The sequence below is a fragment of the Actinacidiphila cocklensis genome (genome assembly GCF_907177275.1).
GTDB lineage: Bacteria > Actinomycetota > Actinomycetes > Streptomycetales > Streptomycetaceae > Actinacidiphila > Actinacidiphila cocklensis.
The window spans coordinates 1-111,859 of record NZ_CAJSLV010000059.1; the positions used below are offsets into that span (position 1 = coordinate 1).

Sequence of the window (111,859 nt, forward strand, 5' to 3'; positions counted from 1 at the left end):
AGCCGCGGGTGCCGCGGGTGCCGCGGGGACGGTAGCGGTGCCCGCGCCGGAGCCCGTGCCCGTGCCCGTACCGGAGCCCGCGCCGAGGGTCGTGCCGGGGTCCGTACCGGAGCCCGCGCCCGGGTCGGCGGCGGGGGTCGTGCCCGCACCTGCGCCTGGGACGGTGCCGGGGCCCGCCCCCGGAACGGCTCCCGTGCCCGCGCGGCCGACGGACGCCGTGCGGGTGCGGCGGGACGCCGGGGTTCCGGCCGGGACGGCCGGCGCGGGCGCTGACGCCGCCAACTCCGCGCGGGCGGTGGGGCGACGGGTGTCCTGGGCGCCATCGCCCGGGGTGACCAGGCGGAGCAGGATGCGGCGGGCGGTGGCGGCCTCGGACGGCGAGAGGCGGGCGTAGAGGCTCTCGGCGGTGGCGGCGATCGCCCCGTGGATGCCGCCCGCCGCCTCGTACATCTCCTCGGTCAGCGCCCGGCCGCGGCGCCGCCGCCATGTCTCCAGCAGCGCGTGCGACACCAGCGGGAGGCTGCCCGGCTCCTTCTCCGCCTCGCGGACGATCCGCGCCGTCAGCGAGCGCTCGACGATCAGCCCGGCGGCCGCCGCCGGCTTGACGATGACCTCGCGCAGGGCCGCGGGACCCATCGGGGCGACGAGCAGCGCCGCGTCCCGCAGGGCTTCCGCCAGCCCCGGGTGCTCGGCGCAGCGGCCGAAGAAGTCGGCGCGCACCGCGATCACCACCCGCACCCGCCCGCCGGGCCGCGTCGCGGCCAGCAGCAGGTCCAGGAACGCGGCGCGTTCCCCCGCGTCGGCGCCGAGGGTGAAGACCTCCTCGAACTGGTCGACGACGACGACCGCGTCCCCGTCCTCGTCCTGCCCGGGCGGCAGCAGCGCGGCCCGGGTGGCAGCCTGTGCGGCCGGGTGCGGACCCGGCGTGAGGATGCGGATCGCGGCAGGGCGCTGCCCCGCCGACCGCAGCGCGGTCACCAATCCGGCCCGCAACAGCGACGACTTGCCGCTGCCCGACGCGCCCACCACCGCCACCAGCCGCTGCCTGCCCAGCCGTTCGACCAGCCGGGCGACCAGGTCCTCGCGCCCGAAGTACAGCTCGCTGTCCTGCGCCTCGAAGCGCCGCAGGCCCCGGTAGGGCGCCGCGGTGTCCGCGTCGGGCGGCTGCGGCCCGGCCGCCTCGCCCGTGGCGGCCTCGCGCCAGCGCCGCTCCCACCGATCGGCCGACTCGGCGTCCCCGCCGCACGCCTTGACGTACGCGCGCAGCGTCGGAAGCGACGGCAGCCGGGTGCCGCCCGCCGCCTGCGACAGCGTGCTCGCGCCGCATCCGGTGAGCCGGGCCATCTCCCGATAGGTGGGGCTGCCCGCCTCCACCCGCAACTCACGCAGCTCATAGGCCAGTTGCTGCACAGGCCCGGTCTCAGGATCGAGCCGGCCCTCAGGACGCCCTGCCATACGCTCCCCACCCGTATCCGCCGTCTCCCGCCCCCCGGCGGCCACAGGCGCACGCTACGTGTGGCACCCGACCGCGGCAAGCTCCGCCCGGCCGGAGCCGCGGTATTGATCCGGCCGGCCGGGCGGGGCCGCCATTCAAGTCCGGCCCCTGCTGAGCTGGTGCGGTCAGCACATGAGGGGGGAGCGGGTCGTGCCCGTCGCAAGATCAGTCAAAGTCGGCATCGTGGGTGGGGTCTTCACCGCCATGGTGGGGGTCGCCGGGGTCGGCGCGTACAACATCTACACCGGCCTGGACGGCGGGGGTGGCTCCGGTACGCCCGGCGTACGCAGCCAGGCGGCCGCCGCCGACCCGACCACCCGAGCACCGCTCACGGGCAAGGAGATCACCGCCACCGCGGGCAGCTTCCTTGCCGCGTGGTCGTCGGGCGACACCGCGGCCGCCGCGGCCCTGACGAACTCCCCCGAGACCGCGGCCTCCGACCTGGAGGCCTACACCACCGGCGCCCACATCGGCTCGGTGAAGACCGCCCCCGGGGCGGCGACGCCCGGCGGCGAGCGCTTCACCGTCACCGCCCGCATCGCCTACGGCGGGCAGAACTCCACCTGGACGTACGGCTCCTCGCTCACCGTGACCCGCAACTCCGCGGGCGATCCGGCGGTCGCGTGGTCGGCGTCCGTCCTGAACCCCGGACTGGCCTCCGGCGACACCCTCCTCACCAGTACCCGGGACGCACCCGACCTGGAGGTCACCGACCGCGCGGGCAACGTGCTGACCGGCGACCGCTATCCCTCGCTGGCCCGCATCATCGCCGACCTCAAGCAGCGGTACGGCGACCGGCTCACCGGCGGCACACCCGCCATCGGGACCTGGGTCCGCAAGGCCGACGGCTCGGACGGGCCGATGCTGCACGTCCTGCGCAAGGGCACCGGTATGCGGCTGCGGACGACGCTGGACGCCACGCTGCAGTCAGCCGCCGAGAAGGCGGTGTCCGGCAGGAACGGAGCGGGCGTCACCGCGCTCGACACCCGCAGCGGCGCGGTCCTCGCCGTCGCCTACAGCCCGGCGGACGGCGTCGACCTGGCGCTGATGGAGGACTCGGCGCCGGGCTCCACGTTCAAGATCGTCACTGCGGCGGCGCTGCTCGACTCGGGCATGACGCCCTCCTCGACGGCTCCCTGCAAGGCTGACGACAACTACGCCAACGGCCGGATGTACCATAACGATTCGCCTACTCTGCACAAAGCGGACGCCACCCTCGCCTGGGACTTCGCGCAGTCCTGCAACACCGGTTTCATCCGGCAGGCCGGCCGGCTCGGCTCGAACGGGCTGAAGAACACCGCCGCGAAGTTCGGCCTGACCCGGGAGTGGTCGGTCGGCACCCCGACCCTCGACGGGCGCCCCGACATGCCGGACAGCAGCGCCCCTGACGAGTTGACGTCGGAGATGATCGGCCAGGGCGAGCTGGGGATGAGCCCGCTCGTGATGGCCTCCGTGGCCGCCACCGCCGCGAGCGGCGACTTCCACCAGCCGCTGATCGTGGACCGCGGCCTGGTCGAGGGGCCGGTCGCCACCGCCTCCGGCCTGTCCTCCCGCACCACCGGCTACCTCCGGCAGATGATGCGCGGCGCCATCACCGACGGCACCGCCAGTGGCGTGATGAGCGGCTTCGGCCCCGGCTCGGGCGCGAAGACCGGCTCCGCGGAGGTGTCGGGACAGAGCACCACCAACGGCTGGTTCGCCGCCTACGCCGGCCATGTCGCCGCGGCCGCCGTCGTCCACGACGCCGGGCACGGCAACACCACGGCCGGGCCGATCGTGGCAGCGGTCCTGCGGGCCGGTCGCTGAACTCGACCCGCTCCATGTCCGGTTGCGGTGACGCCCCGTCGATACGCCCCGCCGGGGCGCCCCCGGCAGCCGGGACGCCCAGATGGGCGGCCCGCTCCTGTGGCCGGCGGCGGAGGAGTGGCCGCCTTCGCCCCGCCCGGGGAGTCCGGCCTCGTCCCCCTCGGCGACGCCCGCTGGGAGGCGTCCCGGCCGACCGGGATGCCGGTGGGCCGGGGCGACTCCCACGGCGGCCTGTTCATCTGCTCCGCCGCCCCGGACAGTCACCCGCCCACCTTCTTCCCCGGCTGGCGCGGCCCCGGTGAACGTCAAGCCGAGCGGCGGCGCTTGACCGACACCGTCAGGAACGCGCCCGCCGCGGCCAGCAGTGCCGCGAGCCCGGCGAGCAGGCCCGTGTGCGACGAACCGGTGTGGGCCAGCTCGGTGGTGGACGGCGAGGAGCCGCCGGTCGTGGCGCCCGCGGAGCCGTCCGCGGCCGGGACCGCGGCGGACGTGGGGGAAGCGGGAGCCGAAGCCGTCGCCGAAGGCGTCGCGGGAGCCGACGGCTTTGCGGCCTTCTTCAGGTGGAGAGTGGTCTGCGCGCTCGCGATCTGCTCGCCGAGCACCACCCGCGACGAGACGTTCAGGTCGCGCGGGGCGGCCGGCTGCTGCGCGGCGGTGAAGCGCAGCCGGTAGCTGTGCGTCTGCTGGTAGGCGAAGCCGGCGGGGACCTGGGGAAGCAGCCAGGACCGGCCGTCGACCACGGTCTTGGCCGGCACCCAGTTCCCGCCGCTGCGGTACTCCAGGCCCAGGCCGGGCACGGTGGAGCCCAGTTCGACCATGTCGTTCAGCGGGCTGGTGAACTTGCCACCCGCCCCGTTGTGCAGCTCCAGGGTCGTCTCCCCGGGGTGCCCGGGCGCGACGGTCACGGCGCCGTCGAACTTCTCGGTGAGGCGGCCGTCCGGCAGCGCGGGTGCGATGTCGAAGTGGACGTCGGCAGGCGCCGCCACCCGGCCGGTGCCGGCGCTGACGTCGATGTCGAGACCGTCGTCGTTGCCGGGGAAGCCCGCTGCCGCGCCGACCGTCATCTTCCAGCTGTAGGCGGCGCCGGCCGGGATCTGGAAGCTTTTGTTCCAGGTCCCGCCGTGCGGGAAGAACAGGACGTTCAGGCCCGGGTTCTGCCCCTGCACCGAGACGTCGGTGGCCGGTGCGTGAAGGGGCACGACCTCGGTCCGCACCTGGTCGGCCGCCAGCGGGCTCGGCCCGCTGGCCCCGGGCCACACCATGGCGTCACCGGTGAACGGCTGCGCGGCGTCGCTCGTGTTGGTGACGGTCACGGTGAAGCTGTTCGTTCCCTGCCCGCGGGTCAGCGTGTTGTGCGTGACGTCGCTGACCGCGACCTTCAGCGGGGCCGCCGTGCTGTCGGCGTGGGCGGCGGGGGCGAGCAGGGTCCCGCCGAGAACGGCGACCGCGGCGACGCCGGCGAGACGCGAACCGGAGATGCGGGTGACGGAGTTCGGGATGCTGGACATGTGAGGGGTGCCTCTTTCGCTGTGCGAAGCGGTGTGGTGCTTGGATGACCGGAGCTTGCGGGGTGATCCGTCCCAGCCGCCACGTGCTGCGGCCCGTTCGGAACGGTGGGATGGTGAAACCCGCGCTGACCAGGGAGAATTGGGGAGCCCTGGGATGCCGAACGGGATACGGGCACGTGGGGGGAACGGGTGTCAGGTGAGGCAGGGGCCACGGAGGCCGAGGAATTCGCGACGCTGCTGCGCGAACTCAAGGACCGCTCCGGCCTGAGTTACGGGGCGCTGGCCAAGCGGGTCCACATGAGCGCGTCGACGTTGCACCGCTACTGCAGCGGTGGCGCGGTCCCGGGCGAGTACGCGCCGCTGGACCGCCTCGCGCGGGTGTGCCGTGCGACGCCGCAGGAAGTCGTGGAGCTGCACCGGCGCTGGGTCCTGGCGGACGCGGCACGCCGGCCCAGGGTGGACCCGCCGGCGGCGGCGCCGGATGCGGCCGCCGCACCGGAGGAGGCCGCCGCGGAACCGGCCGAGGAACCGGCCGCGGCGGGGGAAGGACCTGCGCAGGGCGGTTCGGCCGAGCCCGCTCCGCCGGACGAGCCGGTCGTCGTCCATGTGCCGCCGAGCCCCGTCCGGCCGCGGCGTCGTCGTACCGTGCTGGTCACGTCCGCCGCGGTGGCCGCCGTCCTGGTGGCCGCGTCACTCCTCGCGCGGCCGCTGTGGAAGGGCGAAGGGAACGGCACGGGCGGGCAGCAGGCGGCCGGCGCCGCCGCGACCAGCGCGACCACCGGCGCCCAGGAGCCGCGGGGCACCCCGTCCCCGAGCGGCCGGAGCCGCACGCCGTCCGCGCCGGCCCCCACCACGGCCCCGACGACGGCGCCCGCCACGAAGGGGGCCGTCCCCGCGAAAGGCGGCTCGGGGCAGGGCACCCCGGCCGTCCCCCTCACCGTCAGCACCCGTCCGTACGTCTACGACTCCCCCTGCGACCAGCGCTTCCTGGTCGACAAGGCCCCCGGGCAGGTCGGCCCGTTCCCGGACGAGCAGGACGCGCCGCGCTGGGTGTCCGCCAACGGTGCGGTCGCCGCGGGCGGTCAGCAGGTCGCCCTCACCGTCCAGGGCCGCCCCGGCGCGGACACCGTCGTCCTCGAAGCGCTGCACGTGGACGTCGCCTCCAAGCACGCGCCGCTCGCCTGGAACGACTACACGATGAGCCAGTGCGGCGGCATGGTCGACACCAAGTCCTTCGACCTCGACCTCGACAAGGGCAGCCCCACCCTCGCGGTCAAGAACGGCCAGCGCGACTTCCCTTACAAGGTCAGCGAGTCCGACCCCGAGGTCTTCTACGTCACCGTCCACACCACGGGCTACGACGTCCGCTGGACCCTCGGCCTCGACTGGTCCAGCGGCGACCGCCACGGCACCGTCCGCATCGACGACCACGGCGCCCCGTTCCGCACCAGCGCCGATACGGGCCGCCCCCAGTACGGGTACCCGCCGGGCGGCGGCGACTGGATTCCCCCCACGGGCTGACCGCCGCCGTGCCCGTCGCCCGGCGCCTTTCACAAGGCCAGGCCCGCTGCGGAGCGTTGAACGCCCGGCGGGCGGGACGTAGGTTCCGGGCATGACGAATGTACGGATCGGCGTGATGTACGACCGGGACTGGGCTCCGGAGGGCCTGCCCGCCTTCGCGCGGGAGGTCGAGGCGCTGGGGGCGGACGAGTTGTGGGTCGTCGAGGACCTCGGGTGGAACGGCGGGATCTCGGCGGCCGCCGTGGCGCTCGGGGCGACGGAGCGGTTGCGGGTGGGGATCGGGATCGCGCCCGCGCCCTTGCGCAGCCCGGTGCTGCTGGCGATGGAACTGGCCACGCTGGCACGGGTTTTCCCCGGCCGCCTGGTGGCCGGCGTCGGGCACGGGGTGCGGGAGTGGATGGCCGGGGTCGGCGTCGCGCCCCGCTCGCCGCTCGCGCTGCTGGAGGAGACCATCGACGCGGTGCGCGCCCTGCTGCGCGGGCAGAAGGTCGAGCTGGACGGCCGGGAACTCAAGCTGGACGGCGTGCAGTTGGTGCACCCGGCCACCGAACCGCCGCCCGTCGTCGCGGGCGTGGTGCGGCCCCGCTCGCTCGAACTGTCCGGCCGGGTCGCCGACGGCACCCTGCTCGCCGAAGGCAACGGGCCGCGGGACCTGGCGGACGCCCTGGCCCTGATCCGCAAGGGCGGCGCCACCGCCGACCACAGCCTCGTCGTCTACGCCTTCGGCTGCCTGGGCGACGACCCGCAGGAGGTGGCGCGGACGCTGCGCCCCATGGTCGAGGGCCAGGCCGGCTGGCTCGGCCGCTCCCCCGAGGACGTCTTCACCGTCTCCGGTACGGCCGAGCAGGCCGCCGGGCAGGTACGCGAGCTGGCCGCGGCGGGCGCGGACACCGTCGTCCTGCGGATCTTCGGCCCGGGTCCCGCCCGGCAGCTCGGCGCCGTCCTGGAGGCCCTGCGGGCCGGCTGAGCGGGTCGGCCGATCCCGCACCACCCCGTCGGAGCACTCCACCCCTCCCGCGCGGCCCCCGGAGCGGGCAGCCCGGGAGGGGTCCCGAGGTCTGATACGCTGATCCAGCGACAACGGCCTGTCAGGCAGTGCTCAACCGGTCACGGAGAGCGAGTCACCGGGAGCGTCGCAAAAAACCCGTGCGAAAGCATGGCACAGCATGTGTCAGACTTAACCCGCACAAAGCAGTACAGCAAGGTCCTGTGGAGCAGTTTGGAGTGCTCGCCACCCTGTCAAGGTGGAGGCCGCGGGTTCAAATCCCGTCAGGACCGCTGCGGCTGGGTAGCTCAGTTGGTACGAGCGACCGCCTGAAAAGCGGTAGGTCGCCGGTTCGACCCCGGCCCCAGCCACCGCACGGCGTAGGCCCCGTCTTCGGACGGGGCCTACGCCGTTTTCCGCGCCCCTCAGCCCCTCAGCGTCCCCCCGGGTGCCGGTGCCGCCACACCACGAAGACCGCGGTCGACAGCGCGGCCCACCCCGCGAGCACCACGAAGGGGAAGGCGTGCTGGTGGCCGCCGAAGTAGACGGCGGTGTGCTGGGCGTTCACCGACGCGCCCGGCGGCAGCCAGCGCCCGATCCGCCCGAGCAGCGACGGCAGCAGCGGCCACGACACCGCGCCGCCGGACGACGGGTTCCCCAGCAGCACCATCAGCCCCCACGTCGGGAGCATCGCCCACCGGCCGACCAGCGTGTTGAACATCGTGAAGACCATGCCGGACGTGAACAGCGTGAGCGCCAGGATCAGCCACGACTCGGCGAACGGCAGGTCCACCGCCCCCAGCCCCCAGTCCACCACCGCGGCGATCGCGAACCCGCCGAGCATCGAGTACCCGGCGATGAAGGCGATCCGCTCCGCGGGGTTGAGGGAGCGGGCGTGCACGCTGAGCTGGATGGCGCCGACGAAGCCGAGGATCACCGCGGCCAGCGAGATGTAGAAGATCGCCAGGCCGCGCGGGTCGCCCTTCTGCAGCGGGTTGATGTCGCTGACGGTCACGGGCTCGCCGAGCGACCTGCCGACCATGGGCGCGGTCTCCGCCAGCAGCTGCGCGACGCTCGCGCCCGACGCCGACGACACGTACAGGTGCGGGGTCGCTCCCGCGGTGAGGATCGCGAAGACCTTCTGCGCCTCGACGGCGCCCTCCGCCGCCGCGAAGCTGTCGTAGTGGTGCAGCTGGAGCGAGGCGCCGAGCGCCTCCTCCATCCCGGCGACGAACTCCGCCCGCTTGACCTCGGAGATCGGCACTCCGGTGACGGCCGTCGGAATGTGCCGCGGTGTGGGATTGGCCATGGCGTACGTGTACGACCCGGCGAACAGGCCGGCGGCGCAGGCGATCAGCAGGACCAGCACGCATGCGGGGAGGAAGGGGGACGCGCGGAACGTGTTCCACCACGACGGTGCAGCCCGCTCCTCCATGCCCTCACGCTAGGCCGCCCGAGCCCCCCGCGCCCCCGGGCACACCCCGTCGGTGCGGCTCCCCTCCGGCAGGGGGGTGCGCTTCCGCCGGGCGCGGCGGGTGCGCGGCTCCCCCCTCCGGCAGGGGGGGCGCCCTTCCGCCGGGCGCGGCGGGTGTGCGACTCCCCCCTCCGGCAGGGGGGGCGCCCTTCCGCCGGGCGCGGCGGGTGTGCGGCTCCCCTCCGGCAAGGGGGTGCCTGACAAGGGCGCGGCGCTCCTGCTGTGCCCCTCCGGCAGGAGTACGCCCCCAGGGCCGCGGGGCTTCTGCGGTGCCCATTCCGCAGGGGGTGCCTGGAAGGGGCGCGGGGAGTGCGCCTTCCCCGGATGGGGCGGGGGCGGTTCCCCTTGCGGAGGAGGGCGCTTTTCAGGGGCGCGGGGAACTGCGCGACCCGCCCCCAGAGCTTCGCATGGGAGGTGCCCCCACCACCGGGGCGCGGGTCGCCTCCGTCCCGAAGGGGCTGTTCGGGGGAGCCCCCGAGGCCCCGCGCCCAGCGGAAGCGCACCCCCGCCGGCCGCGGGGGAACGCGGCGCCCCCGCGGCCGGCGGGGTTCGGGGCGGGACCCCGGGGAAATGGGGTCGCTACCGGTGGGGGGCAGGTGCGAGCATGGGTCGCGTATGTCTACTTACGCGACCACCGCTGAACTGGCCCAACGCCTCCCCGCCCTCACCCTGCGCGACGAGCAGCGGCTGGGGCGGCGGCTCGACGGCGCCCGGCGCATCCGGAAGCCGGAGGCCCGGGCATCGGTGCTCGCGGAGATCGACGCCGAGATCGCCAGCGGGGAGCAGCGTATAGCGGCCCGCAGGGCGGCCGTGCCGCAGATCACATACCCCGAGGCGCTGCCGGTCAGCCAGAAGAAGGACGACATCCTGGCGGCCATCCGCGACCACCAGGTGGTGATCGTCGCGGGCGAGACCGGCTCGGGCAAGACGACGCAGATCCCGAAGATCTGCCTGGAGCTGGGCCGCGGGGTGCGCGGCCTGATCGGGCACACGCAGCCGCGCCGCATCGCGGCCCGCACGGTCGCCGAGCGCGTCGCGGAGGAGCTGCGGTCGCCGCTGGGCGAGGCGGTCGGCTGGAAGGTGCGTTTCACCGACCAGGTCGGGGACTCGACCCTGGTCAAGCTGATGACCGACGGCATCATGCTCGCGGAGATCCAGACGGACCGCGAGCTGCGCGCGTACGACACGATCATCATCGACGAGGCGCACGAGCGCAGCCTGAACATCGACTTCATCCTGGGCTACCTGGCCCAGCTGCTGCCCCGCCGCCCCGACCTGAAGGTGGTCATCACCTCGGCGACGATCGACCCGCAGCGCTTCTCGCGGCACTTCGGGGACGCCCCGGTCGTGGAGGTCAGCGGGCGGACGTATCCCGTCGAGGTGCGCTACCGGCCGCTGCTGGAAGAGGGCGGCGAGGACACCGACCGGGACCAGGTCACCGCGATCTGCGACGCCGTGGACGAGCTGCAGGCGGCGGGCCCCGGCGACATCCTGGTGTTCCTGTCCGGCGAGCGGGAGATCCGCGACACCGCCGACGCGCTGGTCAAGAAGAACCTCAGGCACACCGAGGTGCTGCCGCTGTACGCCCGGCTGTCGTCGGCCGAGCAGCACCGGGTCTTCCAGCAGCACGCCGGCCGGCGGATCGTGCTGGCCACGAACGTGGCGGAGACCTCGCTCACCGTCCCCGGCATCCGCTACGTCATCGACCCGGGTACGGCCAGGATCTCCCGGTACAGCCACCGCACCAAGGTGCAGCGGCTGCCGATCGAGCCGGTCAGCCAGGCCAGCGCCAACCAGCGCAAGGGGCGCTGCGGGCGTACGTCGGACGGCATCTGCATCAGGCTCTACGACGAGGACGACTTCCTGTCTCGGCCGGAGTTCACCGACGCCGAGATCCTGCGGACGAACCTGGCCTCGGTGATCCTGCAGATGACCGCGGCGGGGCTGGGCGACATCGCGCGCTTCCCCTTCATCGATCCGCCGGACAGCCGCAACATCAAGGACGGCGTCCAACTCCTCGAAGAGCTGGGCGCGCTGGACCCGAAGGAGAAGGACGCCCGCAAGCGGCTCACGCAGACGGGCCGCAAGCTCGCGCAGCTCCCGGTGGACCCGCGGCTGGCCCGGATGGTGCTGGAGGCGGAGCGCAACGGCTGCGTGCGCGAGGTGATGGTGATCGCGGCGGCGCTGTCCATCCAGGACCCGCGCGAGCGGCCCTCGGACAAGCAGCAGCAGGCCGACCAGCAGCACGCCCGCTTCCGGGACGAGAGCAGCGACTTCCTGGCCTTCCTGCACCTGTGGACGTACGTCAGGGGCAAGCAGAAGGAGTTGTCGTCCTCGGCGTTCCGCCGGATGTGCCGCTCGGAGTTCCTGAACTACCTGCGCATCCGCGAATGGCAGGACATCTACAGCCAGTTGCGCTCGGTCGCGAGGTCCCTCGGGATCGCGGTGGCCGAGCCGAAGTCCGAGGACGACGCGGCGGACCCGGTGCGGGTGCACCAGTCGCTGCTGGCGGGGCTGCTGTCCCACCTGGGCCTGAAGGACACCGACAAGAACGAGTACCTGGGCGCCCGCAGCGCCAAGTTCGCGGTCTTCCCCGGCTCGGCGCTGTTCAAGAAGCCGCCGCGGTGGATCATGTCGGCCGAGCTGGTGGAGACCTCCCGGCTGTGGGCGCGGGTCAACGCGAAGATCGAGCCGGAGTGGGTCGAGCCGCTGGCCCAGCACCTGGTCAAACGCACGTACAGCGAGCCGCACTGGGAGAAGGACCAGGCGGCGGTGATGGCGTACGAGAAGGTGACCCTCTACGGCGTCCCGCTGATCGCCCAGCGCAAGGTCAACTACGGGCGGATCGACCCCGAGGTCTCCCGCGAGCTGTTCATCCGCAACGCCCTGGTCGAGGGCGACTGGCGCACCCACCACCAGTTCTTCCACGACAACCGCAAGCTGCTCGGCGAGGTCGAGGAGCTCGAACACCGGGCCAGGCGGCGGGACATCCTGGTCGACGACGAGACGCTCTTCGACTTCTACGACCGCAAGCTGCCCGAGCACGTGGTCTCCGGCGCCCACTTCGACTCGTGGTGGAAGCACAAGCGGCGCGAGGAACCGGAGTTGCTCAACTTCGAGCACTCCATGCTGATCAACGAGGGTGCCGAGGCGGTCACCAAGGCCGACTACCCCGACTCCTGGCGGCAGGGCGCGCTGAAGTTCCGCGTCACGTACCAGTTCGAGCCGGGCGCGGACGCCGACGGCGTGACCGTGCACGTGCCGCTCCAGGTGCTCAACCAGGCGGTGCCCGACGGCTTCGACTGGCAGATCCCCGGCCTGCGCGAGCAGGTCGTCACCGAGCTGATCCGCTCGCTGCCCAAGCCGATCAGGCGGCACTACGTGCCCGCGCCGAACTACGCGAAGGCGTTCCTGGACCGGGCGGTCGCCGGGCCAGACCCCCTGCCGGCGGTGCTGGCACGGGAGTTGCAGCGGATGGTCGGGGTTCCGGTCACCGCGGAGGACTTCGACCTGGCGAAGGTGCCCGACCACCTGAAGGTCACCTTCCGGGTGAGCGACGAGCGGCGCCGGACGATCGCCGAGGACAAGGACCTGGACGCGCTGAAGCTGCGGCTCAAGCCGAAGACGCGGGAGGCCATCACGAAGGCCTTCGAGCGCGCCTCGGACCCGGCGCTGGCGAGCGTCGAGCAGCGCACGGGCCTGAAGGACTGGACGATCGGCACGCTGCCGCGCACGTTCGAGACCAGGAGGTCCGGGCAGCCGGTCAAGGCGTATCCGGCGCTGGTCGACGAGGGCACGTCGGTGGCGGTGCGGCTGTTCGACACCGAGCCGGAGCAGGCCGCGGCGATGTGGCGTGGGACACGCCGGCTCATCCTGCTGAACGTGCCGGTCAACCCGGCCAAGTTCGTCGCCGACCAGCTGTCCAACCAGCAGAAGCTGGCGCTGTCGCGCAATCCGCACGGCAGCGTGCAGGCGCTGTTCGAGGACTGCGCCACGGCTGCCGCCGACCGGCTGATCGCCGAGCACGGCGGTCCCGCGTGGGACGAGGAGGCGTACCGCAAGCTCTTCGACGCGGTGCGGGCCGACCTGGTCGAGCTGACCGGCCGCAGCGTCAAGCAGGTCCAGCAGGTGCTGGCCGCCTGGCACTCCTGCGAGCGGCGCCTGAAGGACACCAGGAGCCTCGTTCTGGTGGCGAACCTCCAGGACGTCAGGGAGCAGCTGGCAGGCCTCGTACACCCCGGTTTTGTGACGGAGGCGGGCCTCAAGCGGCTGCCGGACCTGATGCGCTACCTGGTCGCCGCCGACCGCCGCCTGCAGCAGATGCCGACGGGGGCGCAGCGGGACGCCACCCGCATGGAGAAGGTCCGCGAGATCCAGACGGAGTACGCCGAGCTGCTGGCCGCACAGCCCAAGGGCCGGCCCGTGCCCGCCGCGGTGCGGAACATCCGCTGGATGATCGAGGAGCTGCGCGTGAGCTACTTCGCGCACGCGCTGGGCACGGCGTTCCCGGTCTCCGACAAGCGCGTCTTCAAGGCCCTGGACGAGGCGTGGGGCTGAGCGAGGCCCCCGCCGCCGGCCGCCTCGCGATCGAGTTCGACCGCACCCCCTGACCTGCTGTACAGTCTGTCTCGCAGCAAGGTCCTGTGGAGCAGTTTGGAGTGCTCGCCACCCTGTCAAGGTGGAGGCCGCGGGTTCAAATCCCGTCAGGACCGCACAACATGAAGCCGGCCCGCAGTCCCCTCGGACGCGGGCCGTCGTCATGTCCGACCCGCGGAGGCCGCGCCCGCGGCGCCAGCCGCAGATGGACCGCAGCAAATCCCGTCAGGACCGCACAACATGAAGCCGGCCCGCAGTCCCCTCGGACGCGGGCCGTCGTCATGCCCGGCCCGCGGAGGCCGCGCCCGCGGCGCCAGCCGCAGATGGACCGCAGCAAATCCCGTCAGGACCGCACGACATGAACGGCCCGCGCCCCCTCGGACGCGGGCCTTCGCCATGCTCAGCGTCACCCGACTCACGAGACCCGGTACCGCCCTCGCGGACCGGGTCTTCGCGTGTGCGCCGGCGCGTACCCCGGTGCGTCCCGTCCACCCCCTCCAGGCGCGGGAGTTCACTACCGCACCGCCCGCAAGATCCACAAGTCCCGCGCATGTGACGGGAGTCACGTAAAGTCGATTCGGGATCGCGGAACTCGACGCCCTCCGGAAGGCTCTCGATTTAATATGTGCAATGGCACCCCGTCCGGGACGTACACCCAAGGCACGAAAAAGGACCGCATCGGACCCGGCGGAGTCCGATGCGATCCTGGTGAAGCTGCGTTGCTGCTGTGCTGTTACGGGCGGATCCGGCGGGATCCGGGTGGTACAGGCGGTGCAGTGTGGTGCGGGGTACTACGGGTGGATCTGGTGGAGCCGGTGGAGCACAGGCCGCGCGCCGTCCTGATGGGGGCAGGTGAGCCGTGCGGCCGGGCGCCGATAAGGGGGGACGGCGCCCAAAAGGGCTGTCAGGCCTCGCTGCGCTGCTGCGGAATACCCGCGAGCAGCGCACGGACCTCCGCTTCGCGGTAGCGGCGGTGCCCGCCCAGCGTGCGGATGGACGTGAGCTTGCCTGCCTTGGCCCAGCGCGTGACCGTCTTGGGGTCGACGCGGAACATGGTCGCGACCTCGGCAGGGGTTAGCAACGGCTCGGCATCAGGGGTGCGAGCGGTCATGAGCGGCCTCCTTGAGAGAACCGAACCAACGCGGTTCTTTCCTCTAAATTCTGCACCTTGACCCACGTTGCCCGAAATGGCAGACGCGGGCCGAGTCGGTAATAGGACGAACGGCTTGTCCTCGGCACTACAACTACACCATCCGTCCAGCCGCGTCGGCCAAACCGATGGATTTGCCCTCTCAGGTGTTCAAGCTCGACGGAAGCCGATGGACCATCTCATAACGGACAGTCACCTGAGCGTGACGATCAGTCACAGTACGATCATCTGCAACATCCCCACCTTCGAGACGCGCCCGAGGCGGACCCGTTGTCCCATTTTGGCATGACACATGGTGATGCAGGCAAGACTCCGGGTACGTGCTCTCCGTCACCCTTGGGCCATACATCCGGAAAAGATCACCCGCGGAGGGCGCCGCTCAGCTGGAGAACTGGCGTTCGCGTACGGCCCGCCACCGCTCGGTCAGGCGTTCGTACGCCACCCCCGCCGCGCCCGAGTCGCCGGCCCGCAGCGCCGCCAGGCCCTCGGCGACGTCGGCCGCCGAGCGGTCCTCGGCCAGCCGGTCGGGACCCATCACGTGGACCAGGCCGCCGTAGTCCAGCTCCACCAGGGACCGCGGGTGGAACTCCTCCAGCCAGCGGCCGACGTCGATCAGCCCGTCGACCAGCGGGCCGCCGTCGTCCAGGGAGTCCTTGAGCACCCGCAGGCCGCGCGCCACCCGGCGCCTGGCCTGCACCATGGGCGTGCGGTAGCGCAGCAGCGGCTCCTTGGACTCGCCCGCGCCCGCCGGCTCGTACTCCCGCTCGTCGTCGCCGACCAGCACGAACCAGCGCACGGGTACGTGCCAGGTGGCGGTGCGGATCCAGGGCCGCGCGTCGGGGTTGCGCTCGCGCCAGGCCTCGTGGTCGGCGGCGGCCTGCCGGCGTACGACCGGCGGCAGCATCGCGTCGAGCACCGGCTCGGGCACCAGGTCGCCGGCCCGCTCCAGCGCCAGCCAGCCGCGCAGCCGGGTGCGCCAGGGGCAGACGTGGGTCACACCGCCGACCACGGCGACGAAGGCGTCGGCGCTCTCGTGCACCGGGACGGCGATCGGCGGGACCGGGACCAGGCCGGCCAGCGACTGCCGCAGCTCGTCCTGTGCGGTCCGACCGGGACCCGCCGAGGCGTAGCGGTACCAATGGCTGCGTTCGGGCTCGGGAAAGGCCGCCAGCGGCTCGTAGACCCGCAAATACGCCGCGTAGGGGACCAGTACCGGTGAACCGCCCACACCCGCTCCCTCGCGCCACCGTGCCGTCGGTCAGATCGTCCCACGCGGCCGCGCCGCCCGGACGTGATCCCGGCCACCCGGTGCCCGGCAGGGCCTACGCTGTGGCCATCAACCCCTCCGCCACCCGCACGGGGGGCGCGACCATCCAGAAAGCACTGGGACCACTGGACTATGGGAGTCACCACCGTGACTGACGTACGACAGACCGAGAGTGTCGTCGCCAAGCTGTTCCGATCGGAGCAGGGCGGACACGAGCAGGTCGTTCTCTGCCAGGACCGCGTATCGGGCCTCAAGGCCGTGATCGCGCTCCACTCCACCGCACTGGGCGCAGCCCTGGGCGGTACCCGCTTCTTCCCGTACGCCTCCGACGACGAGGCCGTCGAGGACGCGCTGAACCTCGCCCGCGGCATGTCGTACAAGAACGCGCTGGCCGGCCTGGACCACGGCGGCGGCAAGGCCGTGATCATCGGCGACCCGGACATCGACAAGACCGAGCGGCTGCTGCTCGCCTACGGGCGCTTCGTCGCCTCGCTCGGCGGCCGCTACGTGACCGCGTGCGACGTCGGCACCTACGTCTCCGACATGGACGTCGTCGCCCGCGAGAACCGCTGGACCACCGGCCGCTCGCCGGAGAACGGCGGCGCGGGCGACTCCTCCGTGCTCACCGCCTTCGGCGTCTTCCAGGGCATGCGCGCCGCCGCCCAGGTCCAGTGGGGCGAGCCGTCGCTGCGCGGCCGCCGGGTCGGCATCGCCGGCGTCGGCAAGGTCGGCAAGCACCTGGTGCAGCACCTGCTCGACGACGGCGCCGAGGTCGTGGTCACCGACGTGCGGGCCGAGGCGGTGGACGCGATCACCGCACGCCACCCGCAGGTCAGCGCGGTCAGCGACGCCGAGGTGCTGATCCGCACCCCGCTCGACGTGTACGCGCCGTGCGCGCTCGGCCACGCGCTGAACGACCCGACGGTCGCCGCGCTGACCGCGACCGTGGTGTGCGGCGCGGCCAACAACCAGCTCGCGCACCCGGGCGTCGAGAAGGACCTCGCCGACCGCGGCATCCTCTACGCGCCCGACTACGTCGTGAACGCCGGCGGGGTGATCCAGGTCGCGGACGAACTGCACGGTTTCGATTTCGACCGGGCCAAGGCCAAGGCGACGAAGATCTTCGACACGACTCTGGCCATTTTCGATCGTGCGAAGGCAGACGGCGTGCCTCCCGCGGTCGCCGCCGACCGGCTGGCGGAACAGCGGATGGCGGACCGCACTCCGGCGGCGGAATGGCTGCGTCCTTGAGTGACGCACGTGACCGAACGCACGGCCCGATAGCAAGTTCGCGCTAGAAGAAGGTAAAATCGGGCCTGACCAGGCAGGACAGGGTCGTGAACGGCACCTGATCCGACGCGCGTCGTGCGGGCGACGTACCGTGCGGCGTCGGAAGCAGGTACCGTTGAGGCCCTACGGACCGGTCTCTCTCCGGAGAGACCGCTCCGCATCATGAACGCGTGTCAAGACTCGGGGCCGTAGAGCCCCGCCGTTAAGGGGGTCGAGCCATGGGGCGCGGCCGGGCCAAGGCCAAGCAGACGAAGGTCGCCCGCCAGCTGAAGTACAACAGCGGCGGTACGGATCTCTCACGTCTGGCCGACGAGCTGGGCGCATCGCCGTCGAGGCCGGTTAATCCGGAGCCTGTCGAGGACGATGACGACGAGTTGGACGACGACGACCCGTACGCTCAGTACGCGGATCTGTACAACGACGACGACGATGACGAGGACGACCAGTCGTCCGACTCCTCGCCTTCGTCGCAGCGTCGTCGCGCTTGACGCAGCGAAGACACCACACACGCTGACCCGGCCGGGGGCGACCAGCCCCGGACCGGGTTTCGTCGTGCCCCCGGGCCGGCGTACGAGCGTACGGATCCGGCCATCGGGTCAGCCGGCGTAGTCACCGACCAGCTCCACGGCGGCTGCGCCGCTCTCGCGTGCCGTGACCTCGCCGGCGACCCAGGCCTCGGCGCCGCGGTCGGCCAGCGTGGCCAGGGCCACCTCGACCGACTCCTGGGGCACCACGGCGATCATGCCGACGCCCATGTTCAGCGTCTTCTCCAGCTCGGCGCGCTCGACCTGCCCCGCGGCGCCGACCAGGCCGAAGATCGGGTCGGGCGTCCAGGTGGACCGCTCCACGGTGGCCCGCAGGCCGTCCGGAACGACCCGGGCCAGGTTGTTGGCCAGGCCGCCGCCGGTGATGTGCGAGAAGGCGTGCACCTCGGTGGTGCGGGTCAGGGCCAGGCAGTCCAGCGAGTAGATCCTGGTCGGCTCCAGCAGCTCCTCGCCGAGCGTCCTGCCCAGCTCGGGGACCTCGCGGTCCAGCTCCCAGCCGGCCCGCTCGAAGAGCACGTGCCGGACCAGGCTGTACCCGTTCGAGTGAAGTCCCGAGGACTCGATCGCGATCACCGCGTCACCCGTACGGATACGGTCCGCGCCCAGCAGCCGGTCCGCCTCGACCACGCCGGTGCCGGCGCCCGCGACGTCGAACTCGTCGGCGCCCAGCAGCCCGGGGTGCTCGGCGGTCTCGCCGCCGACCAGGGCGCAGCCGGCCAGCACGCAGCCCTCGGCGATGCCCTTGACGATGGCGGCGACCCGCTCGGGGTGGACCTTGCCGACGCAGATGTAGTCGGTCATGAACAGCGGCTCGGCGCCGCACACCACGAGGTCGTCGACGACCATGCCGACCAGGTCGTGGCCGATGGTGTCGTAGACGCCCATCCGGCGGGCGATGTCCACCTTGGTGCCGACCCCGTCGGTCGCGGAGGCCAGCAGCGGGCGCTCGTAGCGCTTGAGCGCGGAGGCGTCGAAGAGGCCCGCGAAGCCGCCGATCCCGCCGACGACCTCGGGGCGGGTGGCCTTGCGCACCCACTCCTTCATCAGCGTGACGGCGCGGTCGCCGGCCTCGATGTCGACGCCGGCGGCGGCGTAGCTGGCCCCGGTCGTTCCGGTTGTCTCAGGCATTGCTGGCACTTTCGTGTCGGGTGAGAGGTCGGAAGTCACGGCCGGCGCAGGGCGTCGGCGGCGTCCGCGCCGCCGGCCAGCTCGACTTCCAGCAGCTGCTTGCCCAGCAGCTCCGGGTCGGGCAGGTCCATGGGGTACTCGCCGTCGAAGCAGGCGCGGCACAGGTTGGGCTTGGCGATCGTGGTCGCCTCGACCATGGCGTCGAGCGAGATGTACGCGAGCGAGTCCGCGCCCAGCGAGACGCCGATCTCCTCGACCGACATGCCGTTGGCGATCAGCTCGGCGCGGGTGGCGAAGTCGATGCCGAAGAAGCACGGCCACTTCACCGGCGGCGAGGAGATCCGCACGTGCACCTCGGCGGCGCCGGCCTCGCGCAGCATCCGCACCAGGGCGCGCTGGGTGTTGCCGCGGACGATCGAGTCGTCCACGACCACCAGGCGCTTGCCGCGGATGACTTCCTTGAGCGGGTTGAGCTTGAGCCGGATGCCGAGCTGCCTGATCGTCTGCGAGGGCTGGATGAAGGTCCGGCCGACGTAGCTGTTCTTGACCAGGCCGGAGCCGTAGGGGATGCCGCTGGCCTCCGCGTACCCGACCGCGGCCGGGGTGCCCGACTCCGGCGTGGGTATCACCAGGTCGGCGTCGACCGGCGCCTCCTTGGCGAGGCGGCGGCCCATCTCGACCCGGGACAGGTAGACGTTGCGGCCCGCGATGTCGGTGTCGGGCCTGGCCAGGTAGACGTATTCGAACACGCAGCCCTTGGGGCGGGCCTCGGCGAAGCGGGACGTCCGCAGTCCCTGCTCGTCGATCGCGATCAGCTCGCCGGGCTCGATCTCCCGGACGAAGCTGGCGCCGCAGATGTCCAGGGCGGCGCTCTCCGAGGCGACGACCCAGCCGCGCTCCAGGCGGCCCAGCACCAGCGGGCGGATGCCCTGCGGGTCGCGGGCGGCATAGAGGGTGTGCTCGTCCATGTAGACGAGGCTGAAAGCGCCCTTGATCTTCGGCAGCACCTGGTGCGCGGCCTGCTCGACCGACAGCGGGGTGCCGTCGGGGGCGGTCTGCCCGGCGAGCAGTGCGGTGATCAGGTCGGTGTCGTTGGTCGCGGCGACCCGGGTGGTACGTCCGGGCGTCTGCGGCAGGTCGGCGACCATCCCGGCAAGCTCGGCGGTGTTGACCAGGTTGCCGTTGTGCCCGAGCGCGATGGAGCCGTGGGCGGTCGCGCGGAAGGTGGGCTGCGCGTTCTCCCACACCGAGGCACCGGTGGTGGAGTAGCGCGCGTGACCGACGGCGATATGGCCGGTCAGCGAGCCGAGCGAGGTCTCGTCGAAGACCTGGGACACCAGTCCCATGTCCTTGAAGACCAGAATCTGGGAGCCGTTGCTCACTGCGATGCCCGCGGACTCCTGTCCGCGGTGCTGCAGGGCGTACAGCCCGAAATAGGTGAGTTTGGCGACCTCTTCACCCGGAGCCCAGACACCGAAGACGCCACAAGCGTCCTGGGGGCCCTTCTCGCCGGGGAGGAGGTCGTGGCTGAGTCGTCCGTCACCACGAGGCACGTCTTCGAGTCTAGGGCAGGTTCGCCCGTCGTCCGAACGAGGGACGTCCGCGATCAGCGCTTCTATGCGCGTAGCGCCTTGGGGGACACGGGGGTGTGACGTGCCCCCCAAGGTCCTGGCGGGTCGGCCGGTTAGGGGATGTGCGCCCGGCCGACGCTCTGCGCCCCGCATCTTAGAGTCGCCGCGCACCCTGAGGGCGACCTCGCGGCGGATCGGCCCCGGGGTCGGCGCGGAAGCGCCGCCGGATGGCCGGAAAACGTCCGCCCGCGCCGGTTGCGGGCAGGGAAACGCCCGCCGGTACGGGGGTTCCGGCGGGCGCGTTTCCCGAACGGGTCTATGGCCGGAATCCAGCATTCCGACTTTCCCCGTCAGGTCGATTCTAGGATCGCCGGACAGCGACGGCATATACCGATTGCGATTACCGGCGTAATTACGCCATGCCCATTCGCTACCATATTCGGGCATTCAGGACAGGAAATGCCTGCCGGACCCGTCTCCGCCTGACCGGGATGTCAGCGACTGCCGGGGCAGCGGCTCAGCTCATGACCGGCAGGTACGCCGCCAGGTCCGCGCGTTCCCCGCTGGCCGCGACCGCGGCCGACTCCAGCGCCTCGGCCCAGCCGGTGCGGCCGGTGGCAAGGCGGATCCAGGTCAGCGGGTCGGTCTCGACGACGTTCGGCGGGGTGCCGCGGGTGTGCCGCGGACCCTCGACGCACTGCACCGCCGCGTAGGGCGGCACCCGCACCTCCACCGCGTTGCCCGGCGCCTTGGCGGCGAGCGCGTCCGCCAGCACCCGCACCACCGCGGCCAGCGCCTGCCGGTCCAGCGGTACCTCGCGGCCGGTCGCCCTGGCCAGGTCGTCGCTGTGCACGACCAGCTCCACCAGCCGGGTCACCGTGAAGTCCAGGGCGCGCATGCCGCCGAAGGGCTCCGGGAGTAGCCGCCCGGGGCGCAGCGCCTCGTCCCGCAGGCCGGCGAGCCGGCCGGCGGCCGCCTCGACCGCCGCGGCCGGGCCGGCCTCCATCGCCTCGGCCGCCGCGCGCGTCGTCGCGTCGAGCCGGTCGGCGATCGGGCCGGTCTCCTGCGTCCACGCGTCGAGGCCGGTCAGCGGCCCGCCGGGCACCGGCTCCGGCTCGGCGAGCAGCACCCCGAGGACGTCCACCTGCCGCACGATGTGCGCGACCAGCAGCCGTACGTCCCACCCGGGCAGCCCCGACGGCAGCGCGTACGCCGCCTCCGGCAGCGCCCGCACCGCGTCCCGTACCTGCCCCACCTGCGCGACCAGCGCGTTCCACGTCCGGTCAGGGTCGTACGTACGCACACGGCGTCGGCTGGCAGGCGGCATACGGCGAGCGTAGCCGCCGCCTGCGACAACGAAGGGTGCCGCCCGGGTGGCGGGGCCGGGAAGTGCTCAGCCCTGGCGGGGCCGTTCGAAGGTGAGCAGCAGGCCCTCGACGGCGCCGGGGCCTATCCGGCCCTTCACGTCGGCCGCGGTGATGGACTTCAGCGCCCAGCCGTCGGCGGCCTGCTTGTTGAGGGTCTTCTCCAGCTTGTCGCCGTCGAGCGCGTCGCCGATCAGAGATTCGCGGAAGGAGACGACCTTGTACTCGTACATGTTCTGGTCCTCGCTCGGTTCACGTGGGCTTGCTCCGGTCCTGCGTCCGGACAGCCAACCACGAACGCCCGTACGCCGTCAGGCCGCCCCCGCGGCCGAACTCCCCCGCGCCGTCAGGCCGCCCCCGCGGCGAACGCGGTCGGCGGGCGGCCGGCCAGCGGGATGTCGCGCATGCGGCGCAGCGGCGAGAAGAGCAGCCACAGGCCCGCGCAGCAGCCGCCGCACACCGCGATCCACAGCGTCGCCCGTACGCCGAGCGCGGCCGCGAGCGCCCCGCCGGCCAGGCCGCCGAGCGGCAGGGTGCCCCAGGTGATCCAGCGGGCGGCCGCGCTGACGCGGCCCAGCAGCTCGGGCGGGCAGGTCGCCTGGCGGTAGCTGGTCAGCGAGATGCCGGTCACGGTGGAGGCGAAGGTCCAGGAGATCCAGCCGGCGCCGAAGAGCAGCACCGCCCAGCCCCGCCCGGCCAGCGGGATCAGCAGCCCGGGCAGCGACAGCACGGTCATCGCGACCCAGCTGATCCGTGCGGACCCCACCCGCCGGGCCAGCGGCGCCGCCGCGACCCCGCCCGCGACCCCGCCGGCCGCCCCCAGCGCGAGCAGCAGCCCGACCAGCCCCGGGCGCAGGTGCAGGGTGCGGATGAGGAAGACCGGGCCGAGCGTCTCGACCATGATCACGAAGAAGTTGGCGGTGCCGTTGAAGGCCACCCCGTTGCGCAGGATCGGGTCGCGGACCACGTGCGTGAGCCCCGCGCCGATCTGCACCCGCAGGGTGGGCCTCGTGGTGGCCTCGGGCCGCGCCGGCTCCCGGGTGCGTATCGCGGCCAGCGAGGCCGCGGACACCGCGAAGGACAGCGCGTCCGCCGTCATCGCCGCCGCGGCGCCGACCAGCGTGACGAGTCCTGCCCCCGCTCCCGGCCCGGCGATCTGGGCGGCGGACTGCGACGCGGCGAGCTTGCCGTTGCCGTCCATCAGCTGCTCCCGCTCCAGCAGCGCCGGCAGGTAGCTCTGGTAGGCGACGGAGAAGAAGACCGACAGCACGCCGGACACCAGCGCCACCCCGTAGAGCTGCCCCAGGGTCAGCACCCCCGCCGCGTGCGCGACCGGCACCGAGCCGACCACGGCCAGCAGCCCGAGGTTGCAGCCCATCATCAGCGGCCGCTTGGCGACCCGGTCCACCACCGCCCCCGCGGGCAGCGCCACCAGCAGGTACGCGCACGTCCCCGCGGCGGACAGCAGCCCCACCTGGAAGGCGCCGGCCTTCAGGACGACGACGGCGACCAGCGGCAGCGCGAGCACGGATATCTGGGAGCCGATCTCGCTGACCGTCTGCCCGCCCCACAACAGCAGGAAGTCCCGCTGCATGCGGAGGGGTCGGCGGGTGATCGGTTGCTCGGTGTCGGCCACCGTCCCGATGCTGGCACCGGACGCCGGGCGGTGTCCACGCCGTATCCGCGGAACGCAACCATCCGCCGCGGACGGCCGTCCCGGCTTGCAGGAGGGGGTGGTCGGACGTGTTCGGCATGGTTCTCACGGTGTGGTGCGTCGGGTGGGCGGCGGTCGCGGGGGTCGGGCTGTGGCGGTACGCGCGGGTGTGGTCGTCGCACACGGTCCGGGTGGCGGCGCGGGTCGAGCGGGTGGAGGAGCCGCGCGGGTCAGGGGCCGACGCCGCCGAAGGCGTGCAGGTGGTGCTGGCGTTCCAGAACCCGGCCACCGGTGAGGAGTTGCGGCTGCCGACCACCGGCGCCCGCAACGGCACGCTGACGGCGGCCTGGGTGGGCCGGCCGGTCACCGTGCGCTTCCCCGCCGGGCACCCGTACGACTTCCGTATCGCGAACGGCATGGGCCGGCAGCGCGACCTGGCCCTGCCGGTGGTGGCGGCCTGCTTCGCCTGGATGGGCCTCGTCGCCCACTTCGCGCTGGACGAGGAGGGGATCGGCTGGGTCCCGCTGGGCATCGGCACGGTCGTGGCCTCGCTGACCAGCTGGGCCGCGCTCACCACCCACCGCGAGGGCCGCCGCCGCGAGGGCCTGCTGGCGGCCGCGGAGGCGACCACCGCCCGGGTGGTGGCGTCCCTTCAGTCGACCCACCGCGACGACGACGGCCACACCCACACCACGTACGTGCCCGTCATGGCCTTCACCACCGCCGACGGCCGCTCGGTCACCGCGGTCAGCCCGGCGTACACCAGCCGCTCGCAGCCGCACACGGTCGGTACCGACGTGGCGGTCCGCTACGCCCCCGCCGATCCGTCCGTCTTCGCCTTCGACCTGGCGACGGACCGGCGGGCGAACGGGTGCGGCACCGCCTTCCTCACGGTGCTCGCGGCGGCGGGCGTCGCCGCGATGGTGACGGGGGTCGTGCTGCTGTCCTGACCCCCGTCTCCCTTGACGGGCAGGTCAGATGGTGCCGTCCTGCCACCACCAGGCGCGGCCGAGGTCCGCGCGGCTGTCGACGTGCTGGTGGTCCTCGGTGTACGTCTCCAGGCCGGAGAAGCCGCAGGTCTCGGCCTTGCGGTACACGGTCTGGTTGGCCACGCCCGGCACGTCGAGGTCGGCGGCGGTGCCGTAGAGGTGCATGCTGTCGCTCGCCCCGCCCACGTCCGCGTTGTGCGCGATGCTGCGGAAGCCGGAGTTGACGGTGATGGGCACGTTGCCCAGCTTCTTGCGGAGCGCTTCGAGCTTGTACATCGCGCGGCGGGCGTTCTCCTTGGCGGCGGCCGCGCTGACCTTGCCGCCGTCGAAGGTGCCGCTCACGCGGTCGGTGAACTCGCTGAAGTCGAAGTGCGCGGTCGAACCGTCCGACTGCTGCAGGGCGTTGAGCTGCGCCTGGGTGGCGGGTCCGGCGACGCCGTCGGACCCGAGACCGTACGCGGACTGGAAGAGGCGGACCGCGGCGGCGGTGCCGGGGCCGAATTCCCCGTCGATGGACACCCGCGTATGTCCCGCGGTGCTCGTGGGCCAGCCCGCGACCCTGATCTGCAACTCGGTGACGTCGGCGCCGGTCATCCCCTGGCTGAGGGTGCGCGACCAGGAGTAAGCGGAGGCCGACGAGGAGAGCAGCAGCGGCCCCAGGACGGCCCCGGTGCCGGCGGCCAGCGTTCCACGCAACAAGGTGCGGCGGTTGAACGGGGCTGAGAACGAGGTCATCGTTGTCCCTTTCGCTAACCGGTGCCGCGGTCGCGGCGGACCCAGCATGGCGGCCGGTACGGGAGGTGCTCAAGGGGCGCGGCTGTAGTCCGGGGGGTGTCTGGGACCGGCGCCCCCAAGGCTACGAAGCGGTCGGGGCGCTGGGGTGGACGAGGAACTCAGCGAGGCTGCGGTGGTACGTCAGCCCCGGCTTGCCGCGGAACGCCGCCTCGCCTACGACCTCGAACCCCGAACGCTCCAGAACCGCCTGGGACGCCTTGTTCGCGACCGTGATCCCGGCCCGCAGACCGGTCAGCCGGTAGCTGTTGGCGGCGATCCCGCACAGCTCCCGTACGGCCCACTGGGCCAGCCCGGCCCCCGTGGCACGCTCGGCGATCCGGTAGCCGAGTTCGGCCTCGCCGTCGGCCGCGTCCACGAGGTTCACCCGTCCGACGATCTCGCCCTTGTCGTTCAGCACCACGTGGAAGTAGCAGATTCCGGCCTCCTGCTCGGCGAGCAGCGCTCCGAGCCGCTCGTCGAAGTGGGCGAAGTAGTCGTCCCCCCGATTAGGAACCCATCTTGTGAAGTAGTCCCGGTTCTCCAGCTCGAAGGCGAGCAGGGGTGGGATGTGATCGGGGCGGAGGAGCTGAATCTCTGGCATGGCGAGGAATATAGGAAGCGGGTGCGCCCAGGGCCAGCCCGAGCGTGTCTCCTCCAGCGGATGCGGGGCTCACAGGGCGAGGGTGAACCAGACGACCTTGCCGACGTGCTGCCGGGGGTAGGTGCCCCAGTCCGCCGCGAGCGCCGCGACCAGGACCAGGCCGCGGCCGCCTTCCGCCTCGGGTCCGCTCCGCGCGCGAAGCACCGGCGGTACGTCGGAGGCGTCCGCGACCTCGACCCGCAGCAGCCGGTCCGGGTCGAGTTCCGCGCCGACCGCGATGAGCCGGCCCGTCGGACGGCAGGCGTGCCGTACGGAGTTCGTGACCAGCTCGCTCACCAGCAGCTCGGCGACGTCGGCGGCGTCCTTGTCCACCCCCCACCCCGCCATCTGGTCCCGCAGCAACCGCCGCGCCCTGCCCGGGGCCTGCGCGCCGCGCGTGAAGCTCCATCCCGCGCTCACGCCCCGGTCGTACTCAGTGCTCATGCGTCCCACACCGCTCTTCCGCTATATCAACAACTACTTACCGTCCTCCAAGCGTTGCGGTGTGCAGTTAGGCTCGACAACGGAGTGAGACTCAGCTTCCGCACTGTCAGGAAGGCCGTTCCCCGTGGTCCAGCCCAAGGAGCTCAACCCCTTCGACTCCCCCCAGTCCTTCTACGGCGCGGAATTGCGCCGCCTCAGAGAGAAGGCGGGCTTCTCCCAGGAGGGCCTGGGCGAACGCGTCTTCTGCTCGGGTGCGTACGTGGGCCAGATCGAATCGGCATCGCGCAGGCCCCAGTTGGACCTGTCGCAACGGATGGACACCGTCCTGGACACGGGCGGCCACTTGGAGCGGCTGTGCCGCATGGTCCTCAAGGCGACGAAGCACGCCGAGTATTTCGCCGACGTCGTCGACCTGATGACCCACGCGTTGACGATTCGGCAGGTGTCGAACTCGCTGATTCCCGGTCTGTTCCAGATCGAGCCGTACGCTCGGGCGCTGTTCGAGTCAGCCGATCCGTCCCGCCCGGCGGAGAAGGTCGAGGAGATGGTGGCCGCCCGGTTGTCACGGGCCTGGCTTCTGGGCAACCCAACAAAGCCAAAGTTCTGGATCATCCTGAACGAAAACGTCCTGCGCGCGCCGGTATGCGACCGCCAGGGGATGTATGAGCAACTCATGCACCTCGCGCGTATCGTCCGCGCCCGACGGGTGACCTTCCAAGTCATGCCGGCATCAGTGGGCGCTCATCCTCTGATGGGCAGCGACATCACGCTGATGACGTTCGCTGACGCGCCGCCTGCCGCGTACGTCGAAGCTGCCCGTTCAGGGCACTTGTTGGACACTCCGGCCATGGTCGAGAGCTACGCAGAGGCCTACGATTTTGCGCGGGCCGTCGCCCTGTCACCGGAGGCGTCCCTGGACCTGATCGAGTCAGTCGCCGAGGAGTACAGCGCGCAATGATCAACGCAGCGGACCTGGGCACGGCCCAATGGCGTAAGTCGTCGTACAGCAACTCGGACGGCGGCGAGTGCGTCGAGATAGCCGAGGGCATACCCAACGTAACGCCCGTCCGCGACTCGAAGGACCCCGAGGGTCCAGCCCTGCTCTTCCCCACCGCCGCCTGGTCCGCCTTCGTCGCGGGCGTCAAGGCAGGCGACTTCCCCCTCCACCCCTGACAGCCGGGCGTGGGACGGGACGGCAGGTCCGTGCTCAAGCAGTTCGCGCTGGCCGGAGTGGCCGCCGCCCTGCTGTGGTTCGGCATGTCATGGCTGACGCCCCACGTGATCCGAGGGCTCCTCGGCGGCTGGTGACCGCGGGCAGGACCGGCCGGTCGTCAGGCGTCCTCGGCGCGTGCCCAGGTGGTGAGTTGCCTGGTGTCCAGCTCGATGCCGACGGGGTCGGGGAGGGTGACGGTCTTCCCGAAGGGCACGATGACCCGCTTCTGGTAGACGCCCTCGTCCGGCTCGCTGTGGACGGTGACCTCGCGGGTGTCACGGTCGACGAGCAGATACACGGGAATCGCCGACTCGGCGTACGCACGCGGCTTGTCGATACGGTCGCGCTGCGTCGTATCCCGGTCGAACGACGTGACCTCGACGGTCATCAGCACGCCCTCCGGCTCACCCCACTCGCCGGCACCGACGAAGTGCCCGACCGGAGCGAGCGTCCCGTCCGGACGGGCACGACCCTTGCGGTACGTCTCCACCGTGAGCCCGAGTCCGACGTGGAGGCCCCACTGCGGCTTCTGCTGGGCGCACTGCCGGGCCAGCCACATGGTCACGGTCGTACGAAGCCCGTCCGGCGGGGACTTGGCCCCCAGCCTTCCGCCGAGGAACTCCAGGCGCAGCCCCTCCTCCTCGCGCTCGGCGAGGGACGCGAGGGCCTCGAAGGTCTCCGGCAGCATCTGCGCGTGATCCTGGGTCTGCGGCCGGTCGTCCACAGCGGTCACCCTGCGCCTCCCTGTGTCCGGGTACTCACGCTCGGTTCCTCACCCTGAAGGATCAACGAACCGAGCGTGACCCGATGATCACACTCGACGTCTCGGCGCGATTCTGCGCCTGGGAATCGAGCGTAGTCGTGCCCCCGGCGATCCGCCGGGAGGTCGGCTGCGGGAGCGGCCGAGGATGCCCGCAGCGGTCACTCGCCGACCGTGCCGTCGACGGCCTCGCGGAGGAGGTCGGCGTGGCCGTTGTGGCGGCCGTATTCGAGGATGACGTGCAGCATGATCGTGCGCAGCGAAAGGTCCTCCCGGCCACGGGAGTTGTGGACGACGACGTCCAGGTCGGGGGCGGCCGCCTCGATGCGGCGGGAGTGCTCGACCTCGGCCTGCCAGGCCGCGAAGGCCTCCGCGCGGGTCGCGCCGGTCGCGTCGTAGGCGACCTGGAAGTCCATCGAGTCCGACCAGACGAGCTGGACGTCCTCGCCGTCGACGACCCGGCGGAACCACGCGCGTTCGACCTCGGCCATGTGCCGGACGAGCCCGAGCAGGCTCAACGTCGACGGCGGCACGGACTGCCGCCGCAACTCCTCGTCGCTCAGCCCTTCGCACTTGACGGCGAGCGTCGCCCGGTGGTGGTCGAGGAAGCCGCGCAGCGTCTCGCGCTCGTCGGCGATGTTGGGAGGCCAGGGCCGGTCGATGGTCACCGGGCCATTGTGTCCGCTGCCCACAACACTCGTGAGGCAATATTCTGAGGCCATGAGGCTGACGGCTGCCGCCGTGTCACGCAACTTCACCGCGGTGATCACCCGCGCGGGCCGCCGCCTGGGCCTGATCGGCCCCGCGCCGACCGGCGACGCCACCGCCCTCAACACCATCCTGGCGGCACACCGGCCGGACGAGGACTTCGCCCGCGACGTGCACACGACCCGCGGACTGCTCACGCCCGGGCCGAACGCGTCATGGCCCGACGCCTGATCCTCCACACACACCGGCCCCGCCGACTCGGCGTCGGGCCGGCCGGTCAGACGTCCTCGGCGCTCATCAAGGTGAGGAGCCGCTGGGTGTCCAACTCGATCCCGACAGGGTCAGGAAGGGCGACAGTCTTCCCGAAAGGCACGATGACCCGCTTCTGGTAGACGCCGCCGTCCGGCTCACTGTGGACGGTGACCTCGCGGGTGTCGCGGTCGATGAGCAGATACACGGGAATCGCCGACTCGGCGTACGCACGCGGCTTGTCGATACGGTCGCGCTGCGTCGTGTCGCGATCGAACGATGTGATCTCGACGGTCATCAGCACGCCGCCCGGTTCGGCCCACTCGCCGCGGGACGTTTCGACGAGGTGGTTGACGGGGGCGAGGACCCCGTCCGGGATCGCCCTGCCGTTGCGGTGGGTCTCGATCTTGAGACCCTGCCCGACGTGAAGATCCCATTCAGGTTGTTGCTGAATGCACTGCCGCACCAGCCACATCGTCATCGACGTGTGGATCACATCTGACACGGCCTTGACTCCCAGCTTCCCGCCGACGAGCTCCAGCCGAAGCCCTTCGGTCTCTCGTGCAGCAAGTGATGCCAAATGCTCGAAGGCCTCTGGCGTCAGCGCGTGATCCCGCGTCTGCGACCGGTCATCCACCGCGGTCACCCCATACCTCCCTGTGCCCGGGTACTCACGCTCGGTTCCTCACCCTAACGATCAAAGAACCGAACGCGACCGGATGATCACACTCGACGTCTCGATGCGCTTCTGCGCTCGGGAATCGAGCGTAGCCGCGGTCACGTGCGGTCGGCCCGCGGCGAGGCCACCCGGCTGCTGAGCAGAGCCGCGCCGAGGAAACCCGAGGACCCGGCGGCCTGGCCCGTCTGGCGCCGCCTGATCCCGCACGTGCTCGCGCTGGCCGACCACACGGACCCCGCCACCGACACCATCCGCATGTGCCTGCTCCTGGGGCGCGCCGGCGAGTTCCTGGAGGAGCAGGGGGACCTGCCCCGCTCGATCGACCAGCTCCGCCGCGCCTACGAGGGCGACCGCCGGCTGCTGGGCGCGGACCACCCCAACACCCTGGCCTCCCGCAACAACCTCGCCTACGCCTACCAGTCGGCGGGAAACCTGGCGCGGGCCATCGAGCTGCACGAGCAGAACCTCGCCGACCTGCTGCGCGTCCTCGGCCCCGACCACCCGAACACCCTGACCACCCGCAACAACCTCGCCCAGGCCTACAAGCAGTCGGGAGACCTGGACCGGGCGATCCCGCTGCTGGAGCAGAACCTCGCCGACCGGCTACGGGTCCTGGGCGCCGACCATCCGAACACCCTCATCTCCCGCAACAACCTCGCCACCGCCTACAAGTCGGCCGGCGACCTGGCACGGGCCATCGAACTGCACGAGCAGAACCTCGCCGACCGCCTGCGCGTCCTCGGCCCCGACCACCCGAACACCCTGACCACCCGCAACAACCTCGCCCAGGCCTACCGGGCGGCAGGAGACCCGGTACGGGCCATCGAACTGCACGAGCAGAACCTCGCCGACCGCCTGCGCGTCCTCGGCCCCGACCACCCGAACACCCTGAACTCCCGCAACAACACCGCGAGCATCCTCAGGGCGGCGGGCGATCCCCGGCGGGCTGTCGAGCTGTTCGAGCCGCTCCTTGCCGACGCCGAACGCGCTCTGGGCGCGAACCACCCCCTGGCGGGCGCGATCCGCCACAACCTCGCCCTCGCCCGCAGGCAGCTCGCAAGTGCCCGCCGCCCGCAGGCCTGACCCCAGGCCCTGTGACCGGCGTCATATCCACGACTGTCACGCCCGGCACCCCTCGCCCGTCCTCATCGCGTCACGCAACACCGCACACGTTGAGGGAGTCATCATGCGAGTGGTCGTCGCGGGCGCGACCGGGGTCGTCGGGCGGCAGGTCGTGCCGCTGCTCAGCGCCGCCGGGCACGAGGTCGTCGCGCTGTCGCGCACGCCGGGGCCGCAGCGGGCAGCCGGGGTGCGGACCGTCAGTGTCGACGCGCTGGACCAGGACGCGCTGGGCGCCGCGGTGCGGAAGGCGGAACCCGACGCCGTCGTGCACCTGCTCACCGCCATCCCGGCGCAGATCGACCCGCGGAAGATGGAACGGGACTTCGCGCTCACCAACCGGCTGCGCACGGAGTCCGCCAGGACCCTGGCCGCGGCCGCCCAGGACGCGGGCGGCCGCTTCCTCGCGCAGGGCCTGGCCTACGCCTACGACCCGGCGCCCGGCGCGGCCGACGAGGACGCGCCCTTCTGGCGGCGCCCGCCCAAGCAGTGGGCGACGACGCTGGAGGCGCTGAGAACGCTGGAGCGGATCACCGCGGAGGCCGGCGGACTGGTGCTTCGCTTCGGGCACCTCTACGGCCCCGGCACCGCCTTCGGCCGCGGCGGGTCGAGCCTGGCGCAGATCAGGGCGCGGAAGATGCCGGTCGTCGGCGACGGCAGCGGCACCTTCTCCTTCACCCACACCCGGGACGCCGCGGCGGCCGTCGTCGCCGCCCTCGACCACCCGGAGGTGACCGGCGCCCTCAACATCGTCGACGACGAGCCCGCGCTGCTGCGCGACTGGCTGCCCGGGGTGGCCGCCCTGCTCGGCGCCCCCGCGCCGCAGAAGGTACCCACCGCGCTGGCCCGGCTCGCGGCGGGCGCGTGGGGCGCGGCCTTCATGACGCAGCTGCGCGGCGCCGACAACTCCCGTGCCAGGAAGGCCCTGGAGTGGGCGCCGCGCTATCCGGCCTGGCGCGACGGCTTCGCCGCCGAGCCGCTGACCGAGGAGCCGGCCTGAGATCCGGCGGCTACTGCTCGCCCAGCGCCATCCACTTCGCCGGGTCCGCGAGCGGCTCGAACCCGACCTTCGCGTACACCTCGTGCGCGTCCGCGGTGGCCAGCAGGATGCGGCGCAGGCCGTACGGGGCGAGATGGTCGCACGCGGCGGCGACCAGCGCCGTCCCGATGCCCTTGCCGCGGGCGGCGGGAGCGACGTAGACGTCGCAGAGCCAGGCGTGGGTGGACAGGTCGGTGAGCATCCGCGCGTACGCGAGCTGCGCGCCGGACGCGCTGTCGTAGACCCCGAAGTTGAGGGACCCCGCGATCGCCGCGTCCTGCTTCTCCCGCGGGCGTCCGAGCGCCCAGTACGCGTCCTGCGACAGCCACCGGTGGATCAGCTCGGCGTCGAGCCGTGCGGGGTCGGTGGATATCTCGTAGCCGTCCGGCAGTTCGTGACTCATCCCCGCACCCAACCAGCCTGCCCGCGGCCCCGGCCAGCCATTTTCCCGCGGGTCACGCCGTGGCGGCCAGCTCCCGGAAGGGCGCCCGGGTGCCGGGCGGGGGCAGGCACACGAAGAGGTGGTGGCCTGGCGTCGGGAGGGCCAGCAGGGTGTACGGGAGGGTGGACGCGGCCAGTCGGGGGTGGCGTACCCGCAACTCGCCCTCGCCCGGGGGGCCTGCCCTGTGCAGGTCCCACAGGGCGGAGAACTCGGGGCTCGCCGCGGACAGCCGCGCCACCAGGCGGGCCAGGGCCGGGTCGTCGGGGCGGTCGGCGTGCGCGGCCCGCAGGCCGGCGACCAGTTGCGCGCCGATCGAGCCTTCCGGCTCCCGGTTGGCGGGCGCCTCGGCGCCGTAGGGGCAGCAGAAGACCTGCCAGAGCAGGTTGCGCTCGTGCGCCGGGCGTACCGCCAGGCCCGCCATCAGGGCGCCGCCCAGCGAGTTCCAGGCCAGCAGGTCGAAGCGGGGTCCCGCGACGAGGGCGGGGGTGTCGGCCAGGGCGTCCAGCATCGCCAGGGCCGCAGGGCTGACCGGCAGGTCGGGTGCGGCGGAATCCCGGCGCCGCGGGGCGGCCAGGGTGTGCAGATAGCCGCGTTCGGCGTCGGTGAGCAGCAGGGCGCGCGCCAGCGCGTCGAGCACCGCGGGCGTCGGGACGCGCGGCCTGCCCTGTTCGAGGCGGGTGTAGTAGTCGGGCGAGATGCCCGCCCTGGCCGCCACCTCCTCCCTGCGCAGGCCCGGGGTCCTGCGGTGCCCGGTCGGCGGCAGCCCCGCCTCGGCGGGGGTGAGGGTCGAGCGGCGCACCCGCAGGAAGTGCCCCAGCGCAGAGTCGGCCATGGGCCAACGGTAGACGAGCACAAGGGGGGTCTGGCCGTCCCGGGGTCGGCCCGGCCGATGGTGGCGGGCGGGCCGCGGGCGCGAGGGTTCCGGCATGGGAATCCTCGAAGGCAAGGTCACCGTCGTCACCGGCGCGGGACGCGGGATAGGGGCCGCCGCGGCCCGGCTGTTCGCTGCGGAGGGCGCACGGCTGGTGTTGGCGGCCCGCACCGGCACGGAAGTCGAGGCGCTGGCAGCCGAGTTGCGCGCGGGCGGCGCCGAGGCGGTGGCCGTGGCCGCGGACATCACGACCGCGGAGGGCGCGCAGCGCCCGGTGTCTGCGGCGCTCGCCGCCTACGGACAGCTGGACGCGGCCTTCGACAACGCCGGGGCAGGACCCGTACCGGCCCCGCTCGCCGACCGCGACGAGGACACCTGGGACGAGGTCCACACGCTGAACCTGCGGGGCACCTGGCTGTGCCTGCGCGCCCAGTTGCGCGCCATGGTCGCGGGCGGCCGCGGCGGCGCGATCGTACTGAACACCGGCGTCGGCGCGCTGGTCGGCGGCTTCGGCGACGGTACGCAGCAGGCCGCGAAGCACGGTCTCGCCGGCCTGGTGAAGGCCGCCACCGCGGACTACGCGGGGCACGGCATCCGCACCAACGCCATCGCGCCGGGCGTCGCCCGCACCTCCGCCACCGAGGCGTACTTCGCCGCGGGACCCGGTTTCGCCGACGCCGTCGCCCGCGCGACCCCGCTGGGGCGGGTCGCCGAGGCAGCCGAATTCGCCGAGGCGGCCGCCTGGTTGCTCAGCGACCGCGCCTCCTACGTCACCGGCGTGACGCTCCCGGTCGACGGCGGCATCACCGCCGTCCGCAGTTTCGCCTGACGCCGGGCGCCCCCCGACCGGTAGCGTCGGCGGGACGGGAGGCGCGCATGACGGTGGGAGACGGGGAGCGGCTGGCCGGCGGGATGGCCAATGCCGGCGGGGTGTTCCGGCGCGGCGGGGTGGTGGACCGGCCCGCGTCGCGGAACGCGGCGGGGGTGCACGCGTATCTCGCCGGCCTGCGCGAGCGCGGGTTCGACGGGGCGCCGACCGCGGTCGGCCTCGGCGGCGGGCGGGAGCAACTGACGTACGTGGAAGGGGACGTGGCCCTGCCGCCGTTCCCCGCGTGGGCGATGACCGACGACGTCCTGCGGTCGGTGGGCCGGCTGCTGCGGCGGCTGCACGACGCGGCCGCGGGCGTCGCGTTCGACCCGGGGGCGGACTGGGACCGGGTGCTGGCCGACCCCGAGGGCGGCCCGCTGCTGTGCCACAACGACGTGTGCCCGGAGAACGTCGTCTTCCGCGCGGGCGAGGCGGTCGCGCTGATCGACTTCGACCTGGCCGCGCCCGGACGGCCGTTGTGGGACGTGGCGACGGCGGCCCGCTACTGGGTGCCGATGCTCGACCCGGACTCGGCCGCCCTCCAATACCCGGCGGGCCTGGACCAGTTGGCGCGGCTGCGGCTGCTGGCCGACGCGTACGGCCTGGACGCCGCCGAGCGCGCGGAACTGCCCGCGGTGATCGAGCAGGCGGCCGCGGTGGGCCGAGCCTTCGTCGAACGGCGGGTCGCGGACGGCGACCCGGTGTACGTCGAGGCGGTGGCCAGGTACGGCGGTTGGGCGCGCTGGGACCGCATGCAGGACTGGCTGGTCACGCACCGGGGGGCGTACGCGGCAGCGTTGAACTGAACCGCGTACGCCCCCCGGGTGGAGCTCAGACCAGCAGGCCCGGAATCGTGGCCTCGTGCGCGGCACCCAGCTCGGCGAGCGGGATCGCGAACTCGCCCTGGACCTCCACCGCGTCACCGTCGATCACGCCGATCCGGCTGACCGGCAGGCCGCGCGCACCGCACATGTCGGTGAAGCGCAGCTCCTCCGAGCGCGGCACCGCGACGATCGCGCGGCCCGCGGACTCCGAGAACAGGAAGGTGAAGGCGTCCAGCCCGTCCGGCACGACCAGCCGGGCACCGTTGCCGCCGCGCAGGCAGGACTCGGTCACCGCCTGGATCAGGCCGCCGTCGGACAGGTCGTGCGCGGCGTCGATCATGCCGTCGCGCGAGCCGGAGATGAGGATCTCGGCGAGCAGCTTCTCCCGCTCCAGGTCCACGGCCGGCGGCAGGCCGCCGAGGTGGTCGTGGACGACCTGCGACCAGGCCGAGCCGCCGAACTCCTCGCGGGTGTCGCCGAGCAGCAGGATCAGCTGGCCCTGCTCGCTGAACGCCATCGGCGTACGCCGGTTGACGTCGTCGATCACGCCGAGCACCGCGACCACCGGGGTCGGGTGGATGGCCTGGTCCCCGGTCTGGTTGTACAGCGACACGTTGCCGCCGGTCACCGGAGTGCCCAGCGCCAGGCAGCCGTCGGCGAGACCGCGGGTGGCCTCGGCGAACTGCCACATCACCGCCGGGTCCTCGGGCGACCCGAAGTTCAGGCAGTCCGAGACGGCCAGCGGCTTCGCACCGGTCGCCGCGACGTTGCGGTACGCCTCGGCCAGCGCCAGCTGCGCGCCGGTGTAGGGGTCGAGCTTGGCGTAGCGCCCGTTGCCGTCGGTGGCCAGCGCCACGCCGAGGTTGGTGTCGGCGTCGATGCGCACGACCCCGGAGTCCTCGGGCTGCGCCAGCACCGTGTTGCCCTGGACGAAGCGGTCGTACTGGTCGGTGACCCACGACTTGGACGCCTGGTTGGGCGAGCCGACCAGCGCGAGCACCTGCGCGCGCAGCTCCTCGGCGTTCGCGGGCCGCGCCAGGCGGCCGGCGTCGTCGGCCTGCAGGGTGTCCTGCCAGTCGGGGCGGGCGTAGGGGCGGTGGTACGTCGGCCCCTCGTGCGCCACCGACCGCGGCGGTACGTCCACGATCTGCTCGCCGTGCCAGAAGATCTCCAGCCGCGAGCCCTCGGTGACCTCACCGATGACGGTCGCGATGACGTCCCACTTCTCGCAGATCTCCAGGAAGCGGTCGACCTTGCCGGGCTCGACGATCGCGCACATCCGCTCCTGCGACTCGCTCATGAGGATCTCCTCGGGCGAGAGCGTCGCGTCACGCAGCGGCACGGTGTCCAGCTCGACCCGCATGCCGCCGGAACCGGCCGAGGCCAGCTCGGAGGTGGCGCAGGACAGGCCCGCGCCGCCGAGGTCCTGGATACCCGCGACCAGCTGCTCGCGGAAGATCTCCAGGGTGCACTCGATGAGCAGCTTCTCCTGGAAGGGGTCGCCGACCTGGACCGCGGGCCGCCGCGAGGGACCCGTGGAGTCGAAGGTCTCGCTGGCCAGCACCGACACGCCGCCGATGCCGTCGCCGCCGGTCCTGGCGCCGTACAGGATCACCTTGTTGCCGGTGCCGGACGCCTGGGCGAGGTGGATGTCCTCGTGCTTCATGACGCCCACGCACAGCGCGTTGACCAGCGGGTTGCCCTGGTAGCAGGGGTCGAAGACGACCTCGCCGCCGATGTTGGGCAGGCCCAGGCAGTTGCCGTAGCCGCCGACACCCGCGACGACGCCGGGCAGCACGCGCTTGGTGTCGGGGTGGTCGGCCGCACCGAAGCGCAGCGGGTCCATGACCGCGACCGGGCGCGCGCCCATCGCCAGGATGTCCCGCACGATGCCGCCGACGCCGGTGGCCGCGCCCTGGTAGGGCTCGATGTACGAGGGGTGGTTGTGCGACTCGATCTTGAAGGTGACCGCGTAGCCCTGCCCGACGTCCACCACACCGGCGTTCTCGCCGATGCCGACGAGCAGCGCGTCGGTCTGCGGTGCCTTCTCGCCGAACTGCTTCAGGTGCACCTTGCTGGACTTGTACGAGCAGTGCTCGGACCACATGACCGAGTACATCGCCAGCTCGGCGCCGGTGGGACGGCGGCCCAGGATCTCCCTGATCCGCGCGTACTCGTCCTCCTTGAGGCCGAGTTCCTTCCAGGGCTGCGCCGACTCGGGTGTCCCGGCGGCGTGCTTGACCGTGTCGAGGCTCATGCGGTGACCAACTTCTTGATGACCGAGGTGAAGAACGCGAGGCCGTCGGTGCGGCCGGTGCCGATCAGCGGCTCCACTGCGTGCTCGGGGTGCGGCATCAGGCCGACGACGTTGCCCGCCGCGTTGCTGATGCCGGCGATGTCGCGCAGCGACCCGTTCGGGTTCAGTTCCTGGTAGCGGAAGACCACCCGGCCCTCGGATTCCAGTTCGTCGAGGGTGCGCTCGTCGGCGGTGTAGCGGCCGTCGATGTTCTTCAGCGGGATGGAGATCTCCTCGCCGGCCGCGTAGTCCGCGGTCCAGGCGGTGGCCGAGGTCTCGACCCGCAGTTTCTGGTCGCGGCAGACGAAGTGGAGCCCGGTGTTCCTGAGCATCGCGCCCGGCAGCAGATGCGCTTCGCACAGCACCTGGAAACCGTTGCAGATGCCGAGCACCGGCATTCCGCCGTTCGCCTGTTCGACAATCGCGCCCATCACCGGCGAGAAGCGCGAGATCGCGCCGGCCCGCAGATAGTCGCCGTAGGAGAAGCCGCCCGGCAGAACGACCGCGTCGACCTGCTTGAGGTCCTTGTCACGGTGCCACAGCGGCACCGCTTCGGCGCCCGCGATGCTGATCGCCCGCTGCGTGTCGCGGTCGTCCAGCGTGCCGGGAAATGTGACGACACCAATGCGGGCAGTCACGACTCGACCTTTACGTCGAAGTCCTCGATCACGGTGTTGGCGAGAAAGGTTTCCGCCATCTCCCGAATGCGGGCGAGGGCGGCGTCGTCGACCGGCCCCTCGACCTCGAGTTCAAAGCGCTTTCCCTGGCGGACGTCGGAGATCCCGGCGAAGCCGAGGCGCGGCAGCGCTCGCTGTACCGCCTGGCCCTGGGGGTCGAGGATCTCCGGCTTGAGCATGACGTCGACTACGACGCGTGCCACTGGCACTCCCGGTGGTGTGGTGCGTGAGGTCCCTCCAGCGTACCCGGTGGGAAATTCTACGCGTGTAGATATGTGGCGTCCGTCCGATCAGCGGCAGATCATGCATCACGTTTATGTATCGGCTGTCAAAATACCTGGGGAAACGCGGCGGAAAATCATAGGGTCCCGATGGCGTACAGGCTTGGGATGACGCACGGCCGGGAATTATCAGTAACATCTGCCGTCCCATTCCGTGACAACGCACAAGCACCGCCCTGAATGCACATTTGTCGACACCTGCGCGTCGGGTGCCCGCGACACACAGCCGGGCCGTACCCGTACCGCTCCGGGCCGCAAGGCCCGTGCGGCACGGCCCGGTCACCGGCCCCGGCGACACCGGCCGGTCATCGCGGGGGCATACCGACGACGTACGAAAGGACCGATTCCCCATGGCGCAACGCGTACTGGTCACCCTCGCCGATGATCTCGACGGCGGCGAGGCCGCGGAAACGATCGCATTCGGCGTCGACGGGCAGTGGTACGAGATCGACCTCTCGTCCGAGAACGCGGACAAACTGCGCCACGAGCTGGCGCCCTACGTCGAGGCCGGCCGCCGCCGCACGCTTTCCGGCCGCGCCTACAAGCGCACCCCCATCGCCCCCACCCCGGCGACGGTCCGGGCCTGGGCGCAGTCGAACGGATTCGAGGTGCCGGCCCGCGGCCGCATTCCGAAGAAGGTCTACGAAGCGTTCAACAAGGCGGGCTGAGCGCAGGGCAGTTGGGGTGTGCGGCCGGCCGGGTCACGGCCGGCCGCACACCTGCCACGAGCGCGACACGGCCGACCCGGGCCGACTGGACAGCCACCCCCATCCGTCCGCTAGTGTGTGGAGCACGCCGAGGGCAGGACCGAAAGGCCAGGTCAACGGACATCATGCGGGTGTAGCTCAGTAGTAGAGCGCCCCCCTTCCAGGGGGGAGGCGCAGTGTGCAATTCCTGTCGCCCGCTCCGATCGCCTATGCGAATGCGTCACGGTCATTGATCCCGGTCATTGACATGCGGCGCATCGGGTAGAGTGGTCAGCACGACCTGCGGACGTGGCTCAGTTGGTAGAGCATCACCTTGCCAAGGTGAGGGTCGCGAGTTCGAATCTCGTCGTCCGCTCAGTAAGACGAAGGCCCCGGTTCATGTGACCGGGGCCTTCGTCGTGTCGTCTTCCGCGTCCCCAGGTGTCCCCCGCAATGCGTTGCGCGCCTGCGCGTTGTGTTGCCTGTCTCACATCCGCTCCGCGGGTCCCGCGACCGTCGCCGGATACCCGTTTCCGGAGCGCTCGGCCGATCGGGTACAGTATCTGCACGACCTGCGGACGTGGCTCAGTTGGTAGAGCATCACCTTGCCAAGGTGAGGGTCGCGAGTTCGAATCTCGTCGTCCGCTCAGCAAAGCGAAGGCCCCGGTCCATGTGACCGGGGCCTTCGTCATGCCTACCAGGGGTCCTGGTCAGGGTCAGGGGGTTCAGGACCAGGGGGTGCCGGTCAGCCGCTCGTACGCCTCGATGTAGCGCGCCCGGGTGTGCTCGACGACCTCGGCCGGCAGGTCCGGCGGCGGGGTGTGGCCGGTGCGGTCCCAGCCGGAGGCGCCGGAGGTCAGCCAGTCGCGGATGATCTGCTTGTCGTAGGACGGCTGCGGGTGCCCCGGGTCCCACAGGTCGGCCGGCCAGTAACGGGACGAGTCGGGGGTCAGCACCTCGTCGGCGATGACCAGCTCGCCCTGCTCGTCGTGGCCGAACTCGAACTTCGTGTCCGCCAGGATCAGCCCGCGCTCCCTGGCCACGTCACGCGCCCGCCCGTAGACCGCCAGCGTCGTCTGCCGCAGCTGGGCCGCGGTCTCGGTGCCGACCTGGCGGGCCACCTCCTCGTACGGCACGTTCTCGTCGTGCTCGCCGACCGCGGCCTTCGTCGCCGGGGTGAAGATCGGCGCCGGCAGCTCCGAGCCGTCGACCAGGCCCTCGGGCAGCGCGAGGCCGCACACCGTGCGGTGCGCGTCGTACTCCAGCAGGCCGGAACCGGTCAGATAGCCGCGTGCCACGCACTCCACCGGCACCATCTGCAGCGACCTGCACACCATCGTCCGGCCCGCCCAGTCCGCGGGCGCGCCCTCGGGCACCTCGGTCGAGATCACGTGGTTCGGCACCAGATCGGCCAGCTGGTCGAACCACCACAGCGACAGCTGCGTCAGCACCCGCCCCTTGTCGGGGATGTCGGTGGGCAGTACCCAGTCGTACGCCGAGGTGCGGTCGCTGGCGACCATCACCAGGTCGCCGGCGGCGCTGCGGTACAGCTCGCGCACCTTCCCGGTGTGCAGGTGCTCCAGTCCGGGCACCTGCACGGGCTCCGGCTTGTCGACGAATCCGGGCATCGGTCGTCCTCCCCAATCGGTGGTTCAGCCCCTGATTCTCGCGCACCGGAGCGGATGCGGCGCGCGCGGGGCGCTGCGGGGGGCGCTCGTCGACCGGGGCGGTCCTGCCTGCGGAAACGGTCAGTCGTGCTTGCGGAAACGGTCAGTCGTGCTTGCAGATACGATCCAGCAGATTGGCCGTCGCACGCTGGATGCGCGGGTCCACATGGCCGGGCCGGTCCAGCGCCGGCGACCAGGCGAAAGTGCCGGACGCGAAGACGTACGCGCCGCTGGGCGAGCGGTACAGCGACGTCTCCTGGTGGCAGCGGCGGCCGTCCGCCGACTCGTACGGCGAGTGCGCGAGCAGGATGCGCTCGGTGGAGTCGGGCAGTGCCGTACGCGGGAAGTAACGGTCCGCCTCACCCGCCACCAGGCCCTCGATCGCGTCGCCCTCGTCCGCGCCGGTCGCCTCCCACAGCCAGTGCCCCGCGTTGCGCACCACCAGCGGCGACGGCTGCGGCACCCGGCCCGCGTACTGCACGCCGAGCAGCAGCTGCTCCGGCTCCCCGAGCTCGCGCCACAGGCTGCCGCGGCCTCGCGTGTCGCCGCGCGGCTTGCGGCAGCTCAGCAGCCCGTCGGGGTCGCCGGCCGGTGAAGGCGCCAGCTCGACCTGCCAGTACATGGTGTTGGCCGACAGGAAGACCAGCGACGTCCCCATGTCGCGGGCCGACTCCGCGGCCCTGCGCATCGGCACCGACCAGTACTCGTCGTGCCCGGGGAAGACCATGCCGCGGTAGAGCGAAGGATCGATCCTGCCGGCGTGCAGGTCGCGGGCGTCGGCGTACGCGAGGTCGTAGCCGTAGCGCTCGGCGAACCGCACGAAGTCGTAGGCGTGCCCGATGTGCAGCGGCAGGCCCGCACCGGCGTAGGGCCGGTCGAAGGACACCGTCCCGGCCGCCGCCTCCTCGCCGAGCAGCCGGCCCTCCTCGTCCCACGCGTGATACAGGCTGGCGCCGGTCCTGCCGTCCTCGGGATACAGGTTGTACGCCTGCCAGGTCACGTCCGGCAGCAGCAGGAGCAGGTCGGCGGGCGCCGCCGGGTCCCGCACGGTGAACGGCACATGGCTGCGGTAGCCGTCGACGGTCGTGAGGACCGCGACGTAGGCGCCGGTGCGCCAGTGCGGGGGGATCTGCAGCCGCCAGGACTGCCACCAGTGGTGGCAGGAAATCGTCTTTCCCGCCGCCAGCGGGGCCGGCTGCACGATCCCCGACAGCCGGGGGCTCGCACTGACCTGGGCGGCGCCGTCGCCGCCGTAGTGGCCGATGCGGTAGACGTCGACGGTGAACTCCTGCGGCGGGTCCACGGTGATCCGGAAGTCGACCGCGTCGCCCGGGGCCACCGCCCCGGCCGACGCGAAGCCCTTGATCTGCCGCCGCACGTCGTCCGCCATCCGCGGCCCCGGCAGATGCGGCCGCCGAGGCGCCTCACCGCTGCTCGCGGCCAGGTCGACGTACCAGGGCACGACCTGACCGTCGTCCCCCGGATACACCGGTTCCCCTCGCAGCCACGGCAACGGGCCCTGCCCGAACGGATCGGACACCCCGTGCGCGAGCGCACCGGACTCCCACCGCCTGATCTGCTCTGCGGCCATCACGCATCCCCTCCGTCCCCACCGCACCCCCCGTCGCGGACGGCGGAGCAGCGGTGCGGTATGAGGCAAGCACATCACAGAATGCGGCGCGGCTGTCACGGTTCGTGGTGAATTTATGCACCAAAGTTCTTGTGCGCGGGCACACTTTCGAGCCACCCCCCTCGGGGCCTCGGCCCCCGGGGGTGGGGCCGGCCCCGCTGATCGCCGCGCACCCCGCGCGGTCCCCCCGCGCGCGGGGGAGGGGGAGGCCCTTGCGGTGGGCGGACGTCTTTCCCACCGTCGTGGCGGAGCGCTCCGTTCCCCCCAGAGCTTCGCCTGGCGGTACCCCCACGCGCCCCTGATGGGTGCCCTCTGGGGGGAGAGGGTGAGCGTTCTCCAGGGGCTCGGGGAACTGCGAGCCCACCCCCAATACACCGCAAGGTGCGAAGCCCACCGCGCGGGGCGGGGGCTCCTGAGGCGCCGCCCGGGCAGATGCTCAGGCCAGGCGGACGGACTTCTCCGCGTGGACACCGATCGCCGAGAGCCACGCCCGCAAGGGCGCCGCATCACCGTTCTCGACGAGGCGGAGAACGGGCCAGCTCAGGTCACCGCGGCGGGCGCCGTCGACGACGAGGGCGGGGCCGTCGAGCCAGTCGAGCCCGGCGCCGGCCCCGGCCGTGTCGACGGCCGCACAGCACACCATCGCGGTGACGTGGTCGGCGAGCAGCTCACGCCCGGTGCGGGGCGGCATCAGCTGGTAGACCGGCGTCGGTATCTCGGCCGCCGCCCCTTCGGCGGGAGCCGCTACCGCCTCGTCCTGCGCGACCAGCGCCCCGATCCGCGCCGCCAACTCCTCGCTGCCCCCGGCCGCGAGCCGTTCGATGACCCGGGCCAGCGTGGCCCGCCCGGGTTCGTCCCGCAGCGCCGGGACCCCGTCCAGGTCCCCCGCGGTGCGGCGCGCCGTACGCCCGCCGAGCAGCAGCCCGCGCCCCCGCGCCCCGAGCGCAGGGGCGGCCTCGGGCGTCGGCCCGCCACCGGCGACGCCGGCCTCCGCGGCCAGGGCGCGCGCGCCGGGCCGCACCTCGTCCAGCACCTGGACCAGCCGGGCGGCCTCCGCCCGCCAGATCCGGTCCACGACCTCTTCCGGGTAGCGCGCCCAGCTCACCGGCGCCCAGTCGGGGCCGGTACGGCACGGGCCGCCGTGGAAGAGCCGGGCCGCCAGCAGCGACACCGCCTCGTCCACCACGCCCGGCTCTTCGAGCAGGTCGCAGGCCGGCCGCTCACTGAGCCTGGTCTCGAAACCGTCGGCGAGCCGGTCGCGCCGCGACAGTTCGGTCAGCGCGGCGACCACGCCGGCGTCCAGCCGGGACGGCCAGCGGCCCATCCGCCAGGCGGGCAGCGCGACCCGCGTCAGCAGGCGGTCCCACCCGGCGTAGGCGAGTCCGACCTGCTCCTGCGCGACGATCCGCAGCCCGTAGTCGACCGCCTGCGCCCGCTCGGACGCGGACGCCGCCACCCCCCGCTCCATCTCCGCGACATGCGCACTGCACCCGCGCAGCAGCAGCCGGGTGGCCCAGCCGAGGAAGCCGTACGCCGGCCGCAGCAGCACCGAATGCCGCTGCCTGCCCTGCGCGGCCACGCCGACCGCGGCGTCCAGGCCCCGTACGAAGCGCCGGGCCGCGTATATCTCCGGGTCGGCCGCCGCGCCCGTGCCCGCGACCACGGGGGCCAGCAGTGCCCGCAGCTCGGCGACCCGCATCCACCACAGGAAGGGCGAGCCGATCACCAGCACCGGGGCGGGGCGCCGCTCGGCGTCGCCGGCGGCGGGCCTGCGGTCCTCCAGCCAGCTGTCGCAGTCGGGTGTCAGCTCTATCCCCGAGGGGAGCGGGACCTGGAGCTTGTCGGCGAGGTCCTGCACCATCCGGTGCAGGTCGGGTGCGGCGCTCTTGGAGACCGGCACCGCGGGGCTCACCGCGGGCCGCGCCCGAACGATCACCGCGGCCACCGCCGCCGCCACCGCGAGCACGACGAGCGCGGCGCCCGTCACGCCCCACCGCACGCCGTCCCACACCCCGCCGTCGATCCGGCCGGTCGCCCGGGCCGCCTGCAGCACCACCGCGGCCGCCGCCGGCAGCAGCACCGCGCCGAGCGCGGCCCCGCGAATGCGCAGCACCGCCAGCGCGCGGGTCCGCGCCACTGCCTCGCCTGCTTCTCCGGCCATCGGGCGGCTCACCCCCTGCGCTGTGGCGACCGCCCCGGTGACGGCCTCCCCCCACTGTCGCACCGCTCACCGACATCGCAATGGCCGTACGGCTGTTTGCCGCAATGTCCCGCAGTGCGCCTCCGCGGCACCCTAGTTCGCCCCCCGCGAACCAGTCATCCATACGGCCGACCCGTCACTCCTTGGAGTGGCTTCCCCCTGAACTTCCCCCGCCCGCCCGATGGAGTGCCTGCTTTCCCCGACCCCCTGGCCCCCTCCCCAGGGGCGCGTGGGGGTACCCCCAGGCGAAGCCCTGGGGCAGAACGGCGGGCCACGACGGCGGCCAAGGCAGCGGGCAACGGTAAGGGGCGCCCACCGAGGGACGCGGGGAAACTGCGCGCCCGGCCCTCCACCGGGGAAGGGCCGGGCGCGACGCGTGCCCGGCACGAACGGGCGGACCGCGGGAAAAGCGCTACGCGCCGGCCACCGCCGCGGCGATGTCGCTGCGGTGGTGCCCGCCGTCGAGGCCGACGCAGTCCACCGCCTGGTACGCCCGCTCGCGGGCGACCGCGAGGTCCGCCCCGGTCGCGGTCACGGAGAGCACGCGCCCGCCGGCGCTGACGACGCGCCCGTCGTCCTCCCGCCGCGTCCCGGCGTGCAGGACGTACGCGTCGCCGCCGAGCGACGCGATCGCGTCGAGCCCGGTGATGGGATCGCCGGTCCGCGGCGTGTCCGGGTAGTTGAAGGACGCGATGACCACCGTCACCGCCGCGCCCTCGCTCCACCGCAGCGCGGGATACGCCGCGAGCTGCCCGGTGGCGGCGGCACGGAGCAGCCCGGCGAGCGGGGTCCTCAGCCGGGCGAGGACGACCTGCGTCTCCGGGTCGCCGAAGCGCGCGTTGAACTCGATGACCCGCACCCCGCGCGAGGTGATCGCGAGCCCGGCGTAGAGCAGGCCCGCGAAGGGCGTACCGCGGCGCCGCAGTTCGTCGACGGTCGGCTGGAGCACCGTCCGCTCGACCTCGTCGATGAGCTTCGGGTCGGCCCACGGCAGCGGTGAGTACGCGCCCATGCCGCCGGTGTTGGGTCCCTCGTCGCCGTCGAGTGCGCGCTTGAAGTCCTGCGCGGGCTGGAGCGGCACGACCGTCTCGCCGTCGGTGACGGCGAACAGCGACACCTCGGGGCCGTCCAGGTACTCCTCGATGACCACCCTGCCGGGCGCGGCCACACAGGCGAGCGCGTGCGCCCGTGCGCCGGCGACGTCACCGGTCACCACGACGCCCTTGCCCGCGGCGAGCCCGTCGTCCTTGACGACGTACGGCGCTCCGAACGCGTCGAGCGCCCGGTCGATCTCCTCGGCGTTGGTGCAGACGTAGGAGCGGGCGGTCGGTACGCCGGCCACTGCCATGACGTCCTTGGCGAAGGCCTTGGAGCCCTCCAGCTCCGCCGCCTCCTTGCTGGGGCCGAAGCAGTCGATGCCGCGCGCGCGTACGGCGTCGGCGACCCCGGCGACCAGCGGGGCCTCGGGGCCGACGATGACGAAGTCCGCCCCGATCGAGACGGCGAGCCCGGCGACCGCCGCACCGTCGAGCGCGTCGACCTGGTGCAGCTCGGCCACCTCCGCGATACCGGCGTTGCCGGGAGCGCAGTGCAGCGACGTCACGTCGGGGTCGAGGGACAGGGAACGGCACAGGGCGTGCTCGCGGGCGCCGCCGCCGATGACAAGGACCTTCACGCGCACCAGGGTAGTGGCCCCTGCGACCACCGGCCGCCCTCACTCTTTCGGGTGACCGCATTCGGCGGCCTATACCTGATCACGCAGCCCGTACGGGCGGAAATCCCGCATCACCCACCCCACGCTCAGCCGTTCGGCGCTAAGAAGAGACCTTCATCACGGCCGCGGAGCGCCGGACGTCATCGAGGGAGCGTGCAGTGAGCCAGCCGGACATGTTTCCCGAGGAAGCCCCTCGGGATGAGCCTGAGCGGCGGGCGCTGCACCACCAGAGGGAGGACCTGCGGGCGCTGCCCTTCCCGCTGGGCGACTGGGGCGAGCCCGCGGAGCGCCTCGAAGAGCTGTACCGCTGGGCGGAGTCCGGCGCCCTGCGTACGGCCGACTGGTACCTGCGGGACAGGGTGGGCAAGCGCCGCGCCGCCCAGGCGCTGCGCTGCGGCGCCGTGGTGTTCGCCGCGGTGGGCGCGGCGCTGCCGCTGGTGGAGCTGACCGGCACCGTTGGCTCCACGTCGGCCTGGGGGTATCTGGCGCTGCTGCTCGCCACGGTGTGCGTGGCAGTGGACCGCGTGCTGGGCCTCACCGCGGGCTGGATGCGGGACGTCGGCACCGCTCAGGGCGTCGAGCGCCGCCTTGAGCAGCTGCGCTTCGACTGGGCGTCGGAGAGCGTCCGCGAGGTCCTCGGCCCGACCGAGGGCACCGCGGCGGAGGCGGCGGAGCGCTGCCTGGCGATCCTGCGCCGCTTCTGCGACGACGTCGCCGACCTGGTGCGGATGGAGACCGCGGACTGGATGCTGGATTTCGGCTCCCGCACCGCGGGCGGCACCCCTCTGCGCACCCAGTCCCCGACCTGGTCCTCCCCCCGCCCCGACGTCCCCCTCACACCCCGCCTCCCCCACCCCGGCACGCGCCCGAGCATGCCCCGCCAGCGCCCCCCGGAGAACCCCCGCCAGAGCTGATTCCCGCCCCGGCGGAGGCACGTCGTCGGGCGCACCCGGGCAGGCACGTGCGGGCACGGGGGGGGGAGACTCGTCAGAGCTCAGCTGAAGACGATCATCGAGCCCTGGCCCAGGGACCGGGTTGCCGCCGCGTGGAGGCCGAGCCAGACGTGGTGTTCGCGGGCGAAGGGGCCTTCCAGGGCGGTGGGCGGGTGGAGGGCGGGCTCTTCGAGGGTGGTGTGGCGCTCGGGCGGGGCCGGCGGGAGCGGGGGGTTGGCGGGGTCGATACCGATCGCGGGGGCGACGAACTCCAGCTCGCGCAGCAGCCCGTGGCTGGAGCCGAGGGGTCCGCCGCCTTCGAGCAGCTCGTCGTTGACGACGGGCTGCGGAAAGTCCAGCGGCACATATGCGCCGGCGTGGTCGTAGTGCCACACCAGGTGCGAGCGCTGCGCGGTGGACTCGAACATCTCCAGCAGCTGCTCGTAGTCGCCGCCGAGCGCGTCGACCGGGGAGACCTCAAGGCCCTGGAGGCTCAGCAGGTAGGCGCGGCGCAGGAAGTGCAGGGCGTCGTAGTCGAAGCAGGCGACGGGGCCGACGTCACCGGAGAGGCCCGGCATGTAGGCGTAGACCGGTACGGGCGGCTGCCCGGCGTCGCTCAGTGCCTTGTCGTAGCGGGCGAGTTCCTCGGAGAACGGGTTTTCCGGGCTGTGACAGAGAACATCCACCAGCGGCACCAGCCACAGGTCGCAGGCCACGAACACTCCATCCGGTCGGGGGCGTACAGCCTAAATCGGCTGCGCCTGTCGCGTCAGGAGCGTGCGGGCGCCAGCTTTTCTATGAGGGCGCGGGTATGTGCGTCGGCTTCGGTGGTCAGGGCGTACGCGGCCGCGGTGTCGCGGGCGGCGACGGCGTCGACGAGGGCGACGTGGCCGGCCCAGCAGACGCCTGCGGGGTCGCTGAGCGCGCGCAGGTGGGGGACGGCGTAGACCCAGCTCTGGGTGCGGATGCGGTCGAGGAACTCGCAGATGTGCGGGTTGCCGCCGATGGCCGTCAGTTCCCGCCAGAAGCGCAGGTCGCAGCCGACCAGTACGTCGAGGCTGCCGGTCTGCGCGGCGCGGGCGGCGGCCTCGCCGCGGCGGCGTACGGAGGCCACGGCGGCGGCGGGCAGGTCGCCCATGCCGCTCTCGGCGATCTGCCGGAAGGCCGCCTCGACGATGAAGAGCCGCGCCTCGCTGAGCGAGCGGAAGTCGGCCGCGGTCAGCTGCCGCACCTGGAAGCCGCGGTGCTGCTCGACGTCGAGCAGGCCCTGTGCGGCCAGGTCGACGAGGGCCTCGCGGACCGGGGTGGCGGAGACGCCGTACAGCTCGGCGATCTCCTTGACGGTGAAGTGCCGCCCGGCCTGGAGCCGGCCGGTGAGCACCTCGTCACGCAGGGCGTCGGCTATCTGCTGGCGCAGGCTGGTGCGCCGCACCGGCGTGGCCGGGCCGCCGACCTCCGGCATGGCGTCTCCTTGTCGCGTCGCGGCTGCGGGTGGCTTCCCGCCGCACACCCGCCGCACACGATACGGCGGGGCGCGGCCGTATGAGGCCCGCTGCGGCGGGTTCAGCCCGCCGCGGCCGTGGTGTGCCGGTCGGCGGCGTTCAGGGCCTCGTCGAGCAGGCCGAGGCCCTCCTTGGCCTCGGCCTCGGTGATGGTGCAGGGCGGGACGACGTGGGTGCGGTTCATGTTCACGAAGGGCCACAGGCCGGAGCGCTTGCAGGCGGCGGCGAACTCGGCCATGGGGGCGTTGTCGGCGCCCGCCGCGTTGTACGGCACCAGCGGCTCGCGGGTGATCTTGTCCTTGACCAGGTCGAGCGCCCAGAAGACGCCCATGCCACGGACCTCGCCGACGCAAGGGTGCCGCTCGGCGATGTCCCGCAGGCCGGGGCCGAGGACGGTCTCGCCGATGCGCGCGGCGTTCTCCACGATCTGCTCGTCGCGCATGGCGTTGATGGTGGCGACGGCGGAGGCGCAGGCCAGCGGGTGCCCCGAGTAGGTGAGCCCGCCGGGATAGGGGCGGGTCGCGAACGTCGCGGCAATACGCTCGGAGATCGCGACGCCGCCGAGCGGCACGTAGCCGGAGTTGACGCCCTTGGCGAAGGTCAGCAGGTCGGGTACGGCGTCCCAGTGGTCCGCGGCGAACCACCTGCCGGTGCGTCCGAAGCCGGCCATCACCTCGTCGAGGATGAAGACGACGCCGTGGCGGTCGCACAGCTCGCGCACCCCGGCGAGGTAGCCGTCCGGCGGGATCAGGACTCCCGCGGTGCCGACGACGGTCTCCAGGATCACCGCGGCAATGGACTGCGGTCCTTCGAAGGCGATGAGTTGTTCCAGGTGTTCGAGCGCCCTGGTGCATTCCTCCGCCTCGTCGGAGGCGTGGAACTGCGAGCGGTAGAGGTACGGGCCCCAGAAGTGCACCACGCCCGCGGAGGCGGTGTCGGAGGCCCAGCGGCGCGGGTCGCCGGTGAGGTTGATCGCGGCCGACGTAGAGCCGTGGTAGCTGCGGTAGGCGCTGAGCACCTTGGGGCGGCCGGTGTGCAGCCGCGCCATGCGCACCGCGTTCTCCACCGCCTCGGCGCCGCCGTTGGTGAAGAAGATCTTGTCCAGGTCGCCGGGGGTCAGTTCGGCGATCAGCCGCGCGGCCTCGGAGCGGACGTCGATGGCGAAGGCCGGCGCGAAGGTGGCGAGCCTGGCCGCCTGCTCCTGGATGGCGGCGACGACCCGCGGGTGCTGGTGGCCGATGTTGGTGTTGACCAGCTGCGAGGAGAAGTCCAGGTAGCGGTTGCCGTCGTAGTCCCAGAAGTACGAGCCCTCCGCGCCTGCCACCGCGAGCGGGTCGATGACCTCCTGCGCCGACCAGGAGTGGAAGACGTGTGCCCGGTCGGCCGCCTTGACCGCGGCCCCGGTCGCGGGGTCTGCGTCGGCGAGGGCGGCGCCCGGGGAGGACGGAGTGGTCATGTGCCCAGGCTAGGTTTCCGCGCCGCGGACGGCATACGGACAGCGGGGAATGACCACCTGGTAGCCCCTGGCCTTCCTACGCATATTCTTCGCTCTGGGGTTCGGGGGCCGAATGCAGCGGCGGGGGGAAGACGGTCATGGAGCAGCTCAGGGCGGACGATCCGCAGCGGATCGGCACATACAGACTGCTCGGCAGACTGGGCACCGGCGGAATGGGCGTGGTCTTCCTGGCCCGCTCGGACCGCGGGCGCACGGTCGCGGTGAAGCTGGTGCGCGCCGAACTTGCCGCGCAGGAGGAATTCCGCACCCGTTTCCGCCGTGAGGTGCTGGCGGCCCGGCGGGTCGGCGGCTCGTGGACCGCGCCGGTGCTCGACGCCGACACCGAGGCGGACATCCCCTGGGTGGCCACCGGATATGTCGCGGGACCCTCCCTGCAGCAGGTCATGAAGGACTACGGGCCGCTGCCCGAGCGCTCGGTGCGGGTGCTGGCCGCCGGGCTCGCGCACGCGCTGACCGACATCCATGCCGCGGGTCTGGTGCACCGGGATCTCAAACCGTCGAACGTGATGATCACGATCGACGGCCCCCGGGTCATCGACTTCGGTATAGCCCGCGCCCTGGAGACGGTCGCGGACGGTTCCCCGACGCTCACCCATACGGGTGCCATGGTGGGCTCCCCCGCGTTCATGTCGCCGGAACAGGTGCGCGGCGACCGGGTGACCCCGGCGTGCGACGTCTTCTGTCTCGGCTCGGTCCTCGCCTACGCCGCCACCGGGCTGCAGCCCTTCGGTGCGGCCAGCAGCGGGGTGCACGCCCAGATGTTCCGCATCGCGCAGGAGCCGCCGGACCTGGAGGCGGTGCCCGAGGGGCTGCGCGGCCTGGTGACCGCGTGCCTGGTCAAGGAGCCGGAGCGGCGGCCCTCGCTGACCGAGGTGCTGGAGCTCATCAAGTCCCCGGCGGACGAGGCGCCGCAGGACACCCCCGCAGGGCGCGTCGAGCCGTGGCTGCCCGGTGCGATCGTCGCCCAGCTGGGGCGGCACGCGGTGCAGCTGCTCGAACTGGAGGCGGAGGTCGAGGCCGCCGCGGAGTCCGGCTCGGCTGCGGACGCGGCCGTTCCCGCCCGGGCGGCGGGTGCGACCGCCCTGACCGTGGTGTCGGGCCAGCACGCGGTCCTGGCGGCGGAGCCGGCCGCCCCGGGCGGCGTCGCCGCGCAGGGGCCGCCGCCGGCGTCCGGCGGGCCCGCCCCGGTGCCGGCCGCGGAGCCCGCCGCCCCCCGGCGCCGCGGACGCGGCGCGCTCGTCGCCGTACTGACGCTGCTCGCGGTGATCGCCGGCGGCACCACCGCCTACGTCGTCGTCCACGAGAACGACCGCGGCAGCCACGCCGACGCGCCCCCGCCGACCGGCACGGGCGCCCCTTCCGGCGCGGGTCCGACCGCGCCGTCCACTGCACCTCCGTCGCCCACTGCCACGCCGTCCACGTCCGCGCCGGCGACCAGCGAGCCGAGCCAGACGCCGACACCGACCCCCACTCCCACGCCCACGCCCACCGAGACGACGGCCACGCCCACGGCCACGCCGGAGGCGGTCGCACCGCCGGACGACCTCGTCGGCACCTGGGAGTCGATGGTCCGCACCGAGCCGGCGATCTACGACACCCGCACCCTGACGGTGCACGAGGACGGCTCGGTGGAGCTGACCGGGTCCCGCACGAACGGCACCGACACCCTCTACAAGTGCGTCTGGTCGATGGTGGTCACCGAGGCGGGGCCGCCGGCGAAGCTCAGCCCGTCGCAGGTGGTCAGCGGCGAGCCCGCCAGCTCCTGCTTCAAGGGCAACGCCACCACGCTGACCCTGGTCGACAGCACCCACCTGACGCGCGACGGGGTCGCGGGCGAGAAGTCGCCGCTGACGTACGAGAAGATCGGCTGACCGCGGGGCCGCCCCCGCCCGGACAGCGGTAAGCCCCGCGCACCAGGGCGGCGGGGCTTACGGCTCGGTCTCTTGCGCCGCCGTGGCAATGCACGGCGGCGGTTGAGGGGTGAACGGTCAGATGAAGGAGTTGATCTCGATGGTCTCGGTACGGCCGGGGCCGACCCCGATCGCGGAGATCGGCGCTCCCGACATCTCCTCCAGCGCCTTGACGTAGGCCTGCGCGTTCTTCGGCAGGTCGGCGAAGGTCTGCGCCTTGGTGATGTCCTCCGACCAGCCGGGCAGGTACTCGTAGATCGGCTTGGCGTGGTGGAAGTCGCTCTGGCTGTAGGGCAGTTCCTCCACCCGGCGGCCGTCGACCTCGTAGGCGACGCACACCGGGATCCGCTCCCAGCCGGTGAGGATGTCCAGCTTGGTGAGGAAGAAGTCGGTCAGTCCGTTCACACGGGTCGCGTAGCGGGCGATGACCGCGTCGAACCAGCCGCAGCGCCGGTTGCGCCCGGTGGTGACGCCGAACTCGTGGCCGACGGTGCGCAGTCGCTCGCCGTCCTCGTCGAACAGCTCGGTGGGGAACGGTCCCGAACCCACACGCGTTGTATACGCCTTGAGGATGCCGATCACCCGGGTGATCTTCGTGGGGCCGATTCCGCTGCCGGTGCAGGCCCCGCCGGCGGTCGGGTTGGACGAGGTGACGAAGGGGTAGGTGCCGTGGTCGACGTCGAGGAGCGTGCCCTGGCCGCCTTCCATGAGCACGACCTTGCCGTCCTCCAGCGCCTGGTTGAGCACCAGTGCGGTGTCGGTGACGTAGCCCCTGAGCCGGTCGGCGTAGCCGAGGTACTCCTCGACGACCTGGTCGGTGCTGATCGCCCGCCGGTTGAAGATCTTCACCAGGACCTGGTTCTTGTCCTGGAGCGCCGCGTCGACCTTCTGGTGGAGGATCGATTCGTCGAAGAGGTCCTGGACCCTGATACCGACCCGGTTGATCTTGTCGGCGTACGCCGGGCCGATGCCGCGGCCCGTGGTGCCGATCTTCCGGTTGCCCAGGAAGCGCTCCGTCACCTTGTCGATGGTCTGGTGATACGGCGTGATCAGATGGGCGTTACCGCTGATCAGCAGTTTGGACGTGTCCACTCCGCGCTCGTCGAGTCCGCTCAGCTCGGAGAGCAGGACCGCCGGGTCGACCACGACACCGTTGCCGATCACCGGGGTGCATCCAGGTGACAGGATGCCGGAGGGGAGGAGATGCAGTGCGTATTTCTGGTCGCCGACGACCACCGTGTGGCCGGCGTTGTTGCCGCCCTGGTAACGCACCACGTAGTCGACAGAGCCGCCGAGCAGGTCGGTGGCCTTCCCCTTGCCCTCGTCACCCCACTGAGCACCGAGCAGCACAAGTGCGGGCACAGGCGTACACCCCTTCCGGGCGGGGCATGTCCAACGTGCAGAGAGCCGTCGAACCTGCCCCGGAATAGACGAAGCCCCTGACGCAAAGGCGCAAGGGGCTCTTGCACCGAGATTTTACCTGAGGAAGGACCAAGGTGTCGGCTCACCCTCCCGGGCCTCCTCCGCCGGACTCCGTCCGGCGGTGGCCCCTGCTGCTGGTCATCGATCCGGCGGCGCGTGCGACCGACGGAGAGTCCGTGCGAATCGCGAAGGATGTCCTGTGTGCGGGGGCACCCTCAGTGAAGATCGTCTTCCCGGAGTCCGCCGAGGAGGCCGAGCGCGCCCTCGCGCACCGCGGCCGCCGCCACCCCGTGGTGCTCGGCGACGACCAGGCTCTGCTGCGTACGGTGCGCGCGATGCACCGCGACAGGACCCTGCACGAGGCGCCGGTGTCGCTGGTGCCGATCGGGCCGCGCTCGACGCTGGCCCGCGCGCTCGGCGTCCCGGGCGATGTCCCGGCGGCGGCCCGCGCGGTGCTGGACGGCGCACCGCGCGAACTGGACCTGCTGGTGGACGAGAGCGGCGGCATCGTGCTCGGCGCGCTGAGCATCCCGTGCGGCAGCCCGGTCTCGCACACCGCCGCGCACTGGTGGACCCCGGTCGAGAAGACCGCCAGGTCGCTGGTGCGCACCCTGACCGCGCCGATCCCGGCGGGCGCCCACCCGCCGCCCCGGCAGCGGCTGCGGGTGGAGGCGGACGGGGTGCTGCTGGCCGACCTCGACCAGCCGGTCCAGGAGATCTCGGTCCGCCCGGCCCCCGCCGGCTTCGCCGAGGTCTACGTCCGGCGTACGGAGGGCGCGTCGCACGTACGGGCCACGGCGCGCACGATCACCGTCTCGGGGCGGGACTTCCGCTACCGCGCGGACTCGGCGATCACCGGCCCCGTGCGGACCAGGACGTGGACGGTGGAGCCTGCGGCCTGGCGGCTGACGGTGCCGCGCCGCTGAGGCGGCGCCGCGACGTCACCAGCCGACCAGCAGCTCCTCGACCCCGCGGATGACGTAGTTCGGCCGCCAGCGCGGCTCGGACAGCAGCCGCATCCCGGGGGCGTGCCGCAGGAAGGTGCCGAAGGACGCGCTGAGTTCGAGGCGGGCCAGCGGGGCGCCCAGGCAGTAGTGCAGGCCCGCGCCGAAGCTGACGTGCCGGTTGTCGACGGCCGGGCGGGTGACGTCGAAGCGGTCGGGCTCGTCGAAGCGGGCCGGGTCGCGGTTGGCCGAGCCGAAGAGCAGGGCGACCTCGGAGCCGCGCGGGATCACCGTGCCGCCGACCTCGATGTCGTCGAGGACCCAGCGTTCGAAGAGCTGCAGGGGGGTGTCGTAGCGCAGCATCTCCTCCACGCCGTCCCGCAGCCGGGCCGGCTCCTCCTGGAGGACGCGCAGCTGCTCGGGGTGCCGGAAGAGGGCGAGCCAGCCCAGGGTGGTGCTGTTGACGGTGGCCTCGTGCCCGGCGTTCAGCAGCAGCACGCAGGTGGACACCATCTCCTGCTCGCTCAGCACGTCGCCGTCGTCGTGGACCGCGATCAGCGCGCTGATCAGGTCCTCGCCGGGCTCGGTGCGCCGGGCGGCGATCAGCTCCCGCAGATACGCGGAGAATTCCTCGCTGGCCGTCACGGCGGCGCGGGCGGCGTCCTCGCCCGGGTTGAGTTCGTACATCCCGGTCATGGCCGCCGACCAGGGCCGCAGCTGGTCGCGGTCGGAGGCCGGTATGCCCAGCATCTCGGCGATGACCGCGACCGGCAGCGGCTCGGCGACCCGGGCGTGCAGGTCGCCGCCGCCGTCGGCGTACAGCGACGTGATCAGTTCGGCGGCCAGCCGCTCGACGGTGGGCACCAGTTCCTCCACCCGGCGCGGGGTGAAGGCCTTGGCGACCAGCCGGCGGATGCGGGTGTGCGCCGGCGCCTCCAGGTCCAGCAGGCCGTTGTCGTTCAGCACGGTGAAGGGTTCGAGCTCGGGCGGCGGGGCGGTACGGCCGAAGTCCTCGTGCGTGAAGCGGTGCAGGTAGGTGCGGCCGAGCCGGCGGTCCCGCAGCAGCGCGTTGACGTCGTCGTAGTGCGGGATCAGCCACTGCCCGGTCGGCTCGAAGTAGTGCGCGCGGCCGGCCGCGCGCAGCTCCTCGTAGGCCGGGTAAGGGTCGGCGGCGAAGGCGCGGGAGTGGGGGGTGAAGACAGCGGAAGGCAGGGTCATGGCAGCTCGATGAGTCCGTGTTCGCGCAGGTAGTCGAGTTGGGCGCGGACAGACAGCTCCGCGGCGGGCCACAGTGCCCGGTCGACGTCGGCGTAGACGTGGGCGACCACCTCGGCCGGGGTGCGCAGCCCGGACTCGACGGCGGTCTCGACCTGGGCGAGCCGGTGGGCACGGTGGGCGAGATAGAACTCGACGACGCCCCGGGCGTCGCCGAGCACCGGGCCGTGGCCCGGCAGGACGGTGTCCACACCGCCGTCCACGGTGAGCGCCTGGAGCCGCCGCAGCGAGTCCAGGTAGTCGCCGAGCCGGCCGTCGGGGTGGGCGACCACGGTCGTGCCGCGGCCGAGCACGGTGTCGCCGGTCAGCACCGCGGCGTCCGCGGGCAGCAGGAAGGACAGCGAGTCCGCGGTGTGGCCCGGGGTGCCCACGACCCGCAGTTCGAGGCCGCCGGTGGTCACGGTGTCGCCCGCGGCCAGCCCCTCGTCGCCCAGCCGCAGCGCCGGGTCCAGGGCGCGGACCGGGGTGCGGGTCAGCTCGGCGAAACGGGCCGCGCCCTCGGCGTGGTCCGGGTGGCCGTGGGTGAGCAGGGTCAGGGCGACCCGCTTGCCCGCCTGCTCGGCGGCGGCGAGGACGTTGGCCAGATGGGCCTCGTCCAGCGGGCCGGGGTCGATGACCACGGCAAGCGGCGAGTCCGGCTCCGCGACGATCCAGGTGTTGGTGCCGTCCAGCGTCATCGGCGAGGCGTTCGGCGCGAGCACGCACAGTGCGCGGGCCGTCGCCCACCCGCCGACCGCGGCCCGCGGCTGCCCCGGCGTCGTCCCGGCGCTCACCGCTCCTCACCGCCGGGTGCGGTACGGGTGAACTCCTCGTGGCCGGGCCAGGTCAGCACGACCGCGCCCGCCTCGTCGACGGTGGCGGTGGCGATGACCGGGGCGAGGTCGCGCCCCGGGGCGGCGGCCAGCGCCGCGGCGGCGGAGCCGTGGGGAAGGAGGTCGCGCAGCATGGTGATGGTCGGCGGCAGCATCGTCAGCTCGCCGCGGTCGTAGCCGGCGACGGCGTCGGCCGGCCGCAGCCAGGCGGTGCGGTCCGCCTCGCCCGACACGTCCCTGGTGAGCTGGCCCGCAGGCAGCGCGGCGAGGAAGAACCACGTGTCGTAGCGGCGCTCCTCGAACTCCGGGGTGATCCAGCGGGCGAACGGCCGCAGCAGGTCGGTGCGCAGCACCAGGCCGCGGCGGTCGAGGAAGTCGGCGAAGGCCAGGTCGTGTGCGACCAGGGCGGCGCGGTCGGCCTCCCAGTCCCCGCCGGTGGTGTCGGCCACGACGGTGCCGCCGTCCGGCCCGGCCAGCAGCACCCCGGACTCCTCGAAGGTCTCGCGCACCGCCGCGCACACCACCGCCTGGGCGGCCGCCGGGTCGACGCCCAGCAGCCCGGCCCAGTCGTCGAGAGCCGGCCCGGCCCAGCGCACCGGCCGCTCGTCGCGCGGGTCCACCCCGCCGCCGGGGAAGGCGTACGCGCCCGCCGCGAAGGCCATCGACGCGCGGCGCCGCAGCATGTGGACGGCGGGTCCGCTGTCTGCCGCCGCGGTGTCCCGCAGCAGCAGCACCGTGGCCGCCCGGCGCGGCACCACCGGCTCCAGCTCCCCCCGGGCCAGCGCCCGGATCCGCTCCGGCCACGCCGCCGGCACGGCGGCCCCGCTCATCATGCTCATGCGGCGGAGCCTACGTCGCCCCGCCGCCATGTTCGAGAGCCTCCCCCTTGCACAGGGGGTTGCGCTCCCGCGGGGCGCGGGGCTGCGGGGGTGCCCCTTCCGCAAGGGGTGCGCTCCCGCGGGGCGCGGGGAACTGCGCGCGCAACCGGCCACCGGCCGGTGGTCCGGCACGGACCGAACAGCCCCTTCGGGACGGAGACGACCCGCGCCCCGGCGGGGGCTGAGCGCGCAGTTCCCCGCGCCCCTGGGGCGTACCCCTTGCCGGAGGGCCACCGCAAAGGCACCGCGCCAAGCGAATGCGTACCGGAGCGGCGGCTCAGGAGGCCAGTTCGACCTGGATCTCGACCTCGACGGGAGCGTCGAGTGGGAGCACCGCCACGCCAACAGCGCTGCGCGCGTGCACCCCCTTCTCCCCGAGAACCTCGCCGAGAAGCTCGCTCGCCCCGTTGACCACGCCCGGCTGCCCGGTGAACGCGGGGTCGGAGGCGACGAACCCGACGACCTTCACGACCCGCGCGATCCGGTCGAGATCGCCAACGACCGACTTGACCGCGGCCAGCGCGTTGAGCGCGCACACCCGGGCCAGTTCCTTGGCCTGCTCCGGCGTGACCTCCGCACCGACCTTCCCGGTGGCCACGAGCTTGCCGTCCACCATCGGAAGCTGCCCCGAGGTGTAGACGTAGTCACCGGACCGAACGGCGGGCTGGTAGGCCGCCAGCGGCGGCACCACGTCGGGCAGCGTCAGGCCCAGCTCGGCGAGCCTGGACGCGACCGCCCCGCTCACGCCTTCTCCCGCTTGAAGTACGCGACCAGCTGCTCGGGGTTGTTGGGACCCGGCACGACCTGGACGAGCTCCCAGCCGTCCTCGCCCCAGGTGTCGAGGATCTGCTTCGTCGCGTGCACGAGCAGCGGCACGGTCGCGTATTCCCACTTCTTCGCCATGCCGCGACTTTATCGCCTCGCCGGGACCCAGGGCGTGGCCCGCCCCGCATGTGGTTAGGCTCGCAAGGTGAGCGCTCAACAGTCATCCGCCGTCAGGCTCCACATCGTGACCGGCAAGGGCGGCACGGGCAAGACCACGGTCGCCGCCGCGCTGGCGCTCGCCCTCGCGGCAGAGGGCAGGCGCGTCCTGCTGGTGGAGGTCGAGGAGCGGCAGGGCATCGCCCAGCTCTTCGAGACCGAGGCGCTGCCGTACGAGGAGCGGAAGATCGCTTCCGCGTCGGGCGGCGGCGAGATCCACGCGCTCGCCATCGACGCCGAGCTGGCGATGCTCGACTACCTGGACATGTTCTACAAGCTGGGCCGGGCCGGCCGCGCCCTGAAGAAGCTCGGCGCGATCGACTTCGCCACCACCGTGGCCCCCGGCATCAGGGACGTGCTGCTCACCGGCAAGGTGTGCGAGGCCGTCCGCCGCAAGGACAAGGCGGGCTGGCCGGTGTACGACGCGGTCGTGCTCGACGCCCCGCCGACCGGCCGCATCACCCGCTTCCTCAACGTCAACGACGAGGTCGCGGGCCTGGCCAGGATGGGGCCGATACACAACCAGGCGCAGGCGGTGATGCGGGTCATCAAGTCCCCGCAGACCGCCATCCACCTGGTGACGCTGCTGGAGGAGATGCCGGTCCAGGAGACCATGGACGGCGTCGCCGAGCTGCGGGCCGCGGGCCTGCCGGTGGGAGCGGTGATCGTCAACATGGTGCGCCCGGTGCTGCTGGGCGACGGCGACCTCGCCAAGGCCGCGGCCGACCGCAGCGCGGTCGCCGTCGGCAAGCGGCGTACGGCGGTGGCCAAGGCGCTGTCGCAGGCCGGCCTCGGCGGCGCCCGGCGCGGCGGGGTCGCGGAGCGGCTGGTCGACCCGCTGCTCGCGCAGGCCCACGAGCACGCCCAGCGGGTGGTCCTGGAGCGCGAGCAGCGCGCCGAGATCGCCGCGCTCGGCCTGCCCGTGCGCGAGCTGGACCTGCTCGGCGAGGGCGTCGACCTCGGCGGCCTCTACCGGCTGGCCGACAGCCTGCGCAAACAGGCCGTCCCCGGGCTCTCCGACCCGGCGGACGACGACCAGGACGACCAGGACGACCAGGACGACCGGACCACAGCGGACGGCGACGAGGACGAGGACGAGGAGGCGTAAATGAGCCTGGAGAGCCCCGTACTGGAGATCGACCCGCTGCTCGACGACCGCAAGACCCGGATCGTCGTCTGCTGCGGCTCGGGCGGCGTCGGCAAGACCACGACCGCCGCGGCCCTGGGCGTACGGGCCGCGGAGCGCGGGCGTACGGCCGTGGTGCTGACCATCGACCCGGCCCGCAGGCTCGCCCAGTCGATGGGGCTGAGCGAGTTGGACAACACGCCGCGCGAAGTGGCTGGAATCGATCGGTCGGCCGGCGGCTCGCTGCACGCGATGATGCTGGACATGAAACGGACGTTCGACGAGGTCGTCGTCCAGCACTCCGACCCCGAGCGGGCCAGGGCGATCCTGGAGAACCCCTTCTACCAGTCGCTGTCGGCCGGTTTCGCCGGCACCCAGGAGTACATGGCGATGGAGAAGCTGGGCCAGCTGCGCGCCCAGGACGCCTGGGACCTGATCATCGTGGACACCCCGCCGAGCCGCAGCGCGCTGGACTTCCTCGACGCCCCCAAGCGCCTCGGGTCCTTCCTCGACGGCCGGTTCATCAAGCTGCTGATGGCCCCGGCGAAGGTCGGCGGCCGGGCCGGGGTGAAGTTCCTCAACATCGGGATGTCGATGATGACCGGCACCCTCAGCAAGGTGATGGGCGCGGGCCTGCTGCGTGACGTGCAGACCTTCGTGGCGGCGATGGACACGATGTTCGGCGGCTTCCGCACCCGCGCCGACGCCACGTACCGGCTGCTCCAGGCGCCGGGCACCGCCTTCCTCGTGGTCGCGGCGCCGGAGCGGGACGCGCTGCGGGAGGCGGCGTACTTCGTGGAGCGGCTCGCCGACGAGGACATGCCGCTGGCCGGCCTCGTACTGAACCGGGTGCACGGCAGCGGCGCCGCCCAGCTGACCGCGGAGCGCGCGCTCGCGGCGGCAGAGGCGCTGGAGGACTACGTGGCTGAAGGCGCTGAAGGCACGGAAGAAGAAAATCTTGCCGGCGCCGGCATTGTGGATCACGGTGCCGGGCATGCTGACTCCCGGCAGGACCGACCGGACGGCACCGACGCATCGGACCGCACCGACATGACGGACCGCACCGGTGGTACGGAGCGGCTCGCCGCCGGACTGCTGCGCCTCCATGCAGAACGCATGCAGGTGGTCGCGCGTGAACGACGCACCCGCGACCGCTTCGTGTCGGTGCACCCGGAGGTGCCCATGGTGGATGTCACCGCCCTACCGGGCGACGTACACGACCTGGAGGGTCTGCGGGCGATCGGTCAGGAACTCGCGGAGGGCCGCCCCAGCGCGGCGTAGCCGTCGCGGAAGGGTGGTCGTCGCGGGAGGTCAGCCGGCCGCGGCGTAGTCGTCCTCGTCGTCGAGCGGCAGCAGCCCCGTGCTGCGCTCGTACTCGGTGCGGGCGGTCTCCAGCAGTCTGCGCCAGGACGTGACCATCGGCCGGCGGCGCAGCAGCGCCCGGCGCTCCCGTTCGGTCATGCCCCCCCACACACCGAACTCCACCCGGTTGTCCAGCGCGTCAGCCAGGCATTCGGTGCGAACCGGGCATCCGGTGCACACCGCCTTCGCGCGGTTCTGCGCCGCACCCTGGACGAACAGTTCGTCCGGATCCGTCGTCCTGCATGCGGCCTGCGTGCTCCAGTCGGTTACCCAGCTGCTCATGCTGGCGCCGTCCTCTCCCGAATCGAGGCTCCCCCACGGCGGCAACCGGCATATTCACCGGTGCCAGTTGGGACGTTACGGAAGGTAGGCGCGACGCAACAGCCCTTTCAGGCCCAATCTTGCATGGCCCGAATGGACTATGCGTGCCCAGCAGATCACCCAACGGAGTGACTGCTGATCAAATCGGAACTATGGGGTGATATGGCTACGCATCACCCACCGCAAGGACCAAGTCCTCCGGCATATACCGAAATTCGGGCACCTCTCATCACTCACAAGAGTGATGACGGGAGACAGTGATGCGCCGACGTTCGCATCCTGTCTGTTACAGACTAGGCGAACACCTGGGCGTACGTCCGGGGAATCGCCACGTAGGCTGCATCCATGGCTCACAAGCGTTCGGGCGGGGGGCTCACGACGGCCCAGCAGGCCGCCAAGTTCCTCGGCGTCAGTGTTCTGGCCGGTGCGGTCCTGGCAGGAATCGCCCTGCCCGCCGCCGGTGCGCTCGGCCTGTCGGCGAAGGGTACGGCGGCAGGCTTCGACGACCTGCCGGGCGAGCTGAAGGCACCGCCGCTCAGCCAGGCGTCCAAGATCCTGGACTCCAACGGCGGCCTGATCGCCACCGTCTACTCGCGCGACCGCACCGTCGTCCCGATCACGTCCATGAGCCCGAACATCCTCAAGGCGATAGTCGACATCGAGGACTCGCGCTACTACGAGCACGGCGCCCTCGACCTCAAGGGCATCCTGCGCGCGCTCGGCAACAACGCCTCCGACGGCGGCACCCAGGGCGCCTCGACGCTGACCCAGCAGTACGTCAAGAACGTCTTCGTCGAGGAGGCGGGCGACGACGCCACCAAGGTCGCCCAGGCCACCCAGCAGACCGTCGGCCGCAAGATCAAGGAAATGAAGTACGCGATCCAGGTCGAGAAGGAACTGGGCAAGAAGAAGATCCTGGAGAACTACCTCAACATCACCTTCTTCGGCGAGCAGGCCTACGGCATCGAGGCCGCCTCGAAGCGCTACTTCAGCACCTCCGCGAAGAACCTCACCCTGACCCAGGCCGCGCTGCTGGCCGGCATGGTGCAGTCGCCGAGCCGCTACGACCCGGTCAGCAACGAGCAGACGGCACTCGACCGCCGCAACACGGTGCTGTCGCGCATGGCCCAGCTCAAGGACATCACCCCCGCGCAGGCGGCCGCCGCGCAGAAGGCCCCGCTCGGCCTCAAGGTCAGCTCGCCGAAGAACGGATGTATCACCGCCGTCAACGGCGCCGGCTTCTTCTGCGACTACGTGCGCAACACGTTCCTGCAGAACGCGGCCTTCGGCAAGACCAAGACCGACCGGCAGAAGGCGTGGGACATAGGCGGTCTCACGATCAGGACCACGCTCGACCCGAAGGCGCAGGCGTCGCTGCTCAAGGGCATCAGCAAGCACGTCTACAAGACCGACAAGTACGTCGCCGCCGACACCATGGTGCAGCCGGGCACCGGCAAGATCCTCGCCATGGGCCAGAGCAAGCCGTACGGCTTCGGCAAGAACCAGACCCAGCTGAACCTGTCCGTCGACCGGAACATGGGCAACAGCAACGGCTTCCAGCAGGGATCGACCTTCAAGCCGATCACGGCGGCGGCGGCCCTCGAAGCGGGCTACAAGCCGGACAAGGCCTATCCGTCGCCGTACCAGATGCCCACCTATCCCGACGTCACGACATGCAGCGGGAAGGTCATACACAGCACCAAGGGCACGCAGAACGAGTCGGAGAGCGAGGTCGGCCCCTACGCCATGCCCGACGCGCTCAAACACTCGATCAACACCTACTTCGTGGCGCTGGAAGCCGAGCTGGGCCTGTGCCCCGTCATGAACATGGCCGCCAAGCTGGGCCTGGGCAGGGCCGACGGCACGCCGCTGTGGGAGGTGCCGTCCCTCACGCTGGGCACCAACGAGGTGTCACCGCTCACGGTCGCCGCGGCGTATGCGGCGTTCGCCAACCGCGGCGTCTACTGCACCCCGATCGCCATCGAGTCGGCCACCGGCCCGAACGGCAAGAAGATGACGGTGCCGAAGAGCCGGTGCAGCCAGGCGATGTCGCAGAGCACCGCGGACACGCTGAACAGCATGCTCAAGGGCGTCGTCGACGACGGAACCGGCATCAACGCCGACCTGCCGGGCCGCGACACGGCGGGCAAGACGGGTACCACCGACAGCCGGCTCGACGCCTGGTTCGCCGGCTACACCCCGAACCTCGCCTCGGCGGTCTGGCTGGGCGACCCCTTCGGCGCCGGCAAGGGCGGCAAGCGGCTGTCGATGGACTCCAAGGAAAACGGCGCTCCGATCAAGATCGGCCCGCGGACGTACGACAAGGTCGAGGGCGCGACCGGCCCCGCGCCGATCTGGCGGGACGCGATGCTCGGCGCACTGGAGGGCACACCCCCGGCGACCTTCGTCACCGTGCCGCTGCCCGAATCGCCCCCGAAGAACCCCCAGGGCGACCCGACCAAGCCCCCGGACAACGGCAAGGGCCCGGGCGGCACCCTGCCGAACCCCTTCCCGAGCTTCACGTTCCCGCCCGTCACCACGGGCGGCAACAACGGCGGCGGGAACGGCCGGTCCGGCGGTGCCGGCGGAACCGGTCCGTGATCCGGCGGTTCCGATGATGCACGCGTAAGGGGCGCCCTCCCGTGGAGGGCGCCCCTTACGCGTGGCAGGTTCCCACGATGGTCAGCCCGCGAGCTGGCGCTTGACCTCGGCGGCCACCCGGCCGCCCTCCGCCCGCTTGGCGACCTTCGGGTTGACCAGCTTCATCACGGCGCCCATGCCCTTCGGCCCGGTCGCGCCCGACTCGGCCACCGCCTCCCGCACGATCGCGGCGATCTCGTCGTCCGTGAGCTGCTGCGGCAGGTACCCGGCCAGGACCTCGCCCTCTTCCCGCTCCCGCTGCGCGGACTCGGCCCGGCCGCCCTGCTCGAACGCCTCGGCCGCCTCGCGCCGCTTCTTCGCCTCCCGGGTGATCACCGTCAGCACCTCGTCGTCGGAGAGCTGCCGGGCCGTGGTGCCGGCGACCTCCTCCTTGGTGATGGCGGTCAGCGTGAGCCGGAGCGTGGCGGAGCGCAGTTCGTCACGGCCCTTGATCGCCGTGGTCAGGTCGTCCTTGAGTCGCTGCTTGAGCGTCGTGGTCATGCCCCGATTTTCGCACCACCGCGAGGAGAGCGCCGCGCATTAAGTCCACGTACCGGCACCGGCCCGGACTCTGACACGATGGGCGCATGCGCGCGCGATACGGAGTACCCCTCGCAGTGACGGCGGCAGGCGCGGCCTGCGTGGCATACGCGGCCGGATTCGAGGCGAGGTCGTACCGGCTGCGCCGGGTGGACATCCCGGTGCTGCCCCCCGGGCTGCGGCCGATCCGTATCCTCCAGCTGTCGGACATCCACATGGTCTCGGGCCAGCACAAGAAGCGCCGCTGGATCCAGTCGCTGGCGGGCCTGCGCCCCGACCTGGTCGTGAACACCGGCGACAACCTGTCCGACCCCACCGCGGTCCCCGAAGTGCTGGACGCCCTGGGTCCGTTGCTGCAGTTCCCCGGCACGTACGTCTTCGGGTCGAACGACTACTACGGCCCCAAATTCCGCAACCCCGGCCGCTACCTCGTCGAGAAGGCCCGCGGCCAGCACGGCCTGAACGGCAAGAGCGCCGGCGGCCACGGCGTCGTCCGCAACCCCTGGGGCGACCTGCGCGACGCCTTCGACGCGGCCGGCTGGGTCGGCCTGAGCAACACCCGCGGCCGCCTCAAGCTCGACCACGGCCCCGTCCTCGGCCTGACCGGCCTGGACGACCCGCACATCAAGCGCGACCGCTACGCCGCGGTCGCGGGCGGCCCCGACCCGGACACCGACTTCAACCTGGCCCTGGTCCACGCCCCCTACCTGCGCGTCCTCGACGCCTTCACGGCCGACCGCTACCCCTTGATCCTGGCCGGCCACACCCACGGCGGCCAGCTCTGCATCCCCTTCTACGGCGCCCTGGTCACCAACTGCGACCTCGACACCGACCGCGTGAAGGGCCTCTCCACCCACACCGCCACCGGCTCGACCTCCTACCTCCACGTCTCCGCCGGCTGCGGAACCAACCGCTACACCCCCGTCCGCTTCGCCTGCCCCCCCGAGGCCACCCTCCTCACCCTGACCCCCGCCTAAACCGGATTTCGCCTCCGGCCCCGGGTCCGCTAAAGTAAACCCCGTTGCACCGGGGTGTGGCGCAGCTTGGTAGCGCGCTTCGTTCGGGACGAAGAGGCCGTGGGTTCAAATCCCGCCACCCCGACTCCAAAGCAGCAGGTCAGGGCCTTGATCCTCACGAGGATCAAGGCCCTGAGCCGTTCCCGGGACCCTCTTGGGAACCGTTGGGAGCCAACCCCGACATCCGGCTCCCGGGCGGGAGCGGCCCGGCTGGCGGAACGCGTGAGGCGGCGCCGGTGACGGCGCTACGGTCGCCTCCACGGATTGCCGGCTGGGGGAAGCCGCGACGCGCTGGACAGGATCGGCCGGGCAGCCCCCGGAGGAGTACGTGCTGAGGTCTCGCGCCGCCACCGGCCTGCCCGCCTGGGCTTCGTCTCCGACATCGCCCGCCTGGAGCGCTTCGGCAACCGCCCGGACCAGAACGGCCTGGCCCTCCTCATCACCAACGAAGCAGTCCTGTGGATGCCCCCGAAGCAGGGCGTTGTGGAAGGCTGAGAGGAACCAGATCCACAACGGAGGGGCGACCACCGGCATGGCCCTGATCCACCACACCACCGTCACGCCGAGCAAGGTCGAACTGCTCGCCGGCTGGCTGCCCACCCGCCCCTGGTACCGGGGCGGACCGGACACCCCCGTGCTGGAGAAGTCGGGTGGCTTCCGGCTGGACGACCCGGAGGGCGAGGTCGGCATCGAGTTCATGGTGGCCACCGACACGAGCGGCCCCGAGCGGACGGCCTATCTCGTACCGCTCACCTACCGCGGCGCACCGTTGGAGGGCGCCGGACACGCCCTCGTCGGAACGATGCAGCACGGCGTGCTGGGCAAGCGCTGGGCGTACGACGGCTGCCACGACCCCGTGCTCGTCACCCAACTGCTGGCCCTGATCGAGGGCACCGCACCAGCGATGGCGCAGAGCGTCACCGACACCCGCGACCACGAGGTGACACGCTCCTACACGGGCGCCCCGTTCGGCCTGGACGGCTTCGCACCCGAGCCCACGGACGACCAAGACGGGACCCGCCTTCCCATGCCCGGCGGCACGATCCTGCACGTACACCGCGTCCTCGACCCCGTCGACGAGCGTCCGCCGCTGCCCCGACAGGGAGCCCTCGGCCATGTCGCGACCGGCTGGCAGGGACCGGACGGCACGCGTGCGAGGGCCGTGCTGATGACGTTGCTCGGCGCCTGATCCGGTTCGCGAATCCGCGGTTCGGCGACGAGTTGCCGAAGCCCCTCGGACCGGCCTCGACCTCGCCGCCCTCCTCCACAGGCTGTGGACAGACGCGGACGCCTACGGCTATGCCTCCGCGCCGTCGAAGGCCCGCTCGACCAGCAGCGTCGCGCGGGTCTGCTGAGGCTTACGGCGGTGTTCGAGAAGGTTCTCCCGACGATCGCCGACGAGTACGCGACCGAGTACTACACGCACGCACGCGACATGGCCGCGCTGGCAGCCGAGATCGAGACCCTGCGCAACAAGCAGGTGGCCATGTTCGTGAGAACAGGTTCTGGCGCCCGTCACGGCACGGATCGACGTTCAGGCCGTGCGATCCCCTTCGGGCCGGCTCCTCAGCAGTTGTTCAGCTGCCTCAACAGCCTTGTCCTTCAGCGCCTCGATGGAGACACCCCAGCTCTCCTGCCACTCCTCCAGGTCGAACGCACACGAGACAAGTGGCAGCAGGTCTGCGGGATAGCCGAGCTCGGAGGCGACCCCGGCCCAGATCAGATGAGTGCCGGCAGCCGGATCGATGGACCCGTCCACGATCTGACCGGCGATCCAGTAGGCCAAGGCCCACTTCTCCGCCCTGGGGTCGGCCGGCGGCTGGAAGGCGAGCCCGAGCTCCTCCAGGACCTGGTCGAAGAGAGCTGGGGCTTCAGGCTCTTCGCTCCGCAAGAGACCGGCCAGTAGAGCCAGCGAAGGACTGTCCACGTCGGCCAACAACGCGTCCAACCCCGCCTGGATGAGACGGTCGGACCCGACGTGCGTGCCGAACGCCCTCGCACGCGCCAGGCGGCGAAGTTGCTGGACAGCGTCGTCGTGGTTCATGTCGGCCTCTTCGTCGGCGTGCTCACTGCGCGCACCCTTCCACGGCCGTCGACGTTCTCACCATCGAGTTCCGCCTCACTCGGCGTGCACGCTTCGCCGAGTCCTGGCCAGAACCTGCGAGCCGGCTCTGGCTCACCTTCTGTGATCCTGCCCAAATGAAGTGACGCAGGGAAAACCTTGCTGGAAAGCTGATCCGGTGGAGTCCTTCCCCTCGAACCCGGACAGCCTCCCCGACCCCGTGACACTCCTCGACGAGCAGGGCACCACGTGGGTGCTCCACCGTCGGCGGGTGGACCTCCGCATCGTCCGCCGACTCATCAAGGACGAGGCCGCCCCGGTGGTGTGGGGGGACATGGGCGGCATCAGGCCGCGTCCCACGACCGAGGCCGAACGCCCCGCGCTCTGGGACCGGATCAAGAACGACTACAGAGGACCTGGCGGAAGCGGATCGACCGGCAACTGTCTGGCCCACGAATTCCGCGCCGACCCGGGGCGCCGCATGCTCTACGTGGCCGAGGACTGCTGACGCCGCACAACTGCGCCAGAGCCCGTTCTCGCGGACGTGATGAAGTAGGGGCCCGTGGCCGGGCAAGTTGAACGAGCCTGCGTCCGTGGACCGACCGACCAGGAGAAGGCAGAAGCCGCAGAAGATCGTGCGCCACGGCAGCACCGGCTCGGTGCGCTACAGGCGGGCGATGATGGAGGGATCGTCAAGGCCTGTGGATCGAGTCAGGTCGGTGTTGATCTGACTTCTTGCAGTCGGCGGCTCGCTGCGTTCCGTACGCGGCGGGTTCGGCCCTGTTCGGCGAGCAGGCTGAGGGCCTCAGGTGAGGTGACGATGAGTACGACCGAGGCCGTGCGCTGGAACCAGTCGGACGCGGTGGTGAGTTCCTCGGCGGTCCATGGCTCATCCAGCGCGATTGCCCTGAGCAGGGTCCACTCGCGCAGCCGACGGGCGAGAAAGGAACGGTCTCCGATTACCGTGGCGAAGGTTTGTGCCCAAGTGATGTACGCCGGGTCGGTCAGCAGGTGGGCTGCCCGACGTTCAAGGTGGCGGTTGACCACGGCCTCCGCCATCGACACGTCCGGATCGTCTAGGACGGTGGCCAAGAGGCTGGCCTCGTCAGCCTCCGAGACACCTTCCAGATCCTGCAGGTAGCTGCGGTAGCGGACGTAGTCGGAGGGGTCCTCGTCGAAGAGCTGGTCGGTCATGCGGCGAGCCAGCGGGCTTGGGCGGGCTCGCCGAGCTTGAAGACCATGGCCGGTCCCGCGGCGTTGCGAACGACTAGACGGTGACCGCCGCTATCCCGCTGATCATCCAACTCGACTGTGTAATTGTTCACTTCAGCTTCCAGCGCGGCGGCGGGCATCCGCGAGCTCCCTCACGGACGCTCTCGTCGATCAGGGAGCCGTCTCGGGAGGAGCCGTCGTCATTCACTACCGTGAGCACGGGCGAACCTTCCCGACCGACGCGTCAACGTCGGCCCAATCGATGACCATCACAGGATCGTTCGGGGAAGGTACGCCCTTCGCGCGTCTCCCCCGACACCGATCCACAGATCTTGAGCATTGCTCGCGATGATGCTGCGGACCTCGACTGGCAGGACCGGGCGGACGCCCCATCCCCGAGGCCGCGTGAGTTCTTCCTCTCAAGTCCCATGGCTGTCCCGCATGTCGACGAACCCGGTCTCGATGTCACCCACGAAGGTGAGGGCTTCCCTGCCGATGCCGAGAGCGTCGAGCAGGACGTCGAGCGCCGCATCGACGTCGGCATGATCTCGGCTCACCCAGACAAAGACATCGGGAGCAGGACCGCCCTCCAGACGGCTGAGAGCGAAGTGGAACTTCTGGATGCTGAACATCGCCGCATCCACCCAGCCCAGATCCTCCCAGCTCCGCTCGACGTTCAGCCGCAGCCGTGCGGCCAGCACATCCAACGAGGGCGACAGGCCTGCCACGAGCCGGAAGGAGCTCGTGGCGAACTCCCACAGGCTCCGCTGAAAGGCCGGGTTGCGCTTCCCGCCCTGATATTCCGGCGCCGTCTCCCAGTCCGCTTCCGGCCCAGGAACCTCGACTCCCGCCATGCGCCCTCCCAACCCCACCGCCACACCCCGATGTCTCACTCCAATGATGGCTTGATGCGTGGCTCCGATGGTTATGACCAGGCATCATGGGGAGATGCGGATCCTCGAGATGCTGCGCCGAGGGCGTGAGGCTTGGCCGACCAGTCCTCCTCCAACGGTTCCTTCGGCCGGCCCGCCTGTGTTCCACTGCGCGCAGTGCAAGCGGACGGTTCCGGTCGGGGAGACGGCCTGCGGCTCGTGCGGCTTCCGCTTGGTCGCAGAGGACGGGTGAGGGCCGGCCGAAGTCAACGCTTGGTGAGTCGGCGGTGGCAAATGGCAGCTGCGGATATGCCGACGAAGGCGAGGAAGTGTTCGGCCTTGAGTTCGTAGCGACGGTGGAGCCTGCGGCATCCGGCCGCATGAGCCCTCCCCTCTCGGCGGTGCGTGCATCGAGCCGACCCATCTGCGATACCTCTTCAGGTACTGCGTCGAGGCCCGGTGTGAGACCACCGTGCGCCCCGACACCTGGCGCATCTCGCTGGACGAACGCCTCATCGACCACGCCGGTGCGGGGGTCGGCTGTCGCGTAAACGATGACCTCGTAGTCGCGCATGTAGCTGGTGTAGCCGTGACGCACGACGGCAGTGTCGAAGGCGTCGTCCAGCAGCTGTTCGAGGAGTGCGGCATCCATGTCGCTGTTTTACTGCACGTGATTCTCGGGGCGCGTCCGGGATTTCAGGCTACCGTCCCGCGACGACCGCCCGCCCAGGGTGCGTTCGCACGCGCATTCGCTCCCGCACGGCCGTTACGACGAGGCACAACGGCGCCTCCGTCGTCCACAGCTTGTGCGACAGGCGTCGACCTCGACGGATACGTCTGGGCCGTGAAGTGGCACGGCCTCTACCCAGGTGCCACGATCCTTCCCGCGTCGGAGACGACCCGTCGTTGGACGCAGGCCGTGGGGATCGACTTCCACGAGGTGCGTCTTGAGACCAACGCCCACAGCCTCACCCTGGTCTTCTGAGACCTACAGGTCAGCGAGGTCCCGACGGGATACGCACCCTTCACCACGGATTGACCTGCCGGACGGTGAACGTGCACGGGAGTCCGGGGCACCGCGGGGAATCGACGTGGGAGGCCCATCCGGAAAAAGGGCGTACCGTCCGCTCCCACCGCCGGGTCGAGCCCGGCCGCTCGGGGCGGAGGGGGCGACGCCTCCCGACCGTCACCGCAACCGGGCGGGCTTCGCCGAACTCGCCACCGGCCATGGGTACGGGCTGACCATCGTGTCGAAGTAGCCCTCAGGAGCCTCTTCGAGGAAATCCAGCAGGTTGTCCAGAAAGTCGCGCAGGGGCGGGGTCGCGTTGTGCCGGTCCAGATCCTCCTGGGAGCGCCAGACCTCGTACAGGAAGAGCCGGCCGTCGTCGTGGGCGTGCAGGTGGTACTCCAGGTTGCCTTCCTCCTGCCGGGTGGGTTCCACGAGAGCGGTGAGGAGCTGGCGCACTTCGCGGGCGCGTTCCGGCTTCGGGCGCAAAAATCCGTAGAGGGAGATGGGTGCTCGGTCTGCTGTCATGCCGCCCACGCTAGGATCTGACATAAGTGTGAGGTTCAAGGTCGGCACCCGTGAGGTGGGTCACATGAAGATCGGCGATCTGGCCCGGGAGACGGGCGTGAACATCCGCCTGCTGCGTTACTACGAGGCCCAGGGCCTGCTCACCTCGCACCGCACCAGCGGCGGGCACCGCCACTACACCGCCGACGCCCCGGCCACCGTCACGCAGATCCGCACCCTCCTGGCCGCCGGTCTCCCCACCCGCGTCATCCGGGACCTCATGCCCTGCTTCATCGGCGACGGCCCCACCCTCGACGCCTGCGTCCAGGACCACCTGCGCACCCAACTGCACGACCTCGACAACCGCATCACCGACCTGCAGCACGCGCGCGCGTCCCTCGGCGACCTCCTCCACGCCTCAGCCCGAGCATCCCGGCCCACCGCACCCTCACCCGCCTGAACCGGTCGGCGTCCCGAGCAGCCCCCCGGACGCAGCCACCCGCGTCCCAGCTGTTTGCGGCCTCCCGTCGGGGAAGACGACGGGAAGACGACAGCCAACAGGACGACACGAAACGCGGCGCTCGGGCGCCTCATGCCGATCCCGGCCGCGCACCGGTTCGGCGCAGAGGGCGGACACCGCCACGGGGGGCAGGACACATGAACGGCGGTATCCCACCGCTACGCGACCGCCGCCTTGCCGCGGGCTTCATCGTCTTCATGTACGCATTCATCGCCGCCCTGGCGGAGGGGCGCCGCGTCACAGACGATGAGCCCGAGTCTTCGACGCGAACAAAATCAATCTGTCAGGTGTCGGCGCATTCGTCGATGACAGCGCAGGCGAGGCGGATGCCGCCCAGGTAGCTGGAGATGCCGCCATCGCCGTGCATGTGGGAGGCGTCCTGGAACCACTGCGGCCACAGGCCGCCCTTCTGGAGGAGGCGGCCGGCCCGGTCACCGTGCAGGACGGAGTCGGTGTACGCCAGGGCGCCCATGGCTGTCGGCTGGTCGTAGGCGAGGTCGGGCCGACGCAGGTAGCGATCCAGGTAAGTGGCGAGCAGGTCGGCGTCCCGTGCGGTGCCGAAACTCGCCAGGGCCACGCAGTAGGCCCCGCCCGCGCAGCAGACCTCGCTCTCCAGCAGCAGCGCCCCCAGACGCTCGCGGAAGTGGTCACGTCGCGAGACGGCGGCGAGCCATGCCGCGGTCCGCCGCTCGCGCCAGCTGCCCTCGAAGAGGATGGTGAGCTCGGCGTCGGTAACAGCTCTCGCGTCAGCGGCCAGAGCTCGAACGAACGGCTCGTACTCCTCGCGCGACATGCGAAGTATCGCTCCGCCGAGCTTCAGGAAGCGGCGCGCAGGGAGGCAATAGCGGCGGTACAGGGCCTGTATCTCGGGGTCGTGGCGGATCACGCCCCATCCTCTCGCGACGGGCACGCAGCTGAGGGCGTGGCGCGGAATACACCTGCGGCGGCGCCGGGACGGGTGGCGTCACCTGGGAAAAGGCGGGGTGAGCGGGGTTTCGACAACACGGAGCGTTACTGCTCTACGGAAGTTGAGCCAAAGCCGAATCCGTGAACAAGTGCTGCCAGTTCTCGGGCTCTGGCTCAACTCCTCTGTGGACTGGGCGGGGCGCGTGCTGACGGCCGCTTGGGCCTTCCCACGGACGGCCAATGGACGGGGAGCTCTCTGGCCGTGAGGTGTCACGATGCGTGATGCTTCTGGGTACCTGTGTCTTACGACGGTGAGGCTTCACCAGTTTCCGTCGGGGCTTCATCTGCCCTGCGGTCGGCGCGGTGGTGGCCCAGTGCGCGGCCGAAGCGTTCGGTCAGGGCCGGCATCAGACTCTGGCCCTCCGCGGGGCGTTCCAAGCCGAAGACGTAGCCGGGGAAGTCCAGGTCCTTCTGCACGGCCCAGATGGCCTCGTGCTGGTCGGGCGGCAGGATCCGGGCCGGGTCGCCGACTGCGACCCAGCCGATCGGCACCGTCGTGTCGGCTGCAAGGACGGTGCGCAGGTGTACGACCCCGTTGATGCGGACCTCGGAGCGGGTGCCGACGCGGGCCCCGTTGAAGATACGAGAGCCGGTGGCCAGGAACACCTCGTCCTCCACCGTGCACCCGGTCAGGTAGGAACCCGGTCCGACCAGGACCTGGCGCCCCAGGCGCAGTGGGTCGCGGCGGGTTCCGCGCAGAACCGCGTTCTCCATCACGATATTGTCGGCGCCGAGTTCGACCGGCCCGCCCTCGGCGGTCAGCACTGCGCCGAACAGGACGCGGCATCCGTGCCCGACCCGCACGTCTCCGCACAGGGTCGCGGTGGGGGCGACGTAGGCCGACGGGTGGACCGTGGGCGATACGCCCTCGTGTTCGATAAGCATGTCGGCGATGATGCCGTCCGGCGGCCAGGCAAGAGGAGCATTTCCGAGGCGCGAGACGACGCAGGATGGGGACTCGATGGCCGCTGTCAGGCACGGTCGTTCCGTGCCCTGGTCGGCTGCGGTGCCGACGGGATTCGAACCCGCGAGAGGGGAGCAGGTCCGCCCCCTCCGTCAGTTCGCCGCAGGAGGGACCTCGCCCACGGCGATCGCAATGGGCCGCTCTGCCACGGCACCGCAACCTTGCGGGAAGGCGCGCACTCCCACTCCGGTTCAAGGTAGCAACATCGTTCTCTGCGGACGAACCCTTATCTGCGGCCCCGGAAACCGCTGTCACGTCTCCACAGAAGTTGTGCCAGAACCGGTTCTCGTCAACAGAGCCAACACGGCGGCCCGGTTTCAACAGCAGCATCTGTCCGCTGTCATTCAACCCAGTCGTTTGACAGCGAACGCAGCCGTTTCGGCCAGCTGTGGTTGTGAACCTAATCGCGTGAGGTAAAAGTGCTGGTGGGCAACCCTACCCGAGGACGCTCGCGGTCACACACACTCCATCCTCTGGTCGTCCTACAGGTGGTCGAGGGGTTCGGCGGCGTACGTGCCATCGCCGAGCGGGGCATCGGTCAGCTCGAATCGTTGGGACAGGCTGCCGACCCGGCGGGTGACGACGCTGCCGGGTGCCCGGGTGGTCTCGTAGTACAGAGGGGTGCCGTCGGCGCCGGTGGTGCCCAGCAGACTGAAGCGGCGCAGCACGCGGGGAGATGTCGGGGTGGTCCGACGACGCCGGTAGAGCCAGCCGGCTGCGGCGGCGAGACCGGTGACGACCAGACCGACTGCAGTCGGAATCAGGAACTTGTCGAAGAGCGCGGACACGGCGGCATCACTCCTGCGAGGCGGGTAGGGCACGCCACTGTGACGGGCCGCGCCAACCATGCGGCAGACGGTGGTTAGCCGCGCAACCCTCGTTCATCTTGCACCTCCGTCCGGGAAGTTGGGTGCGGTCGGCGGATCGTCGTACAGCACCCTCGGTACGTCAGCGTCGGCCGCCCAGCTTGGATGCACGGCGAACACGGACGGCGCCTCCTCGTCCCAAGGGGGCCGGGATGTGGGGGCGTCGTGGTGGGGTCGGACGCGACGGCGTCGGCGCGCGCATCAGCGCCCACGCGAAGTCACTGGCCGCAGCCGGCCCTCCCCCGACCCCCACCCAGGAGATCGACGACCGCCGCTACGCCCTCACCGACCTCCTCGACGACCTCACAGGCTGCACCGACCCGGGCGAACGCCTCTTCATCTGCACCGAACTCGCCCGCTGCACCGCCGAACTCACCCTGGCGATCAACAACGCCTGGAACGGCGGCGGCAAATGGCTCGCCCGCCGCCTCGACACCACGGCCCCCGGCCTGAGCGGCGCCTGCACAACGGCGTCCAACAGGCCCTCGCAGGGCAGACGTCGCCCCTGGTCGCCGCCGTCGACGAGGCCGGAGGCCGACTCTGGGTCGGCTATCGACGCAGCGGCACGCAGTGAGATCCCCGCGGAGAGGAGGCACACAGCGTAAGGCTCGCATACCGGCTGAACACGGGCACAGCAGTCTGCCTGCCGAGCGGCGGCATCGGCTCCGCAAGCCGAACGGACAACGTTCCGACCGACATCACACCTTCACGCCCTGAGGCGTGGAGAACACTCGCCCTCGTCCGGGGAGGGTGCTCACCGCCGCGCGTCCACGGCTGGGCCGAGCAGTTCGAGTGCCTCTTCCCAGCGGAACCGGGGTGCGCTCCCAACGGCCTTCGGCTGGTGGGACTCGCGAGAACTGACCAGGACGCCCATCCCTCGTAGCCGGTCCAGGCTCTCCTGGTAGGCGGGGTGGGCGGCCATGGCCGAATTCACGTACGGCAGCACAGCCGTCGGAATGCCGAGTCCGTACGCCTCGCAGAGGATGCCCAACGCCAGGGTATCGGAGACCCCGGCGGCCCACTTGTTGATCGTGTTGAACGTCGCCGGCGCAACGGCGATGGCGTCCGGAGGCGGCAACGGCCGCGGATCGCCGGGCAACCGCCACGCAGACCTGATCGGGTAACCCGTCTGAGCCTCGACGGCCGCAGCGTCGATGAACCCGAGCCCCTGCGGGGTGGCGACCACCCCGACGTCCCATCCGCGGTCCTGCGCCATGGTGATCAGCTCGCGCACGTCTCCCGCGACGCCCGCCGCGCACACCACGACGTACAGGAACGGATTCAGCCGCTCGTCCAACAACTCGTTCATACACAGCTCCCTGGTCGACGGCGGTGCACGGTGCGCGCTCCTTGGACCGTAACGGCGAACGAAGGCAGCTTCGTTCATTCGGTCAGGCCCGGGTTGCTGACGACGACGTGCTGGCCTCGAATCGGCCGGAGGCGCGGGTCAGAGGCAGGGCGCGGGCGCCCAGCCCGGAGCAGTTGATGACGGCCACCGCCGGCTGCGCTTCGTCCAGCGATCCAACTCCCCGCCACTCGACGGTTCCGCCGGCATCACGCAAGCGTCGCTGGAGGTATCCCAGGTAGACCGGCATGTCGACCAGCGGCACGGTGGCGCGGTAGCCGGAGGTGAATCCGGCAGGGAGTTCAGTGCGCACGGGCAGAAGCCAGGAAGCGAGACGGCCCAGTCGGGAGGCTGCTCCGCAGACCGTGAGGCCACAATGCCGCTGGTCAGGCGGACGCTAGTATCCGGGCTGGTCGCAAGTTCCTGGAATACCGCCAGCGATCGTTGGCTCCACCTGAGCTTGTTCCGCTTTGACGGGCACCATTGGTGTGGTGGTCAGGCTGCGAGTGCGGTCTCGTAGTCGGCCGGGCTGCGGTAGCCGAGGCTGCTGTGCAGTCGGTGCAAGTTGTACCAGCCTTCGATGAAGTCGAAGATCGCGGTGCGGGCGGCGGTCCGGCTGGGCCAGGCGGCAGTTCCCGCCAGGAAGCGGGCATGGATCACGCGGCCGCGTGCCAGGGCGACGTCCGCCTCGACCGCGTCGAGGCCTCGGTCGGCCCGTGCCAAGGCATCACCGTCGCCACCGAAGACGGCCAACTCGTAGAGGTGTCCGGCCTGTTCGATCCGCTCATCCGCCGCCACGCTGGCGATCGTATCGGGCGAAGCCAGTGCAATCGCCGGCCGAGACCCATCTCGAACGCCTCGTGATCACCCACAAGACCATCACCGCCCTCGCGGACCTCCTCCCCGGCACGGACGTCTGCGCCCGACCTGCCCGAGCGTCCGGACCACCCCCGCGTCCTCGCCGCCTTCAACCGATCAGGCGCAGAGCTCCGCCAGATGCAGGCCCAAGATGTCCCGCGCCTGTTGCGGGCTCAACCGCGTTGGTCGGGCCAGCAGTTGCACCACCATCCCGTCCAGCAAGGCGTGCAGCCGCGCGGTTTCCGCCCCACGCTCGCGCTCGCTACCCAGCGCGCCCAACTCCGCCAGCGCGGCCACCGCACTCTCCACAGCACCGCGGACCAGCTCGTCGACCTCGGCACGGCGCTGCGCCGCTGCGGGGTCGCGGTGCGCGAGCGCCACCAATGCGAACCAGACCTCGGATTCCAGCCGGCGCTCGTCGTCCAGCGGCAGCAACTGCTCCAGATGGGCCTGTACCAGCTGTCGCGACAGTGAGCCCGCGGTGGCGTTGGCGTCGCCGATCCGCTGCCGCACCGACTCCACCACGAAGTCGATGGCGAACAGCACCATCCCGGTCTTGTCCGGGAAGTAGTGCCGCAGCGCTCCGGCGGACCAGGCGGACTCCTCGGCCACCGAGCGGACGGTCACCGCGTCGAAGCCGTCGCGCAGCGCGACGCGCCACAGCGCGACGGCCAGCTCCGCGCGGCGTCCCTCGTGATCCACAACCTTCGGCACCCGACCATTATCACACGTACGTGTTAAATTGTTTCTGACACGGTTGTGCCAAATAAGCGGGGGGTGGGGCAGTCATGAACCGCAGTCGCCGAGCTCCATGGTGGATCTACGTCATCACCATCGGGGGCCTCAACATCGCACGCCAGGTCGTCTTCCCACCCTCGCGGGTGGGGACCGCGGCCACCGTCGGCCTGTTCTTCGCGGTGCTGGCGATCAGCTTCGTCGTCGTCGCGGCCCTGCGGGCGCTCATCGTGCCGCGCGACCGCGAATGAGGGCCATCGGCCGCTGAACGTCCATCGGCACGGACGGACCGAGCGCCCCTGCCCTGGTCACCGTGCGGCCTGCCCGCTGCACGCGCAGGTCTCCAACCTCCCCGGCGGTGAAGCGTACGGCAGCGTCATGATCGCCGTCGCCGACAGCGGTTTCGCCTCCGCAGCCGACGTGCACCCCGTCACCGGTGTCGGCGACGAGGCATACCTGCTGGCACCCCGCAGCCCCGGCCAGACCCTGGGAGTCCTCCACGGCGGCGTCGTACTCACCCTCCAGATCACCGGCTACTCCCAGTGGAACAGCTCCAGCGAGTCCAGCGCGGACCCCGGCGACCCGCCGAAAGACCCCGACCTCACCCACCTCCGCCCAGCCATGGCCACGGCCATGCGCCACCTGATGACGTCGCTGGCCTCCTGACGCGGCTGTCGCCCCGTACGCCGCCCGACAGTCGACCCGCAGCGCGTCGTCCAGACCTCGCCTCGCCACGGCAGAGGTGGTCAGGACCGACCTGGTCCAGACACAGCAGATCGACGGCACGCTCGGCTACGCCGGATCCTTCACCGTCGTCGGCCGGACTCAGGGCACGGTGACCTGGCTGCCGCCCGCGGGCCAGGTCATCGGCCGAGGCAACCGTGTCTACGCCGTCGACGGCACCGACATCCCGCTGCTGTACGGACGGACACCGTTCTACCGGCGGCTCGGGGTCGGCGTGCAGGACGGCCCGGACGTCCGCGTGCTGGAGACCAACCTCAAAGCCCTCGGCTACGGTGCGGATCTCTCGGTGGACCGCCACTTCTCCTCAGCCACCGCCGACGCCGTACGCGCGTGGCAGCACGACCTGGGCCGAGCCGAGACCGGCGCGGTGGACGCGGTCGACGCCGTGGTGGAACCGGGAGCCGTCCGTGTGAGCGCTCCGGTCGGCATCGTCGGCGCCGCGGCGACCGGAGATCTGCTCGCCCTCACCGGAACCGAGCGGGTGGTGACCGTCGCCATGCCGGTGGACCAGGAGCAACTCGCCCGTCACGGCACCTCCGTACGCGTCGAACTGCCGGACGGCTCCACCACCGGCGGCAGGATCACCGACGTCGGCACCGTTGCGCAGGCCCCGCAGGGGAGCGGAACGGCTCAGAGCGGCCAGACTCCCACGCAGGCCGCCACCATCTCCGTGCGGGCCGCCCTGACGGATCCCGGGGCCGCGAGCTCGCTGGACGGTGCCCCGGTCAGCGTGGCCTTCACCAGCGACCGGCACGACAACGTGCTCGCCGTGCCCGTCTCGGCCCTGCTCGCGCTCGCCGAGGGCGGCTACGCGGTCGAGACCGTCAGCCCCGCCGGGCGTGCCGCCCCGGAAGAACAGGCCACCCGCCTCGTCCCCGTCAAGCTCGGCGCCTTCGCTGAGGGCAAGGTCGAAGTGAGCGGGGCCGGCCTGCGCGAGGGGATGGCCGTGGAGGTGCCGTCCTCGTGAAAACGCCACCTGTGACGGACGCCGGCGTGGACACCGCCGACCCGGTCATCGCCTTGGACCGCGTGTCGAAGACGTACGCCGGCGGCGTCCACGCGCTGCGCGACGTCAGCCTCACCGTGCGTGCCGGTGAACTCCTGGCCGTGGTCGGGCGGTCCGGTTCTGGCAAGTCCTCCATGCTCCACCTGATGGGCACGCTCGACCAGCCCTCGACCGGCCACGTCCTGGTGAGGGGCCACGACGTGGCGCAGCTGAGCGACCGCCGGCTCTCCGCGGTCCGCGCACACTGGATCGGATTCGTTTTCCAGCAGTTCTTCCTCGCTCCCGGGCGCACGGCCCTGGACAACGTCGCCGAGGGAATGCTCTACCACGGGATTCCGGCCGGACGCCGCCGGACGCTCGCAGCCGAGGCCCTCGACCGCGTCGGACTCGGACACCGCATGGCCCACCGCCCGCAGGAGATGTCCGGCGGCGAGCGGCAACGCACCGCCATCGCCCGCGCCATCGCCGTACGTCCCGCCGTGGTCCTCGCCGACGAGCCCACCGGCAATCTCGACTCCGCCGCGGGGGCCGGAGTCCTCAGCCTGTTCCACGATCTCCACTCGCAAGGCACCACCATCGTCGTCATCACCCATGACCCCGTTCTCGCCGCACAACTGCCCCGCCGGATCGAGCTGTTGGACGGCCGTGTCCGCAGTGACAGCGGCGTCGGCGTCGTACCTGAGGGAGCCCCGCGGTGAGCCCTGCACCCCTGCCCCGTACTCCACGGCTGCTTCCCGCGGACCTCGCCAGAGTCGGCCTGGCCGGCATGCGCAGCCGCCCCACCCGCGCGATCCTCTCCGCGCTCGGGATCGCCATCGGTATCGCCGCCATGGTCGCCGTCCTCGGCATCAGCAACGCCAGCAGCGCCGACCTGACGAACAAGATCAGCAGGCTGGGCACCAACCTGCTGACGGTCTCACCGGGCCGTGACCTGTTCGGGGACAGCACGCAACTGCCCGTGGACGCGATCGGGATGGTGCGCCGTATCGGCCCCGTCCAGTCGGCCACCGCCACCGGCAGCGTGCCGGGCGCCACCGTGCGCAGGAACGACCGGATCGACCCGCTGGCGAGCGGCGGCATAGCGGTGGTCGCGGCCCGCACCGACCTGCTCGGCACGATCGGGGGCACGGTGCACAGTGGCGTGTTCCTCAACGCGGCGACCTCCCGTTACCCTGCGGTCGTGCTGGGCTCGGTTGCCGCGTCACGGCTCGGCATCGACCGCCCCGGCGGGCAGGTCTATCTCGCGAACCGGTGGTTCACCGTCATCGGCCTGCTCGACCCGGTGGCGCTGGCTCCGGAGGTCGACCGCGCCGCCCTCGTCGGATGGGAAGCGGCCGGTTCGCTCCTGGGCTTCGACGGTCATCCCACCACGGTGTACGAGCGTTCGCCCGACGAGTCCGTCGAGGCGGTACGCAGTGTCCTGGCGGCCACGGCCGACCCGCAGAATCCGCAGAACGTCCAGGTCAGTCGCCCCTCCGACGCGCTGCAGGCTCAACTCGCCGCCAAATCCGCCTTCACCTCGCTGTTTCTGGGCCTGGGAGCGGTCGCCCTGCTGGTCGGCGGGGTCGGAGTGGCCAACACCATGGTCATCTCCGTACTGGAACGCCGCCCGGAAATCGGTCTGCGACGCTCCCTCGGCGCCGCGCGCGGGCAGATCCGCCTCCAGTTCCTCGCCGAGTCGGTTGCCCTGTCGGGCCTCGGTGGCGCGGTGGGTGTGGTCCTGGGAGCAGCGATCACCGCGGGCTGGGCCGCCTACCAGGGCTGGCACGTGGTCATGCCGGTCACCGTACTTCTCGGCGGCGTCGCTGCCGCCGCGGCGATCGGGACGGCGGCAGGCCTGTACCCGGCGACGCGGGCAGCCCGGCTGACCCCCACGCAGGCGCTGAGCACGGTCTGACGGTGGCGGGGTGCCGCGTCGTGACAGCGGTGAACGACCCGCCGACGCCGCGTCGACCTCGTCCAGATCTTCCCCAACGACGACGCACTCCTACGACTCGTCACCGCCGTCCTCTTCGAGATGCACGACGAATGGATCGCCTTCCCCCGCCGCTACCTCCCCGAAGGCAGCATGGACGAGATCTGCCCCGCCAAGCACCCCGACAGCGCCCCCGCACTACCCAACACCACGAACGCGACGGCACAGTGATCCGCTGGACCACGACAAGGGACACGACCGGAACCCCAATGGTGGGGCAAATCAAGACGTCACCCCATCGTGCGGCAGACCCCCTCGCCTATGCTGATGGCGACTACCTTGAGGCTGGGAGGCATTACGTGCTGAAGGTCGAGACCGGTCCCACCCATCCCCAGCTATGGGCGGGTCTGGCGCTCACACTTCGGCGCCTGCACCTTCCGTACGATATCTCCTCACTGCTCGAACGCGGCGAGGTCGTCGCCCTGCTCTACTCATCACTTCGCTCGGCGGGGGCGGACTGCGATCCGGTAGAACCTGTCCTGTGGCTCTCAAAGAGACGCACGCTGTGAGCGTTGGTCGGACCGGCGCCCTGCGGAACAGGAACTTCCTGCTGCTCTGGGTCGGCAACGGTACATCATTGATGGGGATCTTCGGGGCCAGGATCTGCTACCCGATCCTGGCCCTGGATATCTCCGGGTCCGCGGTCCTAGCCGGCTGGACGACCTTTGCCGCAAGTGTTCCCAATCTGCTGTTCTTACCCCACGCGGGTGTCTTTGCCGACTACTCCGACCGCAGAAGGACAATGCTGTCCTTCCAACTTCTTGGTGCGGCCATGTCGGCGGTTCTCACCGTATGGGTCGTCATCAGTGGGCCATCTCTCCCGGCCGTGCTGGTGGTGGTCGCGCTGATCGAAGGCACCGCCTTCGCGTATTTCAGCCTGGCCGAGGTTGCCGCAATCCGAGACTTGGTGCCGAAGGACCAGTATCTGGCGGCGTTTTCGCTCTATGAGGCCGAGAAGCCCGTAGCCATCCTGATGGGACGGGTCTTCGGCGCAGGACTCCTCGGTGTGGCACGCTGGGCACCCTTCGCGGGGAACCTTGCCTCATATGCCGTTTCCATCGGGTCTGTATCGGCCATGCGGGGCGACTTCAGCCCAGTCGCCAGCGAGTCCACGTCACGACGGGAGTCATTCTGGAGCCGGACGCGCGAAGGTATTTCCTGGGTCCATCGATCCCGTTTTCTCGAAACCTCCACGATCGCTACAGCAGCGGCCAACGTGCTCTTCCAGATCACGATCCTCCTGCTGATTGTCCGATCTCACCAGGAGGGGCGTCCCGCGTGGGTCGTGGGGTTCGTCCTGTCAAGCGCCGGTGTCGGTGGTGTGATCGGAGCTGCCCTGGCCCCTCGACTCACAAAAGCCTTCGCCCCAGGTCCGGTCTTCGTCGCCGGGCTGTGGGCATGGGCCTTGGCGCTCACCCCGATGGCCCTCACCTCGTACCCGATTGTCATGGCCGTCTGCTGGTTCGCGGTGGGCGCAGTCGGGACGGTTGTCTCTGTAGTGAACACCCTCAACCGCATCGAAGCGGCACCGCCAGAGGCTGTGGGACGGGTGGTCGGGCTTGCCTCGCTTATCACCGATGGGGCTGTGCCAGTCGGCGCAGCGCTCGGCGGCTATGTACTCGCGACCTGGGGAACGCAAACCATTGCATGGCTCCTGCCGATCGGCCTGGCTGTCCTCGCGCTCAGCGGCGGGGCAGCACTTCGTTACACACATGCCCCTTCCAGCGCCGAAATGAAGTCCTCCAGTGGCGTTCCTGTGGAATCCCTGAACTGACCTCAATACCGGTAAGTCGGCCTCAACCGCGAAAGCGCCAGGATGCGCGGCAACCTCGCCGCCGGCCACTGACCGACTCCGCCGCAACGGAGTCGGTCACGCCGACCCCGTTGCGGCCGCCGTACCGCCCCGAAGCCGAGTCGGGAGGTACGGCAGCCGTCAGGTGGCGGGAGTGCCGGTCAGACGTTGTTCGCGAGGTCCTTCAGGCCGCTGAGGGGGCCGTTGAACCTGTCCTGGTCGCCGGGGAAGGTGCCGGAGTCGGCGAACTGCCAGAAGGTGTAGAAGCCCCAGCCCGCCGGGAGCGTGCCCACCGTGGAGTTGTAGCGGGCGATGAAGAGCGGGTCCTTGGTGGAGTAGGCGGCGGTGTTGCCGGTGCAGGTGGTCCACCAGTCGGTGGTGGTGTAGATCGTGGCCCACCGGCCGGTCTTGGTGTGCACCTCGTTGAGGAAGTTGGTGACCCAGGTGCGCATGTCCGCCTGGCTCTTGCCGTAGCACGTGGCGCCGTACGGGTTGTACTCGATGTCCAGCATGGGCGGCAGCGTCTTGCCGTCCTTGGACCAGCCGCCGCCGTGGGCGACGAAGTAGTCGGCCTGGGCCGCGGCCGTCGAGGTGTTGGGGGTGGCGAAGTGGTAGGCGCCGCGGATGAAGCCGGCGTTGTAGGAACCGGTGTAGTTGGCGTTGAAGTTGGGGTCGCGGTAGTCGGTGCTCTCGGTCGCCTTGATGTAGACGAAGCGCGCGCCCTTGCCGTACTGGGTGGCCCAGCTGATGCTGCCCTGCCAGTGGCTCACGTCGAAGCCGGGGGTCTGGGTGACGTTCGGCGTGAGGGTGACCGGGGCGTCGGAGGCGCTGCGGCCCTCGTGGGCGGCGACGGTGGAGCCCATCCAGTCCTGGTCGGGATGGGTGACCCCGCCACCGGCGCCGGGGGCGGCGGCCTGAGCGGTCGGTGCGGCGGTGAGCAGGGCCGCGGCGGTGAGCAGCCCGCCGGCGACGGCGAGCAGGCGGCGCGCTAACGGCTGCGGGGAGACGGGCGACTGGACCACGGGAACCTCCGGGGGACGGGGGAGCGGACGAAAGCGTGGTGCGGCGCGCCACCACACCGGTCCCGGCGCGGTGGCAGGTGCATGACTATACGCGCGTAGAGTCCACGATGGTGGCCCCTCGGGAGAACTCTCGATGCAATTGCGCCGGGTTGCCGGAAGCAGTGCCGGACGTCGCCCAGACCGGCCTGGACATCACGGCCTCGCCCTACGCGGTCGCCCCTCCGCCCTGCGCCGAACCAGCGGCGGCCGGTCGAGGATCTCGACGTACACGATCCGCCCGTGCACGACGTCCAGGTTCACCATGCCGCTGGACGGCAGGAGCGGCACGCAGCGGTGCCCCTCACCGTACGGCTGCCCCTGCGGGTGATCAGCCGTGCGGATGCTCTGGCAGAAGTCGTCCCGGCAGCCGCACTCGCCGAAGAAGCACAGGTCCCAGGCGCAGATGGCGAGTTCACGCTCACCCTCGGCTTCGAGAAGCGCGACCAGCTCGGCAACGAGGTCGGGGAGACGAGGCGGAGGAGCGCGGTCCGCGCTGGTCCACATCCGGAGGTTAGCCGGGGCGTTCGCTCACCGGGCTCGCCCGTGGCCCCGAGGCCCGACCGGGAAAAGGGGTGGACCGTCCGCTCCCACCGCCACACGAGAGCGGATCCGCGTACAACTTCTCCTTGGCCGAGCGGTCATCGCGGGCCGGTAGCGCGACATCCCGGATACGCCTCCGGGCGCCGCAGGAAGTCCGCTGATCCCCCGGCGACCCGCTCGGGATACTCACCCGATGACGGACGACGCGCCGCAGAAGACAAATGAAGGCTGGTGGGACGAGCCCTGGTACCGGGTCCGCACCGACAGGTTCGTGGCGTCCTTCCTGCCCAACGCGGACGAGGACTTGGACGCGGTATGCAACGTGGACGTCGAGGTCCGCCTGACGGACGGATCACGCTGGAGCGCAACCGTGTTCACCGTGGCCGAGGTGCAGCGCCTGATGGAGAGGTGGGCGCAGACGGGCGAGTTGGCGAGTGATCGCTACTTCTGGTGCTCGGACGGGCTGATCGTTCGCGAGCCCGGCGTCGCCAACATGACCAAGGCGATCAGCGGCGTACTCGACGAAGGCGACTTCGAGCAGATCCTCCAGCGGCTGGACGACGAGTGATGCCCCAGGGCCGCGATGTGAAGCCGCTACGTGATCCGTCAGAGCCCGAGCACCCTGCGGAATTCCGAAAGCCGCTCGTCTCTGATGCAGGCAGACGCCTCGCCCAGGGCAACGGCGCGGGTCTTGAAGCCGTCATTGCGGTGGAAAACCGCCGCCCCGTGCAGCCCGTCAGTCACGGCGACGATCTCCTCCCGGCGCAGCCGGTGCGTAGCCAGCGGATTGACGATTACCACCGTCTCGCCACGAAGTTCGACCCGTGGCCGAAGCAGCACCAGCCCCCAGGCCAGGGTGACCGCGGCGACAAGAGCTGTCCCCACAGCGGCTTGCACAGCCTTCCCGTCCGTTCGATCAACTGACCAGGCCAGCCAGGCGCTCAGCCCAGCCAATACGGCCAGCGCCCAGAAGACCCCGGCCCAGACCATCAACCGCGGGTGCACCCGCCACACCACCGCATCCCCACCCTGCTCGCGCATGCCCTCATTGTGCGGTCCACCGGGCCTCCTCCTGCGACGCCCGATATCGTGCCCGGATGTCCTCGGTGAACCTGCGTCACGCAGTCCGCGCGATCATCCTCGACCAGGACGACCGCATCCTGCTGTGCCGATTCGCCATCCCGAAGCCGGACGGGACGATCATCGTCTGGGCAGCCCCCGGCGGAGGCGTCGAAACCGGCGAGACTCTCCTTGCGGCCCTGCGTCGGGAACTGGCCGAGGAGGTGGGCCTCACACTCGATGCAGACCCGCCCCATGTATGGCACCAAGAGGTCATCGACCCCGGGCACGCGGCCGGCTACGACGGTGTGATCAACGACTACTTCCTCATACGCACCGCATTCTTCACCCCTCGCGGCGCGCTGTCCGACCACGAACTCGCCGCCGAGAACATCACGACACTGCAGTGGTGGCGGCCCCAGGACATCACCGGCTACGACGGCACCGACCTGTTCTCCCCCCGCGACCTCACCGGCCCACTGGCGACACTCATCTCCAGCGGTCCGCCCGAGAGGCCGATTCCACTCGGCTTGTGATCCGCAGCCGCCACCCCCCGGCGGTCGCGACGGCTGACCGCCTCGGCTCCGCCGGAGGCCGAACCGGGAAAAGGGTGTACCGTCCGCTCCCACCGCCGGGCCGAGCCCGGACGCCGACAGAGGGAGGACGCCGTGCGCACGCTCCAGGCCCGTGCCGCCCTCCTCCGAAGCGGGAGGAACGTTCCGCCGGACACCAAGTCACCCAAGAGCAGTCGATCTTGGGCGAATCACGTGGTACGTTCTGTCACCAACGAACTCAATAGGGTGACCCCGGCAGCGCGCCAACGCTCCGGGGTCCGGCACAAGGAGAACCACCTCCCCATGCAGATCCATCGTATCCGCCATGCGCGCGGCTTCACGGTCCTGCCCAACGCGCTGCTGCAAGACCGGCGGCTGTCCTACACCGCCCGCGGCCTGCTCGCCGACCTCCTCTCCCGCCCCGACGGCTGGCGCGAGGACGGCCGCCACATGGCAGACACCAGCCCGCAGGGACGCCTCGCCGTCGCGAAGGCCCTCCGCGAGCTGACCGCCTTCGGCTACTACCGCGTCGAGCGGGTACGCCGCCCCGACGGCACCTTCGTCAGCGAGACCCACGTCTACGACATCCCGCAGGTGGGACCGGGTGCCGTACGTCCGGGCTCCGGTCGATCGACCGCCGGTTCCCGTGACGCCCACCCCGTAAAGGACCGCGGGAAAGAACCCACCCTCCCCGCCCAGCGGACGGCGAGCCCGGACCCGGGTGGGCAGCGGGACGTCGCATCCCCACCCCCGAGCCCGGCACTCACCGAGGCGGCGGCTGTGCTCCACCAGGTGACCGCAGCGGAGCCCCGCCTGCGCCTCGGCGCGGCGGAGGCGCTGACGCTCGCGCCCCTTGCGGCGCCCTGGCTGGAGCGCGGCCTCGGCCCCCGCGACCTCTCTTTCGCCCTGCTGGGCGGCCTGCCCGAGCGGGTCCACAGCGCGACAGCGTTCCTGCGCGACCGCCTGACCCGCAAGCTCCCCCCGGAGCCGGTCGCCGTACCGCCTCCGCCTCGCAGGTACGAGTGCCCCGGCTGCGCACGCCCCACCCCGCACGAGGGCACCTGCCGCACCTGCGCAGGAGCGGATGCCCCACCGCCCGACGCCGTCGACGAGCGCGCCCGTACCGCCGCACGCGGACGAGCCCTGGCCCGCGCCGCCCTCAACGGCCACCGTCCGGGCCAGCTGACCGGCGCAAGAGCCTGACCTCGCCTTTCGCGGCTGGTGCCGCCCCGCGCCCGTCCCTGCCCTGACGCGCGCCCTTCTCCCCTGAACCGGCTGACGCCCCGGCCTGCCCCGAGCGGCGCCGCCCACCGCCCTGCCTGGAGTCCCGCATGCCCACGCCCGTACCGCCACCGCCCGACCGGACCGCCCCGATATCGCACCGGCCCCGGTCGCTCCCCTTCGACCGCCTCGTGATCCTCCTGCTCGGCGCCTGCGGCTGCGTGCTGTCCTTCGACTCGCTGCGCCAGGTCGCCCTGGCCACCCACGTCCGCCCCGACCTGAGCTACCTCTTCCCCGTCGTCATCGACGGCTTCATCGCGTACGGCGTCCGCGCGATCCTCCTGCTCCGCGACGCCCCCCGCAGCGCCCGCCTCTACGCCTGGACCCTCTTCGGCACCGCCACCGCCGCCCCGCACAGGTCCTCGCCTGGCGCCTGCAGCGCTTGGCCCAACGCCCCGCACCGAGCCGTCAAGCTCGAGCGGCGATGGCCCGCAGTTCGCTCGCCCACCACGGCGTCGGCGCTGCAGCGCCTCCGGCGCCACAGCCGCCGGGTAGTGACCCAGCATCCACCCACCGCCGCGCCCGCTGAACCGAGCGCCTTCCTGGGACCGTGGGCTAAGACGGCTCCCAGGAAGGCCCCATGAGAGCCTTGTCGCGGCTCCTGATCGGGACCAGAGGCGGGCACCGTGGGAGTGAGTCACCTCAGCGGCGTAGGGAGAGTCAGCGGGCGTTGACAGTGCACCGCCGCCAGCGGAATCCGCTTCCGCGGAGCGAAGCCGATCGTCGGCATCCGGAGACTATGCTGCGACAACGGTCCGGCTGCTGCCGGTTGTACGTTCCCTGGGGGGGATCTCATGCGCACGTCACTGCGTGCTGCCTTCGTGACGGCTGTCGCCGCTCTGGGTCTTGCGGCGGCCTCGGTGGCACCTGTTCATGCCGCGGTGGGGTACGAGCGCTGCCCGAAGGGAAGGTTCTGCGTCTTCGACGGCGGGAGCGGCGATGGGGCGATGGTGTCCTACTCCACGCCGCAGTCGTCTCTGGGCACATGGTCGAAGCGCGCGGTCTCGGTTTACAACCGCACCGGTTTCGAGAAGGTCTGCATGTACAGCAAGGCCGGCTACGTCATCGGATCCGATGGCGTGTTCGCCGAGGTAGTAGGGGTCGGAAGTGAGGTCAACCTCGCGTACTTTGGCGAGGGGAACACGACCCTGCGTCACAACCTCGGCTCGGTCCGCTGGGCGCAAACGGAGCGGCAGTGCGACGGCCACCCCGAACCCATCGAATGGAACGACCCGTACTACGCGCTGGGCAACACCTGGCCGGCACAGGCGTTCGGTGACCTCAACCGGGACGGGACTCCCGACCTGCTGAACCGCACCTACAGCGGCCGGCTGTGGCTCCTGCGCGGCGACGGCACCGGCACACTGATCGGGACCGGCTGGAACGCCATGACGGCCATCACCCGGCACGGCGATCTCACCGGCGACGGCACCGAGGACCTGCTGGCCTGGGACACCGCGGGGCGGCTGTGGACGTACCCCGGCACCGGCAGGGGCGGCTTCGGCGCCCGCCTGCTCGTCGGATCGGGCTGGAACACCATGATCGCCATCCAGGCCACGGGCGACCTCACCGGCGACGGCAAGGGCGACCTGGTGGCCCGCGACAAGGCCGGCCACCTCTGGATGTACCCGGGCACCGGCAAGGGCAGGTTCGGAACCCGCCATTACGTCGGAGGGGGCTGGAACACCATGGGTGCCCTCGCCGCACCGGGCGACGCGAGCGGTGACCACCGCAACGACCTCATCTCCAGTGACACGGCCGGCCGCCTGTGGCTCTATCCCGGCAACGGCAAGGGCGGCTTCACCTCCCGCAAGCTGATCGGCTCCGGCGGCTGGCGCCCCTTCATCACGCTGATCAGCACGGGGGACCACAACCACGACGGCCACCCCGACCTGATCGCGGCGGCCAACGGCAAGGGCAGTGACAGCCCCCTCCCGGAGAGCTCGGTCCGGCTGTACCTGAGCAGGAGCGGCGGAAGCCTCAACGGGGGCCTCGACGCGGGCGCTCTGGACACCGGCGACGCCCTGTTCTGACCAGTGATTTTGTTCACGAGTTCGGGACGGCGGATGTGCACGACTTCCGGCAGGCGTCCCGTCCGGGCCGTGGCCGATGTTCCCGAGAACGGGAGGTACCCTGCTCACCGCTTCCGAAGACGGCGGGGCGCACCACAAAAGCGAACGGCGCCTGAGCTCCGGCCCGAATCCGCGCCGGTCTCAGGCAGCGCCCTGAGCTTGTCTCCCCGGCCGCTGTCAGTCCCTGTTCGTAGGATCACCGCATGTCCGACGCCTTCACCGTCCTGTGGACCCATGACACCTGCCGTGCCCTGCGCAAGGCGGGGCGCGCGGGCGAACGGCCGCCGGTCGCCTCCAGCGGTGTTCACTCCTCCCTGCCCGCGTGGTCGGGTGCTCGTGCCGGGGACGACGTGTACGCGCTGCACGTCAACCGATGCGAGGTGTTCGTGGTGAGCCGGATGCGAGTGGTCGACGTGGAGCGTCACGACTGCTGCGGCACGGCCCCCGCCACCTGGCGGGACCCGGCGTATCCCGGCCATGACGACTGGTCGATGCTCGGCGCCGGCGGCTGCGGCGCCCAGGCGGTGCATGTGGACGCGACGCCCGTACGCTTCGACGCACCCCTCCCCGGCGAACTCCTCACACGACTCACCTGGCGCAACCGCCGAGGGCAGACCCGTGGTCTGAAGTTCGTGGTGGATGGTCGCCTCGAAAGATCGGTCAGCCTCCAGGGGTTCTACCGTCTGACTCCCGAGTCCGCTGACGAACTGGCGGACGTCGTGAGCTGTTCCGCTTCTTGATCCTGCTGGTGCACACCGCGCGGTCCGGGCACCTTCGTCAAGGCCGGATGAGCAACCGTGCGTCCCGCTCAGATGCCTCGTAGGTCGTAGTACGCCCGCAGCGCGGCCTCGCTTCCGGAGCCGGTGGCGGCCATGATGCGCTCGAAGCGGGCGGAGCGCAGATCCCCGGCGACCAGGATGCGGGAGTGCTGCCGGTCGGGCGGGCAGTAGCCGGACGTGTCCGCCACGAGGTCACCCGGCGGGACCACGGGCGCGCTGCCCAGGTTCGCGAACACCGCGTCGACCGTCCGGGAGCCGGAGCGCCCCTCCCGGTCGACCCACTCGGCCATGAACGCGGAATCCCCGCCCTCCACCACCGACAAGTCAGCGACCGGCAACAACATCACGCGGGCATCACCGCGCACCTCGTCGACCTTGTAGTCGTCCTCCGGCGGGTAAGCGACCACCACGGTCGCATCGAGCGATGGGTGGGCGCGCAGGAACGTGCCGAGAGGACGATCGGCACCGAGCACGAGGACAGAACCGGCCGCCGCGTCCGCGGCCTTGGCACCCCAGAGTGTCGGCAGGTCCGCGCCCGTCGCCACGGTCAACCACGGAGCCGCCGAGACGGGAACCGGCCCCACCCCGGTCGCGACGACCGCGTAACGGGCGCTGACGGTACGCCCGTTGTCCGTCGTGACGACCACGTGGTCCTCGTAGGCCCGTAGCCCGGTCACCCGCACCCCGAGCTCCACCTCGCACAACTCCGCCCGCGCAACGTCCCCCGCAATAGCAGCGGCAAGCTCCGGCCCCCTGGTGTGACCGCCCACGACGTTGTTGACGGCGGCGATGTGCTTGAGCTTGGCGCACAGCGCGTCCGGCTCGATCAGCACCGACCGCATCCCGACGCTCGCGGCCATCACCGCCGCCGCACACCCGGCAGGGCCGCCACCGACGATGACCAGGTCCGTAGTCGCTGTCATCCGCCTATTCCAGCACCGGGACCTCCGGCGTCGGGGGAAGTCGGGCCAGGAGGTCCTCCGTGGTGATCAATTGACGCGGACCGATGAGTCGGCGGCCGACCGTGAGGCCCGCGTCGTGGACCGCGGACCCTGCGTCGCTGGCGGAGGCATCGGTGAGCACCCAGGGCGCGTAGCCCCGCTCGAAGGCGTCTGCCGCGGACTTCAGCACGCAGCTCTCGGTCGCGATGCCGCAGAGGACGAGATCCGTCCAGCCCGCCTCGGCAACGAGAGTGACCGCCTCGCCGGTGAACAGGGAGTACCCGACCTTGTCGAGCACGGCGTGGGCTGATGCGGCCTGCCCCGCCAGCTCCGGAACGATGTCCGTCTCGGGCGGGCTCAGCAACCGGCTCCAGCGGAAAAACCGCTCGAAGGAGCTACCCGGGTAGTTGCGGTAGCGGGTGAAGACGACGGGACGTCCGGCCGCGGACCACCGCGATCGGAGATCACGGGAACGACGTGTCGGCTGTGGTGGTTGACGAAGCCGATCTGCACGTCGACGACGATCAGGGCAGCGCCGTCGACGTTCACCCCGGCATCCGTGACGTCCATGGCCTTGTTCTCCCGTCGTCAGCCCGCAGTGTCCCGGAGAGCGTCCTGCGCGCCACCGCAGTCCTTCCGCGAGCCTCATCGCCGCGCATCGACGGAGGGACCCAGCAGTTCCAGCGCCTCCGCCCAGCGGAAACGGTCAGCGCCGCCGCCCGACTTCGGCGGAACTCCGACGATAAGGCGGCGGGCGCATCAGCGAGTGCCCGGCCGAGTAGGGCTGACCGCCCATCCCATAAGTAGTGGTTCGCCATCTATGGACGTCCTGTCAACTGCTCCCGCTCCGCAGATCACCGTTCCGGGGCCGCGGTCGTGAGCACCTCTCCCCCCCGCTGACGTCGTCGGTGTCGGCTCGGTGAGGATGTCGCGGCCTGCCTCGCTCATGTAGATCGCGTCGACGCTGCCGAACCGGGCTTGGGTTTAGTCGAGCCCGAGCAGGTCGGCGGCCTGCCGGACACCAAACCACCGTCGCAGCCGCTGATCCGAGCACTTTCCCGGGCACCCGGCATCCGGCACCCCTGGTTGCGAATTCGCCTGGGCTGAGCGCTGCATCAGCCCAGGCGAGTCCGCAACGCGTTGGCGAGCTCGTGGTGGAGTCGCCCTGCCAAGTCGTACGAAGTCGAGCATCACAGCGCGCATCCATATGAGCGAGTTGTGCCCACAACCAACTCAGACGTCGATACGGGCGACCTTCCGGCCCACCTTCAGGTACAGCTCCGCACCGTCGAGTGCACCGGCCTCGCCTACGGCGGCGGCCAGCGTCTGCTGCACGGAAGCCTCCGTCAGCTGCGTGGTGTGCTGATCCCCGTCCGCTTCGCGGATGAGGCGGAGCCCGTTCTGCTGAGCCACGCGGCGGACGGCGGACACGCTGGGAGCGAAGTCCAGCGTGCGGCTGATCAGCGCACCCAGGGTGTCTTCGGCGTGGTCCTTCAAGGAGACGACGGGGAGGTTCTGAGCGTCTCCGAAGGAGCGCTTGGAAAAGCGCGCGGTGAACTCCTCGCGGGCGGCGGCAGCGGCGCCAAGGCCATGGATCGCGGCCACTACCTCGCCGGCCAGGCTGATACGCGAGGTCCTGCTCGCCGTCCTCCCGTTCGCGGCCGGCCCCGCCGACGCATGGCCCGCCGACGACCGGTGGCCGGACATCCTCCCGGCCCGGTTCGTCCAGCGCTGCGCACCCGAGACCCCCGTACACCAGGACGCCGGGGCCTGGACGGCCTGGTGGCGCGGCCTGACGGGACAGCGGCGCGACACCGGGATCAAGACGGCCGACGCCGCCGCCGAGCTGCAACTAACAGACTGGCTCACTTACTTCAGTCCATGCGCGGCGGCCGAAAGCCGCAACTGGCGCTGGTGGAAGGGCGGGTCAAGGGGACGCAGCACCGGCTGGATCCGGTTCAGCATCGACGAACACCCCTACCGGGGCCGCCGCGCCCTACTCTGGCTGATCGAAGCCGCAGGAGGCCACGACATCGACCTGGCGTGAGCCGCACCGCACACCGGCCATGGCCCGCTCTCGGGGCACGGCATCAGCCCGCCCACGGAGCTCCCAGTGTGTCGGCGTCACTCAGGGCCAGGGCTCGCCGGCCGCCGCCCACCCTCCGCGCCCTTCACGGCGTCGGCGCCTGCGCCCGCCGATTCGGTCACGGTCTGCGACCCATCGCCAGACCTCCTCCGAAGTCGGGGAAATGTTGCGAACATGCGGTCGTAGACTCACCTGGCCCGGCTGAGCCGCATGCTCGCCGTGAGCCCCTACTGCACGTCGCGCGCTCGCGCGACGCTCACATCCCTGGGGGGGTTGTGTCCGCATTCTCCTCGGCGCGTCTCCGTACGCGCCGCCGCAGCCGTCTTGTGGCTGCCTGCACCACCGGCGTCCTTGCCGTCGGCGCCGTCGCGCTCGGTCCGACCACGCTCGCGCACGCCGACACCGCCGTACCGCACGGCACGAAGACCACCACACCCGAGCGCACCGCTCCGAAGCCGAGCCTCGACCTCTCGAAGCTCGGCAAGACGCCGACCCAGGCGCTCTCCCAGTCCACGACCACCGCCGCCCGGGTGACGACCCCGCGCTACGACTACGACGGCGACGGCATCAGCGACTTCTTCGTCCAGAAGCAGGGCAACGGCCGTCCCGGCGACGTCGGCGTCTGGTCGAGCAAGAACCGGAAACTCGTGAGCGCTGGTCCCGCGCCGGTCCAGTTCCGGGAACTCATCAACCCCGGCAACCTGACCCCCGACTACAGCGGAAACGAGGTGCTCGGCCTGACCGAGTCCGGGGACCTCAGCATGTACCGCGGCTCGGACTTCACACACGCCTCATGGATCTGGACCTGCCCCGGCTGGCAGATCTACAACCAGGTCATCGCCGTCGGCGACATCGACGGCAACGGGTTTGGCGACCTGCTGGCCCGCACCCCGTCCGGGGACCTCTACCTGTTCAAGGGCAACGGCGAGACCGCGCCGTTCGCGCCACGGGTCAAGGTCGGTACCGGCTGGGGCATCTACGACCAGCTGATCGGCGCCGGCGACATCACCGGCACCGGCCAGGAGACGCTGGTGGCGCGCGACCTCAACGGCGCGCTGTGGATGTACAAACTCAACGGCAAGTCCGCCGCTCCGATCGCCCCGCGCGTCCAGATCGGCACCGGCTGGGGCATCTACAACCAGATCATCGGCCTGGGTGACGACAAGAACCACCAGGGCCAGATCCTCGGCCGTACAGCGAACGGCGCCCTCTACAGCTACGCGGGGCAGCCCGGCGGGACCGGCATCCACACGCTGGGCGCTCACGTCGGCGCGGGTACGGGATGGAACATGCACCTGGTGGCCGGCCAGGGCCATGCCCCGGTCTACGGCAAGAACAGCCTGCTGGGCCAGAACGCCGCAGGCACCCTTTATCGCTACGCCTCACTCGACAACGGCAAACTGGGCAGCCGTACCCAGGCAAGCGACACCGGTTTCTTCGGGAACTTGCCGCTCTTCGGCTCGGTCTCGCTCACCGACTCCAACGAGACGCCCGTCCTGGGCATCTCCCAGGGCACGCTCTTCGACTGGGGCAACCACACGAACAACGACGGCTGGGGCAGCTACAACCTGGTCAACGGCCCCGGCGACCTGAACGGCGACGGCAAGGCCGACCTGCTCGCGCGGGACACCGGCGGCGTGCTGTGGCTGCAACCCGGCCGGGGTGACGGCCACTACTCCGCAAGGGTCAGGATCGGCGGCGGCTGGAAGGGCTACAACAAGATCACCGGCTCCGGCGACATCAACGGCGACGGCTACAACGACATCGTCGCCCGCGACGGCAATGGCCACCTCTACCTCTACCAGGGCACCGGCAAGGGCTCCGCGCCGTTCAAGACCCGCGTCTACATCGGCGGCGGCTGGAACACGTACAACAAGATCGCCTCCCCCGGCGACCTCGACGGCGACGGCCGCGCCGACCTCGTCGGCGTCAACTCCACCGGCGTCCTCTACCGCTACAGCGGCACAGGCAGAGCCGGCACAGCCACGTTCAAGGCGCGCGTGCAGATCGGAACCGGCTGGAACACGTACGTCAGACTTTTCTGAACCAACTCCCCCGCGCCGACCGTGGCGCACCTGACGCCGGCACCTGGATCCGCAGGTGCCGGCCTCGGCCGTTGTGGTGCTCACGAGGACGTGCCGCGCGGTCTCCTGCGCTCGGGCGGTGGTGAGGCGGGGAGACGCCGCCCGCAGGAAAAGCGAGCCGAAGTCGTCTTGGGTCGAGGAATCCTGGCCGTCCTCCAAGAGCTGCTGGATCTGACGACACGACAGTGCCTTGATGGTGAGTTCGCGGGCAAGGAGCGTATCGATCACGAGGCTGCAACGGCGGCCCGTGCAAGTCGAGGCCGTGCAATCAGCCACGTTGGGAGTGCTGAGGGTGCTTCATGAGCGACGACGCCAAGAGCTACGACGCAAGTGACATCACCGGCTGTGCCAGCTCCGTCGGCGTCGCCGCCCTCTCCCCCGATGGGGGCGTAAGCGGCACCGCCTCGCTCAACCTCGTGCTCGACCACGCGCTCGGCACCCTCGGCGGGGTGCGCGCCACTGCGACCGTCCCCAACCGACTGCCTGGAGGACATCGGGCGGCGGCCACGCCCATCGCTCCCTCCAGGTCGGCGGCCCGCACGGCCTGCTCGGCATCGTCAGGGTTCTCTCCCGGCGAATTGAACTCCGCCAGCCGAATCGCGTCCGGCTCCACGACGGCTCGTTGTCCGGCGTGGCTCGGCGACCCCGACGCCGTGCGCGCCACGGTCCGCCCGCGGGGCGACCACCGGGGCTTCAGGCGTTGTTGCGCTGTTTCTGATGAGGAGTAGGTTGTCCCTGCGCCGGGGGGAACCGAACGCTGTGGCGGCATCATGATGCCGCGCTTTGAGCCCGGGGGGGCGTTTTCCTTGACCACACGCTTGCACGTCTTCAGGGGCGCTGCTTTCGGAGTCGGGCTGACCGCGATGGTGGCCTCCAGCTCCGTGTTCTCGCCCGGTCAGGCGGTCGCGGACTCCGGTTTCGTTCCGACTGTGAGCAACCTCTACCTGGAACCCGGCTACACGGGCCATCCCGCGGATCCCCCGCTCAAGGGCAGTCCCGAGGGCACTTACGTGTACGCCTTCAGCAAGCAGCCGCTGACGGACCCGTCATGGGCCGCCGGAGGTCTGCCCGAGTGGTTGACCGTCGACCCGCCGAGCTACGCGTGCGTCGCCTACCCTGACGTGCCGGGCATCTTCACCTGCCCCGTCGCTCGCGGCGAGCACGGCCAGCCCCCCGTGTACGCGCACAAGGACGCGGTGAACGGCGCCACCGTCTACGAAGGCGTGGCCTTCGCACCGGCAGGCAGCGACATCGGGGTGGCGGTCAAGGCCGCTCAGGTCGCCGCCACCACCTCCGGCCCGGCGCGGCCGTCAGCAGCCGTGGTCCAGATCAAGACGCCCGAGCAACTCGCCAAGAGCACCGTGCGGCTGTCCACCCCGAACGTGCTGGTGAACTCCTCGACCGCGCAGACCGTGCAGGTTCACGCCGAGGACGCTGGCGTCCTGGCTCTGAGCTTCCGTTCGACCCCGGAAGAACGGAAGTGGGACTCGACAGAGGTGGACATCCACATCACCTCCGTGGACGGCGGCCCGGCCGGCACGTGCAGCCCCTCGGCCTACTCCATCGCCGCCGTGGAGGACGCCGTGACCTGCGATCTGCCGGAGGGTGACCACACCGTCAGCTACACCCTCACCACGGGTGCCAAGGTCGCCGCATGGAAAGTCGGCGTCGATGCGGAATACCGGATCGCCTGGAGTGCGTACAACCCGAAGTCGGCAAGCACCTTTGCTGTCACCAGCCCCTATCCCGTCCGCGAACGCTACGACCTGTACGCGCGCAGAAGTAACGGCCAGCTGTACCGATACCTCGGCACCGGCAACGGCACTGCCCCGTACCAGGCGAGCACGCTCTACGACTTCGGCTGGGACCAGTACTCCGCGCTCACCGCCCTGTCCCCGCTGACCGTGCACGAGACGGGCGACGTGGTCGCCCGCGTACCGGCGGCACCCTGTGGTACTTCTGCGGCGCGGGTAGCCCCTACGGCACCAGGACACGTACCAGGGTCGGTTCAGGGTGGAACATCTACCCCACGCTCGTCGGCGCCGGCGACCTGAACGGAGACGGCAAGGCCGACCTCGTCGCAAAGGACAGCTCCGGTGTCCTCTGGCTCTACAAAGGCACCGGCAACATGACGGGCCAGCTCGCCACTCGCACGAGGATCTGCGCGGGCTGGAACATCTACAACACCCTGGCCGGCGCCGGTGATCTCACCGGAGACGGCAGAGCCGACCTCGTCGGACGCGACGCCTCAGGCGTGCTGTGGCTCTACAAGGGCACCGGCAACGCAACCACGCCCTACGCGAACCGCACCCGAATTGCCGGCGGCTGGAACCTCTACAACACCCTCGTGGGCGCCGGCGACCTGAACGAGGACGGCAAGGCCGACCTCGTCGGACGCGACGCCTCAGGCGTGCTGTGGCTCTACAAGGGCACCGGCAACGCAACCGCGCCGTACGCGAACCGCACCCGGATCGGCGGCGGCTGGAACGTCTACAACACCCTGATCTGACGGCCGTGACGCTGCGGCCCCCGGGCACCGGACTGTTCCGATGCTCAGCGCATTGCCGCACGTCACGCCGGGAGTTTCTGGGAGAAAATTGGGAGACGATCATGGAAAAACCGCCTCCCGAGACCCGCTCAGACCAGCCCCCACCCAACCCGTGACCTGCGGTTTCTCAAATCCCGCAGGTCAGCCCATGACCCGGGCCGCATTGTGCGGACCCCGTCTCCGTCAGCGCCGACGGCACGTCGCTGACGGTGCTGCTCAGCACCCAGGACGTGGCACCCGGCACGTACGACGTCGTGCTCGACCGCAACGGGTAGACACCTGGCACCCGTTCCCCCGGCTACCGCTCCGGGCGGATACACCGTGACCTCGGCCGGCGGCCCGACCGATGGGGGCGGCTCTCACACATCAGCGGTCCACTCTCGATCCCCGTACAGAAGGGCATGCCGACCCGTCCGACCTGGACCGGGCGCTCCTGAGCCAGCGCCCGCCGGGGACCGCCCGGTCCCCGGCGGCCTTTCACCCGTTGTCACAGCGGGGAGAGGGCGTCTAGCAGGTCCCGGAGCAGGGTGTCGTCTACCGGGGTGCGGTGGGCCAGCTTATTGCGGGCGCGCCGGAGGGTGCGCAGGCGGCGGAACTGGTCGTCGGTCAGGGCGATGTCGCGGTGCACCGCGGCGTCGTAAAGTTCGCCGAGCTCCATCGACGTGAGATCCGACGCCGAGCCGTTGGCGCTGCGCAGGGACTGCCGGACGTAGCACTCGACGAGCCGGGCGGTGCCGCGGGTCGCGATGCGGGGGAGCATTTCGACGAAGCCGAGGCGGGCGTCGTCGATCAGGGGCAGCAGGACGCGGTTCTGGGCCTGCCAGACCAGCTTGTCCAGTTCCGGGCCGCGGTAGGGCTCCGCACCGGAGTGCGGGCTGCGGCGGATCTGCCCCTCCCAGCTGTCCACCAGTCCCGCGGACCAGGCCTCGCGCAGATCGTGCGCGGGGAGCGGCGCATACGCGGCACCCGCGGCGAGGCGTTCCTGGACGGCCTGGCCGACCCCGACGGGGCAGCACTCGCGCAGGGCGTCGGGGAGGTCCTTGAGGCTGCCGTTCCAGACTTCCGCCAGCCGCACCGCGAGGCCCAGGTCCGGTCCGGCGGACTGGACCAGCGTTTCGCAGTGCAGGGCGTGCCGGATGAACTTTCCCGGCGTCATGTGATCGCCGGCCCGCCCGCCGTTCGCCTGGGGAACGGCAGCGGCCACCACCGTCGCGGTGTCCAGATGGCTCCAGACGCTCCACCACCAATGCGTTCTCGACACCGTCGTGTCGAGGAGCCCCACGGCGTCCGCTTCCAGGTCCTGGGTCCGGCTCGCCACGAGAAGCCGGGGGCGCCGGTCCGGCTTGAGTCCGGACTCCTTCACCGCGGCCTGGAATCGCCGTATGAGGCGGGAGACGGCCCGCGGATCGCCTTCGGACCAGGCACGTACGACGAGCACGGGCGCACGGCCATCCGGGGCGGCGACGAGACCGGAGACGAGATCCCCGTCGATGCCGAGACTGCGGGCGAGGCGGGCGGTGACGTCGGTGTCCGGGCTGTCGAGGGCCGGGACGCCAACGGCGGACCCCGGGGCCGGGGGTCGCGGCGCGGCGCGGAACACGTCTCCGGCACGGGCGCCGGACGGGGACCAGTCGCCGAAGCCGTCGTCGACGTCGAAGCTCGCCTCGGAGGTCCGGCCGCCGGCCGCGCCCCCGCTGCCGGGCGGACTCCACAGGTCGTGCGCCTCCGGCTGGGCGGCCCTCAAAGCCGGGCGGGCTCCCCTCCCCTCCACGGGGGCGTCCACCACGTCGTCAAGGCCGTGGGCCACGGTCTCCACGGCCAGATCGGCGCGGGCCGACTCCACCTCGACATCAGGAAACAACCAGACGCAGGTCATCCCCGTGCGCAGGTCGGCGGAGACCCGCGCACAGTGGCGCCGGGCGCCCGGCAGGTCGAGGACCGCCTCAGGACTGAGCGCGCCGACCGGTCGGATCAGCCGGGTCACATCGATCCGCCCTGCGGCCTCGCCGCGGTCCGCAGCGCGCGGAAGGTGACGCTGTCGACGGTGAGGAGGTCGCCCCGGTCGTCCAGCACCCCGAGCACTTCCAGCTCCGTCAGCAGCGCTTCGGCCTCGTCCAGGTCGTCGTCGAGGACGACCGCGAGGTCCTGGGGCACGGTGTGCGCCCTGCCCTGGGCGTATTCCGCCAAGCTGAACAGGCTCGCCCAATCGGCCATCTGCCGCACGCGCTGCTCGGAGAGGCCGACTCGCTGCAGGTGGTCGCGTGCGTGGCCGGCGTCGTCCATGCGTGCCCGCATCTGCTCGAAAAGGCCTTCACGGGGCGCGCCCTGGATGTACTTGGCGATGGTCTGCTCGACGAAGGCGGGCCAGCCCCCGGTGGCGTCGATCAGGTTGCGGCGTTCCTCAGCCGAGACGAACGGCTGCTCCGGCCAGGCCCGAAGGCTGGTGGTGTTCCACCGCTGAGGCTGCACTCTGGAGACCTTGGGCACGTCGAGCGCGGCTGCGGTCAGCGGGTCCACGACGGCCAGCGCGCGCCGGCGAGGGACCTCCTTGGCGTCCTCCCCCGGCTCCGACACGTACTCGGTGAGCCACTCGACCACCTCGTGCACACGTGCCGCGGGGGCGCCGAGCAGATCGACGAAGAGCAGGTGCGGGGTCTGATCGCGCGCCCACTTGGAGACCGCCTGCGGCAGTTCGGCAGCCGGCACGAGCACGAACCGGCAGCCCTCCCCCACATGCTGCTTCGCCGCCCGGTCCAGGAATCCGGCGCCGAGTGCCGACGACGCCGTGATGATCGTCGCCCGCCGCGAGAGCGCGTCGTGCCACTGCTCGTCCGTCAGCGGGCTCATCCGCATGACCTGCCGGCTGTCGACACCGATGGATCGGCGGGCAACCCGCGGGTTGTAGTCGTACGTCTGCGTGAACTCGCTGGTCCCCAGCTCCGCTTCGAGTTCGTCGCGGGTGCCGAGTACGTTGACGATGTTCGGACTGCGCATGACGAATATGTGCCGTTGGCCCTGGAGCGGGAGGACCAGTCCGAGGCCCTCCATCTCCAGCAGGTCGGTACGGACCTCGTCCACGCCGTTCTGCTCGGGGAAGCCCTCGGGCCATACCTTGTGCGCCTCCTCCTGCAACTCCCTGGGCGTGTAACCGCGGGCGTAGCCGTCGGTGAGGCTGCGCAGGGCCAGGATCAAGGTCAGGACGCGATAGCGATCCTCCAGATCGATGGTCAGGCGAAGCCGATCGCGGATCTTGTCCCGGATACCTCCGGAGGCCATGACCTTCTGCACGTCCGCCGCCGTGACGCGGGGGCGTCCCCCTTGCGGGGACAGGGCGCGGCTCTGCATCTCCTCGACCAGTCCCTCGCAGACGATCTGCACGAGATTGGCCTGGTTGTTGGTCAGGGCCAGGATCCGCCAGACCAGGTCGGGGCTCTCGAAGAACAGGCCGACCGCGGCCAGCGGTTCGACCACCAGGTCCACCGCCGCCTTCGGGCGCAGCGGCCCGACCAGGATCGGCTCGCCGCCGTGCCCGGTGACGGAGTTGGTGAGCCGGTTGTAGCGCTGCACCTGGTGCAGGCCGGCGAAGACGATCTTGAACCGGCGCTCGGTGTCCGCCATCAGGCGCATCAGACTGGCCAGCGTTCGGAAGGTCGACTGGGCTCCGGCGGTGTCGACGGGCCGGGCGTCCGCGTTGAGGAAGGCGTCGGCCTCGTCGGCGAGGAAGAGGATGCGGCGCTCGGAATTCGCGTCCAGCCACTGCTGGATGCCCTCGGACACGACAGCGGCGGTCATGTGCTTCGGCACACCGTGATCGAGGACCCCGGCATCCTTCAGCTGCTTGGCCAGCGTGCTCCAGATCTCGTCGGGAAGCCGGCTCAGCCCGATCTCGGCGATGCGCAGGTCCGTGTAGATCGCGACCTGGTTGCCGCCGTGCCCTGCCTGGAAGCTGTCCGCCACCTGCCGGAGCAGCGAGGACTTGCCCAACTGCCGCCCCCCGTAGAGGAACAGGCCCCCCTCCCGGGCCATGATCGTGCTCTTCTCGTCGTCGCGGCCCTTGAAGACCTCCGCGGAGACCTGCCCGGCCTGGAAGGGCTCGTAGGGCCGGTACGCGGCCCACGGCAACGTGACGCGCTGCACCGCGCGGAAGGACCGGGCCTCCCCCGCGGCGATCCAGCCGAGCACGGCCGGGTCGACGACGATCGCCTGCTGCGGCTTCTGGTACGAGGCCTGGGCCAGGCGCCGTCGCCCGCCGATGCCGAGCGGCTGGAGGTAGAAGACGATGTTGGCGCCGAGCGCCGCCTCGGGCAGATGGCGCAGCAGGGCGTCGGGGCCGAGTTCCTCGTTGCCGACCACGAGGACCCGGTAGACACCGTTCGCCCGCGAGCCGAGCCGGGACACGTAACCGGGGACGTTATCGCTGATCTCCGCGGTGATCGAGAGGGTCATCACCTGCCAGTCCTTGCGGTCCTGGTCCACGAGTCTTACCGGTCCCTTGACGCTCAAGCCGAGCATCCGCAGCACGCTGGGGACGTGCTTCTGGAAGGAATTGCGGCGTTCGTTCGGGCGTCCGAGCGAGTCCCAGGCGGCCAGGGCCTGAGTGACCGCCTCGGTCTCCGCCTGCCCGGATCGACCGCGTGCGTAATGGCCGAACCACCAGCGCGCGCTGACCCCGGTGCTGCTGGCCCTGGGAGCGCCCGGGTGGCGCACACCCTCGAGGAAGGCCGCCATCTCCGTGCCCGTTTCGCCGGCCTGCTCCGGAATGCTCTCGCCTTTGCGGGCGAAGGAGAGCAGTTCCTCGGCGGTGGCCACATCGCCGCGGCCGATCAGACCGCTGATGCGGACCATGTCCGCCTCGTCGAGGTGCAGACCGGCAAGTTGCCCGCGCAACTGGTCGGTCTTCTCCCTCAGCCTGATGTTCAGCCCGGTGACCACCTCCTGCACCCGCCCGAGCAGCCGGCGGAAGCGCAGTTCCCGGTCCGACGCCTGGAGGTCGAGGAGCTGTGCGGCCAGGTGGCTCTCCTGCTCGGGGGCCAGCAGGTTCTGCAGGCGCACCTGGGCGAAGAGGTCCGCAGCCTGGCGCAGGGCCGTCTCCGCCTTGACGCGCCAGTCGGCCTCGGCGTCCGCGAGCCGACGCCGGAGGGAGTCCGGCTGGCCCACCTGGAGCGGGAGGTCGGCGCGGAAACGGCCCGACTCCATGACGTCGACCAGCCGTTGGGCGACGTGCAGGTCACCCCGGTCGAGATGCGCGGAGAACGCCTTCACCGGATCGACGGGACCGGTGCTCTCCTGGAGTTCCAGCAGCGCGTCCAGGGCGCCTGGTGCCGCAAGGTCCGGTACGTCCTCGCCGTCGGGCGTGGTGGTCCAGGTCAGGCTGGGTATGAGAAGCAGGGAGTCGGTGCTGGGCAGCCCGCGAGGGGGCACTGGTGCGACCAGGCCGGCCCCTGTGCTGATCCAGCCGAGGAGCAGACGCACCGCCTCGCCTCCGGGGCCGGGAAGCGGAGCCGCCTGTCGTGCCGCTCGGACGGCGTCGACCAACTCGCTCGCGAGCCGCCGGCTGTCACCGCGCGGAGGCAGCTCAGCAACCTGGACCGCCTCCCGCAGCAGCGTCGTCACTTCCCCGATACGGCCGCGCAACTGGTCCAGGGCGGTGGCAATTATCTTCGCCTTGCGCTGGTTGGGGGAACTGACCCGGCGCGTCGTCTCCTTGATGATCCGGTCGACGGCGCCGTCCCCGCCGTAGGTGCCGCCGAGGTCCTCACGCAGTTGTTCAAGGCTTGCCGCGCCGACCGACCACGCCGTGATCAGGTCAAGCGTACGGCCGAGTTCCGCATCGTCCTTGAGCAGGGTCTGAAGCACCCGCGAGGCAAGCTGGTAGGCGATCTTGCTGGTCTGAAGGCGGAGCTTGAGCGCCTCCGCGCGGGCGCCCAGATCCGTGGGGTCGACCGTGTCGTCCTGCCCGAGCCTGAGCACCTCGCCCGGCTGGAACGACACGCCCCTGCGAGTCTCCCGGGCCAGTGTCGTGAACAGCTCGTTCCAGACCTCGGGCAGGCCGTGGAGCTGCACGAAGTCGTTGACGATCGGCAGCGCCCAGCCCGCCTGCAGCCCGCTGCGTACGGCAGCTGCGAAAGCCACGAGGTAGCCGTCCCGGTCCTCCGCCGTCGGCAGCGGGCCGCGCTCCTCCTCGACATCGAGTTGCAGGGTCATCGCCGCCTGCTGGCCGGGCGCCAGCCCGAATGCCGAGGCGGCGAAGGCCAGGCACCGACACCGCTCCTCCCGCTCCCCGGCAGCCCGGTTCAGCCAGTAGGCCTCGGCCAGACCGCCCCCGGCGATCAACTTCTCGACAGGGGAGGGGCTGTCCCCCACCCGCGTCCAGACGTCGGCGCACTCGGCGGTGACCGGCGACGGCTCGGCCGTCGTGGGCTCGGCCCCGTCAGGCGTCTGCTGCGGGGCGCCCGCCGAGGGTGCTCCCACCGGCTGCCGCGGCGCCGGGATCGGTTCCCCGAGCCCTTCGGCGAGGGGCACGCCTCCCGGGCGGCTACCGTGCCTTGGGGGCGTCGGTACGGCCGGCGCCGCTGCTGTGCCCTCGTCGAACAGTGCGCCGGCGGGTTCGACCGGACGGGCCGCCGAAGAGGGCTCCGCCTCGGCGACCTCCGAGCCGGCCGCCACGGGAACAGCGGCGCTCGGGGTGCGTGCGGAGGGCTCGTCCGGGGCGACCGCCTCCGGCACGTCCGTGGTGACGGGCTCCGGTACGTCCGAGACGTCGGGCTCCCGCACGTCCTCCTCGGCTGGGCCGGCGGCAGTGTCTGTGACTGCTTCCGGCAGGGGCTGCTCGACCGGGAGGCCGCCCACCGGAGCCAGCTCGGCGGGAGCCCGGGGGTCGGACAGGTCGAGCGGCCGGGGCTCCCGCGGCAGTCCCGCGGCCGACCGCAGTTCCTGGAGCCGGGCGTCGAGAGCATCGAAGGCCGCCTGCAGCCCGACGAGCACGGCAGCGTTGCTCGTTCCACGCAGCATGGTGACAAGGCTCGCGCGATCGGCCTCCGCCGCCTCGATCTCCTCGCGGAAGGTCTCCGCGCGAACCTGCGCCAGGATGCGGTCAAGATCATCGTACGTCTGCGGTTCGGCCCAGCTCGTGCCGCCCGCGCTGCCGAGCGCCAACCTGGCCGTCGCCGCGCGTCGTTCGAGCCACGCGTCCACGGCGGCCGAAAGGCGGGCGTCTCTCCTCTCCACGCCGCTGCGGACGTCGGCCGCAAGGCCTTCGAGCCGCTCGGCCAGTTCCTCGCCCTCCCTGCGCAGCCGCTGCGCGGCGGCTTCGAGCTGCTCGGCGGGGTCGTCCGGCACCAGGTTCTCCCTTTCGGCACGTCGGGGTCGAACGCCTTGTGGGGCGTCGGGCGGGTTCGGGGCTGTGCCAGGCGGGCTCGCCCCGGTCTTCCTGGTGCGCCGGCGGTTCCTCGGCGCTTCGGGCCATGGCGCCGGGGCCGCCGCCGCCTGCCAGACAACGTCCCAGTTCTCCAGCACCAGGCGGCGCTCGGGCGTGTCCTCGTCGGTCAGGGGATACCAGAGCAGGGCGAGGCAGGCGAGCAAGGGCGGGACCCTCGTGAACGCCGCCGTCAGACTCTCGGTGTCCACCGGGGGCAGACCCGGCCCGCTGGAGCCGCGGGGACGGGCCATCCCGCTGGCCACCTCGCATCCGACCTGGGCGATCTGCGCGAGCAGGCTCCCGGGGGCCTTTGCGACCCAGGACCGCATTCCCGCCGCCGTCGCGCGATCCTGTCGGGCGGGTTCGCCCGGGTATCCGAACGTGTGGCCGTGAACCACCGCGAGGAAGGCGAGGAGGTGCTGCAGGGAATCTGGCGGTTGACTCGAAAGCCAACGGCGTAAGTCAGGAACTGCTGGCACACGACCATGCTCACACGATTCCGGGTGGCACGAGGGGGCTTTCGCAAGGCTAGGGCCGGACCTGCGCCGGGAGGTCACCGGCACGCGAACTCCCTTGGCCAGCCGCGCCTTTCGGGGACGATGGGCTGGCGGGCGACCCGTCACCCCCGCTTCCGCCGCCGCTCGCGGTGCTCGCCCCCCGGGGAGTGCCTCACTCGTGGTCCGGGCCGAGGCCCGCACTCGGGGAAGAGGCCGACCGTCGGGGGCGACGCCGCTCGACCGTTACCGCAACCGAGCGGGCGTCGCCGAACTACGCGCCGCTGGAGATGAGTACGGGCTGACCATCGTGTTGACGTAGCCGTCAGGGGCCGCCCCCGACCACATCCACATCGCCGCCACCCTCGTCCGCGAGGACGGCCGCACCGCCCGCCGCAACTTCGACAAGCGAGCCGTCCAGGCCGAGGCCCGTGCCGTCGAAAGGGACTACGGCCTGCACGAACTCCACCCGGGCGACGGCACCGCAGCGAAACACGCCACCAGCGCAGAACGCCGCAAGGCCGACCGCCGCGGCCTGGGCGCCTCCGCCACGAGGCCAACCTCCCCGCAGCTCCCACCTATTCGCGACACCAGATGCGGCCGTCCCGACACCCCACGCCACGCCATCGGTTCCTTTGCTGCCGCCCACAACCCCCACCCGAAGGAGGTGATCCTCCACTCAGTTGACGTCACAACGGACTGGGGCCAGCAGCAGCCCTGGCCGTTTCGGCCATCCTCATCAACCCGGATAGTGCGGCACATCGTCTTCGACCAACCCCGTCCCGGGTGGGGCGTCACCGGCGCGACGCTGATTCACGCCATCCCTCAGCGGCGCCGGAATCACCTAAGTTGCGGCGCCGTCGGGCCGGTCCCGTCGCACCATCGGATCGTCGGTGTGATCGGCGCGGATCCTCGTGCCGCGCGCTCAGGGCCGGAGTGCTGCCGCGCTCTCCCGCAGCTGCGCGTGCAGTCCGCGGTGGGTCTCACGCGCCGGCAGCCACTCCTTGCGGATCTTGGCCACACACGTGTAGTTGGTGTCGCAGACATTGGCCAGCGGTGACTCGACGGCCTGGGTGGCGAACTGGTACGCGTCCAACTCGCTGAACCCGTAGTCACGCACCAGCCACCGCACCAGGTCGAGCTGGGAGATCCGGAACGCGTCCTCCAGCGGACGCGCCGATCCGGTCGAGATGAGGTGCGTGTCCGACTCGATACGCGGCCACGGGGTGGCGAGCCCCTTGAGCAACTCGACGATCACCACGGTGTTCATCGCGCACTCGACCGCCACCCCGCAGGTCTCCCCCTCACCCTGCCGGGCATGCCCGTCGCCGAGGCTGAGCAGCGCACCCTCGACATTCACCCCGAGGTAGCAGGTGACGCCTGCCCGCATCTCGGGCGTGTCCATGTTGCCGCCGTGCGCGTCGGGCACCAGCGCCGAGCGCACCTCCAGATTGGCCGGGGCCACACCCACCGTGCCGTGCATCGGGTCCATGGGCAGCTCAGCCTCGAAGTCACTGTCGTGCGCGCGGAACAGCGCCGTGCGCCGCGCCCGGTCCAACTGCCAGATCCAGACGGTCTCCGGCAGCGGAGGTTGCAGGCTCGCCGTGGTGTGGGTCGAGGTGAGCGCCCCGAAAAGCGGGACCGTGGTGGACGCCGCCCAGTCCCGCGCCGGCTCGATCGACACGAAGTGCACGGCGACCGTATCGCCCGGCTCGGCCCCCACGACGTGGAAGGGGCCGGTCTGCGGGTTGAGGAACGGGAACTCGCAGACCTCGGACACCAGGTCCGTCTCGGACCGTACCCGCCCGGCGAAACAGTCCTCCGTGTACAGGTCGAGAACCGTGCCGGGCGCGATGCGCGCCACGGGCGGTGCACCGCCGAACGTCCATGCGTACTCACCCGGTTGGGGCCGGACGGTCAGGATCCGGGGGTCGCTCATCGCTGCACTGCTCCATTCTGGCTGTGCCTGTGGATGCCCGAAGGGGCGTACCGGTGCTCCTCGCCGGAGTGAAGGCCATTCTGCATTCGTGGGCGGACGGCAGGGCACGGATTGTCGGCTTCGCGCGCCTGCTCTGGATCTGACGCGAAAGCCCCACAGCGCCTGGATGGGGAGTTCGCGGGCAACCAGCAGGTCGATCGCGAGGCTGCAACGGCAGCGAACCGGTCAGCACCGCCGCCCGCCTTCGGTGTACGTGGCTCGTACCTTTCCCCACGTGGGCCTGGCTCGGACGCGCCGAGAACCCGCGCCGCGACCAACCGCGGCTCGACCTCGGCGCACCTGCGCAAGGTCGGTAGGAACGACCGGCTCCGGGAGCTGACCGCAGGCCTCACCGGTTTCATGCCGCCGGCGTTGCCGGACGCGGCCTCGGTGCACGCCGCGATGTACGAGGTGGTCGGCGGCGTACTGGGCCGCGCCCGGCACCCCGGTGCCGGCCGGCGGCGACGGCGCTGGGCGGAGCTGTCCCGCCGGCGAGGCGATCCGGTGGCGCCCGAGGGCCTGCCGCCCTTGTCGACCGACACGGGAACCGTTCCCTCCGATCCTGCGTGACCTGTCTACGTGTTGTCGGCCGGTGACGAGGGGGACCCGATGAGAGCACGGACGATGGCGGGCGTGGCGCTGACGGCTTGCGTGGCACTGGCAGTGGGCGCGTGCGGTCCGGAGAAGTCCAAGGACGACGCGGGCGCGAAGCCTTCGCAGCCTTCGGCGTCCACGACGAAGGCTCAAGAGCCGTCGGTCACGCCGCCCACGTCGGCTCGGACCGAGAAGCCGTCGCCCTCGCCAACCGGCGACAAGTCCGCGCCCAAGACGAAGGCGGCCGCGATCAAGCGGTACGAGGTCTTCCTCCACGCGGTCGGCCACGAGGACATCGACACGGTCTGCGACGTGGCGGGACCCGCCGCGAAGCAGGCAGAGGACGAGGGCCTCGGCCCGTGCACCTCGACGTTCCTCGTGTCATTCAAGATGATCTCGCCCGCGCAGAAGAAGGCCCTGCAAACCGCGACGGTCGACCCGCAGCGCGTCGTCATGCGCTCGCCCGGCAAGGTCGAGATACCGGTCGGAGCGGTCAAGGCCTCCATGACCTTCAGCGAAGAGGAACTCGGCGACTCCACCCTGGAGTACCTCAAGAACGACTGGTACATCACCTCCTAATGCTGTTGTCAAGCCGCGGCTGTGACCGGATGACGATCCCGCGCCCGGACGGGAACGGGGGACCCACGTACGGGATGTGACAGGTCAGTCCCGTCACGATGGATCAGGATGACGTACGGGCCTCGTGCGGGCGGCGGAGGGACCGCGGGCAGGGTCCGCGGCTGTGGCTCCAGGGGCAGCAGGGCCTGGCCCGACTGATGTGCACCAGGCGCTACTGCGCCGCCGACGGCAGCCGCCGTGTGATCCGGTCGAACAACTCCGTCAGCGGCTCACCGACGTCCCGGCCGAACTCGGTCAGCCCGTAGGTGACCTGGGGCGGCGCCGTCGGCTCGACCTCCCGCCAGACCAGGCCGTCCTGAACCAGCGCGCGCAGAGTCTGGGCGAGCATCTTCTCGCTGATGCCCTGGATGCTGTCGCGCAGCTCGTAGAACCGGAGGCTGTTGCTCCGCAGGGAGATCAGCACCCAGACGCCCCACCTGCTGGTCACGTGGTCGACCACGTCGCGCGCGGGGCAGTCGGTGTGAAACACGTCATACCGCTTCCCCGCCTCGGCCTGCCTGGTCTGCGCGCCTCCCGCCATGTCATGAGCTTACCTCAGGGTATGTCCTTACCAAAAGTAAGCCCGAACTCCTAGCGTGAATGCCACAGAGGGCAACAGAGGGCATCTGACAAGGAGCTGATCATGATCGTGGTGACCGGGGCCACCGGCAACATCGGCCGGCCGTTGACGCAGGCGCTGGCCGAGGCGGGCCAGGAGGTGACGGCTGTGTCACGGCACACGACCGCGGTGCCGAACGGCGTCCACCACGTGGTGGCCGACCTGGCCGAGCCGGTCGGCCTCAAGCCCGCGCTGGCCGGGGCGAAAGCGCTGTTCCTTCTGCTGTCCGGCGATCTGCACGCCACGGGGGCCAACCCTGCCGACCTCATCGGCGAAGCCGCCGCCGGCGGGGTTCGCCGAGTCGTCCTGCTCTCCACGCAGGGCGTGGTGACCAGGCCCTCCGGCGACACGCGGATTGCGATGCACGCGCTGGAGGACACGCTGCGGGAGTCCGGCCTGGAGTGGGCCATCCTGCGGCCGGGCGGCTTCGCCTCCAACGCCCTGTGGTGGGCCGAGTCCGTCCGCACGCAACAGCTCGTCGCCGCGCCCTTCGGCGACATCGGGGTACCGATCATCGACCCCGCGGACATCGCCGCGGTCGCGGCAGCCTGCCTGCTGGACGACTGGCACACCGGCGGCGTCTACGAGCTGACCGGCCCGGAGGTGATCACTCCGCGCCAGCAGGCGGAGGCCATCGCCGCCGCGTTGGGCTCGCCGGTGAGGTTTCACGAGCTCACCCGCGACGAGGCCAGGACCGCCATGGCCCGGAGCATGCCGGCGGAGCTCGCCGACGACACTCTGGACATCCTCGGTTCCCCCAGCCCGGCCGAGCTGCGTATCAGCCCGGACGTCCAGCAGGTCCTCGGCCGCCCGCCGCGCCCCTTCGCCCACTGGGCCGCCCGCAACGTCGCCGCGTTCCGCTGAGACCGGTCGACGCCGCTGGAACCGCCTACGCCCAGCCCGCACAGCTGCCGGCCGACGCAGGGGAGAGCCGGAAAGCCCAAACCCTCACCGACGGCGTCGGCAAGGGGGGCGGTCTCCACCGCCTGCGCAGGCCCCCAGCCGCAGGAAGTAATTCGTGCAGCTCCAACCCATTGGGTGGGTAGCTTGGCGAGATGACCACGAGGCGGCGGAGCTACCGGTACGTGGGTCCGGCGGAGCTGAAGGCCCGCGTTCGGCCCGGCGGCGAGGGCCGGAGGATACGCACTCCCGCCGACCTCGTCCGCTGGCTCTCCGCGCGAGGGCCGGACGAACGGGCCGAGCCCTTCACCTTCGTGGCCGGCACCGACGGCCTGCTGCGTCTCGCACCACGCCGGAGCGAGCACGTGTCGTGTGCAGGAGGAGCACCGGTTCTCAGCGCGGGGGAGATGACCTTCCTCCAGTCCGCCGGGCAGTGGTCGGTCACCGACGTCAGCAACCAGTCGACCGGCTACTGCCCGGACCCCAGCTCATGGCCGACCGTCGCCGCAGCCCTCGACCGAGCCGGCATCACGCACCCCGAGGGCTTCACCCACGAGGTGGTGTTCCGCCGCTGCCCCGGCTGTGAGGAGGTCAACATCGTCCGCGAGGGGGACTTCGCCTGCGTCTTCTGCGAATCGGCCCTCCCCCACGAGTGGAACGTGGACGGCGGTGAAATCCCGGCCGCCCCGTACCCGGCTGACCAGGACGGATTGCTGTGGCATGCTCGCCCGCATGAGTCATGACCCAGACCGCGGATGGTCCTTCGCGACCTCGCGGGAGGCTGCCAGGTTCGGTGCAGTCCGGCTGACAGACGTTCCCGGCGTCGATCATGCGGCGGCCGAGAGCGGGACGCTCTGCGGTATCCCGGAGCACCAGGTCACCCGCTACAGGCATCTCTTCGAACCAGCCGCGCCGCAGGCATGTCCGGACTGCCGCCGGCGGGCAGAAGCGGCTCCGACAAAGCCCTGCGTTCAAGAGCGACTTCACGACGGTCTCCAGGACGCCGACCCGGGACAGGCTCGTGACGACCTTCTCGCCGCCCTGCGGAAAGGGGCGGACGTGCGTCTATGGATCCACGGTCCCGCCTCAGTCCTGGCCGAACACTACGCAGAACTCAACTCGCTCACCGAGGGCGTCGAGCCCACTGTCAACGCGCTCAACACCACCACGACCATCGGTCTGGCCCGAGTCGAGGACGGCGGCTGGCGCTACATCGCGGTCCTGCCCGAGGACGGCAGCCGCCCGCTGGTCGCACGTGGACCTGCTCTCGGCTGACAACTCCCAGGTGCCCCGAGAGCGACGCTCCTTGAGACAGGCTCACGCGCGCCGCCCCGAGAGTGACGCTCCTTGAGAGCCGTTGCCGCCGGATCGGACGCCGAAGCGGGGCGGGCGGTGGCGTGAACACCGCCGGGTGGTCGACGCGATCGCTCGGAAGTTCCAGCCGGTTTCGCAGTGAATTCACCTGCCCCGGGGTACGGGAGCAGGGAAGGGCGTCCACCCGGC

105 protein-coding genes, 8 tRNA genes and 7 pseudogenes are annotated in these 111,859 nt (G+C 71.3%); 59 read left to right on the forward strand and 61 right to left on the reverse strand.

Annotated elements, in window-relative coordinates; translation table 11 throughout:
- A partial coding sequence (locus tag NFU81_RS19110) for an XRE family transcriptional regulator (protein ID WP_251491520.1) occupies positions 1-1,455 on the reverse strand: 1,455 nt, incomplete at its 3' end.
- A 223-nt stretch (positions 1,456-1,678) separates the two neighbouring features.
- On the opposite strand from NFU81_RS19110, the gene NFU81_RS19115 reads away from it, so the two are divergent.
- Complete coding sequence (locus tag NFU81_RS19115) at positions 1,679-3,301, forward strand: penicillin-binding transpeptidase domain-containing protein (protein WP_251491522.1); 1,623 nt, start codon at positions 1,679-1,681, stop codon at positions 3,299-3,301.
- 305 nt (positions 3,302-3,606) lie between these two features.
- Here the strand turns inward: NFU81_RS19115 and NFU81_RS19120 are convergent, their stop codons facing one another.
- Positions 3,607-4,809, reverse strand: a complete 1,203-nt coding sequence (locus tag NFU81_RS19120; RefSeq protein WP_251491524.1) for a hypothetical protein — start codon at positions 4,807-4,809, stop codon at positions 3,607-3,609.
- 189 nt (positions 4,810-4,998) lie between these two features.
- Here NFU81_RS19120 and NFU81_RS19125 point away from each other — a divergent pair, with 189 nt between their 5' ends.
- The 4 genes from NFU81_RS19125 (at position 4,999) to NFU81_RS19140 (ending at position 7,686) form a co-directional block, all read left to right on the forward strand.
- Positions 4,999-6,330, forward strand: a complete 1,332-nt coding sequence (locus NFU81_RS19125) for a helix-turn-helix domain-containing protein (protein WP_251491527.1) — start codon at positions 4,999-5,001, stop codon at positions 6,328-6,330.
- Positions 6,331-6,421: 91 nt separating this feature from the next.
- Positions 6,422-7,297 carry an LLM class flavin-dependent oxidoreductase gene (locus NFU81_RS19130; protein ID WP_251491529.1) on the forward strand — a complete coding sequence of 292 codons (876 nt, stop codon included), beginning with the start codon at positions 6,422-6,424 and terminating at the stop codon, positions 7,295-7,297.
- Between the two features lie 236 nt (positions 7,298-7,533).
- Positions 7,534-7,608: transfer RNA gene (locus NFU81_RS19135), tRNA-Asp, on the forward strand.
- 4 nt (positions 7,609-7,612) lie between these two features.
- A tRNA-Phe gene (locus tag NFU81_RS19140) sits at positions 7,613-7,686 on the forward strand.
- Between the two features lie 62 nt (positions 7,687-7,748).
- On the opposite strand, the gene NFU81_RS19145 is transcribed toward NFU81_RS19140, so the two are convergent.
- Positions 7,749-8,750, reverse strand: a complete 1,002-nt coding sequence (locus tag NFU81_RS19145) for an ABC transporter permease (protein ID WP_251491531.1) — start codon at positions 8,748-8,750, stop codon at positions 7,749-7,751.
- A 654-nt stretch (positions 8,751-9,404) separates the two neighbouring features.
- On the opposite strand from NFU81_RS19145, the gene hrpA reads away from it, so the two are divergent.
- Complete coding sequence (gene hrpA / locus NFU81_RS19155) at positions 9,405-13,346, forward strand: ATP-dependent RNA helicase HrpA (RefSeq protein WP_251491533.1); 3,942 nt, start codon at positions 9,405-9,407, stop codon at positions 13,344-13,346.
- An 80-nt stretch (positions 13,347-13,426) separates the two neighbouring features.
- A tRNA-Asp gene (locus NFU81_RS19160) sits at positions 13,427-13,501 on the forward strand.
- 788 nt (positions 13,502-14,289) lie between these two features.
- Here the strand turns inward: NFU81_RS19160 and bldC are convergent.
- Together bldC and NFU81_RS19170 are read right to left on the reverse strand one after the other, a co-directional pair.
- A complete protein-coding gene (gene bldC, locus NFU81_RS19165) occupies positions 14,290-14,496 on the reverse strand; it encodes a developmental transcriptional regulator BldC (protein WP_003949541.1) in 207 nt (68 codons plus the stop codon).
- Positions 14,497-14,914: 418 nt separating this feature from the next.
- A complete protein-coding gene (locus NFU81_RS19170) occupies positions 14,915-15,763 on the reverse strand; it encodes a DUF8083 family protein (protein WP_251491535.1) in 849 nt (282 codons plus the stop codon).
- 171 nt (positions 15,764-15,934) lie between these two features.
- Here NFU81_RS19170 and NFU81_RS19175 point away from each other — a divergent pair, with 171 nt between their 5' ends.
- Positions 15,935-17,053, forward strand: a complete 1,119-nt coding sequence (locus tag NFU81_RS19175) for a Leu/Phe/Val dehydrogenase (RefSeq protein ID WP_251491537.1) — start codon at positions 15,935-15,937, stop codon at positions 17,051-17,053.
- Between the two features lie 257 nt (positions 17,054-17,310).
- Entirely contained in the window at positions 17,311-17,580 is a 270-nt protein-coding gene (locus tag NFU81_RS19180) for a DUF3073 domain-containing protein (protein WP_251491539.1), read from the forward strand.
- Positions 17,581-17,688: 108 nt separating this feature from the next.
- On the opposite strand, the gene purM is transcribed toward NFU81_RS19180, so the two are convergent.
- From purM to NFU81_RS19205, 5 genes are all read right to left on the reverse strand, one after another.
- Positions 17,689-18,765, reverse strand: coding sequence for a phosphoribosylformylglycinamidine cyclo-ligase (gene purM, locus NFU81_RS19185; RefSeq protein ID WP_251491540.1), 1,077 nt, complete (start codon positions 18,763-18,765; stop codon positions 17,689-17,691).
- A 35-nt stretch (positions 18,766-18,800) separates the two neighbouring features.
- A complete protein-coding gene (gene purF, locus NFU81_RS19190; RefSeq protein WP_251491542.1) occupies positions 18,801-20,318 on the reverse strand; it encodes an amidophosphoribosyltransferase in 1,518 nt (505 codons plus the stop codon).
- Positions 20,319-20,853: 535 nt separating this feature from the next.
- Entirely contained in the window at positions 20,854-21,663 is an 810-nt protein-coding gene (locus tag NFU81_RS19195; protein ID WP_251491544.1) for a maleylpyruvate isomerase family mycothiol-dependent enzyme, read from the reverse strand.
- Positions 21,664-21,729: 66 nt separating this feature from the next.
- Positions 21,730-21,933, reverse strand: a complete 204-nt coding sequence (locus tag NFU81_RS19200) for a DUF4177 domain-containing protein (protein ID WP_033177975.1) — start codon at positions 21,931-21,933, stop codon at positions 21,730-21,732.
- A 113-nt stretch (positions 21,934-22,046) separates the two neighbouring features.
- On the reverse strand, positions 22,047-23,336 hold the full coding sequence (locus NFU81_RS19205) for an MFS transporter (protein WP_251491546.1): 1,290 nt from the start codon (positions 23,334-23,336) through the stop codon (positions 22,047-22,049).
- Positions 23,337-23,452: 116 nt separating this feature from the next.
- Here NFU81_RS19205 and NFU81_RS19210 point away from each other — a divergent pair, with 116 nt between their 5' ends.
- Positions 23,453-24,304, forward strand: a complete 852-nt coding sequence (locus NFU81_RS19210; RefSeq protein ID WP_251492158.1) for a DUF3592 domain-containing protein — start codon at positions 23,453-23,455, stop codon at positions 24,302-24,304.
- A 24-nt stretch (positions 24,305-24,328) separates the two neighbouring features.
- Here the strand turns inward: NFU81_RS19210 and NFU81_RS19215 are convergent, their stop codons facing one another.
- The 3 genes from NFU81_RS19215 to NFU81_RS19225 all read right to left on the reverse strand — a co-directional run bounded on the left by NFU81_RS19215 (position 24,329) and on the right by NFU81_RS19225 (position 26,201).
- On the reverse strand, positions 24,329-25,078 hold the full coding sequence (locus tag NFU81_RS19215) for a D-Ala-D-Ala carboxypeptidase family metallohydrolase (protein ID WP_251491548.1): 750 nt from the start codon (positions 25,076-25,078) through the stop codon (positions 24,329-24,331).
- A 121-nt stretch (positions 25,079-25,199) separates the two neighbouring features.
- A complete protein-coding gene (locus tag NFU81_RS19220; RefSeq protein ID WP_251491550.1) occupies positions 25,200-25,718 on the reverse strand; it encodes a GNAT family N-acetyltransferase in 519 nt (172 codons plus the stop codon).
- 69 nt (positions 25,719-25,787) lie between these two features.
- On the reverse strand, positions 25,788-26,201 hold the full coding sequence (locus NFU81_RS19225; protein ID WP_251491552.1) for an ATP-binding protein: 414 nt from the start codon (positions 26,199-26,201) through the stop codon (positions 25,788-25,790).
- Positions 26,202-26,325: 124 nt separating this feature from the next.
- On the opposite strand from NFU81_RS19225, the gene NFU81_RS19230 reads away from it, so the two are divergent.
- Both NFU81_RS19230 and NFU81_RS19235 read left to right on the forward strand, forming a co-directional pair.
- Positions 26,326-27,159: a helix-turn-helix domain-containing protein gene (locus NFU81_RS19230; RefSeq protein WP_251491554.1), complete on the forward strand. Its 834-nt coding sequence runs from the start codon at positions 26,326-26,328 to the stop codon at positions 27,157-27,159.
- A complete protein-coding gene (locus tag NFU81_RS19235; protein ID WP_251491556.1) occupies positions 27,156-27,374 on the forward strand; it encodes a DUF397 domain-containing protein in 219 nt (72 codons plus the stop codon). Before NFU81_RS19230 ends, NFU81_RS19235 begins: the two co-directional genes overlap by 4 nt.
- Before the next feature lie 158 nt (positions 27,375-27,532).
- On the opposite strand, the gene NFU81_RS19240 is transcribed toward NFU81_RS19235, so the two are convergent.
- Both NFU81_RS19240 and NFU81_RS19245 read right to left on the reverse strand, forming a co-directional pair.
- Positions 27,533-28,102, reverse strand: a complete 570-nt coding sequence (locus NFU81_RS19240) for a Uma2 family endonuclease (RefSeq protein ID WP_251492160.1) — start codon at positions 28,100-28,102, stop codon at positions 27,533-27,535.
- A gap of 233 nt (positions 28,103-28,335) precedes the next feature.
- Positions 28,336-28,842 (reverse strand): DinB family protein, encoded by a 507-nt coding sequence (locus NFU81_RS19245; protein WP_251491558.1) that lies wholly within the window; start codon positions 28,840-28,842, stop codon positions 28,336-28,338.
- A gap of 52 nt (positions 28,843-28,894) precedes the next feature.
- On the opposite strand from NFU81_RS19245, the gene NFU81_RS19250 reads away from it, so the two are divergent.
- Positions 28,895-29,113: a prevent-host-death family protein gene (locus tag NFU81_RS19250; RefSeq protein ID WP_251491560.1), complete on the forward strand. Its 219-nt coding sequence runs from the start codon at positions 28,895-28,897 to the stop codon at positions 29,111-29,113.
- 46 nt (positions 29,114-29,159) lie between these two features.
- Here the strand turns inward: NFU81_RS19250 and NFU81_RS19255 are convergent, their stop codons facing one another.
- Positions 29,160-29,777: a Uma2 family endonuclease gene (locus tag NFU81_RS19255; protein ID WP_251491561.1), complete on the reverse strand. Its 618-nt coding sequence runs from the start codon at positions 29,775-29,777 to the stop codon at positions 29,160-29,162.
- 135 nt (positions 29,778-29,912) lie between these two features.
- On the opposite strand from NFU81_RS19255, the gene NFU81_RS19260 reads away from it, so the two are divergent.
- Positions 29,913-30,893, forward strand: coding sequence for a tetratricopeptide repeat protein (locus NFU81_RS19260; RefSeq protein ID WP_251491563.1), 981 nt, complete (start codon positions 29,913-29,915; stop codon positions 30,891-30,893).
- A gap of 103 nt (positions 30,894-30,996) precedes the next feature.
- Positions 30,997-31,929: an NAD-dependent epimerase/dehydratase family protein gene (locus NFU81_RS19265; protein ID WP_251491565.1), complete on the forward strand. Its 933-nt coding sequence runs from the start codon at positions 30,997-30,999 to the stop codon at positions 31,927-31,929.
- 10 nt (positions 31,930-31,939) lie between these two features.
- Here NFU81_RS19265 and NFU81_RS19270 read toward each other — a convergent pair whose 3' ends face one another.
- Positions 31,940-32,371 (reverse strand): GNAT family N-acetyltransferase, encoded by a 432-nt coding sequence (locus NFU81_RS19270; RefSeq protein ID WP_251491567.1) that lies wholly within the window; start codon positions 32,369-32,371, stop codon positions 31,940-31,942.
- Between the two features lie 52 nt (positions 32,372-32,423).
- On the reverse strand, positions 32,424-33,242 hold the full coding sequence (locus tag NFU81_RS19275; RefSeq protein WP_251491569.1) for a helix-turn-helix domain-containing protein: 819 nt from the start codon (positions 33,240-33,242) through the stop codon (positions 32,424-32,426).
- A 94-nt stretch (positions 33,243-33,336) separates the two neighbouring features.
- Here NFU81_RS19275 and NFU81_RS19280 point away from each other — a divergent pair, with 94 nt between their 5' ends.
- Positions 33,337-34,110, forward strand: a complete 774-nt coding sequence (locus NFU81_RS19280; protein WP_251491571.1) for an SDR family NAD(P)-dependent oxidoreductase — start codon at positions 33,337-33,339, stop codon at positions 34,108-34,110.
- Positions 34,111-34,157: 47 nt separating this feature from the next.
- Positions 34,158-34,955, forward strand: coding sequence for a phosphotransferase (locus NFU81_RS19285; protein ID WP_251491573.1), 798 nt, complete (start codon positions 34,158-34,160; stop codon positions 34,953-34,955).
- A 25-nt stretch (positions 34,956-34,980) separates the two neighbouring features.
- Here the strand turns inward: NFU81_RS19285 and purL are convergent, their stop codons facing one another.
- Genes purL through purS form a run of 3 tightly spaced genes read right to left on the reverse strand, consistent with a single transcriptional unit; the run spans position 34,981 to position 38,149 of the window.
- Positions 34,981-37,230 (reverse strand): phosphoribosylformylglycinamidine synthase subunit PurL, encoded by a 2,250-nt coding sequence (gene purL, locus NFU81_RS19290; RefSeq protein WP_251491575.1) that lies wholly within the window; start codon positions 37,228-37,230, stop codon positions 34,981-34,983.
- Positions 37,227-37,907, reverse strand: coding sequence for a phosphoribosylformylglycinamidine synthase subunit PurQ (purQ, locus tag NFU81_RS19295; RefSeq protein ID WP_251491577.1), 681 nt, complete (start codon positions 37,905-37,907; stop codon positions 37,227-37,229). The genes purL and purQ overlap by 4 nt, the downstream gene beginning before the upstream one ends.
- Positions 37,904-38,149: a phosphoribosylformylglycinamidine synthase subunit PurS gene (purS, locus tag NFU81_RS19300; protein WP_031516589.1), complete on the reverse strand. Its 246-nt coding sequence runs from the start codon at positions 38,147-38,149 to the stop codon at positions 37,904-37,906. The genes purQ and purS overlap by 4 nt, the downstream gene beginning before the upstream one ends.
- Before the next feature lie 428 nt (positions 38,150-38,577).
- On the opposite strand from purS, the gene NFU81_RS19305 reads away from it, so the two are divergent.
- The 4 genes from NFU81_RS19305 (at position 38,578) to NFU81_RS19320 (ending at position 39,560) form a co-directional block, all read left to right on the forward strand.
- Positions 38,578-38,895, forward strand: coding sequence for a histone-like nucleoid-structuring protein Lsr2 (locus tag NFU81_RS19305; protein ID WP_033177966.1), 318 nt, complete (start codon positions 38,578-38,580; stop codon positions 38,893-38,895).
- Positions 38,896-39,061: 166 nt separating this feature from the next.
- Positions 39,062-39,133: transfer RNA gene (locus NFU81_RS19310), tRNA-Gly, on the forward strand.
- An 83-nt stretch (positions 39,134-39,216) separates the two neighbouring features.
- Positions 39,217-39,289 (forward strand) — tRNA-Gly (locus tag NFU81_RS19315).
- A gap of 198 nt (positions 39,290-39,487) precedes the next feature.
- Positions 39,488-39,560, forward strand: a tRNA-Gly gene (locus NFU81_RS19320).
- A 78-nt stretch (positions 39,561-39,638) separates the two neighbouring features.
- Here the strand turns inward: NFU81_RS19320 and NFU81_RS19325 are convergent.
- The 4 genes from NFU81_RS19325 to purD all read right to left on the reverse strand — a co-directional run bounded on the left by NFU81_RS19325 (position 39,639) and on the right by purD (position 46,085).
- On the reverse strand, positions 39,639-40,541 hold the full coding sequence (locus NFU81_RS19325) for a phosphoribosylaminoimidazolesuccinocarboxamide synthase (protein WP_251491579.1): 903 nt from the start codon (positions 40,539-40,541) through the stop codon (positions 39,639-39,641).
- Positions 40,542-40,683: 142 nt separating this feature from the next.
- Positions 40,684-42,171 (reverse strand): N,N-dimethylformamidase beta subunit family domain-containing protein, encoded by a 1,488-nt coding sequence (locus NFU81_RS19330; RefSeq protein WP_251491581.1) that lies wholly within the window; start codon positions 42,169-42,171, stop codon positions 40,684-40,686.
- 475 nt (positions 42,172-42,646) lie between these two features.
- The gene (locus tag NFU81_RS19335) at positions 42,647-44,371 is read right to left on the reverse strand and encodes a hypothetical protein (RefSeq protein WP_251491583.1); all 1,725 of its coding nucleotides are present in this window, start codon (positions 44,369-44,371) and stop codon (positions 42,647-42,649) included.
- Between the two features lie 451 nt (positions 44,372-44,822).
- Positions 44,823-46,085, reverse strand: coding sequence for a phosphoribosylamine--glycine ligase (gene purD, locus NFU81_RS19340; RefSeq protein WP_251491585.1), 1,263 nt, complete (start codon positions 46,083-46,085; stop codon positions 44,823-44,825).
- 197 nt (positions 46,086-46,282) lie between these two features.
- Here purD and NFU81_RS19345 point away from each other — a divergent pair, with 197 nt between their 5' ends.
- Entirely contained in the window at positions 46,283-47,038 is a 756-nt protein-coding gene (locus NFU81_RS19345; protein WP_251491587.1) for an SLATT domain-containing protein, read from the forward strand.
- Positions 47,039-47,118: 80 nt separating this feature from the next.
- On the opposite strand, the gene NFU81_RS19350 is transcribed toward NFU81_RS19345, so the two are convergent.
- The 3 genes from NFU81_RS19350 to NFU81_RS19360 all read right to left on the reverse strand — a co-directional run bounded on the left by NFU81_RS19350 (position 47,119) and on the right by NFU81_RS19360 (position 50,014).
- Positions 47,119-47,772, reverse strand: coding sequence for a hypothetical protein (locus NFU81_RS19350; RefSeq protein ID WP_251491589.1), 654 nt, complete (start codon positions 47,770-47,772; stop codon positions 47,119-47,121).
- Between the two features lie 53 nt (positions 47,773-47,825).
- The gene (locus NFU81_RS19355) at positions 47,826-48,518 is read right to left on the reverse strand and encodes a GntR family transcriptional regulator (protein WP_251491591.1); all 693 of its coding nucleotides are present in this window, start codon (positions 48,516-48,518) and stop codon (positions 47,826-47,828) included.
- A 101-nt stretch (positions 48,519-48,619) separates the two neighbouring features.
- Entirely contained in the window at positions 48,620-50,014 is a 1,395-nt protein-coding gene (locus NFU81_RS19360) for an aspartate aminotransferase family protein (protein WP_251491593.1), read from the reverse strand.
- Positions 50,015-50,151: 137 nt separating this feature from the next.
- Between NFU81_RS19360 and NFU81_RS19365 the strand changes: the two genes are divergently transcribed.
- Positions 50,152-51,945, forward strand: a complete 1,794-nt coding sequence (locus tag NFU81_RS19365; protein ID WP_251491595.1) for a protein kinase domain-containing protein — start codon at positions 50,152-50,154, stop codon at positions 51,943-51,945.
- Positions 51,946-52,062: 117 nt separating this feature from the next.
- On the opposite strand, the gene NFU81_RS19370 is transcribed toward NFU81_RS19365, so the two are convergent.
- Entirely contained in the window at positions 52,063-53,346 is a 1,284-nt protein-coding gene (locus NFU81_RS19370; protein ID WP_251491597.1) for an adenylosuccinate synthase, read from the reverse strand.
- Between the two features lie 194 nt (positions 53,347-53,540).
- On the opposite strand from NFU81_RS19370, the gene NFU81_RS19375 reads away from it, so the two are divergent.
- A complete protein-coding gene (locus NFU81_RS19375; RefSeq protein WP_251492162.1) occupies positions 53,541-54,332 on the forward strand; it encodes a diacylglycerol kinase family protein in 792 nt (263 codons plus the stop codon).
- 15 nt (positions 54,333-54,347) lie between these two features.
- On the opposite strand, the gene NFU81_RS19380 is transcribed toward NFU81_RS19375, so the two are convergent.
- From NFU81_RS19380 to NFU81_RS19400, 5 genes are all read right to left on the reverse strand, one after another.
- Positions 54,348-55,568: a cytochrome P450 gene (locus NFU81_RS19380; RefSeq protein ID WP_251491599.1), complete on the reverse strand. Its 1,221-nt coding sequence runs from the start codon at positions 55,566-55,568 to the stop codon at positions 54,348-54,350.
- Positions 55,565-56,398, reverse strand: coding sequence for an MBL fold metallo-hydrolase (locus NFU81_RS19385; protein WP_251491601.1), 834 nt, complete (start codon positions 56,396-56,398; stop codon positions 55,565-55,567). The genes NFU81_RS19380 and NFU81_RS19385 overlap by 4 nt, the downstream gene beginning before the upstream one ends.
- Positions 56,395-57,276: an NUDIX hydrolase gene (locus tag NFU81_RS19390; protein ID WP_251491603.1), complete on the reverse strand. Its 882-nt coding sequence runs from the start codon at positions 57,274-57,276 to the stop codon at positions 56,395-56,397. Before NFU81_RS19390 ends, NFU81_RS19385 begins: the two co-directional genes overlap by 4 nt.
- Positions 57,277-57,592: 316 nt before the next feature.
- On the reverse strand, positions 57,593-58,060 hold the full coding sequence (locus tag NFU81_RS19395) for a RidA family protein (RefSeq protein WP_251491604.1): 468 nt from the start codon (positions 58,058-58,060) through the stop codon (positions 57,593-57,595).
- On the reverse strand, positions 58,057-58,218 hold the full coding sequence (locus NFU81_RS19400; RefSeq protein WP_251491606.1) for a Sp36 family protein: 162 nt from the start codon (positions 58,216-58,218) through the stop codon (positions 58,057-58,059). The genes NFU81_RS19395 and NFU81_RS19400 overlap by 4 nt, the downstream gene beginning before the upstream one ends.
- A 67-nt stretch (positions 58,219-58,285) precedes the next feature.
- Between NFU81_RS19400 and bagA the strand changes: the two genes are divergently transcribed.
- Together bagA and bagB are read left to right on the forward strand one after the other, a co-directional pair.
- On the forward strand, positions 58,286-59,404 hold the full coding sequence (gene bagA / locus NFU81_RS19405; RefSeq protein WP_251491608.1) for an ATPase BagA: 1,119 nt from the start codon (positions 58,286-58,288) through the stop codon (positions 59,402-59,404).
- Complete coding sequence (gene bagB / locus NFU81_RS19410; protein WP_251491610.1) at positions 59,405-60,703, forward strand: ATPase BagB; 1,299 nt, start codon at positions 59,405-59,407, stop codon at positions 60,701-60,703. It abuts the gene before it with no gap.
- A 30-nt stretch (positions 60,704-60,733) separates the two neighbouring features.
- Here bagB and NFU81_RS19415 read toward each other — a convergent pair whose 3' ends face one another.
- The gene (locus NFU81_RS19415) at positions 60,734-61,066 is read right to left on the reverse strand and encodes a WhiB family transcriptional regulator (protein WP_251491612.1); all 333 of its coding nucleotides are present in this window, start codon (positions 61,064-61,066) and stop codon (positions 60,734-60,736) included.
- Positions 61,067-61,450: 384 nt separating this feature from the next.
- Here NFU81_RS19415 and NFU81_RS19420 point away from each other — a divergent pair, with 384 nt between their 5' ends.
- Positions 61,451-63,706 carry a transglycosylase domain-containing protein gene (locus NFU81_RS19420; protein WP_251491614.1) on the forward strand — a complete coding sequence of 752 codons (2,256 nt, stop codon included), beginning with the start codon at positions 61,451-61,453 and terminating at the stop codon, positions 63,704-63,706.
- 81 nt (positions 63,707-63,787) lie between these two features.
- Here NFU81_RS19420 and NFU81_RS19425 read toward each other — a convergent pair whose 3' ends face one another.
- On the reverse strand, positions 63,788-64,246 hold the full coding sequence (locus NFU81_RS19425; protein WP_251491616.1) for a GatB/YqeY domain-containing protein: 459 nt from the start codon (positions 64,244-64,246) through the stop codon (positions 63,788-63,790).
- 86 nt (positions 64,247-64,332) lie between these two features.
- Here NFU81_RS19425 and NFU81_RS19430 point away from each other — a divergent pair, with 86 nt between their 5' ends.
- From NFU81_RS19430 to NFU81_RS19445, 4 genes are all read left to right on the forward strand, one after another.
- Positions 64,333-65,262, forward strand: coding sequence for a metallophosphoesterase (locus tag NFU81_RS19430; protein WP_251491618.1), 930 nt, complete (start codon positions 64,333-64,335; stop codon positions 65,260-65,262).
- A 50-nt stretch (positions 65,263-65,312) separates the two neighbouring features.
- Positions 65,313-65,386, forward strand: a tRNA-Pro gene (locus NFU81_RS19435).
- A gap of 179 nt (positions 65,387-65,565) precedes the next feature.
- Positions 65,566-65,796 carry a hypothetical protein gene (locus tag NFU81_RS19440; RefSeq protein WP_251491620.1) on the forward strand — a complete coding sequence of 77 codons (231 nt, stop codon included), beginning with the start codon at positions 65,566-65,568 and terminating at the stop codon, positions 65,794-65,796.
- Positions 65,797-65,833: 37 nt separating this feature from the next.
- Positions 65,834-66,490 carry a maltokinase N-terminal cap-like domain-containing protein gene (locus tag NFU81_RS19445; protein ID WP_251491622.1) on the forward strand — a complete coding sequence of 219 codons (657 nt, stop codon included), beginning with the start codon at positions 65,834-65,836 and terminating at the stop codon, positions 66,488-66,490.
- A 345-nt stretch (positions 66,491-66,835) separates the two neighbouring features.
- Here NFU81_RS19445 and NFU81_RS19450 read toward each other — a convergent pair whose 3' ends face one another.
- A complete protein-coding gene (locus NFU81_RS19450; protein WP_251491624.1) occupies positions 66,836-67,345 on the reverse strand; it encodes a hypothetical protein in 510 nt (169 codons plus the stop codon).
- A 196-nt stretch (positions 67,346-67,541) separates the two neighbouring features.
- On the opposite strand from NFU81_RS19450, the gene NFU81_RS19455 reads away from it, so the two are divergent.
- The gene (locus tag NFU81_RS19455) at positions 67,542-67,871 is read left to right on the forward strand and encodes a hypothetical protein (protein WP_251491626.1); all 330 of its coding nucleotides are present in this window, start codon (positions 67,542-67,544) and stop codon (positions 67,869-67,871) included.
- 203 nt (positions 67,872-68,074) lie between these two features.
- Here the strand turns inward: NFU81_RS19455 and NFU81_RS19460 are convergent, their stop codons facing one another.
- From NFU81_RS19460 to NFU81_RS19475, 4 genes and pseudogenes are all read right to left on the reverse strand, one after another.
- Complete coding sequence (locus NFU81_RS19460) at positions 68,075-68,557, reverse strand: hypothetical protein (RefSeq protein ID WP_251491628.1); 483 nt, start codon at positions 68,555-68,557, stop codon at positions 68,075-68,077.
- A gap of 62 nt (positions 68,558-68,619) precedes the next feature.
- A pseudogene (locus NFU81_RS19465) lies at positions 68,620-68,795 on the reverse strand (IS256 family transposase); the annotation flags it as partial.
- Between the two features lie 199 nt (positions 68,796-68,994).
- Entirely contained in the window at positions 68,995-69,429 is a 435-nt protein-coding gene (locus NFU81_RS19470) for a hypothetical protein (protein ID WP_251491630.1), read from the reverse strand.
- Positions 69,430-69,713: 284 nt separating this feature from the next.
- A pseudogene (locus NFU81_RS19475) lies at positions 69,714-69,824 on the reverse strand (IS5/IS1182 family transposase); the annotation flags it as partial.
- Positions 69,825-69,856: 32 nt separating this feature from the next.
- Here NFU81_RS19475 and NFU81_RS41305 point away from each other — a divergent pair.
- Positions 69,857-69,970: pseudogene (locus NFU81_RS41305) on the forward strand (YxiG-like protein); the annotation flags it as partial.
- Here the strand turns inward: NFU81_RS41305 and NFU81_RS41310 are convergent.
- A pseudogene (locus NFU81_RS41310) lies at positions 69,968-70,099 on the reverse strand (YxiG-like protein); the annotation flags it as partial. The pseudogenes NFU81_RS41305 and NFU81_RS41310 overlap by 3 nt on opposite strands.
- 159 nt (positions 70,100-70,258) lie before the next feature.
- Between NFU81_RS41310 and NFU81_RS19480 the strand changes: the two are divergent.
- Positions 70,259-70,432: pseudogene (locus NFU81_RS19480) on the forward strand (YxiG-like protein); the annotation flags it as partial.
- A gap of 201 nt (positions 70,433-70,633) precedes the next feature.
- Here NFU81_RS19480 and NFU81_RS19485 read toward each other — a convergent pair.
- The gene (locus NFU81_RS19485; RefSeq protein ID WP_251491634.1) at positions 70,634-70,981 is read right to left on the reverse strand and encodes a putative quinol monooxygenase; all 348 of its coding nucleotides are present in this window, start codon (positions 70,979-70,981) and stop codon (positions 70,634-70,636) included.
- 64 nt (positions 70,982-71,045) lie between these two features.
- Between NFU81_RS19485 and NFU81_RS19490 the strand changes: the two genes are divergently transcribed.
- On the forward strand, positions 71,046-71,420 hold the full coding sequence (locus tag NFU81_RS19490) for a MerR family transcriptional regulator (protein WP_251491635.1): 375 nt from the start codon (positions 71,046-71,048) through the stop codon (positions 71,418-71,420).
- Between the two features lie 343 nt (positions 71,421-71,763).
- Here the strand turns inward: NFU81_RS19490 and NFU81_RS19495 are convergent, their stop codons facing one another.
- The 4 genes from NFU81_RS19495 to NFU81_RS19510 form a co-directional block, all read right to left on the reverse strand.
- Entirely contained in the window at positions 71,764-72,366 is a 603-nt protein-coding gene (locus NFU81_RS19495; protein ID WP_251491637.1) for a DUF6000 family protein, read from the reverse strand.
- A gap of 323 nt (positions 72,367-72,689) precedes the next feature.
- Entirely contained in the window at positions 72,690-73,331 is a 642-nt protein-coding gene (locus NFU81_RS19500; protein WP_251491639.1) for a gamma carbonic anhydrase family protein, read from the reverse strand.
- A gap of 119 nt (positions 73,332-73,450) precedes the next feature.
- A tRNA-OTHER gene (locus tag NFU81_RS19505) sits at positions 73,451-73,565 on the reverse strand.
- Between the two features lie 327 nt (positions 73,566-73,892).
- Positions 73,893-74,198, reverse strand: coding sequence for a hypothetical protein (locus NFU81_RS19510; RefSeq protein WP_251491640.1), 306 nt, complete (start codon positions 74,196-74,198; stop codon positions 73,893-73,895).
- Positions 74,199-74,428: 230 nt separating this feature from the next.
- Between NFU81_RS19510 and NFU81_RS19515 the strand changes: the two genes are divergently transcribed.
- Positions 74,429-74,881: a hypothetical protein gene (locus NFU81_RS19515; protein WP_308208306.1), complete on the forward strand. Its 453-nt coding sequence runs from the start codon at positions 74,429-74,431 to the stop codon at positions 74,879-74,881.
- A 149-nt stretch (positions 74,882-75,030) separates the two neighbouring features.
- Here the strand turns inward: NFU81_RS19515 and NFU81_RS19520 are convergent, their stop codons facing one another.
- The 4 genes from NFU81_RS19520 to NFU81_RS19535 form a co-directional block, all read right to left on the reverse strand.
- A complete protein-coding gene (locus NFU81_RS19520; RefSeq protein ID WP_251491642.1) occupies positions 75,031-75,585 on the reverse strand; it encodes a flavoprotein in 555 nt (184 codons plus the stop codon).
- Positions 75,586-75,667: 82 nt separating this feature from the next.
- A complete protein-coding gene (locus tag NFU81_RS41010) occupies positions 75,668-75,934 on the reverse strand; it encodes a hypothetical protein (protein ID WP_308208307.1) in 267 nt (88 codons plus the stop codon).
- Between the two features lie 182 nt (positions 75,935-76,116).
- The gene (locus tag NFU81_RS41315) at positions 76,117-76,419 is read right to left on the reverse strand and encodes an IS3 family transposase (protein WP_251492194.1); all 303 of its coding nucleotides are present in this window, start codon (positions 76,417-76,419) and stop codon (positions 76,117-76,119) included.
- 177 nt (positions 76,420-76,596) lie between these two features.
- Entirely contained in the window at positions 76,597-77,193 is a 597-nt protein-coding gene (locus NFU81_RS19535; protein WP_251491644.1) for a TetR/AcrR family transcriptional regulator, read from the reverse strand.
- A 74-nt stretch (positions 77,194-77,267) separates the two neighbouring features.
- Between NFU81_RS19535 and NFU81_RS19540 the strand changes: the two genes are divergently transcribed.
- The 7 genes and pseudogenes from NFU81_RS19540 to NFU81_RS19570 all read left to right on the forward strand — a co-directional run bounded on the left by NFU81_RS19540 (position 77,268) and on the right by NFU81_RS19570 (position 82,713).
- Complete coding sequence (locus tag NFU81_RS19540) at positions 77,268-77,465, forward strand: hypothetical protein (protein ID WP_251491646.1); 198 nt, start codon at positions 77,268-77,270, stop codon at positions 77,463-77,465.
- Positions 77,466-77,592: 127 nt separating this feature from the next.
- On the forward strand, positions 77,593-77,880 hold the full coding sequence (locus tag NFU81_RS19545) for a hypothetical protein (RefSeq protein ID WP_251491648.1): 288 nt from the start codon (positions 77,593-77,595) through the stop codon (positions 77,878-77,880).
- A 76-nt stretch (positions 77,881-77,956) separates the two neighbouring features.
- Positions 77,957-78,925 carry a peptidoglycan-binding domain-containing protein gene (locus NFU81_RS19550; RefSeq protein ID WP_251491650.1) on the forward strand — a complete coding sequence of 323 codons (969 nt, stop codon included), beginning with the start codon at positions 77,957-77,959 and terminating at the stop codon, positions 78,923-78,925.
- Between the two features lie 11 nt (positions 78,926-78,936).
- The gene (locus NFU81_RS19555) at positions 78,937-79,662 is read left to right on the forward strand and encodes an ABC transporter ATP-binding protein (protein ID WP_251492164.1); all 726 of its coding nucleotides are present in this window, start codon (positions 78,937-78,939) and stop codon (positions 79,660-79,662) included.
- 68 nt (positions 79,663-79,730) lie between these two features.
- Positions 79,731-80,861 (forward strand): ABC transporter permease, encoded by a 1,131-nt coding sequence (locus tag NFU81_RS19560; protein ID WP_251492166.1) that lies wholly within the window; start codon positions 79,731-79,733, stop codon positions 80,859-80,861.
- Positions 80,862-80,903: 42 nt separating this feature from the next.
- Positions 80,904-81,110 (forward strand): annotated as a pseudogene (locus tag NFU81_RS19565) (transposase); the annotation flags it as partial.
- A 310-nt stretch (positions 81,111-81,420) separates the two neighbouring features.
- The gene (locus NFU81_RS19570; protein ID WP_251491651.1) at positions 81,421-82,713 is read left to right on the forward strand and encodes an MFS transporter; all 1,293 of its coding nucleotides are present in this window, start codon (positions 81,421-81,423) and stop codon (positions 82,711-82,713) included.
- 179 nt (positions 82,714-82,892) lie between these two features.
- Here NFU81_RS19570 and NFU81_RS19575 read toward each other — a convergent pair whose 3' ends face one another.
- On the reverse strand, positions 82,893-83,753 hold the full coding sequence (locus NFU81_RS19575; protein ID WP_251491653.1) for a GH25 family lysozyme: 861 nt from the start codon (positions 83,751-83,753) through the stop codon (positions 82,893-82,895).
- Positions 83,754-83,945: 192 nt separating this feature from the next.
- Entirely contained in the window at positions 83,946-84,296 is a 351-nt protein-coding gene (locus NFU81_RS19580) for a hypothetical protein (protein ID WP_251491655.1), read from the reverse strand.
- Between the two features lie 229 nt (positions 84,297-84,525).
- Between NFU81_RS19580 and NFU81_RS19585 the strand changes: the two genes are divergently transcribed.
- Positions 84,526-84,900 (forward strand): hypothetical protein, encoded by a 375-nt coding sequence (locus tag NFU81_RS19585; protein ID WP_251491657.1) that lies wholly within the window; start codon positions 84,526-84,528, stop codon positions 84,898-84,900.
- A 38-nt stretch (positions 84,901-84,938) separates the two neighbouring features.
- On the opposite strand, the gene NFU81_RS19590 is transcribed toward NFU81_RS19585, so the two are convergent.
- Entirely contained in the window at positions 84,939-85,373 is a 435-nt protein-coding gene (locus NFU81_RS19590) for a hypothetical protein (protein ID WP_251491659.1), read from the reverse strand.
- Positions 85,374-85,429: 56 nt separating this feature from the next.
- On the opposite strand from NFU81_RS19590, the gene NFU81_RS19595 reads away from it, so the two are divergent.
- From NFU81_RS19595 to NFU81_RS19615, 5 genes are all read left to right on the forward strand, one after another.
- A complete protein-coding gene (locus NFU81_RS19595; protein WP_251491662.1) occupies positions 85,430-85,927 on the forward strand; it encodes an NUDIX hydrolase in 498 nt (165 codons plus the stop codon).
- Positions 85,928-86,248: 321 nt separating this feature from the next.
- Positions 86,249-87,148 carry a hypothetical protein gene (locus NFU81_RS19600; RefSeq protein WP_251491664.1) on the forward strand — a complete coding sequence of 300 codons (900 nt, stop codon included), beginning with the start codon at positions 86,249-86,251 and terminating at the stop codon, positions 87,146-87,148.
- A gap of 128 nt (positions 87,149-87,276) precedes the next feature.
- Complete coding sequence (locus NFU81_RS19605; RefSeq protein ID WP_251491666.1) at positions 87,277-87,810, forward strand: DUF2637 domain-containing protein; 534 nt, start codon at positions 87,277-87,279, stop codon at positions 87,808-87,810.
- Between the two features lie 210 nt (positions 87,811-88,020).
- Positions 88,021-89,259, forward strand: coding sequence for an FG-GAP-like repeat-containing protein (locus tag NFU81_RS19610; protein ID WP_251491668.1), 1,239 nt, complete (start codon positions 88,021-88,023; stop codon positions 89,257-89,259).
- Positions 89,260-89,501: 242 nt separating this feature from the next.
- On the forward strand, positions 89,502-90,038 hold the full coding sequence (locus tag NFU81_RS19615; RefSeq protein ID WP_251491670.1) for a hypothetical protein: 537 nt from the start codon (positions 89,502-89,504) through the stop codon (positions 90,036-90,038).
- 68 nt (positions 90,039-90,106) lie between these two features.
- Here the strand turns inward: NFU81_RS19615 and NFU81_RS19620 are convergent, their stop codons facing one another.
- The 3 genes from NFU81_RS19620 to NFU81_RS19635 all read right to left on the reverse strand — a co-directional run bounded on the left by NFU81_RS19620 (position 90,107) and on the right by NFU81_RS19635 (position 92,515).
- A complete protein-coding gene (locus tag NFU81_RS19620) occupies positions 90,107-91,000 on the reverse strand; it encodes an FAD-dependent oxidoreductase (protein WP_251491672.1) in 894 nt (297 codons plus the stop codon).
- A gap of 4 nt (positions 91,001-91,004) precedes the next feature.
- The gene (locus NFU81_RS19625) at positions 91,005-91,667 is read right to left on the reverse strand and encodes a cysteine hydrolase family protein (RefSeq protein WP_251491674.1); all 663 of its coding nucleotides are present in this window, start codon (positions 91,665-91,667) and stop codon (positions 91,005-91,007) included.
- A gap of 584 nt (positions 91,668-92,251) precedes the next feature.
- Positions 92,252-92,515 carry a hypothetical protein gene (locus NFU81_RS19635; RefSeq protein WP_251491676.1) on the reverse strand — a complete coding sequence of 88 codons (264 nt, stop codon included), beginning with the start codon at positions 92,513-92,515 and terminating at the stop codon, positions 92,252-92,254.
- 40 nt (positions 92,516-92,555) lie between these two features.
- On the opposite strand from NFU81_RS19635, the gene NFU81_RS19640 reads away from it, so the two are divergent.
- From NFU81_RS19640 to NFU81_RS19655, 4 genes are all read left to right on the forward strand, one after another.
- Positions 92,556-93,065: a hypothetical protein gene (locus NFU81_RS19640; RefSeq protein ID WP_251491678.1), complete on the forward strand. Its 510-nt coding sequence runs from the start codon at positions 92,556-92,558 to the stop codon at positions 93,063-93,065.
- Positions 93,066-93,430: 365 nt separating this feature from the next.
- The gene (locus NFU81_RS19645) at positions 93,431-95,149 is read left to right on the forward strand and encodes an FG-GAP repeat domain-containing protein (protein ID WP_251491680.1); all 1,719 of its coding nucleotides are present in this window, start codon (positions 93,431-93,433) and stop codon (positions 95,147-95,149) included.
- A gap of 968 nt (positions 95,150-96,117) precedes the next feature.
- Positions 96,118-97,242, forward strand: coding sequence for a hypothetical protein (locus NFU81_RS19650; protein ID WP_251491682.1), 1,125 nt, complete (start codon positions 96,118-96,120; stop codon positions 97,240-97,242).
- A complete protein-coding gene (locus tag NFU81_RS19655) occupies positions 97,239-97,697 on the forward strand; it encodes an FG-GAP repeat domain-containing protein (protein ID WP_251492168.1) in 459 nt (152 codons plus the stop codon). The genes NFU81_RS19650 and NFU81_RS19655 overlap by 4 nt, the downstream gene beginning before the upstream one ends.
- Before the next feature lie 526 nt (positions 97,698-98,223).
- Here the strand turns inward: NFU81_RS19655 and NFU81_RS19660 are convergent.
- Both NFU81_RS19660 and NFU81_RS19665 read right to left on the reverse strand, forming a co-directional pair.
- Positions 98,224-99,720 carry a hypothetical protein gene (locus NFU81_RS19660; protein ID WP_251491684.1) on the reverse strand — a complete coding sequence of 499 codons (1,497 nt, stop codon included), beginning with the start codon at positions 99,718-99,720 and terminating at the stop codon, positions 98,224-98,226.
- Entirely contained in the window at positions 99,717-105,074 is a 5,358-nt protein-coding gene (locus NFU81_RS19665) for a hypothetical protein (protein ID WP_251491686.1), read from the reverse strand. The genes NFU81_RS19660 and NFU81_RS19665 overlap by 4 nt, the downstream gene beginning before the upstream one ends.
- Before the next feature lie 907 nt (positions 105,075-105,981).
- Here NFU81_RS19665 and NFU81_RS19670 point away from each other — a divergent pair.
- A pseudogene (locus NFU81_RS19670) lies at positions 105,982-106,197 on the forward strand (mobilization protein); the annotation flags it as partial.
- Between the two features lie 375 nt (positions 106,198-106,572).
- Here the strand turns inward: NFU81_RS19670 and NFU81_RS19675 are convergent.
- The gene (locus tag NFU81_RS19675; protein WP_251491688.1) at positions 106,573-107,586 is read right to left on the reverse strand and encodes an acetamidase/formamidase family protein; all 1,014 of its coding nucleotides are present in this window, start codon (positions 107,584-107,586) and stop codon (positions 106,573-106,575) included.
- A gap of 399 nt (positions 107,587-107,985) precedes the next feature.
- Between NFU81_RS19675 and NFU81_RS19680 the strand changes: the two genes are divergently transcribed.
- Together NFU81_RS19680 and NFU81_RS19685 are read left to right on the forward strand one after the other, a co-directional pair.
- Entirely contained in the window at positions 107,986-108,195 is a 210-nt protein-coding gene (locus tag NFU81_RS19680; RefSeq protein WP_251491689.1) for a hypothetical protein, read from the forward strand.
- A gap of 39 nt (positions 108,196-108,234) precedes the next feature.
- Entirely contained in the window at positions 108,235-108,798 is a 564-nt protein-coding gene (locus tag NFU81_RS19685) for a hypothetical protein (protein WP_251491691.1), read from the forward strand.
- 211 nt (positions 108,799-109,009) lie between these two features.
- Here the strand turns inward: NFU81_RS19685 and NFU81_RS19690 are convergent, their stop codons facing one another.
- On the reverse strand, positions 109,010-109,378 hold the full coding sequence (locus NFU81_RS19690) for a winged helix-turn-helix transcriptional regulator (RefSeq protein WP_251491692.1): 369 nt from the start codon (positions 109,376-109,378) through the stop codon (positions 109,010-109,012).
- A gap of 102 nt (positions 109,379-109,480) precedes the next feature.
- On the opposite strand from NFU81_RS19690, the gene NFU81_RS19695 reads away from it, so the two are divergent.
- The 3 genes from NFU81_RS19695 to NFU81_RS19705 all read left to right on the forward strand — a co-directional run bounded on the left by NFU81_RS19695 (position 109,481) and on the right by NFU81_RS19705 (position 111,631).
- A complete protein-coding gene (locus tag NFU81_RS19695; protein ID WP_251491694.1) occupies positions 109,481-110,320 on the forward strand; it encodes an SDR family oxidoreductase in 840 nt (279 codons plus the stop codon).
- 191 nt (positions 110,321-110,511) lie between these two features.
- Positions 110,512-111,099 carry a hypothetical protein gene (locus NFU81_RS19700; protein ID WP_251491696.1) on the forward strand — a complete coding sequence of 196 codons (588 nt, stop codon included), beginning with the start codon at positions 110,512-110,514 and terminating at the stop codon, positions 111,097-111,099.
- 316 nt (positions 111,100-111,415) lie between these two features.
- Positions 111,416-111,631 (forward strand): hypothetical protein, encoded by a 216-nt coding sequence (locus NFU81_RS19705; RefSeq protein WP_251491698.1) that lies wholly within the window; start codon positions 111,416-111,418, stop codon positions 111,629-111,631.
- Positions 111,632-111,859: the final 228 nt, after the last annotated feature.

Excerpts from the sequence above, each read along its gene's own strand:
- NFU81_RS19120 (WP_251491524.1), bottom strand. The coding sequence starts at position 4,809 with ATGTCCAGCATCCCGAACTCCGTCACCCGCATCTCCGGTTCGCGTCTC.
- NFU81_RS19130 (WP_251491529.1), top strand. The coding sequence starts at position 6,422 with ATGACGAATGTACGGATCGGCGTGATGTACGACCGGGACTGGGCTCCG.
- NFU81_RS19145 (WP_251491531.1), bottom strand. The coding sequence starts at position 8,750 with ATGGAGGAGCGGGCTGCACCGTCGTGGTGGAACACGTTCCGCGCGTCC.
- hrpA (WP_251491533.1), top strand. The coding sequence starts at position 9,405 with ATGTCTACTTACGCGACCACCGCTGAACTGGCCCAACGCCTCCCCGCC.
- bldC (WP_003949541.1), bottom strand. The coding sequence starts at position 14,496 with ATGACCGCTCGCACCCCTGATGCCGAGCCGTTGCTAACCCCTGCCGAG.
- NFU81_RS19175 (WP_251491537.1), top strand. The coding sequence starts at position 15,935 with ATGGGAGTCACCACCGTGACTGACGTACGACAGACCGAGAGTGTCGTC.
- NFU81_RS19180 (WP_251491539.1), top strand. The coding sequence starts at position 17,311 with ATGGGGCGCGGCCGGGCCAAGGCCAAGCAGACGAAGGTCGCCCGCCAG.
- purM (WP_251491540.1), bottom strand. The coding sequence starts at position 18,765 with ATGCCTGAGACAACCGGAACGACCGGGGCCAGCTACGCCGCCGCCGGC.
- NFU81_RS19195 (WP_251491544.1), bottom strand. The coding sequence starts at position 21,663 with ATGCCGCCTGCCAGCCGACGCCGTGTGCGTACGTACGACCCTGACCGG.
- NFU81_RS19200 (WP_033177975.1), bottom strand. The coding sequence starts at position 21,933 with ATGTACGAGTACAAGGTCGTCTCCTTCCGCGAATCTCTGATCGGCGAC.
- NFU81_RS19210 (WP_251492158.1), top strand. The coding sequence starts at position 23,453 with ATGGTTCTCACGGTGTGGTGCGTCGGGTGGGCGGCGGTCGCGGGGGTC.
- NFU81_RS19215 (WP_251491548.1), bottom strand. The coding sequence starts at position 25,078 with ATGACCTCGTTCTCAGCCCCGTTCAACCGCCGCACCTTGTTGCGTGGA.
- NFU81_RS19220 (WP_251491550.1), bottom strand. The coding sequence starts at position 25,718 with ATGCCAGAGATTCAGCTCCTCCGCCCCGATCACATCCCACCCCTGCTC.
- NFU81_RS19225 (WP_251491552.1), bottom strand. The coding sequence starts at position 26,201 with ATGAGCACTGAGTACGACCGGGGCGTGAGCGCGGGATGGAGCTTCACG.
- NFU81_RS19235 (WP_251491556.1), top strand. The coding sequence starts at position 27,156 with ATGATCAACGCAGCGGACCTGGGCACGGCCCAATGGCGTAAGTCGTCG.
- NFU81_RS19240 (WP_251492160.1), bottom strand. The coding sequence starts at position 28,102 with ATGCTGCCGGAGACCTTCGAGGCCCTCGCGTCCCTCGCCGAGCGCGAG.
- NFU81_RS19250 (WP_251491560.1), top strand. The coding sequence starts at position 28,895 with ATGAGGCTGACGGCTGCCGCCGTGTCACGCAACTTCACCGCGGTGATC.
- NFU81_RS19265 (WP_251491565.1), top strand. The coding sequence starts at position 30,997 with ATGCGAGTGGTCGTCGCGGGCGCGACCGGGGTCGTCGGGCGGCAGGTC.
- NFU81_RS19270 (WP_251491567.1), bottom strand. The coding sequence starts at position 32,371 with ATGAGTCACGAACTGCCGGACGGCTACGAGATATCCACCGACCCCGCA.
- NFU81_RS19275 (WP_251491569.1), bottom strand. The coding sequence starts at position 33,242 with ATGGCCGACTCTGCGCTGGGGCACTTCCTGCGGGTGCGCCGCTCGACC.
- NFU81_RS19280 (WP_251491571.1), top strand. The coding sequence starts at position 33,337 with ATGGGAATCCTCGAAGGCAAGGTCACCGTCGTCACCGGCGCGGGACGC.
- NFU81_RS19285 (WP_251491573.1), top strand. The coding sequence starts at position 34,158 with ATGACGGTGGGAGACGGGGAGCGGCTGGCCGGCGGGATGGCCAATGCC.
- purL (WP_251491575.1), bottom strand. The coding sequence starts at position 37,230 with ATGAGCCTCGACACGGTCAAGCACGCCGCCGGGACACCCGAGTCGGCG.
- NFU81_RS19305 (WP_033177966.1), top strand. The coding sequence starts at position 38,578 with ATGGCGCAACGCGTACTGGTCACCCTCGCCGATGATCTCGACGGCGGC.
- NFU81_RS19325 (WP_251491579.1), bottom strand. The coding sequence starts at position 40,541 with ATGCCCGGATTCGTCGACAAGCCGGAGCCCGTGCAGGTGCCCGGACTG.
- NFU81_RS19330 (WP_251491581.1), bottom strand. The coding sequence starts at position 42,171 with ATGGCCGCAGAGCAGATCAGGCGGTGGGAGTCCGGTGCGCTCGCGCAC.
- NFU81_RS19335 (WP_251491583.1), bottom strand. The coding sequence starts at position 44,371 with ATGGCCGGAGAAGCAGGCGAGGCAGTGGCGCGGACCCGCGCGCTGGCG.
- NFU81_RS19355 (WP_251491591.1), bottom strand. The coding sequence starts at position 48,518 with ATGCCGGAGGTCGGCGGCCCGGCCACGCCGGTGCGGCGCACCAGCCTG.
- NFU81_RS19360 (WP_251491593.1), bottom strand. The coding sequence starts at position 50,014 with ATGACCACTCCGTCCTCCCCGGGCGCCGCCCTCGCCGACGCAGACCCC.
- NFU81_RS19365 (WP_251491595.1), top strand. The coding sequence starts at position 50,152 with ATGGAGCAGCTCAGGGCGGACGATCCGCAGCGGATCGGCACATACAGA.
- NFU81_RS19380 (WP_251491599.1), bottom strand. The coding sequence starts at position 55,568 with ATGACCCTGCCTTCCGCTGTCTTCACCCCCCACTCCCGCGCCTTCGCC.
- NFU81_RS19390 (WP_251491603.1), bottom strand. The coding sequence starts at position 57,276 with ATGAGCATGATGAGCGGGGCCGCCGTGCCGGCGGCGTGGCCGGAGCGG.
- NFU81_RS19400 (WP_251491606.1), bottom strand. The coding sequence starts at position 58,218 with ATGGCGAAGAAGTGGGAATACGCGACCGTGCCGCTGCTCGTGCACGCG.
- bagB (WP_251491610.1), top strand. The coding sequence starts at position 59,405 with ATGAGCCTGGAGAGCCCCGTACTGGAGATCGACCCGCTGCTCGACGAC.
- NFU81_RS19415 (WP_251491612.1), bottom strand. The coding sequence starts at position 61,066 with ATGAGCAGCTGGGTAACCGACTGGAGCACGCAGGCCGCATGCAGGACG.
- NFU81_RS19420 (WP_251491614.1), top strand. The coding sequence starts at position 61,451 with ATGGCTCACAAGCGTTCGGGCGGGGGGCTCACGACGGCCCAGCAGGCC.
- NFU81_RS19425 (WP_251491616.1), bottom strand. The coding sequence starts at position 64,246 with ATGACCACGACGCTCAAGCAGCGACTCAAGGACGACCTGACCACGGCG.
- NFU81_RS19430 (WP_251491618.1), top strand. The coding sequence starts at position 64,333 with ATGCGCGCGCGATACGGAGTACCCCTCGCAGTGACGGCGGCAGGCGCG.
- NFU81_RS19445 (WP_251491622.1), top strand. The coding sequence starts at position 65,834 with ATGGCCCTGATCCACCACACCACCGTCACGCCGAGCAAGGTCGAACTG.
- NFU81_RS19450 (WP_251491624.1), bottom strand. The coding sequence starts at position 67,345 with ATGAACCACGACGACGCTGTCCAGCAACTTCGCCGCCTGGCGCGTGCG.
- NFU81_RS19460 (WP_251491628.1), bottom strand. The coding sequence starts at position 68,557 with ATGACCGACCAGCTCTTCGACGAGGACCCCTCCGACTACGTCCGCTAC.
- NFU81_RS19470 (WP_251491630.1), bottom strand. The coding sequence starts at position 69,429 with ATGGCGGGAGTCGAGGTTCCTGGGCCGGAAGCGGACTGGGAGACGGCG.
- NFU81_RS19485 (WP_251491634.1), bottom strand. The coding sequence starts at position 70,981 with ATGACAGCAGACCGAGCACCCATCTCCCTCTACGGATTTTTGCGCCCG.
- NFU81_RS19490 (WP_251491635.1), top strand. The coding sequence starts at position 71,046 with ATGAAGATCGGCGATCTGGCCCGGGAGACGGGCGTGAACATCCGCCTG.
- NFU81_RS19500 (WP_251491639.1), bottom strand. The coding sequence starts at position 73,331 with ATGCTTATCGAACACGAGGGCGTATCGCCCACGGTCCACCCGTCGGCC.
- NFU81_RS19515 (WP_308208306.1), top strand. The coding sequence starts at position 74,429 with ATGTGGGGGCGTCGTGGTGGGGTCGGACGCGACGGCGTCGGCGCGCGC.
- NFU81_RS19520 (WP_251491642.1), bottom strand. The coding sequence starts at position 75,585 with ATGAACGAGTTGTTGGACGAGCGGCTGAATCCGTTCCTGTACGTCGTG.
- NFU81_RS19540 (WP_251491646.1), top strand. The coding sequence starts at position 77,268 with ATGAACCGCAGTCGCCGAGCTCCATGGTGGATCTACGTCATCACCATC.
- NFU81_RS19545 (WP_251491648.1), top strand. The coding sequence starts at position 77,593 with ATGATCGCCGTCGCCGACAGCGGTTTCGCCTCCGCAGCCGACGTGCAC.
- NFU81_RS19560 (WP_251492166.1), top strand. The coding sequence starts at position 79,731 with ATGCGCAGCCGCCCCACCCGCGCGATCCTCTCCGCGCTCGGGATCGCC.
- NFU81_RS19580 (WP_251491655.1), bottom strand. The coding sequence starts at position 84,296 with ATGTGGACCAGCGCGGACCGCGCTCCTCCGCCTCGTCTCCCCGACCTC.
- NFU81_RS19585 (WP_251491657.1), top strand. The coding sequence starts at position 84,526 with ATGACGGACGACGCGCCGCAGAAGACAAATGAAGGCTGGTGGGACGAG.
- NFU81_RS19590 (WP_251491659.1), bottom strand. The coding sequence starts at position 85,373 with ATGCGCGAGCAGGGTGGGGATGCGGTGGTGTGGCGGGTGCACCCGCGG.
- NFU81_RS19595 (WP_251491662.1), top strand. The coding sequence starts at position 85,430 with ATGTCCTCGGTGAACCTGCGTCACGCAGTCCGCGCGATCATCCTCGAC.
- NFU81_RS19600 (WP_251491664.1), top strand. The coding sequence starts at position 86,249 with ATGCAGATCCATCGTATCCGCCATGCGCGCGGCTTCACGGTCCTGCCC.
- NFU81_RS19605 (WP_251491666.1), top strand. The coding sequence starts at position 87,277 with ATGCCCACGCCCGTACCGCCACCGCCCGACCGGACCGCCCCGATATCG.
- NFU81_RS19610 (WP_251491668.1), top strand. The coding sequence starts at position 88,021 with ATGCGCACGTCACTGCGTGCTGCCTTCGTGACGGCTGTCGCCGCTCTG.
- NFU81_RS19615 (WP_251491670.1), top strand. The coding sequence starts at position 89,502 with ATGTCCGACGCCTTCACCGTCCTGTGGACCCATGACACCTGCCGTGCC.
- NFU81_RS19620 (WP_251491672.1), bottom strand. The coding sequence starts at position 91,000 with ATGACAGCGACTACGGACCTGGTCATCGTCGGTGGCGGCCCTGCCGGG.
- NFU81_RS19625 (WP_251491674.1), bottom strand. The coding sequence starts at position 91,667 with ATGAGGCTCGCGGAAGGACTGCGGTGGCGCGCAGGACGCTCTCCGGGA.
- NFU81_RS19675 (WP_251491688.1), bottom strand. The coding sequence starts at position 107,586 with ATGAGCGACCCCCGGATCCTGACCGTCCGGCCCCAACCGGGTGAGTAC.
- NFU81_RS19680 (WP_251491689.1), top strand. The coding sequence starts at position 107,986 with ATGCCGCCGGCGTTGCCGGACGCGGCCTCGGTGCACGCCGCGATGTAC.
- NFU81_RS19685 (WP_251491691.1), top strand. The coding sequence starts at position 108,235 with ATGAGAGCACGGACGATGGCGGGCGTGGCGCTGACGGCTTGCGTGGCA.
- NFU81_RS19690 (WP_251491692.1), bottom strand. The coding sequence starts at position 109,378 with ATGGCGGGAGGCGCGCAGACCAGGCAGGCCGAGGCGGGGAAGCGGTAT.
- NFU81_RS19695 (WP_251491694.1), top strand. The coding sequence starts at position 109,481 with ATGATCGTGGTGACCGGGGCCACCGGCAACATCGGCCGGCCGTTGACG.
- NFU81_RS19700 (WP_251491696.1), top strand. The coding sequence starts at position 110,512 with ATGACCACGAGGCGGCGGAGCTACCGGTACGTGGGTCCGGCGGAGCTG.